Origin of the sequence: Gordonia sputi NBRC 100414 (genome assembly GCF_000248055.1) — a bacterium.
GTDB classification, from domain to species: domain Bacteria; phylum Actinomycetota; class Actinomycetes; order Mycobacteriales; family Mycobacteriaceae; genus Gordonia; species Gordonia sputi.
This window is the reverse complement of sequence record NZ_BAFC01000025.1, coordinates 1-114,698: the sequence shown is the minus strand read 5'-3', so window position 1 is coordinate 114,698 and position 114,698 is coordinate 1. Positions and strand designations below refer to the sequence as shown.

The 114,698-nt window shown below is 65.4% G+C and carries 107 protein-coding genes and 2 pseudogenes (1 of these 109 running past the window's edge); 63 read left to right on the top strand and 46 right to left on the bottom strand.

Annotated features, from left to right (window positions below):
- Together GOSPT_RS04500 and GOSPT_RS04495 are read left to right on the top strand one after the other, a co-directional pair.
- Positions 1-220, top strand: partial view of a nuclear transport factor 2 family protein gene (locus GOSPT_RS04500; protein WP_005203410.1) — the 3' portion only. The gene continues 164 nt to the left of window position 1, outside the view; 220 of the gene's 384 nt are visible here — the last part of the coding sequence; the start codon falls outside the window, past its left edge; the stop codon is at positions 218-220.
- Between the two features lie 221 nt (positions 221-441).
- Entirely contained in the window at positions 442-1,173 is a 732-nt protein-coding gene (locus tag GOSPT_RS04495) for a DUF1206 domain-containing protein (protein WP_005203409.1), read from the top strand.
- 52 nt (positions 1,174-1,225) lie between these two features.
- On the opposite strand, the gene GOSPT_RS04490 is transcribed toward GOSPT_RS04495, so the two are convergent.
- Positions 1,226-1,879: a hypothetical protein gene (locus GOSPT_RS04490; protein WP_005203407.1), complete on the bottom strand. Its 654-nt coding sequence runs from the start codon at positions 1,877-1,879 to the stop codon at positions 1,226-1,228.
- 190 nt (positions 1,880-2,069) lie between these two features.
- Here GOSPT_RS04490 and GOSPT_RS04485 point away from each other — a divergent pair, with 190 nt between their 5' ends.
- The 6 genes from GOSPT_RS04485 (at position 2,070) to GOSPT_RS04465 (ending at position 5,932) form a co-directional block, all read left to right on the top strand.
- Entirely contained in the window at positions 2,070-2,654 is a 585-nt protein-coding gene (locus GOSPT_RS04485; RefSeq protein WP_005203405.1) for an HAD family hydrolase, read from the top strand.
- Complete coding sequence (locus GOSPT_RS24505) at positions 2,654-2,905, top strand: HAD hydrolase family protein (RefSeq protein ID WP_005203404.1); 252 nt, start codon at positions 2,654-2,656, stop codon at positions 2,903-2,905. The genes GOSPT_RS04485 and GOSPT_RS24505 overlap by 1 nt, the downstream gene beginning before the upstream one ends.
- Positions 2,906-2,979: 74 nt before the next feature.
- Entirely contained in the window at positions 2,980-3,279 is a 300-nt protein-coding gene (locus tag GOSPT_RS04480) for a YiaA/YiaB family inner membrane protein (protein WP_005203402.1), read from the top strand.
- Between the two features lie 274 nt (positions 3,280-3,553).
- Positions 3,554-4,099: a DUF6611 family protein gene (locus GOSPT_RS04475; RefSeq protein WP_245548689.1), complete on the top strand. Its 546-nt coding sequence runs from the start codon at positions 3,554-3,556 to the stop codon at positions 4,097-4,099.
- A gap of 59 nt (positions 4,100-4,158) precedes the next feature.
- On the top strand, positions 4,159-4,686 hold the full coding sequence (locus GOSPT_RS04470) for a hypothetical protein (protein WP_005203399.1): 528 nt from the start codon (positions 4,159-4,161) through the stop codon (positions 4,684-4,686).
- Positions 4,687-4,891: 205 nt separating this feature from the next.
- Entirely contained in the window at positions 4,892-5,932 is a 1,041-nt protein-coding gene (locus GOSPT_RS04465; protein WP_005203397.1) for an NAD(P)-dependent alcohol dehydrogenase, read from the top strand.
- A gap of 10 nt (positions 5,933-5,942) precedes the next feature.
- Here GOSPT_RS04465 and GOSPT_RS04460 read toward each other — a convergent pair whose 3' ends face one another.
- A complete protein-coding gene (locus GOSPT_RS04460; RefSeq protein ID WP_005203395.1) occupies positions 5,943-6,800 on the bottom strand; it encodes a D-hexose-6-phosphate mutarotase in 858 nt (285 codons plus the stop codon).
- A gap of 60 nt (positions 6,801-6,860) precedes the next feature.
- On the opposite strand from GOSPT_RS04460, the gene GOSPT_RS04455 reads away from it, so the two are divergent.
- Entirely contained in the window at positions 6,861-7,406 is a 546-nt protein-coding gene (locus tag GOSPT_RS04455) for a YceI family protein (RefSeq protein ID WP_005203393.1), read from the top strand.
- Positions 7,407-7,413: 7 nt separating this feature from the next.
- Here GOSPT_RS04455 and GOSPT_RS04450 read toward each other — a convergent pair whose 3' ends face one another.
- Positions 7,414-8,769 carry a flavin monoamine oxidase family protein gene (locus GOSPT_RS04450; RefSeq protein ID WP_005203390.1) on the bottom strand — a complete coding sequence of 452 codons (1,356 nt, stop codon included), beginning with the start codon at positions 8,767-8,769 and terminating at the stop codon, positions 7,414-7,416.
- A gap of 117 nt (positions 8,770-8,886) precedes the next feature.
- On the opposite strand from GOSPT_RS04450, the gene GOSPT_RS04445 reads away from it, so the two are divergent.
- The 4 genes from GOSPT_RS04445 to GOSPT_RS04430 are packed head-to-tail and all read left to right on the top strand — an operon-like array spanning position 8,887 to position 14,712.
- Positions 8,887-10,665 (top strand): AMP-dependent synthetase/ligase, encoded by a 1,779-nt coding sequence (locus GOSPT_RS04445; protein ID WP_005203387.1) that lies wholly within the window; start codon positions 8,887-8,889, stop codon positions 10,663-10,665.
- Between the two features lie 36 nt (positions 10,666-10,701).
- Positions 10,702-11,841, top strand: coding sequence for an acyl-CoA dehydrogenase family protein (locus GOSPT_RS04440; protein WP_005203386.1), 1,140 nt, complete (start codon positions 10,702-10,704; stop codon positions 11,839-11,841).
- A gap of 58 nt (positions 11,842-11,899) precedes the next feature.
- Positions 11,900-14,086, top strand: coding sequence for a 3-hydroxyacyl-CoA dehydrogenase NAD-binding domain-containing protein (locus GOSPT_RS04435; RefSeq protein WP_005203384.1), 2,187 nt, complete (start codon positions 11,900-11,902; stop codon positions 14,084-14,086).
- A complete protein-coding gene (locus GOSPT_RS04430) occupies positions 14,083-14,712 on the top strand; it encodes a TetR/AcrR family transcriptional regulator (protein WP_005203382.1) in 630 nt (209 codons plus the stop codon). The genes GOSPT_RS04435 and GOSPT_RS04430 overlap by 4 nt, the downstream gene beginning before the upstream one ends.
- Before the next feature lie 27 nt (positions 14,713-14,739).
- Here GOSPT_RS04430 and GOSPT_RS04425 read toward each other — a convergent pair whose 3' ends face one another.
- Together GOSPT_RS04425 and GOSPT_RS04420 are read right to left on the bottom strand one after the other, a co-directional pair.
- Positions 14,740-15,165: an HIT family protein gene (locus GOSPT_RS04425; RefSeq protein ID WP_005203381.1), complete on the bottom strand. Its 426-nt coding sequence runs from the start codon at positions 15,163-15,165 to the stop codon at positions 14,740-14,742.
- On the bottom strand, positions 15,162-15,566 hold the full coding sequence (locus GOSPT_RS04420; RefSeq protein ID WP_005203380.1) for a DoxX family protein: 405 nt from the start codon (positions 15,564-15,566) through the stop codon (positions 15,162-15,164). The genes GOSPT_RS04425 and GOSPT_RS04420 overlap by 4 nt, the downstream gene beginning before the upstream one ends.
- Before the next feature lie 79 nt (positions 15,567-15,645).
- Between GOSPT_RS04420 and GOSPT_RS04415 the strand changes: the two genes are divergently transcribed.
- The 4 genes from GOSPT_RS04415 (at position 15,646) to GOSPT_RS04400 (ending at position 19,955) form a co-directional block, all read left to right on the top strand.
- On the top strand, positions 15,646-16,266 hold the full coding sequence (locus GOSPT_RS04415; RefSeq protein WP_005203378.1) for a TetR/AcrR family transcriptional regulator: 621 nt from the start codon (positions 15,646-15,648) through the stop codon (positions 16,264-16,266).
- Between the two features lie 69 nt (positions 16,267-16,335).
- Positions 16,336-17,442: an ABC transporter permease gene (locus tag GOSPT_RS04410; protein ID WP_005203376.1), complete on the top strand. Its 1,107-nt coding sequence runs from the start codon at positions 16,336-16,338 to the stop codon at positions 17,440-17,442.
- 102 nt (positions 17,443-17,544) lie between these two features.
- The gene (locus tag GOSPT_RS04405) at positions 17,545-18,609 is read left to right on the top strand and encodes an NAD(P)H-dependent flavin oxidoreductase (protein WP_039854742.1); all 1,065 of its coding nucleotides are present in this window, start codon (positions 17,545-17,547) and stop codon (positions 18,607-18,609) included.
- Between the two features lie 494 nt (positions 18,610-19,103).
- Positions 19,104-19,955: an SHOCT domain-containing protein gene (locus GOSPT_RS04400; RefSeq protein ID WP_005203371.1), complete on the top strand. Its 852-nt coding sequence runs from the start codon at positions 19,104-19,106 to the stop codon at positions 19,953-19,955.
- A 39-nt stretch (positions 19,956-19,994) separates the two neighbouring features.
- Here the strand turns inward: GOSPT_RS04400 and GOSPT_RS04395 are convergent, their stop codons facing one another.
- Positions 19,995-21,302 carry a competence/damage-inducible protein A gene (locus tag GOSPT_RS04395; protein ID WP_005203369.1) on the bottom strand — a complete coding sequence of 436 codons (1,308 nt, stop codon included), beginning with the start codon at positions 21,300-21,302 and terminating at the stop codon, positions 19,995-19,997.
- A gap of 46 nt (positions 21,303-21,348) precedes the next feature.
- Positions 21,349-22,209, bottom strand: a complete 861-nt coding sequence (locus tag GOSPT_RS04390; RefSeq protein ID WP_005203368.1) for an LLM class flavin-dependent oxidoreductase — start codon at positions 22,207-22,209, stop codon at positions 21,349-21,351.
- A gap of 205 nt (positions 22,210-22,414) precedes the next feature.
- Here GOSPT_RS04390 and idi point away from each other — a divergent pair, with 205 nt between their 5' ends.
- The 3 genes from idi to crtI are packed head-to-tail and all read left to right on the top strand — an operon-like array spanning position 22,415 to position 25,493.
- Positions 22,415-22,975: an isopentenyl-diphosphate Delta-isomerase gene (gene idi / locus GOSPT_RS04385; RefSeq protein WP_005203366.1), complete on the top strand. Its 561-nt coding sequence runs from the start codon at positions 22,415-22,417 to the stop codon at positions 22,973-22,975.
- The gene (locus tag GOSPT_RS04380) at positions 22,972-23,886 is read left to right on the top strand and encodes a phytoene/squalene synthase family protein (RefSeq protein WP_005203364.1); all 915 of its coding nucleotides are present in this window, start codon (positions 22,972-22,974) and stop codon (positions 23,884-23,886) included. Before idi ends, GOSPT_RS04380 begins: the two co-directional genes overlap by 4 nt.
- Entirely contained in the window at positions 23,883-25,493 is a 1,611-nt protein-coding gene (gene crtI, locus GOSPT_RS04375) for a phytoene desaturase family protein (protein WP_005203363.1), read from the top strand. The genes GOSPT_RS04380 and crtI overlap by 4 nt, the downstream gene beginning before the upstream one ends.
- 23 nt (positions 25,494-25,516) lie before the next feature.
- Here crtI and GOSPT_RS04370 read toward each other — a convergent pair whose 3' ends face one another.
- The 6 genes from GOSPT_RS04370 to GOSPT_RS04345 all read right to left on the bottom strand — a co-directional run bounded on the left by GOSPT_RS04370 (position 25,517) and on the right by GOSPT_RS04345 (position 30,878).
- Complete coding sequence (locus tag GOSPT_RS04370) at positions 25,517-27,007, bottom strand: phytoene desaturase family protein (RefSeq protein WP_005203361.1); 1,491 nt, start codon at positions 27,005-27,007, stop codon at positions 25,517-25,519.
- Entirely contained in the window at positions 27,004-27,153 is a 150-nt protein-coding gene (locus GOSPT_RS23550) for a hypothetical protein (RefSeq protein WP_174273020.1), read from the bottom strand. Before GOSPT_RS23550 ends, GOSPT_RS04370 begins: the two co-directional genes overlap by 4 nt.
- 76 nt (positions 27,154-27,229) lie before the next feature.
- Positions 27,230-28,374, bottom strand: a protein-coding gene (locus tag GOSPT_RS04365) for an IS3 family transposase (RefSeq protein ID WP_085941914.1) whose coding sequence is annotated in 2 segments (ribosomal slippage) — positions 27,230-28,107 and positions 28,107-28,374 — 1,146 coding nt in all. Because the reading frame shifts where the segments join, the coding sequence is not laid out codon by codon here.
- A 65-nt stretch (positions 28,375-28,439) separates the two neighbouring features.
- A complete protein-coding gene (locus tag GOSPT_RS04355) occupies positions 28,440-29,456 on the bottom strand; it encodes a glycosyltransferase family 2 protein (RefSeq protein ID WP_005203351.1) in 1,017 nt (338 codons plus the stop codon).
- Positions 29,440-30,240, bottom strand: coding sequence for a carotenoid biosynthesis protein (locus GOSPT_RS04350; RefSeq protein ID WP_039854713.1), 801 nt, complete (start codon positions 30,238-30,240; stop codon positions 29,440-29,442). The genes GOSPT_RS04355 and GOSPT_RS04350 overlap by 17 nt, the downstream gene beginning before the upstream one ends.
- Positions 30,237-30,878: a hypothetical protein gene (locus GOSPT_RS04345; protein WP_005203347.1), complete on the bottom strand. Its 642-nt coding sequence runs from the start codon at positions 30,876-30,878 to the stop codon at positions 30,237-30,239. The genes GOSPT_RS04350 and GOSPT_RS04345 overlap by 4 nt, the downstream gene beginning before the upstream one ends.
- 213 nt (positions 30,879-31,091) lie before the next feature.
- On the opposite strand from GOSPT_RS04345, the gene GOSPT_RS04340 reads away from it, so the two are divergent.
- Positions 31,092-31,853 (top strand): siderophore-interacting protein, encoded by a 762-nt coding sequence (locus tag GOSPT_RS04340; RefSeq protein ID WP_005203345.1) that lies wholly within the window; start codon positions 31,092-31,094, stop codon positions 31,851-31,853.
- 27 nt (positions 31,854-31,880) lie between these two features.
- Here the strand turns inward: GOSPT_RS04340 and GOSPT_RS04335 are convergent, their stop codons facing one another.
- A complete protein-coding gene (locus tag GOSPT_RS04335; RefSeq protein ID WP_231894524.1) occupies positions 31,881-32,861 on the bottom strand; it encodes an alpha/beta hydrolase in 981 nt (326 codons plus the stop codon).
- Positions 32,862-33,165: 304 nt separating this feature from the next.
- On the opposite strand from GOSPT_RS04335, the gene GOSPT_RS04330 reads away from it, so the two are divergent.
- Genes GOSPT_RS04330 through GOSPT_RS04320 form a run of 3 tightly spaced genes read left to right on the top strand, consistent with a single transcriptional unit; the run spans position 33,166 to position 35,754 of the window.
- A complete protein-coding gene (locus GOSPT_RS04330) occupies positions 33,166-34,383 on the top strand; it encodes an NAD(P)/FAD-dependent oxidoreductase (RefSeq protein ID WP_005203341.1) in 1,218 nt (405 codons plus the stop codon).
- Between the two features lie 3 nt (positions 34,384-34,386).
- Complete coding sequence (locus tag GOSPT_RS04325; protein ID WP_005203338.1) at positions 34,387-35,316, top strand: cytochrome c oxidase assembly protein; 930 nt, start codon at positions 34,387-34,389, stop codon at positions 35,314-35,316.
- 3 nt (positions 35,317-35,319) lie between these two features.
- The gene (locus tag GOSPT_RS04320) at positions 35,320-35,754 is read left to right on the top strand and encodes a hypothetical protein (RefSeq protein ID WP_005203337.1); all 435 of its coding nucleotides are present in this window, start codon (positions 35,320-35,322) and stop codon (positions 35,752-35,754) included.
- 4 nt (positions 35,755-35,758) lie between these two features.
- On the opposite strand, the gene trxA is transcribed toward GOSPT_RS04320, so the two are convergent.
- From trxA to GOSPT_RS04305, 3 genes are read right to left on the bottom strand one after another with little or no spacing between them, the layout of a single operon-like run.
- The gene (gene trxA, locus GOSPT_RS04315; protein ID WP_005203335.1) at positions 35,759-36,148 is read right to left on the bottom strand and encodes a thioredoxin; all 390 of its coding nucleotides are present in this window, start codon (positions 36,146-36,148) and stop codon (positions 35,759-35,761) included.
- Positions 36,149-36,179: 31 nt separating this feature from the next.
- A complete protein-coding gene (locus GOSPT_RS04310; RefSeq protein ID WP_005203333.1) occupies positions 36,180-37,295 on the bottom strand; it encodes an Rv3169 family protein in 1,116 nt (371 codons plus the stop codon).
- Positions 37,295-38,437 carry a phosphotransferase family protein gene (locus GOSPT_RS04305; protein ID WP_005203326.1) on the bottom strand — a complete coding sequence of 381 codons (1,143 nt, stop codon included), beginning with the start codon at positions 38,435-38,437 and terminating at the stop codon, positions 37,295-37,297. Before GOSPT_RS04305 ends, GOSPT_RS04310 begins: the two co-directional genes overlap by 1 nt.
- 41 nt (positions 38,438-38,478) lie before the next feature.
- On the opposite strand from GOSPT_RS04305, the gene GOSPT_RS04300 reads away from it, so the two are divergent.
- Positions 38,479-39,081 carry a TetR/AcrR family transcriptional regulator gene (locus tag GOSPT_RS04300; protein WP_005203325.1) on the top strand — a complete coding sequence of 201 codons (603 nt, stop codon included), beginning with the start codon at positions 38,479-38,481 and terminating at the stop codon, positions 39,079-39,081.
- Between the two features lie 17 nt (positions 39,082-39,098).
- On the opposite strand, the gene GOSPT_RS04295 is transcribed toward GOSPT_RS04300, so the two are convergent.
- Positions 39,099-41,102 carry an OPT family oligopeptide transporter gene (locus GOSPT_RS04295; RefSeq protein WP_039854709.1) on the bottom strand — a complete coding sequence of 668 codons (2,004 nt, stop codon included), beginning with the start codon at positions 41,100-41,102 and terminating at the stop codon, positions 39,099-39,101.
- Between the two features lie 262 nt (positions 41,103-41,364).
- On the opposite strand from GOSPT_RS04295, the gene GOSPT_RS04290 reads away from it, so the two are divergent.
- Positions 41,365-43,269, top strand: a complete 1,905-nt coding sequence (locus GOSPT_RS04290) for an oleate hydratase (protein ID WP_005203323.1) — start codon at positions 41,365-41,367, stop codon at positions 43,267-43,269.
- 51 nt (positions 43,270-43,320) lie between these two features.
- Here GOSPT_RS04290 and GOSPT_RS04285 read toward each other — a convergent pair whose 3' ends face one another.
- Positions 43,321-43,893 carry a type 1 glutamine amidotransferase domain-containing protein gene (locus GOSPT_RS04285; protein WP_005203322.1) on the bottom strand — a complete coding sequence of 191 codons (573 nt, stop codon included), beginning with the start codon at positions 43,891-43,893 and terminating at the stop codon, positions 43,321-43,323.
- 104 nt (positions 43,894-43,997) lie between these two features.
- Between GOSPT_RS04285 and GOSPT_RS04280 the strand changes: the two genes are divergently transcribed.
- On the top strand, positions 43,998-45,098 hold the full coding sequence (locus tag GOSPT_RS04280) for an NAD(P)/FAD-dependent oxidoreductase (RefSeq protein ID WP_005203321.1): 1,101 nt from the start codon (positions 43,998-44,000) through the stop codon (positions 45,096-45,098).
- A gap of 39 nt (positions 45,099-45,137) precedes the next feature.
- Here GOSPT_RS04280 and GOSPT_RS04275 read toward each other — a convergent pair whose 3' ends face one another.
- The 3 genes from GOSPT_RS04275 to GOSPT_RS04265 all read right to left on the bottom strand — a co-directional run bounded on the left by GOSPT_RS04275 (position 45,138) and on the right by GOSPT_RS04265 (position 47,808).
- Entirely contained in the window at positions 45,138-45,506 is a 369-nt protein-coding gene (locus GOSPT_RS04275) for a hypothetical protein (protein ID WP_005203320.1), read from the bottom strand.
- A 63-nt stretch (positions 45,507-45,569) separates the two neighbouring features.
- On the bottom strand, positions 45,570-47,183 hold the full coding sequence (locus GOSPT_RS04270; protein WP_005203318.1) for an HNH endonuclease signature motif containing protein: 1,614 nt from the start codon (positions 47,181-47,183) through the stop codon (positions 45,570-45,572).
- A 43-nt stretch (positions 47,184-47,226) separates the two neighbouring features.
- Positions 47,227-47,808: a TetR/AcrR family transcriptional regulator gene (locus GOSPT_RS04265; protein WP_005203316.1), complete on the bottom strand. Its 582-nt coding sequence runs from the start codon at positions 47,806-47,808 to the stop codon at positions 47,227-47,229.
- A 56-nt stretch (positions 47,809-47,864) separates the two neighbouring features.
- On the opposite strand from GOSPT_RS04265, the gene zapE reads away from it, so the two are divergent.
- Positions 47,865-48,872, top strand: a complete 1,008-nt coding sequence (gene zapE, locus GOSPT_RS04260) for a cell division protein ZapE (protein WP_083837452.1) — start codon at positions 47,865-47,867, stop codon at positions 48,870-48,872.
- Here the strand turns inward: zapE and GOSPT_RS04255 are convergent.
- A complete protein-coding gene (locus GOSPT_RS04255; RefSeq protein WP_005203308.1) occupies positions 48,851-49,711 on the bottom strand; it encodes a PfkB family carbohydrate kinase in 861 nt (286 codons plus the stop codon). The genes zapE and GOSPT_RS04255 overlap by 22 nt on opposite strands.
- A gap of 66 nt (positions 49,712-49,777) precedes the next feature.
- Between GOSPT_RS04255 and GOSPT_RS04250 the strand changes: the two genes are divergently transcribed.
- Positions 49,778-50,860, top strand: a complete 1,083-nt coding sequence (locus tag GOSPT_RS04250) for a polyhydroxyalkanoate synthase family protein (protein WP_005203307.1) — start codon at positions 49,778-49,780, stop codon at positions 50,858-50,860.
- A gap of 2 nt (positions 50,861-50,862) precedes the next feature.
- On the opposite strand, the gene GOSPT_RS04245 is transcribed toward GOSPT_RS04250, so the two are convergent.
- The gene (locus GOSPT_RS04245) at positions 50,863-52,563 is read right to left on the bottom strand and encodes an NAD(P)/FAD-dependent oxidoreductase (protein ID WP_039854707.1); all 1,701 of its coding nucleotides are present in this window, start codon (positions 52,561-52,563) and stop codon (positions 50,863-50,865) included.
- Between the two features lie 90 nt (positions 52,564-52,653).
- Here GOSPT_RS04245 and GOSPT_RS04240 point away from each other — a divergent pair, with 90 nt between their 5' ends.
- The 8 genes from GOSPT_RS04240 to GOSPT_RS04205 all read left to right on the top strand — a co-directional run bounded on the left by GOSPT_RS04240 (position 52,654) and on the right by GOSPT_RS04205 (position 58,397).
- Entirely contained in the window at positions 52,654-52,974 is a 321-nt protein-coding gene (locus GOSPT_RS04240; protein ID WP_005203304.1) for a hypothetical protein, read from the top strand.
- A 3-nt stretch (positions 52,975-52,977) separates the two neighbouring features.
- Positions 52,978-54,288, top strand: a complete 1,311-nt coding sequence (locus GOSPT_RS04235) for an NAD(P)/FAD-dependent oxidoreductase (protein ID WP_005203301.1) — start codon at positions 52,978-52,980, stop codon at positions 54,286-54,288.
- A gap of 1 nt (position 54,289) precedes the next feature.
- On the top strand, positions 54,290-55,162 hold the full coding sequence (locus GOSPT_RS04230) for a DMT family transporter (RefSeq protein WP_005203298.1): 873 nt from the start codon (positions 54,290-54,292) through the stop codon (positions 55,160-55,162).
- 11 nt (positions 55,163-55,173) lie between these two features.
- Entirely contained in the window at positions 55,174-55,587 is a 414-nt protein-coding gene (locus GOSPT_RS04225; protein ID WP_039854736.1) for a CoA-binding protein, read from the top strand.
- Entirely contained in the window at positions 55,587-56,330 is a 744-nt protein-coding gene (locus tag GOSPT_RS04220) for a hypothetical protein (protein WP_005203295.1), read from the top strand. Before GOSPT_RS04225 ends, GOSPT_RS04220 begins: the two co-directional genes overlap by 1 nt.
- Positions 56,331-56,411: 81 nt before the next feature.
- Positions 56,412-56,864, top strand: coding sequence for a MarR family winged helix-turn-helix transcriptional regulator (locus GOSPT_RS04215; RefSeq protein WP_051993741.1), 453 nt, complete (start codon positions 56,412-56,414; stop codon positions 56,862-56,864).
- A gap of 33 nt (positions 56,865-56,897) precedes the next feature.
- Positions 56,898-57,863, top strand: coding sequence for an isopenicillin N synthase family dioxygenase (locus tag GOSPT_RS04210; RefSeq protein WP_005203293.1), 966 nt, complete (start codon positions 56,898-56,900; stop codon positions 57,861-57,863).
- Positions 57,864-57,914: 51 nt separating this feature from the next.
- Positions 57,915-58,397, top strand: a complete 483-nt coding sequence (locus GOSPT_RS04205) for a hypothetical protein (RefSeq protein WP_005203292.1) — start codon at positions 57,915-57,917, stop codon at positions 58,395-58,397.
- A 2-nt stretch (positions 58,398-58,399) separates the two neighbouring features.
- Here the strand turns inward: GOSPT_RS04205 and GOSPT_RS04200 are convergent, their stop codons facing one another.
- Positions 58,400-58,924 carry a DUF1697 domain-containing protein gene (locus tag GOSPT_RS04200; protein ID WP_039854704.1) on the bottom strand — a complete coding sequence of 175 codons (525 nt, stop codon included), beginning with the start codon at positions 58,922-58,924 and terminating at the stop codon, positions 58,400-58,402.
- Positions 58,925-58,994: 70 nt separating this feature from the next.
- Positions 58,995-60,128: a citrate/2-methylcitrate synthase gene (locus tag GOSPT_RS04195; RefSeq protein ID WP_005203290.1), complete on the bottom strand. Its 1,134-nt coding sequence runs from the start codon at positions 60,126-60,128 to the stop codon at positions 58,995-58,997.
- 54 nt (positions 60,129-60,182) lie between these two features.
- Here GOSPT_RS04195 and GOSPT_RS04190 point away from each other — a divergent pair, with 54 nt between their 5' ends.
- On the top strand, positions 60,183-61,412 hold the full coding sequence (locus tag GOSPT_RS04190) for a citrate synthase (RefSeq protein WP_039854703.1): 1,230 nt from the start codon (positions 60,183-60,185) through the stop codon (positions 61,410-61,412).
- A 74-nt stretch (positions 61,413-61,486) separates the two neighbouring features.
- On the opposite strand, the gene GOSPT_RS04185 is transcribed toward GOSPT_RS04190, so the two are convergent.
- Positions 61,487-62,263, bottom strand: a complete 777-nt coding sequence (locus GOSPT_RS04185) for a methyltransferase domain-containing protein (RefSeq protein ID WP_005203288.1) — start codon at positions 62,261-62,263, stop codon at positions 61,487-61,489.
- Between the two features lie 69 nt (positions 62,264-62,332).
- Here GOSPT_RS04185 and rnhA point away from each other — a divergent pair, with 69 nt between their 5' ends.
- The 6 genes from rnhA to GOSPT_RS04155 all read left to right on the top strand — a co-directional run bounded on the left by rnhA (position 62,333) and on the right by GOSPT_RS04155 (position 66,579).
- Complete coding sequence (gene rnhA / locus GOSPT_RS04180) at positions 62,333-62,821, top strand: ribonuclease HI (protein WP_039854734.1); 489 nt, start codon at positions 62,333-62,335, stop codon at positions 62,819-62,821.
- On the top strand, positions 62,821-63,756 hold the full coding sequence (locus GOSPT_RS04175; RefSeq protein WP_005203285.1) for a D-isomer specific 2-hydroxyacid dehydrogenase family protein: 936 nt from the start codon (positions 62,821-62,823) through the stop codon (positions 63,754-63,756). Before rnhA ends, GOSPT_RS04175 begins: the two co-directional genes overlap by 1 nt.
- The gene (locus GOSPT_RS04170) at positions 63,749-64,228 is read left to right on the top strand and encodes a gluconokinase (RefSeq protein WP_039854702.1); all 480 of its coding nucleotides are present in this window, start codon (positions 63,749-63,751) and stop codon (positions 64,226-64,228) included. Before GOSPT_RS04175 ends, GOSPT_RS04170 begins: the two co-directional genes overlap by 8 nt.
- 29 nt (positions 64,229-64,257) lie before the next feature.
- A complete protein-coding gene (locus GOSPT_RS04165; protein WP_039854700.1) occupies positions 64,258-64,725 on the top strand; it encodes a MerR family transcriptional regulator in 468 nt (155 codons plus the stop codon).
- Positions 64,722-65,723, top strand: coding sequence for an aldo/keto reductase (locus tag GOSPT_RS04160; protein WP_039854698.1), 1,002 nt, complete (start codon positions 64,722-64,724; stop codon positions 65,721-65,723). Before GOSPT_RS04165 ends, GOSPT_RS04160 begins: the two co-directional genes overlap by 4 nt.
- 64 nt (positions 65,724-65,787) lie before the next feature.
- Positions 65,788-66,579 (top strand): SDR family oxidoreductase, encoded by a 792-nt coding sequence (locus GOSPT_RS04155; protein ID WP_039854733.1) that lies wholly within the window; start codon positions 65,788-65,790, stop codon positions 66,577-66,579.
- Here the strand turns inward: GOSPT_RS04155 and GOSPT_RS24500 are convergent.
- A complete protein-coding gene (locus tag GOSPT_RS24500; RefSeq protein ID WP_267626561.1) occupies positions 66,559-66,681 on the bottom strand; it encodes a hypothetical protein in 123 nt (40 codons plus the stop codon). The genes GOSPT_RS04155 and GOSPT_RS24500 overlap by 21 nt on opposite strands.
- A 44-nt stretch (positions 66,682-66,725) precedes the next feature.
- Here GOSPT_RS24500 and GOSPT_RS04150 point away from each other — a divergent pair, with 44 nt between their 5' ends.
- Both GOSPT_RS04150 and GOSPT_RS04145 read left to right on the top strand, forming a co-directional pair.
- The gene (locus tag GOSPT_RS04150; protein WP_005203260.1) at positions 66,726-67,394 is read left to right on the top strand and encodes a hypothetical protein; all 669 of its coding nucleotides are present in this window, start codon (positions 66,726-66,728) and stop codon (positions 67,392-67,394) included.
- Positions 67,395-67,418: 24 nt separating this feature from the next.
- A complete protein-coding gene (locus GOSPT_RS04145; RefSeq protein ID WP_005203259.1) occupies positions 67,419-68,348 on the top strand; it encodes a type IV toxin-antitoxin system AbiEi family antitoxin domain-containing protein in 930 nt (309 codons plus the stop codon).
- Here the strand turns inward: GOSPT_RS04145 and GOSPT_RS04140 are convergent.
- The 4 genes and pseudogenes from GOSPT_RS04140 to GOSPT_RS04130 form a co-directional block, all read right to left on the bottom strand.
- Positions 68,285-70,240, bottom strand: a complete 1,956-nt coding sequence (locus GOSPT_RS04140) for an ABC transporter ATP-binding protein (RefSeq protein ID WP_005203257.1) — start codon at positions 70,238-70,240, stop codon at positions 68,285-68,287. The genes GOSPT_RS04145 and GOSPT_RS04140 overlap by 64 nt on opposite strands.
- Positions 70,237-71,970, bottom strand: a complete 1,734-nt coding sequence (locus GOSPT_RS04135; protein WP_039854731.1) for an ABC transporter ATP-binding protein — start codon at positions 71,968-71,970, stop codon at positions 70,237-70,239. Before GOSPT_RS04135 ends, GOSPT_RS04140 begins: the two co-directional genes overlap by 4 nt.
- Before the next feature lie 198 nt (positions 71,971-72,168).
- Positions 72,169-72,840: pseudogene (locus GOSPT_RS24235) on the bottom strand (IclR family transcriptional regulator); the annotation flags it as partial.
- On the bottom strand, positions 72,837-74,276 hold the full coding sequence (locus GOSPT_RS04130) for an APC family permease (RefSeq protein WP_005203253.1): 1,440 nt from the start codon (positions 74,274-74,276) through the stop codon (positions 72,837-72,839). The pseudogene GOSPT_RS24235 and the gene GOSPT_RS04130, both read right to left, overlap by 4 nt.
- Before the next feature lie 602 nt (positions 74,277-74,878).
- On the opposite strand from GOSPT_RS04130, the pseudogene GOSPT_RS04125 reads away from it, so the two are divergent.
- Positions 74,879-76,323 (top strand): annotated as a pseudogene (locus tag GOSPT_RS04125) (APC family permease).
- A 40-nt stretch (positions 76,324-76,363) separates the two neighbouring features.
- Positions 76,364-78,310, top strand: coding sequence for a primary-amine oxidase (locus tag GOSPT_RS04120; protein WP_039854695.1), 1,947 nt, complete (start codon positions 76,364-76,366; stop codon positions 78,308-78,310).
- A gap of 51 nt (positions 78,311-78,361) precedes the next feature.
- On the opposite strand, the gene GOSPT_RS04115 is transcribed toward GOSPT_RS04120, so the two are convergent.
- The 3 genes from GOSPT_RS04115 to GOSPT_RS04105 all read right to left on the bottom strand — a co-directional run bounded on the left by GOSPT_RS04115 (position 78,362) and on the right by GOSPT_RS04105 (position 82,102).
- Positions 78,362-79,162, bottom strand: a complete 801-nt coding sequence (locus tag GOSPT_RS04115; RefSeq protein ID WP_005203247.1) for a family 1 encapsulin nanocompartment shell protein — start codon at positions 79,160-79,162, stop codon at positions 78,362-78,364.
- Positions 79,163-79,234: 72 nt separating this feature from the next.
- Positions 79,235-80,317 carry a Dyp-type peroxidase gene (locus GOSPT_RS04110; RefSeq protein ID WP_039854729.1) on the bottom strand — a complete coding sequence of 361 codons (1,083 nt, stop codon included), beginning with the start codon at positions 80,315-80,317 and terminating at the stop codon, positions 79,235-79,237.
- Positions 80,318-80,398: 81 nt separating this feature from the next.
- Positions 80,399-82,102 carry an FAD-binding dehydrogenase gene (locus GOSPT_RS04105; protein WP_005203243.1) on the bottom strand — a complete coding sequence of 568 codons (1,704 nt, stop codon included), beginning with the start codon at positions 82,100-82,102 and terminating at the stop codon, positions 80,399-80,401.
- Positions 82,103-82,446: 344 nt separating this feature from the next.
- Here GOSPT_RS04105 and GOSPT_RS04100 point away from each other — a divergent pair, with 344 nt between their 5' ends.
- Complete coding sequence (locus GOSPT_RS04100) at positions 82,447-83,406, top strand: alpha/beta hydrolase (RefSeq protein ID WP_005203242.1); 960 nt, start codon at positions 82,447-82,449, stop codon at positions 83,404-83,406.
- A gap of 401 nt (positions 83,407-83,807) precedes the next feature.
- Here the strand turns inward: GOSPT_RS04100 and pgfA are convergent, their stop codons facing one another.
- The 5 genes from pgfA to GOSPT_RS24590 all read right to left on the bottom strand — a co-directional run bounded on the left by pgfA (position 83,808) and on the right by GOSPT_RS24590 (position 88,642).
- Complete coding sequence (gene pgfA, locus GOSPT_RS04095; RefSeq protein ID WP_005203241.1) at positions 83,808-85,376, bottom strand: cell envelope lipid trafficking protein PgfA; 1,569 nt, start codon at positions 85,374-85,376, stop codon at positions 83,808-83,810.
- Between the two features lie 90 nt (positions 85,377-85,466).
- The gene (locus GOSPT_RS04090; protein ID WP_005203239.1) at positions 85,467-86,837 is read right to left on the bottom strand and encodes an ABC1 kinase family protein; all 1,371 of its coding nucleotides are present in this window, start codon (positions 86,835-86,837) and stop codon (positions 85,467-85,469) included.
- 110 nt (positions 86,838-86,947) lie between these two features.
- Positions 86,948-87,304, bottom strand: a complete 357-nt coding sequence (locus GOSPT_RS04085; protein WP_005203229.1) for an ArsR/SmtB family transcription factor — start codon at positions 87,302-87,304, stop codon at positions 86,948-86,950.
- 9 nt (positions 87,305-87,313) lie between these two features.
- On the bottom strand, positions 87,314-87,772 hold the full coding sequence (locus tag GOSPT_RS24595; protein WP_005203227.1) for an MFS transporter: 459 nt from the start codon (positions 87,770-87,772) through the stop codon (positions 87,314-87,316).
- A gap of 21 nt (positions 87,773-87,793) precedes the next feature.
- Positions 87,794-88,642, bottom strand: coding sequence for an MFS transporter (locus GOSPT_RS24590; protein ID WP_005203226.1), 849 nt, complete (start codon positions 88,640-88,642; stop codon positions 87,794-87,796).
- Positions 88,643-88,722: 80 nt separating this feature from the next.
- Between GOSPT_RS24590 and GOSPT_RS04075 the strand changes: the two genes are divergently transcribed.
- The 3 genes from GOSPT_RS04075 (at position 88,723) to GOSPT_RS04065 (ending at position 93,591) form a co-directional block, all read left to right on the top strand.
- On the top strand, positions 88,723-90,789 hold the full coding sequence (locus tag GOSPT_RS04075) for a heavy metal translocating P-type ATPase (protein ID WP_039854687.1): 2,067 nt from the start codon (positions 88,723-88,725) through the stop codon (positions 90,787-90,789).
- 90 nt (positions 90,790-90,879) lie between these two features.
- The gene (nadB, locus tag GOSPT_RS04070) at positions 90,880-92,580 is read left to right on the top strand and encodes an L-aspartate oxidase (RefSeq protein ID WP_005203222.1); all 1,701 of its coding nucleotides are present in this window, start codon (positions 90,880-90,882) and stop codon (positions 92,578-92,580) included.
- A gap of 132 nt (positions 92,581-92,712) precedes the next feature.
- Complete coding sequence (locus tag GOSPT_RS04065) at positions 92,713-93,591, top strand: hypothetical protein (protein WP_039854686.1); 879 nt, start codon at positions 92,713-92,715, stop codon at positions 93,589-93,591.
- A gap of 16 nt (positions 93,592-93,607) precedes the next feature.
- Here GOSPT_RS04065 and GOSPT_RS04060 read toward each other — a convergent pair whose 3' ends face one another.
- Positions 93,608-94,174 carry a TetR/AcrR family transcriptional regulator gene (locus tag GOSPT_RS04060; RefSeq protein ID WP_005203218.1) on the bottom strand — a complete coding sequence of 189 codons (567 nt, stop codon included), beginning with the start codon at positions 94,172-94,174 and terminating at the stop codon, positions 93,608-93,610.
- Positions 94,175-94,235: 61 nt separating this feature from the next.
- Positions 94,236-95,354, bottom strand: coding sequence for an agmatine deiminase family protein (locus GOSPT_RS04055; protein WP_005203215.1), 1,119 nt, complete (start codon positions 95,352-95,354; stop codon positions 94,236-94,238).
- A gap of 204 nt (positions 95,355-95,558) precedes the next feature.
- On the opposite strand from GOSPT_RS04055, the gene GOSPT_RS04050 reads away from it, so the two are divergent.
- The 3 genes from GOSPT_RS04050 (at position 95,559) to GOSPT_RS04040 (ending at position 98,444) form a co-directional block, all read left to right on the top strand.
- Positions 95,559-95,894, top strand: a complete 336-nt coding sequence (locus GOSPT_RS04050) for a metal-sensitive transcriptional regulator (protein ID WP_005203214.1) — start codon at positions 95,559-95,561, stop codon at positions 95,892-95,894.
- Positions 95,895-95,962: 68 nt separating this feature from the next.
- Positions 95,963-96,166: a heavy-metal-associated domain-containing protein gene (locus GOSPT_RS04045; protein ID WP_005203212.1), complete on the top strand. Its 204-nt coding sequence runs from the start codon at positions 95,963-95,965 to the stop codon at positions 96,164-96,166.
- 1 nt (position 96,167) lies between these two features.
- The gene (locus GOSPT_RS04040; RefSeq protein ID WP_005203211.1) at positions 96,168-98,444 is read left to right on the top strand and encodes a heavy metal translocating P-type ATPase; all 2,277 of its coding nucleotides are present in this window, start codon (positions 96,168-96,170) and stop codon (positions 98,442-98,444) included.
- A gap of 125 nt (positions 98,445-98,569) precedes the next feature.
- On the opposite strand, the gene GOSPT_RS04035 is transcribed toward GOSPT_RS04040, so the two are convergent.
- Entirely contained in the window at positions 98,570-100,036 is a 1,467-nt protein-coding gene (locus GOSPT_RS04035) for an FAD-binding protein (protein ID WP_005203210.1), read from the bottom strand.
- Positions 100,037-100,128: 92 nt separating this feature from the next.
- Here GOSPT_RS04035 and GOSPT_RS04030 point away from each other — a divergent pair, with 92 nt between their 5' ends.
- The 8 genes from GOSPT_RS04030 to GOSPT_RS03995 all read left to right on the top strand — a co-directional run bounded on the left by GOSPT_RS04030 (position 100,129) and on the right by GOSPT_RS03995 (position 112,137).
- The gene (locus GOSPT_RS04030) at positions 100,129-101,721 is read left to right on the top strand and encodes a molybdopterin-dependent oxidoreductase (protein WP_005203209.1); all 1,593 of its coding nucleotides are present in this window, start codon (positions 100,129-100,131) and stop codon (positions 101,719-101,721) included.
- Positions 101,722-101,806: 85 nt separating this feature from the next.
- Entirely contained in the window at positions 101,807-103,195 is a 1,389-nt protein-coding gene (locus GOSPT_RS24230) for an alpha/beta hydrolase family protein (protein ID WP_005203207.1), read from the top strand.
- Between the two features lie 237 nt (positions 103,196-103,432).
- The gene (locus GOSPT_RS04020; RefSeq protein ID WP_005203205.1) at positions 103,433-104,530 is read left to right on the top strand and encodes a Re/Si-specific NAD(P)(+) transhydrogenase subunit alpha; all 1,098 of its coding nucleotides are present in this window, start codon (positions 103,433-103,435) and stop codon (positions 104,528-104,530) included.
- Positions 104,530-104,835, top strand: coding sequence for an NAD(P) transhydrogenase subunit alpha part 2 (locus GOSPT_RS04015; RefSeq protein ID WP_005203203.1), 306 nt, complete (start codon positions 104,530-104,532; stop codon positions 104,833-104,835). Before GOSPT_RS04020 ends, GOSPT_RS04015 begins: the two co-directional genes overlap by 1 nt.
- On the top strand, positions 104,832-106,349 hold the full coding sequence (locus tag GOSPT_RS04010) for an NAD(P)(+) transhydrogenase (Re/Si-specific) subunit beta (RefSeq protein ID WP_005203202.1): 1,518 nt from the start codon (positions 104,832-104,834) through the stop codon (positions 106,347-106,349). The genes GOSPT_RS04015 and GOSPT_RS04010 overlap by 4 nt, the downstream gene beginning before the upstream one ends.
- A 92-nt stretch (positions 106,350-106,441) precedes the next feature.
- Entirely contained in the window at positions 106,442-108,580 is a 2,139-nt protein-coding gene (locus GOSPT_RS04005) for a phosphoinositide-specific phospholipase C-related protein (protein WP_039854683.1), read from the top strand.
- Between the two features lie 69 nt (positions 108,581-108,649).
- Positions 108,650-109,687, top strand: coding sequence for a YdcF family protein (locus GOSPT_RS04000; RefSeq protein ID WP_005203200.1), 1,038 nt, complete (start codon positions 108,650-108,652; stop codon positions 109,685-109,687).
- A 125-nt stretch (positions 109,688-109,812) separates the two neighbouring features.
- Positions 109,813-112,137, top strand: a complete 2,325-nt coding sequence (locus GOSPT_RS03995) for a SulP family inorganic anion transporter (RefSeq protein ID WP_082965587.1) — start codon at positions 109,813-109,815, stop codon at positions 112,135-112,137.
- Here GOSPT_RS03995 and GOSPT_RS03990 read toward each other — a convergent pair.
- The 3 genes from GOSPT_RS03990 to ligD all read right to left on the bottom strand — a co-directional run.
- Positions 112,109-112,849, bottom strand: coding sequence for a metallophosphoesterase (locus GOSPT_RS03990; RefSeq protein ID WP_039854718.1), 741 nt, complete (start codon positions 112,847-112,849; stop codon positions 112,109-112,111). The two genes, GOSPT_RS03995 and GOSPT_RS03990, sit on opposite strands and share 29 nt — an antisense overlap.
- Positions 112,850-113,001: 152 nt before the next feature.
- Positions 113,002-113,802 (bottom strand): dienelactone hydrolase family protein, encoded by an 801-nt coding sequence (locus GOSPT_RS03985; RefSeq protein ID WP_005203196.1) that lies wholly within the window; start codon positions 113,800-113,802, stop codon positions 113,002-113,004.
- 46 nt (positions 113,803-113,848) lie between these two features.
- Positions 113,849-114,698 (bottom strand): non-homologous end-joining DNA ligase (gene ligD / locus GOSPT_RS03980; RefSeq protein ID WP_005203195.1); only part of this gene is annotated, 850 nt, incomplete at its 5' end.

Here is a 114,698-nt window from a genome sequence, read left to right as displayed (position 1 = left end):
CCGAACGCTGTGGCGTGGTTGGCGTTCGGAGGGATGGCGCGTCGAGAAGTGTGTCAGCACCGAGCGCGATGTGCTCATCGTCGGTGATGTTGCCATCGCGACCCAACGGGTGTCGACGACTCTCGGTGACGGAACCGAACTCAGCGAGCGAGAGACGGTGGTCTTCGACCTCGCGGCCTCACCGCGTCCGCTCGTCGTGCACGAGCATCTCTCGGCGTGATGCACCCATCCCGTCGAGCCGGGTGTTTTGCCGGTTTTACCGTGCGGTGAAAACCACCCCGGTCGACACGTTACGATTCCCCGTGGACGCGGGTTGGCTGACTCGCGAATCGACTGAATTACTGACGGGCGGCGATCATCATCCCTACACATACGGGTAAGCAGGCCGTCCGAGAAGCGACGGACTCCGGTTGGTTTGAGGCGCTTGCGCGCGGCGGGCACGTGGTGAGCGGTCTGCTGCACCTGTTGATCGCGTACATCGTGCTGAGGCTGGCGTTTGGCGATGCGGGCAATGCCGACCAGTCGGGGGCGCTCGGAATCTTTGCGTCGTCAACCGGCGGTCGAATTGCCTTGTGGCTCGCGGTGATCGCCTTCGTGGCGATGGCGCTGTGGCGGATTGCCGAAGTCATCATCGGTCCGCACCCGGCGAACCCGAAGGCCGACGACGATGACGGTTGGCTCGACCGCGCGAAGGCGGGTGCACTCGCGGTTGTCTACTTCGCATTCGCCTGGACGGCAGCGCAATTCGCTTTGGGGCACGGCCAGTCGAGTGGCCAGCAGAACGCCGGTATGAGCGCGCGGTTGATGGGTTCGGGCTTCGGAAAGTTCGTGCTCGTCGTGGCTGGAATCGTCATCATCGCTGTCGGCGCCTATCACATCTACAAGGGTGTGACGAGGTCGTTCTTCGACGATCTGACCATCGACAGCAACCCTGTCGTGAATGTCACCGGCATCGTGGGATATACGGCGAAGGGGCTGGTACTGGTCGGCGCGGGAGTTTTGGTGATCGTCGCGGCGATCACGGCCGATCCGGCGAAAGCCACCGGCGTCGACGGTGCGGTGAAAACCGTTTCGGGATGGCCGGCCGGACAGTTCTTCTTGGTGCTGGCCGCGATAGGCCTTGCCGCGTATGGCATCTACTGCTTCGTCATGGCGCGGTACGCGCGAATGTGACGGCTAGGCCCCGACCTCCCGCAGGGGAGGCCGGGGCTCGGCGTCGGCGGTGCTATCGCGGAGTGTTGGCGCGAATGCTGTTGATGATCTTGAGGAGTTCGCCGCGCTTGGACGGCGGTCCGTCGAGCTGGGCGAAGGCGATGCCGGCCTCGCCGTCCGCGGTGTGGAACACGTGGGCGACTGCGACGCGGACCTTGCGAACGCCATTGAGGGTGCCGGATTGCTCTGCGTACCAGGTGGTGTCGTCGACGGCTCGCCACGCTTCACGATCGACACGCACCTGAGAGGTGACGCGCTTGACGTCGGTGGTGGTGCACCGCGTCGCGGCGCACTTCTGGTAGGCCACCACGCCTCCGGCCGCAGTCGTCTTCGAGGTGTTCTCCTCGAAACATGTTGCCTCGCCGGTGGCCGAGACAGCCGACGATCCGGCGCCGCACGACCAGTCATCGGGAATGCCGAAGGTGTACTCGATGCCCGCGAAGTCGTCGGAGATGACGTACGGACGATCCGCCGCGCTGAAGTTGCTGCCCTTGACCGGTCCCGTGCCGCCGTCGACGCCGCGCATCGGTAGCGACGGGTAGCGCCCATCGGTATCGGCGTGGGCGTTCGACGCGACCCCCGCGGTGGCGAGGAGTGCCGCGATACCCGCGAGCAGGGCAAGCATGATACGTCGGATGGCGGTTGTACGGAGCGGTGTGGTCTTCACGTTCTCGGGTTCCTCTCGGGGGCTTCTCGTAAGCAAGTACCGATTGGATGCGGCCGGACCCAGAGAATGTTCCGCCCGGGTTTGCGGTACCTGACTGTGACACCGAACTGGGACACCGAACTGGGACACCGAACTGGGACACCGAACTGGGACACCGAACTGGGACACCGAACTGCCACAATGGAGCACGATGTCCACCACGATTCCGCCCGTCCCCGCTGACCTGCGCCTCGTCGTCACCGACCTCGACGGCACCCTGCTCGACGACGCCAAGCACATCCCCGACGACCTCTGGCCGCTGCTTGACGAGCTGACCAGCCGCGACATCGTATTCAGTCCGGCCAGCGGACGGCAGGCCGCGACCCTGCTCCACCAGTTCGGGGAGGCGATACCCGGGCTGATCGTGATCGCCGAGAACGGTGCGGTGGTGGCGCGGCAGAACGAGATCCTGCGGTCACAACCGCTTGCCCCGAGTACCGCCGACGCGGTCCTCACGCGCGCACGAGCGCTGCAGTCCGACGGCGCCGACATCGGGGTCGTGCTGTGCAGCCCGGAGATCGCCTACGTCGAGCGGTCCGATGAGCGGTTCCTCGAACAGATCCGCCCCTACTACTACGCGAACACCGTCGTCGACGACCTCGCCGCCATCGACGCCGAACTGGTCAAGGTGGCGGTCTACGACTTCGACGGAATCGAAGACTCCACCGCCCCGCGATCTCGGCACTGCAGATCGATGCCGAAGTCGTTGTGTCCGGACAACATTGGCTCGACGTGATGACCCGCGGCGTCGACAAGTCGCAGGCCGTTCGGGCAGTGCAGAGTCGGCTCGGTATCAGTCCGGCGCAGACAATGGTCTTCGGTGACTACCTCAACGACCTCGGGATGCTCGGCACCGCCGACTGGTCGTACGCGGTTGCCAACGCGCACCGCGACATCCTCGACGCCGCGCGCTACGTCGCGCCGTCGAACACCGACAACGGCGTGGTGCGAACACTCCGCGCGGCACTCGACGCGGCCGACTCCTGACCGCCCAGAACACTCAGGGCAACTGCGTAGTTCTGCGCATCCGCCGCGCCTGCCGCCGCTGAGACCGTTGTCACATGTCGTCCTCCAACGAAGTCCCCCAGACCGTCACCACCGCAGCCTTCTTCCTCCAAGCAGCCATCGCCTTCGCCGTCAGCCTCGCCACCGCGTGTGTCGGCATCCTCTACCTCCCGATCGACCCCTGGCAGCGCGGATTCCTCGGCATCACGCTGTTATTCCTCACCTCCAGCACCTTCACGCTCGCGAAGGTCGTCCGTGACCGCCAAGAACTGACCACGGTCCGCGCCCGCATCGACGAAGCCCGCGTCGACAAACTCATCGCCGAACACGACCCCTTCAACCGGGTCGCCGGATAATCCGCACCCCACCCGTCAACAATCCTCCCGACCGCCCCGGCGTCACTCGACGACTCCGGGGCGGTCTCTTGCGTGCCCACCGCCAGCAACCCAACTGTCAGCATCTCGTCAAGGCTGTTCGACGCCGCGTCAAAGTCTCGTCAAAGACCCGTCAAGACACTTCCCGACGCCGAGCGCGCGGCGTAGCACTATCGGAATGACGACGATGAGTTCACACGGCTCTGAGGGATTGGGTACTGAGGGATTGGGTACGGGGGGATTGAGTACGGGGCGATTGGATACGGAAACAACGGGTTCCGCGATCATCGACCGGCTCGCCGAGGGCCCCGCGGTGTGGGGATCGTTCAGCGCGGGCGCCGGGCGCTACGGCGTGTGCCGCTACCGACTTGTTGTGTTCCCGCCCGGAATCAGTTCGATGCAGCGTCGACGTCTGCGCCTCTGGCGTGGCTGGCCGGTCTGGGGCCTCGTCGCGTGGCTGGCCGTGGCCGTCGGTCTCAGTTCCCTCGGCGCGTCGGGTACGACGGTCCTCGTAGTGGCCACCGCCGTGTTGGTGGTCTCGGGTGTGGTCGCGCGACGCACCGCGGGAACCCTGCCCAGCGCCGTACGCACCGTCGACCTGACCACCATTCCGGGATACAACGTCCCCGAGGGAATGCCGACTCCCAAGTCGATCGCCGACACTCTTGCCGAACTGCGTTCCGCTGACCGGCGATTGGAGCGAGGTGCGATCAATCCTGTTGAGCACGAGCTCATCTGGCAGCGCGTCCACGACTCCATCCCGCCGCGACGCCGTCGACTCCCGAGAATGGCACGCCGATGACCCGGGCGATCCGTAACTCATCCCACATCACGCTGTACCGCAGACCAGGAGGAGATCTCATGACCATCGCGATGGAACGTGCCGCGCGGCTCTCGCGTCACCACGTCGCCGTCCGCACGTTCGGGCCGATCAACCCCGACATCGCAGCGGCATTGGGCGACAACGGAGTGCACGTCGACGCCGAGCCGTCTCCGGAGTCCCGAATCGGATTGATCCTGGTCGACGGAGGTTCGATCAGGAGGTCGACGTCGCGCTTCGGCCTCGACACGCTGGCGCGCCCCACGCGGGCACTGCGCAACGTCGTGGTCTCCTCGCTGACCGACCTCGTGCTCGACACCGACGTCGACCGCGTCCTCGTGGTCTGCACGCCGGGACTCGAGCCGACGGAACCGGTCATCTTCAAGCACTGGTTCGGCCAGGTGTGCGCCGACAGTTGGTATCACCTGACAATGAGCGGCGGACTGCCCGCACCGTCGATCACGTCGAAGTTGTTCTCGGACAGGGCATCGTGCGACTACATTGCCAACGCGGTGACGTCGTGGTGCGGGCAGGCCGAGCATCGCGCAGAGGCACGGCCGTGGCAGTGACCGCGTGGCTGCGCAGTCGGTGGTCGATGAGTTCGTCGGCGCGCGATCGAGCGCGGCTGGCCGCGTGCCCGCTCGGAGTGCTCGCCCCGCCGACGAACCCAGCACGCCGTGGCGCCACCCCTCATATGCGCCGTTCGTGATGGGAGAGTAAACCTGAGGTCAGGGAGGGGTCGGGGAGTACACCGATCCGAAAGGCAGTTGACCGATGAAGGCCGTCCAGATGGTCAAATCCGGAGCCGAACCCGAGCTTCGCGACGTTCCGAAGCCCACGCCGGGTCCGGGTCAGGTGCTCGTGAAGGTCACCGCCGCAGGCGCGTGCCACTCCGACGACTTCGTGTTGAACGCGCCGGAAGGCGCATTCCCGTACCCTCTCCCGATGACCCTCGGCCACGAGGGTGTCGGCGTGATCGCCGAACTGGGACAAGGGGTTTCGACGGTCAGTGAGGGGACGGCGGTCGCCATCTACGGCCCGTGGGGTTGCGGAGTCTGCCACTTCTGTTCGCAGGGCCTGGAGAACTACTGCTCGCGGGCAGCCGACCTGCAGATCACGCCACCCGGCCTCGGACACGACGGCGCCATGGCCGAATACGTCGTCGTCGACGACCCGCGGCACCTCGTCCCCATCGGCGACCTCGATCCCGTCACCACGGTTCCCCTGACCGACGCCGGCCTCACGCCCTACCACGCGATCAAGCCGTCGCTGAGGAAGCTAGTCGGCGGCTCGACCGCCGTCGTGATCGGCTCGGGCGGCCTGGGACACGTGGCCATCCAGATGTTGCGGCACCTCACCCCGTCGCGTGTCATCGCACTCGACGTCACGCAGGAGGAGCTCGACTTCGCCAAGCAGGTCGGTGCGCACGAGGCAGTGCTGAGCGACGCCGATGCCGTCGAGAATGTCCGCAAGATCACCGGAAAAGACGGCGCGACAGCCGTTTTCGACTTTGTCGGATATCAGCCGACCATCAACACGGCGATGGGTGTCGTCGGCACGATGGGCGACGTCACGATCGTCGGGCTCGGCGACGGCAAGGCTGCGGCGAGTGTTGGCTTCTGGTCACAGCCCTACGAGGTGTCGGTCCGCACGCCCTACTGGGGTGCCCGTGCGGAGCTGATCGAGGTCCTCGACCTCGCGCGCGACGGCGTCCTCGACGTCGCGGTGGAGTGGTTCAGCCTCGACGATGGCGTTGCGGCGTACCGCAAGCTCGCGGCCAACGACCTGCGTGGACGCGCCGTCGTGGTGCCGTAAAGCCTGAACGTCACTCCAGAGCGATCGTCTGCCACATCTCGACGGTCGCGCCCGCAGCGACGGTGATCAGATCAGGCCCGGCGTTGGCCGTCTCGACGCACACGAACTCGCGCCAGTGCGGCCCGACGTCGGCCATTCCGGATGCGACGTCGGCGCCGGGGTTCCACACGACGGCGGTCCGCGCGCGATCGCCGGTCACCCGGATGGTCCGGCCACGACCTGGGTCGACCAGCCGGTAGGTTCCACCCGCATCGGGGTAGAGCCGGTCGCTGCGCGGCACGTCGTCGGGAAGGCGCCAGTCGCCGTCCTGCGTCTTGACCTGCAGGTCGTCGAACTTGTCCTCGTACGACTTCCCCGAGAGTCCCTCCACGTGCACGTCGGTGGCATCCGAGACGCGTAGGTAGTTGTGCAGCGCCTCGGTCAGTACCGCGGGTTCGTCGGAGAGATTGGTGGTCCGCACACCGATCTCCAGCGTCGCGCCCACACGCACGGTCAGTTCCAGGCGCAGCGTGAGTCGCTCGAGTCCCAGGGGCGCGAGCCGCACCTGCGTCACGTCGTCAGCAAGAACCTCGGAGTCCACGACCTGCCACGTCGCGGTGCGCGCGTAACCGTGCGACGGGACGTCGCCGGTCTGGTTCTCCTTCCCGAAATACGGCCAACACACGGGAATGCCACCACGTATGGGCGTCGGCGGCGTTGCGGCCAGGGGCGACACCCACAGCACGTCGTCGGCTCCGGTCGGACGGTAGGAGAGCACCTGCCCACCGAAGATCGAGATCGCCGCGGTGGCGTGCGGCGAAGTCACGAGCCACGCGTCGAATCCGTATGCTGTCCCGCGCTCGACTCCCTGGCTTTCCGATGCAGTCACATCGACAACCTTGGCACAGGAGAAGCGCCTAGGGTGGTCGTCGACACTCGAGGAGGCGCAATGGCGCAGGAGTCCTGGCAATTCGGCCCGGCCAACGGGACGCTGACCCTACACACCGGTGTGACCGGTCCGGCATCGCGAACCGGCCACCGATTGACCATTGAGATGCAGCAGTGGTCGGCGACGGTCACCCTCAGCGACGGCGTGCCGTCCGACGTGTCCGCCTCGATCGACGTCGACTCGCTGACCGTCGTCTCTGGTGAGGGCGGGGTCACGCCGCTGACCGGACCGGAAAAGTCCCTCGCCAGAAGCAATGCACTCAAGTCGCTCAACGCGTCAAAGTCGCCGACGATCACCTACGAAGCCGCGTCGATCACGACCATCGAGGCGGGCTATCGGCTGGACGGGACGCTCTCGATCAACGGCAAGCAACGTCAGCATCCGCTCGACGTCGAAGTGGCCGACGAGAAGCGCACCGCTACAATCGAAACCACAGTCTCCCACCGCGACTTCGGGCTGAAGCCGTACTCGATGATGATGGGTGCGCTCAAGGTCGACGACGAAGTGCGCGTGACCATCAACGTCGAACTGCCGTCAGATGACTGAAAGGTCCTCAGCGCGACCATAGTTCGGCGACCTGCACGTCACGCCCGAGAATGTTCGACGCCGCCCTGCGTCCCGACTCGAGCGCAGCGGTGACCGTTGCCGGATCGTCGGTCCACGTGGCCTCGCCCGCCAGATGCACGACGCCACCGCCCAACGGTGTCGCCAGCAGGTCGTGGTCGGCTGTCGTCGAGCCGACGGTCATGTACGCGTAGGACCCATGGGCGAAAGGGTCATCCTGCCAACGGGTTACGTCGATGCGAGTCGGCTCGGGCACGGCATCGCCGTAGATCTCGCGCAGCGAGCCGAGGACCGACGCCGCGATCTCCTCGTCGCTCCACTCGCGCACCGCGCGGGCGCACGGGCCGGCCGCGAAGGTGAGTAGCGTCGGCTCGCCGTGAAGGGCCGAGAGGTCGTACCAGGAGTGCCACCACTGAGCGGCCGGTCCCTGTCGGCGAATCGCATACACGCCTTCATCCCAGAACTTCGACCCGAACCGCAGGAACACCTTCTCGAACGCATTCATCTCCAGCCGATCCAACGCTCCCGCAACAGGTTCCGATAGTGGCGGATCAAAGGTCAGCGTGCCGGATTTGAGCACACCGACGGGTACTGTCACGACGACGCGTGCGGCCGACGTCTCCTCGCCTGCGGTATCGATCACGGTGGCGCCGTTCTCATCCCAACGGATCTGGGCGACAGCACGATTGAGTGTCACTGATAGTCCATCGCCTAGGCGGGTGGCGAGCTCGTCGTAGCCGTCGGGAAACACGACTTCGTCGCCGTCCGTCTCGTCGTCGTCGAGTCCATGCGCATCGAGATCGTCGATCCACACGCCGTACTGCTCTTCGGTGCGGTGACGTGCGAACTCCCGAACACGCTGTGCGCGTGCATCATCCCAACCGAGAGCGGCGAGCGTCTCTTCCGTCGCCTCGCCATACGACACTCCGGCGCCGATCTTTGCGACGAACATCGACAACGCGTCGTCGAAGGCATGCACGTCGGCAGCGAAGGCGGCAACGGCGTCGTCGTCGAGTCGTCTGCCGTCGGGGTCGTAGTAGGCGATCGGCCGACTGTCGGGTTGGTAGCTGCCGACAGTGAATTCGACGGTGCGCATGCCGAAAGCCTCGGTGACGGCGTGTAGCGGGGCGTCGTTGATCCCGTGAATCCACGAGGCGCCACGATCGGTCACCGTCCCACCCGATCGATCGCTGTGCACGCGTCCGCCGATCCGGTCGCGGGCTTCGAGGACGGTGACCCGCCTGCCCGCGCCTGCGAGTAGTCGGGCGGTGGTCAAACCGGCGATTCCCGCGCCGACGACGACGGTGTCGTAGTCGCGTGACGATCCGGCCCGTGGTGTCTGCATGAGATCGGTCTACACCGCGACGCGAGGCAGGGCCACCGCAGCGTCGACCTGCTTATTGACATCCCGCCAATGAGCCTCGATGATTATTGGCGCGACGCCAATAGAGTGAGGACGACGATGACCGGTACCCCGAAGCAAGACACCCTGTGCACGCATTTTCAGCGGCGTGTGGTCGACCACGCGGATCGGGTGGCCATCCGCACCGCTGACGGCGCGACGTCGTTGACCTGGGCGCAGTACGGTCAGCGCGTACGTGCGGTGGCCGCGGGACTCGCCGCCCTCGGGGTCACGCGCGGCGACACCGTCGGCATCATGCTCACCAACCGACCCGAGTTCCACGTCGTCGACGCAGCGGCGATGCACCTCGGCGCCGTGACGTTCTCGGTCTACAACACCAACGCCGCCCCGCAGATCGCCTACCTCTTCCACAACGCTGAGCCGTCGGTCGTCATCACCGAGACGCAGTTCCTCGAGAGGATCGTCGAGGCGGGTGACGGCTCAGCAGACGTCGTGGTCGTCGACGCGCCGAACGGCACGGCGGGCGTGACCACACTCGCCGAACTGATCGCCGCGCCCGCACCGGCCGACTTCGACTTCGACGCCGCCTACCAGCAGGTCGAACGCTCGGACGTGCTCACGCTGATCTACACGAGCGGCACCACCGGCAACCCCAAGGGCGTCGAACTCACGCACGCCAACCTGCTCTACCAACTCGAGGTGATCACCGATGTGATCGGCGACCTCTCCGACGGCCGCGTCATCTCGTACCTGCCCGACGCACACCTCATCAACCGGTGGATCTGCCAGTACGCGCCCATGTACTTCGGCATCACGGTCACCGACCTCGCCAACACCAAGCAACTCGTCGAGGCTCTTGGCGAGGTTCATCCGACGTTCTTCGTCGCCGTTCCGATACTCTGGTACAAGATCAAGGGCAGCATCGAGACGACGCTCGACGCCGAGCCGGGAATCAAAGGCGCACTGGCCGCGTGGGCTCTCGCAGCAGGCAAGAAGAAGGCTGCGGCGACGGTCGGCGGGCGGCGACTCGGCCTGCGCGATACCGTCGCCGCTGCGATCGCCGACAAGCTTGTGCTGTCGAAGCTACGTGCAAAGCTCGGCATGGACTCGCTCGTCGCCGCAGTCTCCGGTGCCGCGCCGGTCGACGTCGCGGCGCTGGAATTCATGCTCGCACTGGGCATTCCGGTGATGGAGGCGTGGGGCATGTCGGAGACGTCCGCGGTCACCACGGTCAACCCGGTCGCCCGACCGCGGTACGGAAGCGTCGGTACGGCCATTCCGGGCACCGAGGTGACACTCGCGTCCGACGGTGAGGTCATGGTGCGCGGCGGCGGTGTGATGCGCGGCTACCGCAACGACCCGGAACGCACCGTCCAGACACTCGACGCCGACGGCTGGGTGCACACCGGTGACATCGGGACTCTCGACGCTGACGGCTTCCTGACGATCGTCGATAGGAAGAAGGAGTTGATCATCAACTCCGGCGGAAAGAACATGTCACCGTCGAACATCGAGGGCGCGCTCACTGCGGCCAGTCCACTGATCGGCAGCGTCGTCGCTATTGGCGACAACCGCCCGTACGTGTCGGCCCTGATCACCCTCGACCCCGATGCGGTGGTCGCAATCGCGCAGAAGGCAGGCATCGTCGACGCCCGACCAGAAGTGCTCGCACTACACCCGACGATCCTGGGCGCCATTGAAGACGCAGTAGCACAGGCCAATTCGCGGCTCAGTCGCGTCGAACACATCCGCGCGTGGCAGGTGCTGCCGACGTACTGGGCTCCGGGTGGCGACGAACTCACGCCCACGATGAAGCTGAAGCGTTCGCCGATCGCCAAAAAGTATGCCGACGAGATCGACGCGCTCTATCAGCGCTGAACGCGCTCCCGACCAGCACCACGAAGGCAGACCACGATGACAAACGATCTGACAACCGAACTCGCCGACCTCACCGCGCTCGCCCGCGAGTTCTTCACCAAAGAGGTTGCGCCGCGCCACGAGGAGTTCGCTGCGGCCGGTCAACCCGACCGTGCGCTCTACCGTCGCGCGGGCGAACTCGGTCTGCTCGGTATGTCGATCCCCGAGGAATATGGCGGTGGCGGAGCAACATTCGCGCACGAGGCCGTACTCTTCCGCGAGCAGGCCCGCGGGGCAGACCTCTCCATGCAACTCGGCGTGCACTCCGGGATCGTTCCCCACTACCTGCTCTCGTACGCGAACGAGGAACAGAAGAAGCGGTGGATTCCCAAGCTCGTCTCGGGTGAGTGGATCGGTGCCATCGCCATGACCGAGCCCGGTACCGGGTCGGATCTGCAGGCCATCAGCACCCGTGCGGTGCGGGACGGCGACGAGTACGTCATCACGGGCGCAAAGACTTTCATCTCCAACGGCGCCACATGTGACCTGCTGATCATCGCGGCCAAGACCGACCCGGAGCTCGGCGCCAAGGGCGTCTCACTGCTGGTCGCCGAAGTCGGCGACAACCCACCGGGTTTCGAGCGTGGACGCAAGCTCAAGAAGATCGGCCAGAAGGGCCAGGACACCACAGAGCTCTTCTTCGACGGCCTCCGCGTGCCCGCGACACATCTGCTCGGCGGCACGGAGGGCACCGGCTTCGTCCAACTGATGCAGCAACTCCCGCAGGAGCGGCTGATCGTCGGCGTCGCTGCGCTCGGCGTTGTCGAGGCAGCGTACGAGCTTACGCTCGAGTATGTGCGTGAGCGTCACGCCTTCGGTAAACCGCTTTTCGCACTGCAGAATACGCGCTTCGAGCTCGCCGACATCGCCACCACCGTCGAGGTGATGCGCGCCTTCGTCAACGATGCCATCGACAAGCACGTGCGCGGCGAACTCGACGTCAAGGGCGCCGCCATGATCAAGCTGTGGTGTTCGGAGCAGCAGACGCAGGTCGTCGACCGCTGCCTACAGTTGCACGGCGGCTACGGCTACATGGAGGAGTACCCGATCGCGCGGCTCTTCGTCGACGGGCGCATCGCGAAGATCTACGCGGGAGCCAACGAGGTCATGAAAGACCTCATCGCGCGCAGCCTCTGACTCTGCACTCTCTAGCTCGGCCAGCGATCTGATTCACACACTCACGAAGGCGAAACCCTTGACCGACTTCACCACTCACACGTCCGGCATCATCGGTTGGGACGTCGATGCGGACCGCATCGTCACGGTCACCATCGACGACAAGACCCAGTCGACCAACACGATGACCGACGACATGGCCGCGGCTCTGCGGAGCGTCGTCGAACGCCTTGAGCGTGAGAAGGATTCGATCACCGGCGTGATCATCGCGTCGGGCAAGGACACGTTCTTCGCCGGCGGCGACCTCAACCTGCTGATGACCGCCGGGCCCGATGACATCGAAGCCATCTCGGCGGGACTCGACCACTACAAGGAGACGTTCCGCCGACTCGAAACCCTCGGCAGGCCCGTGGTCGCGGCGATCAACGGCACAGCACTCGGAGGCGGATTCGAGGTCGCGTTGGCGGCGCATCGTCGAATTGCCCTGGACGCCAGAGGAAGTCTGCTCGGCCTCCCCGAGGTCACGTTCGGGGTACTGCCCGGCGCCGGCGGCGTGACGCGCGTCGTGCGCATGCTCGGAGTTGTCGACGCGATGCTCAACGTGGTCGGCCAAGGGCAGCGGATGAAGCCGCGCAAGGCGTTACAGGTCGGGGTGATCGACGAGGTCGTCTCCACCCGGGAAGAGATGTTCGACGCAGCGCGTGCCTGGATCAAAGACAACCCCGACGCCACACAACCGTGGGACCGCAAGGGATTTCGCATTCCGGGTGGCGCGCCGTCGTCGCCCGCACTGGCAGCACACCTGCCCGCCTTCCCCGCAACTCTGCGTAGGCAACTCAAGGGCTCGCCGATGAAGGCCCCGATCTCGGTGCTGGCGACCGCAGTCGAGGGAGCGTCGGTCGACATCGACACCGCCTTCACCATCGAGACGCGCTACTGCGCGCGACTGATCTGTGGTCAGATCTCCGCCAACATGATCAAGGCGCTCTTCTTCGACCTGGGCAAGGTCAACAAGGGAACCGCCCGCCCCGCCGACATCCCGGTACGCAAGGCCACCAAGGTCGCCGTCCTCGGCGCGGGCATGATGGGCGCGGCGATCGCGTACGTCGCCGCGAAGGCAGGAGTCGACGTCGTGCTGCGTGACGTCACAATCGAAGGCGCGCAACGCGGCAAGGACTACTCCCGGCGAATCCTCGACGCCAAGGTCGCCAAGGGTCGCCTCGACACGGCGGGACGCGATCGAGCCCTCGACCGAATCCTGGCCACCGACAACATCTCCGACGTCAAGGGCGCCGACCTCGTCGTCGAGGCCGTGTTCGAAGACGTCGAGCTCAAGAAGAAGGTTCTCGCCGAGGTCGAGGGCTACGTGTCCGACGATGCCCTGCTCGCGTCGAACACCTCGGCGCTGCCCATCGCCGAGATGGCGGGTGCGGTGACGCGACCCTCCGACGTGATCGGTCTGCACTTCTTCTCACCGGTCGACAAGATGCCGCTCGTCGAGATCGTCGTCGGAGAGCAGACCTCGGACGAATCACTCGCTCGTGCACTGGATTTCGCGAAGCAGATACGCAAGACGCCCATCGTCGTGCAGGACACATACGGTTTCTACGCCAATCGGGTCATCGCGAAGTTCGTCGACGAGGCGCTCTCGCTCGTGGCCGAGGGCATGCACCCCGCGAGCGCCGAACAAGCTGCGCTGCAGGCGGGTTTCCCGGCAGGAGCATTGACTCTGTTCGACGAGATCAACATGAAGACCATCGCGAAGATCCGTGCGGGATTCATCGCCGACGCCGGTGCACGGGGCGTCGACTTTGTACCCAGTGCGTCGTATCCGTTGGTGGACAGGATGCTCGAGGAGTTCGATCGTCCGGGTCGCCTGGAAGGTAGAGGGTTCTACGACTACGACGGCCCCGGTGGACAGCGACTCGGACTGTGGCCGCGCCTCGCGGAGCTCTACACGAGATCTGACGTCGAGATCCCGTTCGACGACGCAAAAGAGCGGATGCTCGTAGCCGCGGCCCTGGAGGCATTCGCCTGCTACGACGAGGGCGCCATCGGGTCGGTGGCCGAGGCCAACGTCGGCTCGATCATGGGTATCGGCTATCCGGCGTGGACCGGTGGTGCACTGCAGTACATCAATCAGTATCCGGGCGGGTTGGAAGGATTCGTCGCGCGCGCTGACGAACTCCGAGCGCGCTACGGTGACAGATTCGTCGTCAGTGACGCGCTACGTGCCCGTGCCGCAGACGGCAGCGAGCTTGTGTGACAACATCACACACTGTGACCACCGCAGATGAACCGCGTTGGCGCAGGCTCGGCCCCGACGCCAGGCGTAATGAAATCCTGGCCGTCGCCATCCGGATGTTCGGTGAGCAGCCCTACGCGACGGTGCAGATGGCCGAGCTCGCCCGCGAAGCCGGAGTGGCGCGCGGGCTGCTGAACCACTACTTCGGCACCAAGCGCGACCTCTACGTCGAAGTCGTGCGCGCCATGATGATCGTGCCCGAGATCGACACGGTCACTCTGCCGGGCGGCACACTGCGGGAACGAGTCGAGGCCTCGGTTGATTGGCTGATGACTGTCCTCGACACTCACGGAAAGACGTGGCTGGCGGTCGGCGTCGAGGGGATCGGTGACGATCCGCAGATCGCGGCGATCCTCAACGAGGCCGACGATCGCGCCGCGCAGCGCGTGCTCGACGCGATCGGGTTTGTCGGGACGGGCCGCGAGCATCGGGCGGCACTCGCGGTGTTCCGGAGCTGGGGCGGCATGATGAAGGCCACCGCACGTGAATGGGTCGATCGAAAGACGCTCTCCCGCAAGCAGGCTCGCACGATACTCATCGAGACACTCGTCCCGCTCGCCGAGCGGGTCATGTCGGGTTCTGTCTGAACTCGCAACGTCTCCCAGTGGTTCCTCTCAGCGCAGCGCCGTTGCCAACGTCTCGGCGTATTCCGTCATGACGGTTCGATCACCCGCGACGCCCGGTTGCCACGGCAGTGACAGGCGGTCGACGCTCCTGTCGGCGTAGCGCGGGATCACGTGGAGGTGGAAATGGAATACCGTCTGCCACGCGGGAGCCTTGCAGCAGTTGAGCAGGTTCACGCCGTCGGCGCCGGCGTTGTCGACCATCGCCCGCGCGATCCGCTGTGCCTCGAGGGTGGTCGCGGTCAGATCGTCAGCGCCGATGTCGAGTAGGTCGGTGCTGTGCTGCTTGGGGATCACCAGCAGATGGCCGTCGTTGGCGGGGTTGATGTCCATGAATGCGTAGGTCGATGCTGTTTCGGCGACCTTCACACTGGGTATCTCACCTGCGACGATGCCGCAGAAGACGCAGTCGGTCATGACTTGCGGGCGTCCGCGTTACTCGCACCGACGCCGCCCCCGTAGAGCGCTGCTGCGATCAGAGCCGGCTGGAAGAACAGCCGGATCAGTCGCTTGCGATCGGTGTCGAGTCCGAACGCGTCCTTGTGCTCGACGTACTGCGCGATGTTGCCGGGGAAGATCGCGACGTAGAACAGCGCGAGCAGGATGCCGATCACGCGCTTGTGCTTGGGCAATGCCAGAAACGACGCTCCGAGGCCGATTTCGGCAACGCCTGACGCGAGCACGGTGACGTCGGTGTCGATGGGAAACCAATCGGGAACCTGCGCCTGGAACTCGTCGCGCGCGACGGTCAGGTGGGTGATTCCGGCGAAGGTCATAAATGCGCCGAGGACGATTCGGACAAGGGTGCGAGGTGACATGAAATCGAGCCTAACGCCGCTGTCATGTGCGGAGCAATGAGTAGACTCATTTATGAGTCCACTCATTATTGGAGGTGACATGACCCCCGACGCGGCGACCGCCGACGGTAGGCGCGCCCGCAACATGCGCGACAAACAGGACCGCATCTTCCGCGCGGCAGCCGATCTGTTCGCCGAACGTGGCTTCGAGTCGGTGTCGACGGGGCAGGTCTCCGACCGCGCCGACGTCGCGGCGGGCACGGTCTTCCGCTACGCGTCGACCAAGGGTGAGCTACTTCTGATGGTGCTCAATGAGGAGTTGCGCCGAGCACTCGACGTCGGCGCGGCATCGGCGGCGTCGACAACCGACACGGCCGAGGCGATCTACGAGATGGTGCGTCCTCTGCTCGAGTACGCCCGCGCCAACCCCGAGAACGGCAATGCCTACCATCGGGAACTGCTCTTCGGTGGTTCCGATGATCATTACCGCGCAGCGGGACTCGCATTGGTTGCCGAGCTGCAGGAGCGGATCGCGCAGAGACTCGTTGCCGATTCCGGTGACGACGCGGTGGCAGACAGGGCAACGCTCACAGCCAACATGATCTTCGCTGTCACAGCACTCGCGATCGCCCGTGCGTCGACAGGCGCGCATTCGGATCGTGATCCGTTCGAGGATGTGCGCACCCAGGTCGGCATCGCGGTCGACGGCTTTCACGCGTAATCAGCTCGTACACAGAACTTCTCGTCCGTTCTCGATAGTTCCGTCCACGAAACCTTGAGGTAGTCATCCATGCTCCAGACTGAAGCTGAGCCGTTGTCATTCGGTGCGAAGTACCGACGCTTGCTGTTCGCCGTCGTCCTACTCGGTGCACTCACCCAACTCGGGCTGGGTGCCTTTTATCTCGGCGTCGGACATTCACCGTCGCCGCGGAACGTACCCATCGGAATTGTCGGACCCGAGCAACAGACGCACAAGCTCACTGCCGCAGTGGAAGCCGACGGCAAGTTCGATGCTCGATCCTATGAATCCATGGACTCGTTGCGCGCCGCGATCGTCGATCGGGAGGTCGACGGTGGGCTGGAGATCACGCAGCAGGGCATTGTGCCGGTAGTGGCGAGTGCCGGCGGTGCGCTACCCGCGACCGCGCTGAAAGCTGTTGCCTCAGAGGCCAATGTGAGCAATCAACTCCCGCAAACGCTGGCGGTCGATGTCGTCAAGCTCTCCGAAGACGACATCAACGGTGCGTCGATCGGCTATATCCTGCAGGTGATCTCGCTCGGCGGCAGTATCGCGTCACTGGGCCTCGGACGGCTGATGCCGCGAGTGCCGCAGTCGTTGCGGCGTGGGTTCGGCCACGTTGCGGCGTTGGTTGCCTACGCCGCGGTGTCGGCCGGGATCGTGCTCCTGTTTTCCTGGTTCTACGGCGTCGGCAGCTCCGCGGACCAGTGGCGACTCTTCGGCACGTACACCCTGATCTCGTTGGCCATCGCGGGCTCGACTGCCGGTCTGGTGACGCTGTTCGGGCCGATCGGATCGTTGGCGGGCGGCTTCTACTTCCTCGTCGGCGCGACGCTGTCGGGTGCGTCGATCCCGTGGAACTTCATGCCGACCTTCTGGGCGAAGCTCGGAGAATGGCTACCCACCGGCGGTGGTGCACAACTGATTCGCAACTCGTTGTACTTCCCGGAGGCGGGGTCGGGGACTGCGCTGCTCTGCCTCGGGCTCTACGCCGGACTCGGCACGGTGACGGTGCTGATCTGGAACATGTTGGGTAACAGAAGCTCTCGCACCTCGGCCGTCGACGTCGACATCTTGTACCCGATCACGCACGAGCACCACCACCAGGATGGCGATCACGAGCATCGTCACGAGGCTGGTGAGTCGGCAACCTCCTGACCACGGCGCAGTTCATGGTTCCCAGACGGGGCCGCGCTGAGTAGCCTCGACGGTGGCGGCGGTCGAATGATCCGCCGCAACTCGTACGACGGGAGCGTGCAGATGCCTGACAGCGCAGAGGTATTCGACCTGATGAGCCTGCGTGTGCCGATCGTCGTCGCGCCGATGGCAGGCGGTCCGTCGACGCCTGCGCTGGTGATCGCGGCTGCGCAGGCGCAGGCCGTGGGCTTTCTGGCTGCGGGCTACAAGTCGGTCAACGCACTTGCGGGCGAGATCGACGAGGTCGTCGCGTCGGGTGTGGGCGCCTACGGTGTGAACCTCTTCGTGCCGGGCGGACCCGCTCGCGATCTGGCTGCAGTGCTCCGCTACCGCGACGAGTTGGAGCCGGTCGCGCGACGGTACAACGTCGACGTCGGGCCCGTCGTTGAATTCGACGACGATGCGTATGCGGACAAGGTTGATCTGGTGATCTCCCGACGAGTTCCTTTGGTGTCGTTCACATTTGGGCTTCCGGGCGAGAGCGTCGTCGACCGTCTCCACGGCGCCGGAATCGCAGCGGTTGCCACAGTGGCCGATCCGATCGACGCGAAAGCTGCTGCCGCGCAGGGGGTCGATGCACTCTGCGTGCAGGGGTTCGAAGCCGGTGGGCACCGTGCGACCCTGTCGACGACGGCGGAGCCTTCGCAGACGTCCACGATCGAGTTGGTGCGTGAGGTCGCCGAACTCGTCGACATCCCGATCATCGCCGCCGGCGGGATCGCAACCGGCGCACACGTCGACGCCGCGCTGGCCGCCGGTGCCGTCGCGGTGCAACTGGGTACCGCACTCCTCGACAGTGCGGAGGCTGGCACCAAGCCAACTCACCGTGCAGCACTGCGCAATTCACGGTTCACCGAAACCGTGGTGACCAGAGCGTTCTCCGGGCGACCGGCGCGTGCGCTGCGCAACGAGTTCACCGATCGCTACTCGCCACTCGCCCCCGCTGAGTACCCACAGCTGCACCATCTGACGAGTCCACTCCGCTCGGCCGCAGCTCTCGCCGGCGATCCGGAATTCCTCAACCTGTGGGCCGGGACGTCGTTCCGCGACAGCGACTTCGGCCCCGCCGCCGAGATCATCGCGCGCATCTGGTCGCAGACCGCCGCCGCGCGCGGGTTGGGCAGCTGAGCGGGTCTGGTTGTTGCGCGGGCGGTCGGGCCGGCAGGAAGTAGGGGAAGGGTTCTTTCCGCGGGTTCTGTGCGTTTTCTCGAGTTACTTCGCGGGGAAGGGTGTGAGACTAGGGGAAAGTGTGTTTCCCCTAGTTCCTGCGACGCGGGCGGATGGCGTCGTCGGGCGGGCGCGGCGCGGGCCGGCAGAAGGTCGGGGGAAGGCTGCGCGCGGTCTGGCAGAAACTAGGGGAAGGATTCTTTCCGCGGGTTCTGTGCGCTTTCTCGAGTTACTTCGCGGGGAAGGGTGTGAGACACGGGAAAGTGTGTTTCCCCTAGTTCCTGCGGCGGCGGACCACTCTTCCCCCACTTCCTGCGGCGGCGGACGACCCTTCCCCCACTTCCTGCGGCGGCGGGTTCGCGCCCGCCCCGACGCCCGCGCACGACGCCCACCCCGACGCCCGCGCCGACGGGCACTACGCTGTAGGCGACATTCCGCTGACGAAAGAGCACACAATGGAGCCAGGCGTCACTGCTGAGGCACAGCAGGTCATCTCCGATATCTCCGCGCGCTACGGCCTCTCGCAGGACGCGGTCGTGGCCATGCTCTACGCGGTCAACTCGGGTGGGGGCACGATGGCCCAGTTCAACATTCCCGAGCTCGGCGGCTCCGGGCAGTGGATGCGCGGCGGCATGACGATGGTCGGCGACATGTTCAACAACGGCCTCAAGGCCCGCGTCGACGGTCTCTGCAACGAGCTCGCCCAACTGCTCAACACCACCCAGGTGTTCCCGCCGGCCGCGACGACCAGCACACCGTTCGGATACTCAGCCCCCAACACCTGGTGGCCCGCCGACCTGGGAGTACCCAGCTCGTCCGGAGGTCAGAACGACTCGCGGTATGCGGTGTTCCCCGCGACCCGACGCCTCGCGACCCAGGTGAACGGCGTGGTTCGCGTCTTCGACACCGGCGAGCACCAGATCGGCGGCGTGCAACAGCAGCAGAGCGGACCGCCCGGGACGGTCAGCTTCACGAGCCAGTTCGGCACCTTCGACACCACGAGTTTGCGAGAACTCGGCGTCAACGACGTCGCCGCGACACCGACCGCGGCCCCGGAACCACGCCACGCGGCACCAGAACAGTTCGACGCCGCGCCGCAGCAGTTCGACGCCCCGCCGCAGTTCGACAGCCCACCGCAGCAGTACGCCCCGGTGCCAGACAGTGCCCCGCTCGCGACGTCGTCCGGGCCCGCAGGATCGGACGCGATCATCGCGGCGATCGAGCAGCTCGCCGGTCTGCACCAGCGCGGAATCCTCTCCGACGACGAGTTCTCCGCGAAGAAGGCGGAACTGCTCGGCAGGCTCTGAGGCCGAACCTCTGAGCTCGAACCTCTGGGCTCGAACCTCTTACGACGACGCCCCCGCAGCGCGCAGCGCGCCGGCAAGAAGATGGAACGCGATCGTCGTCGACCGTTCGCGCACGGCCGCCCGGTTGCCCGGGAGGTGCAGTGTGCGGGTCAGTGTCGGCCTGCCCGCGACGCCGATGCCGAAACAGACTGTGCCGACGGGCTTTCCGGGTGTCTCGCCGCCGGGTCCCGCGATGCCGGTGGTAGAGATCGCGGTGTCGACGCCCAGGCGAGCCATGACGCCCTCGGCCATCGCGGCCGCAACCGGTTCGCTCACGGCACCGAATTCGTCGAGCGTCGCCGCCGGTACGCCGAGGCTGTTGATCTTCACCTCATTCGAGTACGAGACGACGCCGCCCTGCACGTACGCCGACGATCCCGCTCGATCGGTGAGTCGGGCGGCAACCATTCCGCCGGTGCATGATTCCGCCGTGGCGATCAGTCGCCCGGCCAGCAGTGCGGCGACCTGGTCGTCGATGGTTGAACCGTCGGTGGAGAAGGTCTGAGTGGGATACAGCTCGGTCAGAAAGTCGGCGAGCGCGGTGTAGTCCCGGGCGGCAGAGGTCGGGTAGCGCGTGACGATTTCGAGTTCGCCGCGTCGTAGGCAGGTGGTGATCTCGAGCTGATCGAAACCCGGGACGCGGCCGGGTGCGGCGCGCAGTCCCTCGGCCAGGTCGGCTTCGGGCAGTCCGAACATGCGGATCGTGTCCTGGCGCATGTCGGGGTGACTGGCGACGGCGTCGACGATTGGTGGTGCCGTGATGGCGTTGGGCCACATCGCCTGCAACTCGGCAGGCGGCCCGGGAAGGACGAGGACAGCGGGTAGCCGACCGCGGGCGCGCGGGTCCTCACCTGCGGGCACGGCGACTCCCGGGGCGGTGCCTGTCGGTGGAATGGGTTGTGCGCCTTGCGGAATCATTGCCTGTTTGTCGATGCCCGCCAGGGTTGCGGCGCTGGCGGATTCACTGCCGCCGCGGCCCTGCCACCGTCGGATGATGTCGGCGATGTGATCGCGGAGCGGTTCGTCGAGTTGCAGTGGTCGACCGGTGAACTCGGCGACGGTGGCCACGGTGAGGTCGTCGGCGGTGGGGCCGAGTCCGCCCGTCGTCACGATCAGGGATACACCCTCGTCGGCAAGAAACCGTAGCTGGGCGGTGAGGTCTTCCGGCCGATCGCCGCAGATGGTGATGTGGGCGACGTCGACGCCCATCGCGAACAGTTGCTCGGCGACCCACGGGCCGTTCTTGTCGGTGATTCGTCCGGTCAGGACCTCGGTCCCCGTCACCACGATGCCCGCTCGTACCGTCACGGGCCAAAGCCTATCGCTGAGGCGACGACCGAGGCATCCGTGCAGGTCAGGTCAATCGGGATGCGGCGACCTCGTCGAGCACCGCCTCGCTCGCGACGTGCGGTGGGGTGCTTCGTGGCCAGTGCATGATGACTTCGGTCAAACCCAACTCGGCCGCGCGGCCGGTCAGTTCGTCGAACATCCCGATGCTCTCCAGCGACTGCGCGGGTCCGGAATCGATGCTGAGGTACCGGGCGAAGTCGGAGCCATCCGGTCGATTCGCGAGCTCGGCGTCGACGATCTCGCAGTTGCGGGCGATGCCCGCGAACCACTCGTCGGTTGTGGCGGCCGTGGTGTTGCCGGTGGTGATCCAACCGTCGCCGAAGCTCGCGGCGAACCGTACCGACCGTGGGCCGTTGCCCGACATGAGCAGCGGCACCCGGTCTCGCACCGATCCGCCGACGAGCCGCATGTCGCGCGCGGTGTAGTACTCGCCGTCGGCGTCGACGTGGTCTTCGCGCAGTGTGCGGTCGAGCAGTCGGGAGAATTCCTGCAGCCGATCGACCTTCTGGCGTGCGGTCAGCTCCGACTGCCCGAGTAGCCGGTCGTCGGGGGTACCGCCCGCGCCGAGGCCGAGCAGGAATCGGCCGTCGGAGATGTCGACGAGGGTCTGCACCTCGCGCGAGAAGGCGACGGGATGTCGGAAGTTGGGGGACACGACGAATGCCCCGAGACCGATGGTGCTGGTGACCGTCGACGCCGCGGTCAGGATGGGCACGCACGAGAACCAGCGGGAATCGGGCAGGCCGCCCCAGACGAGGTGGTCGTAGGTCCAGGCGTGGTCGAAGCCCATCTGCTCGGGCCGCTGCCACAGCGGGCGGGAGGTCCGCCAGTCCAGATCAGGGAGAATGCAGATTCCAAAGCGCACGCGGCCAGCCTAGTGCCCGACCCCGACAGCAATTCCCATCCCGACAGCGTTCCCATCCAGACAGGGCGCGGCGTCGAAACACTTCTGAGCTCGCCCCGAGGTGAGTTCAGACGCTGTTGAGCACGCCCGCACGCCCCCGGGGAGCGCGAATCGCTTCCGCAACGGACAATCGAAAGGTGTGGCGATCGATGGACTGCGAGGATCGATGAATGACGACCTGGTGGTGCTCGTGGATGACGACGGCCACCCGCGTGGCACCGCGAATCGACTCACCGTGCACGGCACCGACACCCCGTTGCACTTCGCGTTCTCGTGTCACCTCGTCGACGCCGCCGGACGCATTCTGGTGACACGCCGCGCACTGGAGAAGAAGACGTGGCCAGGCGTGTGGACCAATTCGTTCTGTGGGCATCCGCGCCCCGGTGAGAGCGTCGAGGACGCGATAGCTCGCTACTCCCAGCGCGAGCTCGGAATGGACATCGCCGAGCTGCGGCCGATCATCCCCGACTTCCGGTACCGGGCTGTCGACGCCAGTGGTGTCGTCGAGAACGAGGTGTGTCCGGTCTATGCTGCGCGCCCGGTCGGCGACGTGGCGCCCAACCCGGACGAGGTCATGCAGTACGCCTGGGCGTCGATCGACGACATCTGGGAAATCGCACGACGCACGCCGTGGATGCTCAGCCCCTGGTTCGTCGACCAGATCGCCGAGCTGGGCCCGGCGGTCGGTGCATACGAACGCGCGTCGGACCTTCGGGACGCCCGATGAGCAGACGCACGCGTGTCGATCTGGTGCGCCCGCACGCCCGCTACGACGAGGTCGCCGACGCCAGTGCGGCGTTGGTCATCAGCTCGTACTCATCGTCGTTCGGTCTTGCGTCGAGGCTGCTCGCCGAGCCTGCGCGATCGCACGTCCGCAACATCTATGCGCTCGTCCGTGTGGCCGACGAAATCGTCGACGCTCCGCGACCGGGGCAGGGCGTCGACGAACGGCAACTGGCGCTCGACGAACTGGAGACCGAGACCAACGCGGCGATGGACCGGGGATCGAGCACCAATCTCGTCGTTCATGCATTTGCGAGATCGGCGCGACATGTCGGCATCGACACCTCCCTCACCGCACCGTTCTTCGCATCCATGCGGACCGACCTGACCCGCACCGTGCACGACGAGGCCAGCCTCACCGAGTACATCTACGGTTCGGCGGAGGTCGTCGGATTGATGTGTCTGCGCGCATTCGTGGCCGACGAGGCCGCGCCGGATCAGCGCTACGACGAGTTGTACACCGGTGCAAAGCATCTCGGTGCGGCGTTCCAGAAGGTGAACTTCCTGCGCGACTTCGGCACGGACAGTGGCGATTTGGGGCGTCGGTATCTGATCGGTCTCGACCCGGCCGACCCCACGGATGCCGCGTGGACGCGTTGGCTCGACGAGATCGACACCGATCTCGCCATCGCGGCGGACACCATTCCCCGACTTCCCCGCGGTAGTCGCGTTGCGGTGTGCGTGGCCCACGACCTGTTCGCGGAACTCAACTCCCGACTGCGCGCAACCCCGGCGAGTATGGCTGCGCGGCAGCGTGTTCGGGTTCCCACCGCCACCAAGACACGTATTGCGGCGACCGCTTTGCTGCGTCGAGGGCATCCCCGCACGACGACGACCGTGGTGGTGGGTGCGTGAACGCAGTGCGTGTTAAACCCCAGGGCACGCGCGTGGCAATCATCGGCGGCGGCGTCGCAGGACTCGCGACGGCAGCGCTGCTCGCCGACGACGGATACGAGGTCGATCTCTACGAACAGCGCGCCGAGCTCGGTGGGCGCGCGGGGTCGTGGGAATCCGACGGCTTCCGGTTCGACACCGGACCGTCGTGGTGGCTGATGCCGGAGGTCTTCGACCACTTCTACGAGTTGCTCGGCACGTCGACCGCCGAGCAACTCGATCTGATCAGACTCGACCCCGGCTATCGGGTGTTCTTCGAGGGGTATCCCGATCCGGTCGACGTCCACAGTGATGAACGACGCTCCGTCGAACTTTTCGAGAAGCTCGAAGATGGTGCAGGACAACGGCTGTCGGAGTACCTCGCGTCGGCGCGACACGCCTACGATATCGCGGTCCGACGCTTCCTCTACACCAACTTCGACACACCCCGGGCGTTCGCCGACCCGGAGGTGCTGCGTCACGCGAAGACGCTCGTGCAGTTGCTGGGCACCAGCCTGGACACGTTTATCGCGAAACGCTTCACCGACCGCAGACTGCGACAGATCCTGGGCTATCCCGCGGTGTTCCTCGCATCGTCTCCCGAGCGCGCGCCCGCCATGTACCACCTGATGAGTTGGCTCGACCTCGACGAAGGCGTGCGTTACCCCGACGGAGGATTCACTCGACTCGTCGAGTCGCTCGCCGCGCTGGCGGAGCAGAAGGGCGCACGCCTGCACACGGGCGCCACGGTGTCGGAGATCCTCACGCGCCCAACCGAACACGCGGGAAGGCTGCGACCCGTGTCCCGACGCCGGGCCGACGTGACCGGTCTGCGCATAAGTGACGCCGACGGCGCCGAGCGGATCGTCGACGCCGACGTGGTCATCGGTGCGGCCGATCTCCACCACATGGAGACCCGGCTGCTGCCCCGTGAACTGCAGACCTTTCCGCAGCGGTGGTGGAACCGCCGCACGTCGGGTCCAGGTGCGGTGCTCGTCTTCCTCGGTGTGCGTGGCGAACTGCCGCAGCTACAACATCATTCGTTGTTCTTCACTGCCGACTGGACGGCCAACTTCGATGACATCTTCGAAACACCAACGGCGGTACCCGATCCCGCGTCGTTGTACGTATGCCGACCGTCGGCGACAGATGACTCCGTTGCCCCGGAGGGTTACGAGAATCTGTTCATGTTGATCCCGGTACCCGCCGACCCCGGCCTGGGACGTGGCGGTGTGGACGGCGCGGGCGACCCGGTCATCGAGCAGATCGCCGATCGTGCCATCGACCTCGTCGCCTCGTGGATCGGGGTGGACGATCTCGCCGACCGGATCGTCGTCCGAAGTACGACCGGGCCCGGCGACTTCGAGGCCGATCTGAACTCGTGGTCGGGCGGTGCGCTCGGACCGGCACACAAGTTGTGGCAGAGCGCATTTCTGCGCGCCAACAACCGATCCGCGAAGGTGGGCGGGCTCTACTACGCGGGCGGCACCACGCGCCCCGGGATCGGGCTGCCGATGTGTCTGATCAGCGCAGAACTGATCCGCAAGCGACTGCGCGGCGATCATTCGCCCGGGCCGTCGCAGGGCTGAACCCGCAGGTGTGAGAACGATTCTCACGCCGATCCGATCAGTCCCGCGACGATGTTCGCCGAGAGCAGCACCAGCGGAAGGCCCCCGCCCGGGTGGGCCGACCCTCCGACCAGAAACAGGCCCGGTACACCAGATGCGTTGGCGGGCCGCAGGAATGCCGCGCGTGGACCGTTCGACGACGATCCGTAAATCGATCCGCCAGGAGTGAGCGTCCGGCGTTCGAGGTCGGCGGGACTGACGACGATGCGGTGACGCACCCGGTCTCGCACATCGACCCCGCGCTGCGCCATGAGGTCGAGGATGTGGTCGGCGTAGGAGTCGGCCAATCCCCTGCTGTCCCAATCGGTTCCGCCTGCCGGATCGTGTCGGGGTGCGTTGACCAAGACGAACCACGAGGCCGTGCCGGGTCCGGGACTGACCGCCGGATCGTCGGCTGCGGCGATGTAGATCGTCGGGTTCGCGACCGGACGAGCACGGCCGCCGCGGCCGAACACCGAGTCGAACTCGTCGTCGTAGTCGTCGGTGAACAGAACGTGATGGTGCGGCTGATCGGGCGGCGCATTGTCGAGTGCGAGTAGCAGCACGAAACCCGAGAACGACGGCGTGGTCTTCTCCAGTCGTCGAGCGGCGCGCCGTGCCTGACGAGTTGCGACGAGTGTCGGATACACCTGTGCGGCATCGGCATTGGCGACGACGAGGTCGGCACTCCGGCGAGCACCGTCGGCGGTGCGTACGCCGTCGACGCGTCCACGCGCATCGGTGGTGAGCGCGGAGACCTCGACGCCCAGTTCGATGCTCCCGCCGAGAGCCGACAACCTGCCGGCCAGGGCCGTCGCGATCGAGCCGAGCCCGCCACGGATGTACCACGATCCCCAACGTTGTTCGGCGTAGGGGACACTTGCGAGCGCGGCGGGTGCGCGCCGGGGATCCGACCCGGTGTAAGTGGCGTAGCGGTCGAGGAGCATCCGCAGCCGGGGATCGCGAAGATACTGATTGCCCAACCCGCGCAGAGTGCGCCACGGCGCGACGGTGGCGAGATCGCGCACGTCGAGTGCGCCGGAGGCCATGTCGCGCACAGTGATCGGTGATTCCAGGAACGGTCGATGTGTTGCGTCCCAGATGCGTTCTGCGCGCTGCAGAAACGATGTCCACTGGTGGCCGGTGCCCGCACCGAGCGCGGCGTCGAGTGCTGCGGGAATCTCCGACATCTCGCCTGGCATGTCGAAGGTCGTGCCGTCGGGGAAGCGATAGCGTGCGGCCGTCTCGAGTCGTTGCAGGGTCAGCGAATCCGACAGTGGTGCACCGGTATCGGCGAAAAGTGCTTCCAGAATGTGCGGCAGCGTCACCAACGACGGCCCGGTGTCGAAGACGAAGCCGTCGAGCGAGATCACGCCGAGCTTGCCGCCGATCTCTTGCGACTGTTCGAGGACGGTGACGTCGTGTCCGAGCGCGGAAAGTCGGACGGCGGCGGCGAGCCCTCCGACACCTGCTCCGACGACGATGATCGAACTCATGCCTGCACCGGGCGACCCTTCCACCGCAGCGCGCCGCGTCGATGTCCGACGATCGAGTCCGCGGTCAGAGTCGCCAGCGCCAGCACCGATACCGGATGAAGCAGGGCGTCGGGCCATGCGTGGCCGCCGGTGCGTCGAGCCGTCACGACCCTCGATGCGACACCTGGCAGGTCCCCGATAACCGGTCCAGGCAGTTCTAGAGCCAGTTCCTTGTTGTGATCGTCAGTCGATCTCGCAGCCCACGGGGTGATGTTGGTGGGTGCATCGGGCAGCGTACTCGGCCGGGGTTCGGTAACGCAGTGCTGAGTGCCGGTGTCGGTGGTTGTGGTCGTCTTTGAAATCCTCGATGACCACGCGGGCCTCGAGCAGGGTGGGCCAGCAGTTGCGGTTCAAGCACTCGTCGCGCAACCGGTTGTTGAACGACTCGATGAACCCGTTGTTCCACGGTGTGCCGGGCGGAATGTAGGAGATCCCCACCGACCCTGCACAGAAGTCGCGCAGGGCTTCTGAGATGAACTCAGGGCCGTTGTCCATGCGCAGCACCATGGGCGGGCCACCCCAGATCGCGAACGTCTTCTCCAACTCCTCGATCAGCCGTTCGGCGGTGATCGAGCGGTCCACGATGTTCAGCAGCGATAGCCGGGTGTGCTCGTCCACCATCGATGCGATCTTGATCGTCTTCCCATCGACGGTGGAATCGAACTGAAAGTCCAACGCCCACACCACTTTCGGTGCATCAGCCTCGATGACCGGGACCGATGATTGGCCGGCCCGTTTCCGCCGCGGAGCGCGCCGCACTTGCAGGCCCTCTTCTTTCCACAACCGATGCACTTTCTTCTTGTTGATCTCGATACCGTCGTCGAAGCGCAGGTGCGCCCACGCGCGCCGGAACCCGTGCCGGGGGTTCTTGCGGGCATAGGTGCGTAGCTGCTCGCGCAGTGCGGCGTCGGGGTCGGCCGGGGTGTGCGCTTGCGGCAGCCGTCGATAGGCGGAACGGGAAAGCCCAACTACCTTGCACGCCATGCGTTCTGACATGTTCTTGACGTCTTTGAGCATGTCGATGGCGGCGCGTTTGGCGGTCGGGCTCAGAATTTTCCCTTGGCGATCTCCCGCAGCGCGTCTTTCTCGAGTTCGGCATCGGCGAGCAACCGCTTGAGTCGGCTGTTCTGCTCGCGCAGCTCTTTGAGTTCCTTCGCGGCGTCACCGTCCATGCCGCCGTACTGGCGGCGCCAGTTGTACAAGGTGGCCGCCGACACCTCGAGATCGGCGGCGATCGCCTCGCCGGTCTTGCCTTCGGCGGCCAACTCGTCGGCCCGGCGCAATTTGCGCACGATGTCCTCCGCCGAGTGACGCTTGCGTCCTGCCATGGTCCTCATCGTCCCTTCTCCGCCCTCATCAGGGCAATCGGGACTCTAAAACAACCCGGACCGGTTCACGGGGGACACGCCACACCCGCGAGATACCCGACGACTCCGATCCGCGATCCGCCGAGTGCCGCCGCGGCCGGCACGACGTAGGAGACGTTCAAGAACGTCATCACCGCGACTGCACCGGCGGGCGAACCGAAGGCCGCCCACAACGACTTTCGATAGCCGACACGGACCTGCGACCAACCGTCGTACATCCGGCAACTCACCACCGCGCTGCCCTCACCGACGACGCCGCACCCGCCCGACGCCTTGACTGCGCGAAGCAACCCGATGTCTTCGAGGACGTCGGCGCGGACGGCCCGATGACCGCCCGCACGTTCGTACGCGTCCCGGTCGACGGCGAGGAACTGGCCGTTCGCTGCCGACAGGCTCGGTCGCGGCGATCGTTCTGCGAGGCCAAGCGGCAGAGTGCTCATCCACGACCATTGCAGCAGCGGTTGCACCAATCGCTCTGCGGCACCGCTGGTTTCTTGTAGGGGATAGGGGCAGAACAGATCGAGGTGCGCGGCGCGCATCGTCGCCACGGTCGCGACGAGTGCGTCGGCGGCCAGGCGCACGTCCGCGTCGACGAAGACGAGGACTGCCCGGTCGCCAGCCGTGCCGTCAGCCGCGAACGCAGCCAATTGGGCACAGGCCCACGGCTTTCCGAGCCATCCGTCGGGGCGCGGTTCGCCCCGCAGTACGACGAGGCCGTCGTCGTCTGCGCTCAACTGGGCGAGCAGATCCGGTGTCGCATCGGTCGATTCGTCGTCGAGTACGACGATGTGCGTCGGACCTGGCCAACGTGCGGCGGCTTGCTGCAGGGAACGCACGCAGTCCGTCACGTCGGCGGCCTCGTCGCGGACGGGGAGTAACACCCACAGCGGCTCGGGCTCGCACGGCAGAGTGGCGTCGGGAACGCGGATACGGCGCGCGTTGTCGACGGTCAGGGCCAGGCCGCCCAGGGCGCTGACCGAACCGACGCGGATCAGGTTGCGCCACAGTCGATGTGTGAACCGATCGTCAGGCCGTCGGGACACGGTGACCCCCCGACCGTCGCGCAGTACGGATCTCCCGGACCACCGAGACCGCCAGCGGCACCGCGATCACGCCCATCACCAGCGCCCCGGTCAATGCCACCGGCGCTCGACCGAAGAACACGGCGTGGGCGAGCACCGACGAGAAATAGGTCCACAGGTATGCGGCGACCGGCACGGCATCGGTGTGCAGCGTGGAGACGCTATCGGAGCGCCCGATGGTGACCTCGAGCACAATCATCATCAACACCGACACGAGCAGCCACCCGCCGAAGTTGGTCAGCGGAATGCCCTCAACACCAGGCAGATTCGGCGTGGTGTGCAACCAATACCAGTGCCCGGCGTCGACCATCTGTGGGTCGAGGAAGACGTCCCACGCGGTCAGCGCCCACGCGCCGACGACCACGGTGGCGACGCGTCCGTGCCTGCCGACGAGTCGTCGTGCGACATTCCACGCGGGCCACGCCATCATGATCCAGGCCAGCGGAACCAGGATCGGTACGCCCGCGATTTCCAGGCCGAGGGTTCCGGTGTAGTCGTACTCGCCGAACGGAAATCCGGTGTGTACGCCGATCGCCTCCGCGAGCAGTCCGCCACCGCCCGCGACAACGAGCAGTACCGCCGCAGCACCCACGCCCCGAGTGGTCGCGGCGTCGACGAGCATGGCCGAGGCGAACAGGAGCACCGTCGCGGTGGTCAGCGCGGGGGTGCCGCCGGAGGTCAGCGGAAAGCAGATCTGCACAAGGATGGTCGCCCCCAGGAGCAGCCACGCCAGTCGGGATGTCACGGGCGGACTCCTGAAAAGTTGCCACCCGCGTAGCTGCCCTCGACGTCGAGCACGGCCAGGCGCGCGAAGAGGTCTTCCGCGTACCAGCGCTGCGGTCGGGTCTCGCGGATCGCATTCGCGTGGGCGGGAGATCGATAGGCGAAGTCGGTGAGGGCAGCGGCGTTGTCCCACAGCGAGAAGGTGCCCTGCAATCCGATGGGCGACTCTCCGATTCCCACGGCGAGGCGCAGTCCATCGCAACCGGTGAGGTCGGCGACGACCGGCGGAACCGCGCGCCAGAACGAGAGTGCACGGGTCGGTCGAAGTCGTGCGCGGGTGATCGCGGCGACCGGACCCTCCCACTCGCGTTTACGCGACGGATCGTCGATGAGGAACGGTTCTCGACGCGACCACTGGCCCTTGGTTGCGAGGGGTGTCATGCGGACCCTCAACTCGGTCGTGCTCACCTCCGACCAGCCACGGATCGCCGTCGACGCCGCCCCCGCATCTGCCGCATGACTGTCATCCCAGACCGTGAGCAGTGCCCAGTGATGTGGATCGGCGTCGCGCATGGTGAAAGTCTCCCCCGAACCGGTCCCGAGAAGCTTGGCGAACCGCAGACCGGGTATGCGCCGCAGTTGCAGCCGGCTTATCGCCACCCGGCTTACCGCTCGACCTACCTGTGGGGTCTCCCAAATTCGCAGCTCGACGGCCTGTCCGCTCACCGCGCGCCCTCGCCTGGCTGGAAACTCACACACGTTCTTCGGAGTGGCTCACGGTCGGGATGGGTGAGACGAACAGTGATCACGACACGAAGAAAAGGTAGGCTACCCTCACAAATAGGCGGCGATGCGTAGACGGAAGGTCGAGAAATGGTCGAATCACCCACGAAGAATAAGTCGCGTGGCTGGCAGGGCGCGGTCCTCAAGCTCATGGGAGCCGACGACTACGAACTGACGGTGACCGGTTCGCGGCAGATCACCGATCACTATGTCCGCGTCGATTTCACGGGCGGTGGACTGCTCAAGGACCGGCCGGTGCACCCGACCATGTGGATTCGTATGTGGTTCGTGAACAAGCACGGCAAGATCCACCAGCGCGGTTACACCCTCGTCGATCCCGACCCGACAACCGATACCTTCTCGATCGAGTTCGCGATCCACGACGGCGCCGCGCCGCGCTGGGCGCTCTCGGCACAGCCGGGAGACGTGATCAGCGCGACGTTCATGGGATCGAAGTTCGCGCTTCCCGAACCCGCGCCAAAGGGGTGGCTCGTCGCGGGCGATCCCGCGGCGCTGCCCGCGATCAACTCATTGCTGGAAGCCCTGACGGCGTCCACACCGACTGTCCCCGCGACCATCTGGTTCGAGGTCTCCCACGACGACGACAGGGAACTGCCGATCGCCGTGCGCGAGCACGACACCCTGAACTACGTCGAACGTGGGTCGGACGGCAATGCGATCGTCGAGCAGGTGCGTGCCGCGGCATTCGACGCGTCGGACCACTTCGCGTGGGTGGCGCTGGACATGACCGCGACCCGCGCAATCGCAGGCGTGTTCAAGAGCGACTACAAACTCGACAAGAAGTCAGTCAAAGCCCAGGCGTACTGGCGCACCGGTATCGATCCGTCCTGACCGATCCGGGCGCCGGGAGCGCACCGCTTATCCGTTGCGGAACCAACCGTTGTTGTAGATGTTCCAGATCGCCTGCTGCCAGTAGCCCCACGCGTGGGTTCCGGTGATCGGGAAGTCGGTGCGCAGGTTCACGCCGAATGCCGGCGCTGCGAGCGCGAAGGTGCGGCTCTGCTCACCGGCGACCGCCTCGATTGCCGTCGAGTTGAATCCGGTGATGTAGAAGTCGGTGTTGTTGGCGCCGGGAGGCTGATGGTCGCCCCACACGCCGGTTCCCGCGTACATCCACAGGTGCAGGCCGTTCATCGACGGCAGATTCTCCGTCGGCGAATGCTGGAAGGCCTCCGCGTTGGGGAACCAGCCCCACATGTCGTTGAGGTTGTAGTGGCCCGCATCCCAGGCCGCTGCGCGCAGCATGGTCTGCATGCCGGTCGCGACGAGGTTCATGAAGCCCGACATCGAGACCACGCGCTGGTAGAGATCGCGCCGTTCATTGCCGATGATCACAGCCTGGCTCGCCGACATCGAGAGGCCGACGAGCGTGCGGTTACGGAAACCGTGGCTGTCGAGGAACCGCGGAAGGCTGCCCTTGAGCACGCTCTCCCAGCGATACGGATTGCGCTGGCCGGCGCTGGCTGATGCCCGCTGCCAATCGGCGTAGAACGACGACTGGCCACCGATCGGCATGACCACGTTGTAACCACGCTGAGCCAGGTAGGCGACGTTGGTCTCCCGCTCCCAGCCGTTGAAATCGTTGGTGGCGCGCAGGCCGTCGAGGAAGATGATCGTCGGCGCATTCCGCGGGTTGGTGGTCTGCGACGGCCATGCGCGGACCGAGACCGGGTGGTCCATGCCGTAGTTGTAGATCTGCTCGTTGATGAAGCCCTTGATCTGCTTGGCGGGCGGACCCCACGCACGTGCGCTGCCTGCGCCAGAGATCAAGCCGACCACGAGGGCCAGCGCCACCATCAAGACTGCACCGGGCAAAACCCGACGACGTGTGTGGGACACGAGCAATCACTTCCACTAGAAGAACGTGAATTCGAGAGTCATCCGATCGTCCGATCGGTGACAGTCGATTCAGGAATCGCGATTGAGCCTACAGCGTGTCGTTATCAATTGGTAATACGAGTTTGGCTGATATTCAGGCCCGACCACCAGGCATACCCCGCCAATCCGACAAATCTGTCGTGATTGTTCCGTGATCATCACTTGTCGTTTCCCCAGCGTGTGTCGGGTCGACGCGTAGCGTTGGAATCGAGTCTGGGTAGCTGCACCACAAGCAATTTTCTTACGAAAGCTGGAGGTATGCGCTGTGACAACGATAGCGATAGTCGGAGGCGGACTTGCGGGGGCGAAGGCCGCCGAGGCGCTGCGTGAACAAGACTTCGACGGTGATGTCGTGATCTTCGGCGTCGAGAACGAGCTGCCGTACGAACGACCGCCGTTGTCGAAGGAATTCATGCAGGGCAGCAAGGACCTGCCGGAGTTCACCGTCCACGACACCGATTGGTACCTCGACCAGCGCGTCGAGTTTCGACCGGGAACCCGCATCGAGAAGGTCGACGCCGCGGCCAAGACCGTGTCGCTCCCCGACGGCACGACGCTGACCTACGACAAGTTGCTGCTGGCCACTGGCTCGTCGTCGCGGGTCATCGACCTGCCGGGTGCCGACTCCTCGGGTGTCCACTACCTGCGGACCATCGACGATGCCCGCGCGATCCGCGAGACGCTCACCGAGGGATCGCGCCTGGCGATCGTCGGAGCGGGCTGGATCGGCATGGAGGTCGCGGCGTCCGCGCGTGAGCGCGGGGTCGAGGTGGCGATCGCAGAGGCATCGAAGCTCCCGCTGCTGCGTGCGCTGGGTCCGGAAGTCGCCCAGATCTTCGCCGACCTGCACCGCGAGCACGGCGTCGACCTCCGGACCGAGGTGAAGGTCGCCGAGATCACCACCGAGAACGGTGTGGCGACGGGCCTGCGCCTGGCCGACGGCGACACCATCGCTGCCGACACGGTGTTGATCGCCGCGGGAGCTGTTCCCAACCTCGACGTCGCGGAGTCGGCGGGACTCGACGTCGACGGTGGCGGCGTGCTCGTCAACGCGGGCCTGCGCAGTAGCGACCCCGACATCTACGTCGTCGGCGACATCGCGAACGCCGAGCATCCGATCCTCGAACGTCGGGTGCGCGTCGAACACTGGGCGAATGCCCTGAACCAACCGGCAGTCGCAGTCACCAACATGCTCGGTGGCAGCGCCGAGTACGAGAACCTGCCGTACTTCTTCACCGACCAGTACGACCTCGGCATGGAATACAGCGGACTGGCCGACGGCTACGAGAAGGTCGTCTTTCGCGGTGATGTGCCGGGACGTGAGTTCGTCGTCTTCTGGCTCGACGGCGACAACACCGTCCTCGCAGGCATGCAGGTCAACATCTGGGATCAGCTCGACGGCATCAAGCAACTGATACTCGGCGGAGACCCCGTCGACCCGGACGCTCTTGCCGATTCGTCTGTGGCACTTGCAGACTTGTAAGTCGTGCACGCGCCGACAACTCCGCTGACCTTCGACGTCGCGCTCACGTCGTGGCGTCTCGACACCGTCACGACGGTGATCGTGGCAGCCGTCCTGGCTGTCTACTGGGCGGGTTGGCGGCGGAGTTCGACGGTGTCGCGCGGGTCCGCGTGCGTGTTCACCGGCATCGGCATCGGAGTCTGGCTGCTCGCGGGCATCAGCGTGGTCGGCGTCTACTCCGACACCCTGTTCTGGATCCGTGCACTGCAGTTCGTGCTGCTACTGCTGGTTGCGCCGTTCGGTCTGGCGCTGGGCCGACCCGTGACGGTGCTGCGCGAAGCACTCGGCTCGCGCGGCCGTGCACGACTCGACGCCGCGATGAACAGCCGGGCCGCACGCGTGCTGCTCGGGCCGATCCCGACGTCGGCGCTGATACTCAGCGTGCCCTGGCTGATCTACTTCACCGGGTGGTACGAGCTGGTGCTGCGCGACGAGTCGGTCGACGTCGCGACACGACTACTACTGGTGGCGATCGGCGTCGGATACTTCTATGCGCGCCTGCAGGTCGATCCCGTTCCGCGCAGGTATCCGCAAGCATTGTCGCTGGGCATCACGACGGTCGAGAGCATCGCCGACGGCCTGCTCGGGATCGTGCTGTGGCAGGGGTCGCTGGTGGCGGTCGACTACTACACGGCATTGCACAGAACCTGGGGTCCGAGTCTGCGTATGGATCAGACGATCGGTGCGGGCATTCTCTGGATACTCGGCGACGTCGTCGGATTGCCGTTCCTCATGGTGCTGTTCCGACGGTTCCATACCGACGAACGCGAGACGGAAAAGCAGGTCGACGCCGCGCTGGAGTCGAGTGACGAGGCGGCCGTCCCCGACGCCGACGATGCCACGAGCGGATTGTGGTGGGAGTCGGATCCCAACTCGCGGGACCGATATCGTTAGGCGATGCGGACAACCGTCGACCTCGATTACGCGACCGCGATCACCCTCGGGGCGTCGGGCCTGGTGTTTCTTCTTGCCCTGATTCTCGGGGTCTGGAAATACGAGCAGATGCGCAGCTCGCCCGACCACCTGGCGCATCCGTACGTCGACATCGCTCACCGGTCGGCGCTGCTCTATGCATTCGCGACCGCTCTTGTCGCAGTCTTCGTCTATCTCAGCGCGTGGCCGACGTGGCTGAATCTCGCCGCGGCGATGGTGATGGTGGTGTTCTTCGTCGGCGCTATCGGCAGCTACATCCTGCACGGAATGCTGCGCGACACCACCAATCAGTTCGCCCGCGAAGATCCGGTGCTGCGGGTGTCGATGATCGCGCTGATGGTCGGCGAGATCGGCGGCTTTCTCGTGCTGTTCGCCGGTTTCGTCGCCGGGCGGTTCTAGGAGTTCAGGACTCCTGCGGGTTGCCGCCCTGTGCGGCGTCGGCTGCGGCGATCTCTGCGCGCACCTGATCCATGTCGAGGTCGTTCACCGCGGTGATGAGCTGCTCGAGCTGTGCAGGCGGGAGTGCACCCGGCTGATTGAAGACCAGCACGCCGTCGCGGAAAGCCATGAGCGTCGGGATCGACTGGATGCCGAAGCCCGCTGCAAGCTGCTGCTCGGCCTCGGTGTCGACCTTGCCGAACACGATGTCGGGGTGAGTCTCCGACGCCTTCTCGAAGGTCGGGGCGAACTGTCGGCACGGACCGCACCATTCCGCCCAGAAATCGACCAGCACGGTGCCGCCAGCCGAAATGGTGTCCTCGAAGTTGCCAAGCGTGATCTCTTGTGTGCTCATGAGTCCACGGTACGCAGAAAGGGAATACGCGTCAGGGCGCGACGTCGAGCCAGTCGGTGAACCCGCTCGGGTCGTGCCTGCCGAGGCAGAAGTGCTCGAACATGCCCCAGCCCTCCCGCGTCGTACCGTCGGCTTCGCGGCACCGCGCACGCGCGACGTGATCGGTGGCGCCGAATGCGATTCGCCCGGCGACCGCGGGGTCGGTCATGTCGTAGGTGACGCGTTCGGTGAATCCCTCGCCGCGCCACATGCCGTGCTGCCAGTCCGGGTCGCCGCCGTAGCCGCCGCCGACGTGCAGCGGTGCGGCAAGCAGCGAGTCGACCTCCAAGGTGACCGGCGAACCGTCTGCGGCGGTTGCCGCGATGGTTGCGCCCGTGACCTCGCGGGTCCCGGAACGGTAGTGGATGTCGAATCGCGGCCAGCCGAGTTGTTCGACGCGGCCGTCCTTCCAGACCCGTGAGCAGTCGTTGAGCGTGCGGATGCCGTCGGGTGACTCCTGGACGATCAGCACGAGCTCGAAGTCGTCGAACGCGATGGGGACGTAGGTCCACCACATGCCGTCGAACGGCGGATCGGCGGGACGTCCGGCGGGTTCGGCTTCTCCGACGGGTCGGATGCCCCAGGAGCGGTCGCGGCTACCGATCCACCTCGACGGTTCGACGGCGATCTCGGTGTCGTCGACGCGGATCCACCCCGACCACGACCCGAGTTGGGCGAAACGCTGCGCGTCCAACGTGATGCGGTTGCCGCTGCGCATCACATGCGGCAGTTCTTGCACGACGTCGAACAGTCCGTTCCACGTCAGGTCGAAGGAGATCCCTTCGGTGGGTTCGAGGGTGAGGCGGATCGTGTGGAGGGGGTCGATCACCTCGATGCGGTAGCCGCCGACGTGCTGGTCGAGGCGATTCTGATCGATCGCGTCGGACAGGTGGACCGCGGTCTGTTCGTCGCCGCGTCGGATCACGACGAACGCATCCTTGACCCCGAGGTTGGGGTAGTAGCCCAGGCCGGTCACGAGGAAGATGTCGCCGGTGCGGTCGTGGGCGTTGAAGTAGCACCGGTCGTAGAAGTTGCGGTCAGAGCTGCCCGGCCATGCAATCGGTTGGGGCAGTTGATGAACCGGATACTCGTCGAGTGGTCCCAGCATCAGATCTCCTCGTCGAGTAGTCGCTGCAGTAGTGGGCGGTGGTAGAACAGCTCGGCGTCGACGTCGGATGGTGGCGCCATCTCGCCGAAGTGGATGCGCCGTGACGCGGTGCGCATGAAGATCACTCCCCACATCACCGCCGAGTACAGGTAGAACCAGTGCAGGTCGCCGAGCTCGATGCCGGTGAGGTCGCGGTAGGTGGCGCGGACGTCGTCTTCGCGAAGTACATCGGGCAGTCCGGGCATGCTGGCGAGGCCGACGAGTTCTTGAAAGACGTTGTGGGCGAATATCAACCACGCGACGTCGAGTTCACGTGGGCCAAGGGTTGCCATTTCCCAATCGAGGACGGCAGCGGGTGTGAAGTCCTGATAGATCACGTTGCCGATGCGCGCGTCGCCCCAGTTGAAGACAGTCTCACCGGAGGCGACGTCTGTGGGGAAATGGGTGTCGAGCCAGACCATTGCGCGGTCGAGGAGCGGGGAGCGTCCGAGATCGTCTGCTGCGAAGTCGTAGAAGCGCTGCAACTCGTCGAGGCGTCGACGTAAGGGGGTCGACGACGCCTCGCCGCCCTGGTCCAGGAACCCAAAGGTGCTCTGCGCGTTGGGAATTGAATGCAGTGCCGCGATGACACCGATCGTCGCGTCCTGCAGGGATCTGCGCTTGTCGGCGGGGGCATCGAAGAACCAGTTGTCGCCGAAGGTGTAGGGCATCACGTCGGGAGGTACGAGGCCGTCGACGCGGTCCATAAGGAAGAAGGGTGAGCCGAGTAGGTCGCCGCTTGGTTCGAGCCAACGCGTTGTGGGGATGGGCAGGTCGGTCAGTTGTGCTGCGAGGCGCATCGCCTCGAATTGGTGGTCGAGGTGGTACTCCGCGAACACAGGGATGTCGGCGGGCCGTGGCTGCATCCGCATCACCCACTGTTGTTCTCGCGCAACGCCATTCTCGGTCCAATGGCCGGTGAGCATCACGGTTTCCGACGACATGCCGTTGGCTTCGATACCCGCGTCGACGGTCACGCTCGGGTTGGCGCCCGGCGGTAGCAGCTCGCTGAGCCATTGCGCCAGCAATGTCGGGATCGTTGCGGTATTCCGTTCCGATCGCTGCAGATGGTCGAGTTCCTCGAGAGTGGGCCTGGTGCTCATGGCGAGTCCTTTCGCCGGATTACGCTACGCTGAGTAGCGTTATGACACCAGATACGACGACGGATGGCAAGGTTTTCGGAAAAGGTCGTCCCCGCGACGGCGCGATCGACGTGGCAGTACTTGCTGCGGCACGAGAACTGTTGGTGGAGCAGGGATATGCGCGGCTGACCGTGTCGGCGGTCGCTGCGCGGGCCGGTACCACAAAGACGGCGATCTACCGACGGTGGTCGGGCAAACAGGATCTGGTGCACGACGCGACCTTCTCCGGCATGACGGTCTTGTCGGCGTCGACAGGCCATGTCGCCGATGATCTCGAGGTGATGGTCAACCGTGCGCGCGAGGTGTTCAACTCGCCGGTGACACGTGCTGCGCTGCCCGGATTGGTGACCGACATGGCGGCCGATCCCGAACTCCATCGTCGTGTGATCGAGGGGTTCGCGAGTGTGTTCGCAGCGTTTCGGGATCGGCTGGTGGCCGCGGTCGACACGGGCGAGGTACGTGCAGGCACAGATCCCGACCGCGTCGTCGAGATAATGGGAGGCGCAGCGATGTTGCGTGCGTTGCTGTTACCGACCGTGGAGCTGGACAAAGACTGGGGCGCAGGCATTCTCGCGGTTATCGAACACGGCGCTCTCGCAGACTGACTGCCGGTACCCGGATCTCACTGCTTCGTGAGATCCGGTGCGGGGTCGTCGTCTTCGCTGCGCTTTGCGAGAATCTCGGTCACCTTGTACATACCGAGGACGACGATGACGAAGGCGATCACGCCGACGATCTGCGAGCCGTTGGCCCAGCCGTCGCCGACAACCGCAAGCACACCGTCGTCGCCCGTCGACGCGACGATGGCTGCATAGACCACGTTCCAGAGTGCTTCACCGACGATGAGTCCCGTCGCGACGAGCACTCCGATCCGCTTCTTCTGTGCGACGTCACCGCCCACGCGCTCGCACCACTTGTTGTAGATGTGGCCGAGAATGGCGCCCACTGTGATCATCAACGTCACAGACATCGGTAGGTACATGCCCATGCCGACAGCGAGAGGCGGCAGCGCGACCTTCTTGTTCACCCGGCCACTGAATTCGTCGATGATGATGACGACGGCGCCGATTGCCGCGCCGATCCCCAGCATGCTCCAGTTCAGGTCGTCACCGAACACGCCCTTGGCCAGTTCGGAGATCAGACTTGCCTGCGGGGCGGGCAATGCGTCGGCTCCGGCCCCCGGCGCGCCGGCGAACCCGAAGGCGGTGTTCATGACGCCGAGGATCGGCGGGATGACCAGCGAACCGAAGCACACGCCGATGATCAATGCCACCTGCTGTTTCCACGGTGTCGCCCCGACGAGCTGACCGGTCTTGAGGTCTTGGAGGTTGTCGTTGGAGATCGTCGCGACGCCGAACACGATGGCGGTAGCGAACAGCGTGAAAGCGACGAGGACAGTCGACTGTTGCGGGTCGGCCGCGCCGTAGACGAACTTGATGAGCAGTGCGGCGATGATCACGGCGAGAATGCCGACACCGGAGATCGGAGAGTTCGACGACCCGATGAGACCGGCCATGTAGCCGCACACCGCGGCGATCACCATGCCGATGATGAAGATGAAAAGAACTGTGGCGGCGATGATTCCGCCCGCACTTCCGGACAGTGCGGTTCCGTGGACGAAGTCCCAGAGCAGCAGCCCGATCGGCAGCAGCATCACGACGATGGTGCCGCCCACGATGGGGAACGGGATGTCACGCTCGGTGATGTCGACGGTGACGCCTTCGCGGCGTGCGCGTGCCGACGCCATTGCGTCGACGATGCCCTTCACGATGGGTGCGATCAGCTTGAGCAGGGTCCAGATGGCGGCGATGGCGATGGCGCCTGCGCCCACGAAACGGACGTCGTCTTTGAACACGGTGCTGACGACGTCGGCGACGTCGGAGTTCGCGGCGAACTGCCCCGCGGACTTGATCGGGAGGATGACCCCGTACGAGATGATCACCCCGACGAACATGGCGATGCCCACGCTCAAGCCCACGAGATGTCCGATACCGATCAGCGAGAGTTGCAGTCCCGCACCGATCATGGTGCCCCCGGAGCCGACCCGGAAGGCGGTCGAGACGTCGGTGCTGATCAGTTTGAGATTGCCGAGGAGTGCGAAGATCGCCGACGTGGTGCCGCCGATGGTGATGGCGCGCAGCCCGATTCGATTGCGTCTGCCCCCTTCGTCGGTGTTGCCGACCTTGAGTACTTCCGCAGCGGCAACACCCTCGGGATAGGGCAGGTCGGATCCCGTGACCAGTGCGCGACGCAGCGGGATGGAGTACATGACGCCGAGGATGCCGCCGACCAGACACACGGCGACGGTGATCCAATACGGGAAGCCGGTCCAGTACCCCACCATCACCAGGCCGGGGATCACGAAGATGATCGCCGAGAGCGTTCCCGCGGCTGAGGCAATGGTCTGGACGATGTTGTTCTCGACGATCGAGTGGTTGGCGAAGCTGCGCAATACCGCCATCGAGATGACGGCTGCCGGAATGGCCGTCGCGAAGGTGAGGCCGACCTTGAGGCCGAGGTAGACGTTGGCAGCGGTGAACACCAGGGTGATCACGCCGCCCAGGATCACTCCGCGGATGGTGAGTTCGCGAAGACCTGCCGGGCGGTCGGGAGCTGTCACTGACATTGAGTTCCTCGCTTCCGAGGGCACCCCCGTGCCCGTCGCCTTGATGGATCTCGTCAACTCTAGAGCCGACGACACAAGCGTGTGTGTTGTTGCACCCGCGCGGCGGGCTGTGGCGAGGGGTGTGATCGTGACGAGAACGTGTGTCTGGGCGCAATACGGCGTCGACGCTTTCGGATTTCACTCAGGCATCACCGTGGGGTGGTAGGGCTGATAGCGGGGAGACAGGAACCGTCGGGGGCCGATCGACCGAAAGGCAGTGCGTATGTACTACAGCAGCGGCAACTACGAGGCGTTCGCGCGACCACGGAAACCCAAGGGAGTCGACGACAAGACGGCGTGGTTTGTGGGTGCGGGACTTGCCTCGCTGTCCGGGGCGGCATTCCTCATCCGCGACGGCCAGATGAAGGGTGACAAGATCACGGTGTTCGAGCGTCTGAAGCTGCCCGGTGGCGCGCTCGACGGCATCAAGGAACCCAAGAAGGGCTTCGTGATTCGCGGTGGCCGCGAGATGGAGAACCACTTCGAGTGTTTGTGGGACCTCTTCCATTCCATCCCGTCGATCGAGATCGAGGGAGCCAGCGTCCTCGACGAGTTCTATTGGCTCAACAAGGACGACCCGAACTATTCGTTGTGCCGCGCCACCATCAACCGCGGGCAGGATGCGCACACGGAGAACAAGTTCACCCTGAGTGACAAGGCGCAGAAGGACATCGCTCGTGTCTTCCTCGCGACGCGTGAGGAGATGGAGAACAAGCGCATCGACGAAGTCTTCAGCGACGAGTTCTTCGAGAGCAATTTCTGGCTGTACTGGACGACGATGTTCGCATTCGAACGGTGGCATTCGGCCCTCGAGATGAAGCTCTACATCCATCGGTTCATCCACCACATCGGCGGTCTGCCCGATTTCAGTGCGTTGAAATTCACCAAGTACAACCAGTACGAGTCGCTCGTGCTGCCGCTCTACACCTGGCTGCTCGACCAGGGCGTGACATTCCACTTCGACACCGAGGTCACCGACGTCGATTTCGAGATCAGCGGAGATCGTAAGCAGGCCACGAAGATCCACTGGACCGCTGGGAAGGACAGCACGGTGCCGGACAGCGCGGGCAAGGACGGTGTCACCGAGCTGGGTGAGAACGACCTGCTGCTCATGACCATCGGATCGCTGACCGAGAACTCCGACAACGGCGATCACGAAACGCCTGCGAAGCTCAACACCGGACCAGCGCCTGCCTGGGATCTGTGGCGGCGCATCGCGGTGAAAGACCCGTCTTTCGGCCACCCCGACGTCTTCGGCGGCAACATCGACAGGACCAAGTGGGAGTCGTGCACGGTGACCACGCTCGACTCGCGCATCCCGTCGTACATCCAGAAGATCACCAAGCGTGATCCGTTTTCGGGGCGTGTGGTGACCGGAGGCATCGTCACGGCCAAGGACTCCAACTGGCTGATGAGCTGGACGGTCAACAGGCAACCGCACTTCAAGCAGCAGCCGTCCGACCAGATCGTCGTGTGGGTGTATGCACTGCTCGTCGACACCCCCGGCAACTATGTGAAGAAGAGCATGTCGGAGTGCACGGGTGAGGAGATCACCCAGGAGTGGCTCTATCACCTCGGCGTGCCGGAAGAACAGATCCCCGAGATGGCTGCGACCGGCGCGAAGGCGGTTCCGGTGATGATGCCCTATGTGACGTCGTTCTTCATGCCGCGGCAGGCGGGTGATCGTCCCGACGTGGTACCGGAGGGATCGGTCAACTTCGCATTCATCGGTCAGTTCGCCGAGACGAGTCGTGACTGCATCTTCACCACCGAGTACTCGGTGCGCACTCCGATGGAAGCTGTCTACACGCTCCTGGACATCGAACGTGCTGTGCCCGAGGTGTTCAACTCGACCTACGATGTGCGCAGTATTGTCGCGGCGACCAGCCGGTTGCGCGACGGTGAGATCGTCGACCTTCCCGGACCAAGCAGGATTCGCGAGGCGATTCTCGGCAAGCTCGAAGGTAACGAGGTCGGCCAACTACTCGCGGAGTACGAACTGATCCCGTCTGTCGGTTCGAAGCGAATTGTCCGCAATGACGCCATCGACCTCAATGGTTCGATCGGTGATCACGCGCCCGCGCAAGCGCCAACCGGCACGAACCCGGGGAGCAAAGAACTAGACTGATCGCGTCGTCGAGAGCAAGATCGCGACGGCGACCTACCGGGCCGGATCGGGTCAGGAGTGCGCGACCGCACTCCGTCCGAATTCGGCGACCAGCGCGGCGTCGAATACCGGTAGGTCGTCGGGCTTTCGGCTGGTGATCAGGGTGTTCGGGCCATCGCGGTCGACAACTAGCTCCTCATCGACCCACGTCGCGCCGGCATTGCGGATATCGGTCTGCAGGCTCGGCCACGAGGTGAGCGTGCGTCCGCGCACAACGTCGGCTTCGACGAGCGTCCACGGTGCGTGGCAGATTGCCGCGACGGGTTTGCCCGCGTCGAAGAAGCCCTTGGCGAAGGCCACCGCCGACGCGTCGGTGCGGAGGAAATCCGGATTCGCGACGCCGCCGGGTAGGACCAGCGCGTCGAAGTCGGCCGCGGTGACCGAATCGGTTGTCGCGTCGACGCTGAACGTGTCGGCCGCGTCGAGGTGGTTGAATGCCTGCACTTCGCCGTCGCTGGTGGATACGAGTTTCGGTGTGCCGCCGGTTTCTTCGACGGCGCGCCACGGTTCGGTCAACTCGACCTGCTCGATGCCCTCCGGTGCGACCAGAAAGGCGACGGTGATTCCATTGAGTTCGTCTGCCATGTGACACGATTCCTCTCGTTTGTCATCCCCTACTTCGACCGTACGCGTCGACATCGCTACGCCGGTCCGCACGCGGATGCGCAGGGCCGACGTACGGTGAAGGCATGGCACTGACGTCAGACGTTGCAGTGATCGGCGCTGGGATCATCGGACTCTCGACCGCATATCAACTCGCCCAACAGGGATCGACCGTCACGGTGTACGAGACCGGAACGCCGGGATTCGGCCAGTCGGCCGGGCAGTCGCGAATCTTCCGGCACGCGCACGACGACCCGCGCCTCGTCGAACTTGCTGTGCGCGCTCGAGCGCACTGGCGCCGATGGGAAGACGAACTCGGCGCGCCGTTGGTGTCCGGCGACGGTGGTCTCGCTCTCGGCGACGCCGCGCTGCGGAGATTGCCTGCGATGCAACAGTATTCGGAGATCGGTGTCCGCGAGATCGGGTCGGACGAGTTGCACTCGCTGCTGCCGCAGTTGGCTGACTACGACGGCCCGGCGGTGTTCGATCCCTCCGCGGGCTCCATCCACACACGCACGGTCATCGAACTGCTCAGTCAGAGTTTGGGCGATCATGTTGTGCGCGAACAGGTTATCTCGCTCAGGAGTGTCGACGACGGCGTGCAGGTTCGCTGCCCCACGTTGGTGGGCGAACACGCCGCGGCCGTCGTGTGTGCGGGACGCGGAACTGCGGCGCTGGCGCGCGGCGTCGGGATCGAGATCCCGGTTCAACTCGGTGCGCACGTGCGGGTGTCATTCGCGGTCCGTGATGGTGCCGACGGTCGGCTTCCGACGTTGCAGGATGGCAGTGGCGCATTCGGCTTCAGCGGTGTTTATGCGGCCGCCTACCCGGACAGGTCGGCGTACGGCCTCGGTCTCGCCGATTCGGTCGATGCCGACGTCGACGGAGCGATCGTCGACGGCGACGCCCTCGCGCGACATGCCCACGACGCCCGCGCCTATGTGTCGCGCGCACTCCCAGGATTCCATTCGACGCCGACCGGCATCGTGCACTGTTGGGTCACCACGCTGCCGTGGGGTGACGACGGCGTCGGGATTTGGCAGAACGGACCGGTCTTCGCCCTCGCCGGGCACAACCTGTTCAAGCACGCACCGACGATCGGCGAGACGCTTGCGCTGGCCGTCGACGTGGGCTCGGTCCCCACTCCGTTCACCCCTGCCGACAAGCTGGGTGCGGCGCAGGGCTGACCGCGAAACGTCGTGGTGACGTCGCGATATTCGAGTGGCTCACTCCCGCGGGTGGATGTCCGTGTCGGTGAGTGCAAGTTGTGATGCCGCAATGGCGCCGGGCACGTAGCTGTATCCCTCGGGTGAGGTCACGAACGCTTCGGGATCGATGTTCGAGACTCGCCACACGTCGACTGGTCCGTCGGTGTTGTTCATCTTGACGAAGTAGTCGCGCTGCCACGTTCCGCGCGCAATGAAGCAGCCGTCTTGCTCGGGTCGGCGACTCCCGGCGATGCCTCGCGCAGCACCCATCAGCCGGACGTCGAGGCCGTGGGCCGCGATCGAGTCTCTGTTCAGGACGGACGACACATGAAAGCAGTCGGGCTCACCCGATGACGGGTACTCACTCGACGGCGCGTATTCACTCAACGTGCACCTCCATTGCGGGCGTGACGTTAGCACGCCGCGACCGCTCACAAAACTGCATTGTGATCAGTAGGGAGGCGGGTTCTCTTCGTTCCACTTCTCTTCGGCGCGTGCGACTTTCGCGCGTCGTTGGGCGTGGATGGTGTCGATGGTTCGGCGCGCGGGGTGATCTGGTGGTTTGGTGGGGATGAGTTTGGGGAACAGATCGAGTCCGCCGAAGGCGTTGCCGACAAAGGTGTGTCCGGTGGGGGACACGAAAATTGCTGTCTGTAGGTCGAGTTGGTAGTCACGCCATCGACCGAACGTTTTGGTGCGGTGATGAAACCGGCACAGTGGTTTGAGGTTGGCGCGAACTGTCAACCCACCGCTGGACGGGTTGTGGTGGTCAAACGGGGTGCTGTGGTCGACGTCGGCGTGCCACACCGGGTTGGTGCACCCGGGAAAGGTGCAGCACAGTTCACCCGAGCGGACCAGGGCGAGAAGTTTCTTGCTGGGCACGTAGCGCAGTGCTGCGCGTGCGGCCGCGGCGTGGTCGGGGTGGCGCGGATCCAGAGCGCCGACGCCGGCGCCGGCATCGAGGTAGTCGAATGCTGCGTCTTCGGCCAACTCGCGGACTGTGTCGGCGTCGATGACCCCGACACCATCGAGGTAGCCGGGCTGATCGTCCTTACCGTCGAGGGTCGATTGATTCGCGACGACATGAATCATCGCGCGCGGCCCCACCGGCATCGGCATGGGCGTCGGGGTGGGTTCGGTGGTGTCGACGTCACTGGTGTCGGGGCTGGTGCAGGTGTCGCATCGGCAGGCGAGGGTGGTGTCGCCGTTGGCGAATGCGGTCAGTGCGTCGGCTCGGCGTTGTGCGTGGGTGCGGGGGTCGGCGTCGTGGACGCTGGTGGCGAGTTGGGTGAGGCGTTGGTCGATCAATACGCCGGAGGCGGCGGGCACGGTGCCGGTCAGTCGGGATTGGCCGGGAGTCCACCGGTCGGGGCGGACCTGGACGTTGCGGTCGGAGTCGATGCGGGCACGGCGTCGTTTGACGGCTTCGGCATCGACTTGGGCGACAACAGAATCGACGAGCGCAGCAAATCGTGTCGTTGACAGATGATCACGTGCTGAGAGGGCGGCGGTGAGGCGGGCGTCGACCTCGTCGATGGTGTCGGGGCCGCACAGGCTGGTGCGGGCGACAGCGATGTGGAAGCGCTGCAGGTCGATGCGCCCGCAGGCCAGGAGTGAGGAGGTGTAGGGGAGTCGGTAGCGCAGGGCGTGGGCGTCGATGATCAACTCGCGTGCCCGACCCGGCGGTAGCGACAACACGGCGCCGACGTCGGCGATGGTGCGTTCCACACCATTGGGGCCGTACTGTGCGCGGGGGTCGTCACCGGTCTGTCCACGAGCAGCGAACTCGCGCACCGCTTCTGGTGAGTCTGCTCGGCCGTCGGTCAGTTCGCCGATCTCGACGCCGTAGTCTTCTTCGTGCTCCTCGTGGATGAGACTGATCGCCGTCAACAGGCGGAACTGTGCAGAAGCAATGGTGGAGGCGCAGTGCGCGATCACCTCGACCAGATCGGTTTTCGACAGGGATTCGTCCTCGGCGACGCGCGCGAGCACCGGCGGCTGCGACGCGGGCACGCCTGTGGCGTCGGCCGCGCCGGCCGGGTCGGAGAAGGTTTCCAAGGACATACTTCGAACATACAGGCGAGGTCTGACAAATGTCGTTCCGTGCTCAGCGGGATGTGGAAATCATCTGCCGGAGCATCTGCTCCACGGAGTCCGAAGCCGGTCGGACACCGCCGACAGCGCGACTTCGCATTCCGAAGAAGGTGTCGAACAACATCCCGGACAGGAACGCGATGAGGTCGGCGGCGTCCTCACGCGGCGTCGACGATCCCAACACCTCGAGTAGCGCGGTGGCACGATTTAGCGAGAACAAGCACGAGCCGAGTTCGGTTCGCAGCGAGTCATTTTCACGAACCTCGGGCAGCAGCGCGAACACCGCGAGCGCGTCGGGGCGTCGGACGCCAGTGAACGCCGCCAGTTGCTCGGCGATGAACACCGCTGCGGCGTCGACCGATATCTCACCGATCGGCTCGGCGTTGTTCATGGCGTCACGCGAGTGCGCACGGATTCGTTCGACGGTTGCGGAGATCAACGCGTCGCGCGTCCGGAAGTAGTACGACGTCGAGCCCTTCGGCAGTCCGGCCGCGCGGTCGATGGCGCCGTGTGTCAGCGCGCGTGCGCCACCGTCGGCGAGCAGTGTGATCGCACAGTCGCAGATGAGTGGGCGGCGGTCGCCGGGTCGGGGCATCGACATCTCCGTTCGGTTACTCTACAAATATAGAGTAACCGAGACGAGGTGACAAGATGCGACGTCGCGTACGACAGAAGTCCGCGGAATCAATGCGTGAGGCGTTCTTCGCCGCAGTGGCTGAATCGAACCTGAAACTCGATGTCGCACAACGTGAAGCGATGACATCCATGGCGCTCAACGTAGGTAACGGATTCTACCTCTGGGGAGATCCGGGGCGAGGCAAGACCGCGTTGTCGTCCCTGTACTTCAACGCCATCCCCACCGCATCAAAGCGTCGCTTCCATTTCTACGAGTTCTTCGCTGCGATCGACCACCTCATCGCATCCACAAGAGGGACTGTCGACGACGCGCTCGACGAGTTGCTAGCTGACTCGACGGCGATCATGTTCGACGAGTTTCACGTCCACGACGTCGCCGACGCCATCTACCTCACCGCAACTCTTCGACGCATCGTCCGCGACGGGACACTGTTCATTGCGACGTCGAACTATCCGCCGCAACAGCTGCTTCCAAACCCCTTGATGCACCACCGGTTTCAACAGGCGATTGACCTCATTGAGAGAGAGTTCTCGGTTATTTGGATTGGCGAGGGTGACGACTACCGAAGGTGCGCCGCCGCGCCACGACACGGCTTTTCCGCCGGAACCTGGTCACCGACGGAGTCTGAGCAGATCGCCGGGATGTTGCCCGAACGAATCGATATGAACGGCCAGTCGGTCGAGGTTCTACACAACGCCATAGCGGCGGCAGTCACGTTCGCCGAGCTCTGCGAGCGGCCGCTGGGGATGCGGGAGTACCTCGCGCTGACCGAGCGGTTCCGCGAGATCACTCTCCGCGACGTACCCGACCTCGCCCTCGTGGACCGAGAACCACTGCAGCGCTTGGGAAATCTGGTCGACATCTGTTGTGACCGGGACATCGTTCTCAACATTGTGTCTCAGGGAACTCCACGCGACATCCTCCGCGCGAAGCGGTCACCGCCCGATGCGGCCCGCACAATAAGCCGATTGTCGATGCTGCGGCCCACAGCCAACACGACTCATCTCGACGCGGAAACGTGATCGGCCGACGCCCTGTTCGCGGCGCGTGCGGCGTCGAGAAGCGTTGTGCCGTTGGCGAGATGCGCAACAAGCGTGCCCGCGAAGACATCGCCTGTACCCGTGGTGTCCACCACGTCGACCTGCGGAACGTCGAGGATGTCCAGCGATCCGCTCCCGGCGACCACCACGTCGTCGCCACCTCGCGTGATGATCACGGATCTGCTGATAGTCAACAACTTTCGCGCGAGGTCAGACGGCTCGGCATCCTCTGACAAATCTGCGTAGTACGCCGCCTCGATCTGATTGACGATCAGCGGGTCGGCTTCGGCGAGGATCGACGGGTCGACCGGTGCAGTCGGGCTGGGATTCAGGACGAATCGAATCTCGCTGTCTTGGCACCACGTCGCGGTTGCAGCGGTGACCTCGGTGGGCGATTCCAACTGCGTCATCACGACGGCGGGGCGCAGCGCGTCGAGTGCCGCGCCGACGTCGTCGGGGGTCAGTTGGCTGTTGGCGCCGGAGATCACGATGATGCTGTTGTCGCCATCCTCGTCGACCTCGATGACCGCATGGCCGCTGGTGCCCGATACCCGTCGCACGTACGTGACGTCGACGCCCACGTCGACGAGATCAGACACCAACCGGTCTCCAGCCGCATCGGTGCCCGTCGCACCCACCAGCGCGGTTGACGCGGCCGCGGCGGCGGCTCGTGCCTGATTGGCTCCTTTGCCGCCGGGACGCTCGGTCAACGACCGACCGAGGACCGTCTCACCGACGGCGGGTCTGTGGGCGAGTGTGACCACCAGGTCGAGATTCAACGTTCCGACGACCGCCACCACTCCTGAACCTGTTGCCTCCATACCCCGAGTATGCCGTTACGCCGGTCGCGTAGATTGCTGTTCGATCACCGAGATGGAGGAGAGCAGATGGCCGCGTCACGCTGGAAACGAGTGCAGACACTGGCACGCATCCTCGGCGGACATCAGGTTGCACCAGACACCGAGACCCCTCACGTCACCTTCTTCGACGATCCGCAGCGCACGCTGCGTCGCTACGGCACCGCCGAGCAGGTTTCCGCCGCCCGCGCATCAGGCAGGCCGCCGATCCTGCTGGTCCCGCCGCTCGCGGTGCCTGCTCGCTGCTACGACCTCGGGCCGGGGCAATCGGCAGTCGAGCATCTCCTCGCCGCGGGACGCATCCCGTACGTCGTCGACTTCGGCGACGTCGGGCAGGCACACCGGCAGGTCGGCTTCGAGACCTACTTCGACGACATCGTTCCGCAGGCGATCGACCGAGTGCTCACCGACTACTCCGCCGATGAGGTCGACGTCGCCGCGTGGAGCCTGGGCGGGACCGTGTCGCTCCTGATGATCGCGGCGCACCCAGACCTGCCGGTGCGCTCGATCACCGCGATCGGTACACCGCTCGACTACGACGCCGTGACGCCGTACCCGCTCGTCAAACGGGTCATGCAACCGGTCGGCGGTGTGCCGATCACGGGCGCGCTCAAGGTGATGGGCGGCATTCCCGCGCCACTGGTGCGTATCGCCTACCGCGCGCTGGCCGCCGACCGCGAACTCAAGAAGCCGCTCTACATCCTGCGCAACGCAGACGACCACGAGGCGCTCGCTCGCATGCAGGTCATCGACCGATTCCAGAACGCCATGCCGGGCTATGCGGGCAAGGTGTCGCTACAGATGTGGGAGAACTTCGTCTACCGCGACGAATTAGCTTCGGGTGTAGTCGATTTCGATGGTCGCATTGTCGATCTGACGACGATCCGCAAGCCCATCCAACTCTTCGGCAGCCACCGCGACGCCATCGCGAGCTGGGAAGCCGCTCACCACGGCGTCGAACTTCTCAGCGGCTCAACCGACGTGCACTTCCAGACCGTCGAGACCAGTCATCTCGGCCTGATCGCAGGCGACGCCGCTGCGGAACAGACGTGGCCGCGCGTCGAAGAGTTCCTCGACGAGCTCGACACACGAGAAGTGCTGCAGCACAAGTGACGTCAGCTCTCGGCTGATGCTGTCCGCCGAGCGGCCAACCACGCGTGCACCATCGGGACGGCGCTTGCTCCCTCGCCACTCGATGCGGCGACACGCTTCATCGACTGTGCCCTGATGTCGCCCGCGGCGAAAACCCCTGCGACACTTGTGGCGAGATTCGGTGGCGGGAGTTCGCCGGGCCACTGATCCTTCGGAACGTCGCGTCCGGTCAGTACGAAGCCGCGATCGTCGAGCGCAATCGTGTCGGGCAGCCAGTCGCAATGCGGTTCGGCACCGATCAGCAAGAACAGTCCGCCTGCGCTCACCCGCTCGCTGGCGCGAGTGACGGTGTCGCACAACTCCAGCCATTCGAGTTGGCCATCGCCACCGCCGTCGATGACCTCGGTGGTACCACGCACATCGATCCGCGGGTGATACGCGATCTCCCCGATCAGATACTGCGACATCGTCTCGGTGAGGTCTGACCGTCGAATCAGAATCGTCACCGAGCGCGCGAAGCGGGCGAGATGAATCGCGGCCTGCCCGGCAGAATTTCCACCACCGACGACGAACACGTCGCGCCCGTCCATCTCGCGTGCCGCGGACATTCCCGCACCGTAGTTCACACCCGACCCGACAAGCGATTCCAGCGATTCGACGCCCAGCCGTCGATACGCGACACCGCTCGCGATGAGCACACTCCTCGCAAGCACGTCGCCACCCTCGGTGCAGAGGCGATGCGGTGCATCGTCGACGCCGAGTCGCAGTTCGTCGACAGGCCACCCGGAGTAGAAGCGCGCACCGAAACGTGTTGCCTGCGTACGTGCACGCTGCGCGAGACGCATCCCCGAGATGCCACGCGGGAAGCCTAGGTAGTTGCGGATCATCGAACTCGTACCAGCTTGTCCCCCAACGACATCGGATTCCAGAACCACCGTCGACAAGCCCTCCGACGCGCCGTACACGGCGGCCGCGAGTCCCGCGGGTCCTGCGCCGACGATCGCCAGATCGACGACCTCGTCCTCGTCCACATCCGATGGCCGTCCGAAGATGAGCGCCGATACGTCGCGTGGCGTGCCCGGTGAGATCACACGGTTGCGCAACTTCGGGGCCATGGACTGGACGAGCGGAAACCGAACCGGTGCGCCACCCGAGTCGTACAGCGCGAGCGCCGCCTGCCCCTCGACACTGTCGCTGGAGTACATCCGATTGGGCATCCCCATGCGGTCGAGGAGGTCTCGGATGCCCAGCGTGAGCGCCGACGACGAGTCGCTGATGACGCGAACGGAGTCGACGACCGGGGTCGCGACGGTCGCACCCCAGTCGGACAGCATCTCGGTGATCGCGTAGTGGAATTCCTCGTCGCGAGCGCCACGCGGCATCAGCAGAAAGGTGTCGAACTTGCCTTTCGCGAGGGCGGGTCGCAGCATCTCGATGTGGGTGCCGAAGTTCTCCCACGAGATGATGACGACGCGTTTGGCCGTCGGCACGATGGAACGAAAAGTGCTCAGCGCCTCGAACACCGACATGTCCGGCAACTCGGACTCCACGACGATCTGCGCCACCGGAACCCCGTCGCCCACAAGGCTGCCGAGGAGCACTATCGCTCCGACCCCCGACTCCGCACACTCGATGCGATAGTCGCGGAGATACCGACCGAACTCACCGCGAAGTTGCTCTGAGTGGCCGGACGACACGAGCACGATTGCGGGTTGATCACCCATAACTCCAGTGTGGCAGGAAAAGGCGCGGTGGAGTGGAGACTGAAGGCGCAACCACGCAACCGCGCGGAATAGATTGCTAGGCTGACCGGCATGCATGTGGATCCCACTGTCGGTGTCGCCAGCGCTGGCTTGATCGGCGGATATGCGACCGCGCGGTACACCGGCAAACGTCCTCTCGGGGGCGTGGTCCTCGGCCTGGCGGGCGCCTGGTGCACGCGGCAGTGGCTGAGCCGGGGGCCCGGACCCGCCGCCGGACTTCTCACGGGCTACCTCGCGGCGTTCGGGCTCTCGCACCCACTCGCCAAGAAGATCGGCGCATGGCCGTCGGTCTTCGCGGTGACCGGGGCATTCGGCGCCGCGACGTGCGCCGTCACCTCCCGTACCGCCGCCACCTCTAGTGCGGGAGCCTGAAGTATGGCGTCCAAGCCGCACGTGGTGATCATCGGAGCCGGATTCGCCGGCGTACACGCCGCTCGGCGACTCAAGAAGGAGCCGGTCTCGGTCACCGTCATCGACCGTGGCACCAGCCACCTCTTCCAGCCGCTGCTCTACCAGTGCGCAACCGGCATCCTCTCGGAAGGCGCGATCACCAGCCCCATCAGGCATCTGCTTCGACGCCAGCGCAATGTCAACGTGGTGCTCGGCGAGGCCGACGATATCGACGTCGCGGCAAAGGTTCTCACCATTCTCGGGGCCGACGGCAGTCCCACGACGATCAGCTACGACTACCTCGTCGTCGGGACCGGCATGCGTACCGCGTATCACGGCTGCGACGACGCGATCGAGAACTCGATCGGCATGAAGACACTCGACGACGCACTTGCGATTCGACGACAAGTGTTGGGCGCCTTCGAGATTGCCGAGACTCTCACCGATCCCGACGAGCGTCGGGCATGGCTCACGTTCGCTGTCGCGGGCGCCGGCCCAACCGGCGTCGAAATTGCCGGGCAGATACGCGAATTGGCGACGCTCTCACTCGGACGAGAGTTCGACTCCATCGATCCCACCGAAGCCCGGGTGCTCCTGTTCCACGGGTCTGATCGTGTCTTGCCCTCGTTCAGTGAGTCATTGTCGAAGCGGGCGCAGCGCACCCTCGACAAGATCGGCGTCGAAACCCATCTCGGTGTCCACGTCGTCGACGTCGGCGAGGACACAGTTCAGACCAAGGACAAGAAGACCGGCGAACTCACGACATTCGAAGCCAGAACGACGTTGTGGACCGCAGGAGTCGAGGCCGTCCCGTTCGCACGGACTCTCGCCAAGGCGCTCGGCGTCGAGCAGGATCGTTCTGGGCGGATTCCGGTGCGCGACGACCTCTCCGTCGAGGGGCATCCCGACGTGTTCGTCGCGGGCGACACGTCGTCGTTGAACAACCTGCCCGGTGTGGCCGAGGTGGCCATGCAGGGTGGACGTCACGTGGGTGGCGTGATCGCGGATCTCGTTGCGGGACAATCGGAACGTAAGCCGTTCACGTATCACGACCTCGGGAATGCCGCCTACATCGCGCGACGCAATGCCATTGTGCAGAGCGGTCCGCTGGAGATGTCGGGAACCTTGGGCTGGCTCGCGTGGGGAGTGATCCACGTGGCTTTCCTCGCAGGCGTTCGGAATCGGATGGGCGCAATGGTGACCTGGTCTGCAACGCTGATCACGGGCACTCGAAGCGAACGAGCCATCACCTACGGCGACCCTCGCAGAGCGCATCAGCCCTACCCCGACGAATGACATGTACATCATCGGCATCGTCGCGGCTTGCCTTGCAGCACTGGCATACGGACTTTCGACAGTCCTGCGTGCCAAAGGGGCACAAGAGGCGGCACAGGACTCCGGCAACAGCGGATCGGCGAGCGGTGCACTAGCGGCGTTGCGCAATCCGACGTTTCTCCTCGGCACACTGACCGTGATGCTCGGATTCGTCGGCGGAGCGGTCGCGGCGCGTTTCCTGCCGCTGTTCCTCGCGCAGTCGATCGTGGCGGGCAACCTCATCGTGACGGCGCTGTTGGGCACGGTGATGCTCCACACCGCGCTGCACGCCAAGGACTGGGCGGCGATACTCCTCGTCGTATTCGCACTGTGCGTACTGGGCGCATCGGCGTCGAAGGAGGCGTCGACACACGCCGACATGATGTTCCACTGGGCGCTCTTCGCGGTCACCACCGCGGTTGCCGTCTTCGGCGTCGCGGTCATGCGGATACTCGGAAGCCGCGGAGCCATCTTCGGCGGCGCAATCGCGGGTCTCATGTACGGCGCGCTGGCAGTTGCGGTGCGCGTGCTCGACGGCGTCTCCCCGTTCGACCCCCTCACGGTGCTGAAAGATCCGGCGGCGTGGACCATCGCGATCGCGGGTGCCATGGCGTTCTACATCCAGACCCTTGCGCTGCAGATCGGACCGGTCAACGCCGTCACCGCGGTGCTCGTCGTCGGAGAGACGGGTCTTCCCGCCATCGTCGGCGTGGTGTTCCTCGGCGACAAAGCCGTCGACGGATTGGGGTGGCTCGCGGCCGTCGGCTTCGTGTGCGCCATCATCGGGGCGTCGCTGGTTGCGTGGTTGACAAGCGAGGAAGGCGAGCAGCCCGCCGCGCAGGGAGCGCACACCTAGACTTGGACACCATGAGCACCGATGATGTCGCCGAACAGATCCTGCGCACCTTCGACACGATCACGGTCGTCGGGGCCAGCGCCAACCCCGCCAAGCCGTCGAACGGGGTTCCCGCGCTGATGAAGTCGCTGGGCTGGCGCATCATTCCGGTCAATCCCACTGCCGAGACGATTGTCGGGGAGACCGTCTACCCGACCCTCGCCGACGTTCCGGAGCAGGTCGATTTCGTCGACGTCTTCCGCCCGTCGGCCGACTGCCCGCAGATCGCCCGTGAAGCCGTCGCCGCGGGCGCGAAGGCGCTCTGGTTGCAGTTGGGGATCACGTCTCCGGAGGCGCGCGCGATCGCCGAGGAAGCCGGCCTGCTCTACGTCGAGGATCGCTGTCTCAAGATCGAGCAGCAGCGCACCGGGATCACTCCGAAGTAATGAACCACGGTCCGGCGGGACTACCACTGGCGCTGCTCTTCGTGGCGTTTCTGCTGACGTTCGTCATCACCCGCGTCATCACCCGCCTGATCCGCGCGGGTAGAGGACCGTTCCGCAACAATGTCTCCGGCGGCGTGCACATCCATCACGCGGTACCCGGGATCATCCTGTTGATCATCGGCGCCATCACCTCCGTGGCCGCCGACGGCACCGCGCCCGCCGGGGAGATCGCGGCAGTGCTCATCGGTATCGGGGCGTCGTTGGTGCTCGACGAGTTCGCGATGATCCTGCACATGCAGGACGTGTACTGGTCGCGTGAGGGACAACTCTCGGTGCAGGTGGTTGCCCTCACGGTGGCGGCACTCGGGCTCCTGCTGCTCGGTCTCAATCCCGTCACCACCGACGACGACGAATCGGCGCGGTTCGGCGCAGGCCATCTCGTCATTCTCGTGGTACTCGTCGTGCACATCGGCGTGCTGCTTGTCTGCGTGGCCAAGGGCAAGTATTCGACGGCGGTGATCGGCGCCTACCTCCCGCCGGTCGCGTGGATCGGCGCAATTCGGTTGGCGCGCCCCGGTTCTCGATGGGCACGCAAACACTATTCGAAGGCAAAACAGAACCGAGCCACGTATCGCGCCGAGCATTTCGACGCGCGGTTCGGCTCCTACGGACTCAAGCTTGCCGACCTTGTAGCGGGCAGGCCGTCGCAGCCCGACCCCGACGCGCCGAGCACCGCCACCTGAGCGCCTCGCCAATCGATAGCGAACGATTGAATATGACACACTGAATACGTGAGTTCGCAGGACACGGCCAATCCGCACGACATGGGCATCAATCCGCTGCTCCTGGAGCGGCAGGTCTGTTTCGCGTTGGCCGTGGCGAATCGTTCGGTGCTGCGCATCTATCGCCGACTGCTCGAGCCGCTCGGCCTGACGCATCCGCAGTATCTGGTCATGCTCGCGCTCTGGGAATCGGAACCGAGGGCGGTCAAAGAGATTGGCGCGGTGCTTCAGCTCGACTCCGCCACGCTCTCACCGCTGCTCAAGCGACTCGAACAACAGCAGCTCATCGTGAGACGACGTCGCGGCGACGACGAGCGCAACGTCGACGTCGAACTCACGTCGTCGGGGCGTGCTCTGCGTGAGCAGGCGTTGTCGATTCCCGGAGCCGTCGTCGATGCGCTGGGCGTCGAGCTGGCTGATCTCGAAGAGCTGCACGCAGTGTTGACCCGCGTCAACACTGCCGCGGTCGCGGCGGCGAGGGTGCCGAGCGCGTAGGAGCCGAATTGCGCTCGGGTAGATAATGGACCGATGGGTCTACCGATCATCGACCTCTCCACGGCAGCTTCCGATCCCGTGGGATTCGAATCCGCGCTCCTCGACGCGACGCACCGAGTCGGCTTCTTCTACCTCGTCGGACACGGCGTCCCGCAACAGCAGATCGACGAGATCTTGGCTCTGGCCAGGCGTTTCTTCGCGCTTCCCGCGCAAGCCAAGGAGGAGATCAGCCAACTCGAGAGCCCTCACTTCCGCGGTTACTCGCGCCTCGGCGGAGAACTCACCAACTCGCAGGTCGACTGGCGCGAACAGATCGACATCGGCCCCGAGCGCGACGTGATCGAGAACGCTCAGGGATATTGGAATCTGCAGGGGCCGAACCTGTGGCCGTCTGCCCTTCCGGAGCTGCGTCCCGCGTTCGAAAAGTGGGACGCAGCGCTGTCGGGGGTCGGGCTCGAGCTGTTGCGTCACTGGGCGCACGCACTCACCGGCGACGCGACCGTCTTCGACGACGCCTTCGCGACGGCACCGGCCACCCTGATCAAGGTGGTGCGCTATCCGGGCACCACCCAGACATCGCAAGGCGTTGGCGCACACAAGGATTCAGGCGTTCTGACACTGCTGCTCGTCGAACCGGATTCGACAGGCCTGCAGGTCGAGGCGGGCGCAGACGAGTGGATCGACGCGCCGCCGCTCGAGGGCGCCTTCATCGTCAACATCGGAGAACTGCTCGAGGTCGCGACGGGGGGCTTCCTGCGGGCGACGCGACATCGGGTGCTCGCCCCGGCGCCGGGCACCGATCGGATCTCGATCCCCTACTTCCTCAATCCGGCGCTCGACGCCCGGGTCCCGACGCTCGCCCTCCCGCCCGACCTCGCGCAACTCTCACGCGGTGTCGAAGAGGATCCGGCCAATCCGCTCTACTCGACGTACGGCGAGAACGCGTGGAAGTCGAGGACACGCGCGCATCCCGACGTCGCGGCGCGTCACCACGGCTAAGGTCGGACTTATGTCCGTGTCGGGTGAGGTGTCGGTGCAGGGAGTCCAGTCATGAACGCGGTCGCGTGGATCGTCATCATCGTGACCATCGTGGTCGCGTTGATCATTCTGGCGGGAGCGGCGTGGTTCGCCGTCGACTCCGACAAGCGGGTTCGACGCTTCGCCCGCTCCAACGACCTCATCCCCGGCCAGCCGAGCCGCGCCCCGGATGACTGGACGACGTCGACCTCGCGGGAGGCTCGGATGCACCGTCGAATCCGCTACGCGATTGCCGACGTGCACCAGAACCCGTGGATCGCCAACGACGCCGGCCTGGTGGCCGAGCGCGACCGCCTCGACGCAGCCGTGTTCGACTTGGACGACAAGCTCATTCACGCCTCGACGCTCCCCGAGGAGGGGCGGGAGTCGGAGCTCGAAGCGATCGATGCCGCCATCGTCGAACTCGAGGAACTACCGAAGAAGCTGTGGGAGACGCCCGCCGAGCAGCAGCGCAGCGATATCGACGCCGCGATCAGCACCATCGGGCGCGTGTGATCTCAGGCGGTCAACTCGATCAGCTTGCGGACGGTGCGTAGGTTGCGACCCGTGCCCTGTACGCCGAGTCCTCGGGCGATCACGGGTGCCGTCAGCTTCGAGGTGCCTGCGCCCTCTGCGTAGCGGATGTGCAGGTCGGAGCCGACGACCTCACAAAGATCATTACCGAAGTCCTTGTCCGAGAACGCTTTCAGTCGGTCCTCCGGTGGCGCGTCGACCAGAAAGTAGACGTAGGAGAACTTCTCGTCGGCGACGTCGAACGGGTGCGCGTCAAGGGCGGTGACGAGCTCATCGCGGGAACGGCTGATCACTTCACGGAAGAATCCGTAGCGCTGCTCGATTGCCGCCTCGAGTGCTCGGTCGAAATGATGTGAGGACGCCGGTGGCGTGCAGATCAGGTTGCCCGAAGCGATGTAAGTCGAGATGTCGGTTGCCCCGAGATCGCCTGCGATGCTGCGCAATTCCTTCATCGGAACCTTCGCGCCACCGACGTTGATGGCTCTGATCAGCACTGCTCGACGTGTCATGTTTACAGTGTTGCACCGACTTCAGGGCCCGGTAAGCGTCGTTGGTCCTGACTCGCCGTCCGCTCGTGGGTCACCCAACCGTAGGAGCGGGACCCACGTACCGCGCCGCCGGCCGAATGATCTTGCGGCTGTTGGCCTGTTCGAGGATGTTGGCCGACCAGCCGACCGTGCGACTCACGGCAAAGGTCGGCGTGAACATCGATCGTGGAATGCCGCAGGCGTCCATCACCACCCCGGCGTAGAACTCGACGTTGGCGTAGCGCGGGTGGTCGGGGTGGGCTTGCGCAAGCGCCTGGACGATGGCTTGCTCGGCGACGATCGCGGCGTCGACCGTCGGTCCGCCGAGACCTTGCGCGACCTCGCGCAACAGCACCGATCGGGGATCTTCGGTGCGGTAGACGGCGTGTCCGAAACCCATGATTCGACGACGCTGCGCCACCTGCTCGCGCGCCCACGTCAGGGCGTCGCCGTGTGCGACGATCTCGTCGAGGGAGTCGAGCGCGCGATCGGGCGCGCCGCCGTGTAGCGGACCGGAGAACGCGCCGAGTGCGCCGCATAGTGCCGCGTGGACGTCGGCTCCCGTCGACGCGATGACGCGCGCGGTGAAGGTCGAGGCGTTGAAGCCGTGATCCATGGTGAGGATGAGGTACTGCTCGACGGCGCGGGCGTGCTCCCGCGATGGCTCGTCGCCGGTGATCAGGTAGAGCCAGTTGGCCGCGACGCCCAGGTCATCTCGGGGCGCGAGCGGCTCCTGACCTGTGCGAATGCGGTGCAGCGCCGCGAGGATCGTCGGCGTGAGCGCGGTTGCGCGCAGTGCGTCGAATTGCCGCGTCTGTGCGTCGGAATCCCAGAGGGGCCGCACGCCGAAGGTGGGGCCGAGCGCCGACATCATCGTGCGCAGGCCGGTCAGGAGTTCACGCTCGCCACCGAGCATTGCCGACGTCGCCAGGATGCCGGAGATCTCGTCGGGGAGTGTGCGCAGCGCTCTGGTCGCCGTAACGAAGGAGTCGAGTTCGGCCGCGTCGGGTAGGTGTCCGTGCACGAACAGGAACCACACCTCGTCGAAGGTCTTGGTGCGTGCGAGGTCGACGGCCGAGAACTCCCGGTAGTGGTAGAAGCCCTCGTCGCCACGGACGTCACCGATTTCGGTGTCGGCGACAACGACATTCGCGAGGCCCGCGGGCGCGATCAGCACATCAGTCATGGGTGCAACGATCACCCCTTGGTGCATCATCGTCAATGTTGATTCAATCAATATGTGCAACGCATTCATCGACGCCGCTGGCCCACCCCGGTGCGCCATGACGGACGCGACTACCTGACCACAGAACAGGTTGCAAAGGTTTTGGGCGTCAAGGCATCAACGGTCTACGCCTACGTCAGCCGCGGGCGGTTGCAGAGTCAGCGGATCGACGGTGTCTCGGGGAGCGTGTTTCCGGTCGACGAGGTCGAGAAGTTGTTGACCGAAGGCCGTCCACGGCCGCCGGCGGGCGTCGTCGAACGCATCCGGACGCAACTGTCCTATCTGCACGACGACCGGCTGTACTACCGGGGACACGACGTCGGCGACCTGGCGCGGGACATGTCATTCGAGCAGGTGGCGGCACTGTTGTGGGAGCAATCGTGGCCAGATACTCCGCCAGGAGTGGTCGGCGATGTGCCGGGGCGAGTCGACGCCGCGCTTGGCCCGACCGCGCGAGGTCTTGATCGAATCCGGCTGATCGTCGACCTCCTCGGAGCCGACGACGCGCGCAGGCATCAACTCGATCCCGCAGCGGTGGCCGACAAGGCGGTGACGATTCTGGAGGCGATCGTCGGAACCGAAGTCGTCGACGATTCTCATGTCGGCGTTGATGGATTCGCGGCGCGGCTCTGGCCCCTTCTGTCAGACGAGCCCTTGACGCCGGAGCGGGTGGGGATGCTCAATGCGGCGCTCGTGCTGCTCGCCGACCACGATCTGTCCGCGGGAACGGTCGCAGCCCGCGTTGCGGCGAGCGCGAGGGGAAGCGTGTACGCGGTGATCAGTGCGGGCCTCGGCGCGTTCGACGGTCCGATGCACGGCGGCGCAACGACTTTCGCGTACCGGTTTCTTGCCCAAGCTCTCGACGATCCGGAGTCGGTTGTCGGTGAACGCTTGCGCATGGGCGATCGGATTCCGGGTACCGGGCATGTCGTCTACCGGCAGAGCGACCCGCGCGCGGTGACGTTGATGGAAATGCTGCGGGACGCGGGTGACGGGGACCCGCGTGTGATGAGAGCGGTGTCGAGTGTGATGGGTGCGCTGGGGTCGTCGACATTCGTCAACTCGGACTTCGCGTTGGCCGCGCTCGCCCTGAGCTATCGGATGCGCCCCGATGCCGCGGAGACGATCTTCGCCGTCGCGCGGATGGTCGGGTGGACCGCGCACGCGCTCGAGGAGTATGGCGAGAAGCGGCTGCGGTTTCGGCCCGAGGGCGTGTACACGGGCGTGCGGCCGGTGGGGGTGTGATCTCGACAAGCTCGATCAGCGGGGGCGGGCTCGATCAGCGGGGGGGGCGGGCTCGATCAGCGGGGGCGGCTCGATCAGCGCGGCAGAACGGCCACGGCGAACGTGCGGCGGTAGGGCAGCACCGTGCCCCAGTCGCGGGCGGGGTAGGCGGCGCGGAGTCGGCGCTTGAGCTCTTCGCTGAAGTCGTCGCGCAGTTCGTCGGGTAGCGCTTCGAGGAAGGGGCGGGCGCCGGTGCCGGAGATCCAGTCGAAGACCGGGTCGTCGCCCTTGTCCTTGAGGACGTGCAGATACGTCGACTCCCACGCGTTGACCTCGAAGCCGCGCTCGGCAAAGAAGTTGAGGTAGAAGTCGGGTGCTAGCCACGGCAGCCGCCGGACATCGCCGCAGTACTGCGAGTAGGGCTCCTCCTCGGCGAGTTCGTTGAGGCTGCGGTACGTGGCCGCGCCGGTGTTGTTGGGCACCTGGATCGCGAAAGCACCGCCGTCGTTGAGATGGGGCAGCAGTCTCTCGATCGCGACTTCCTGATCGGGGACCCACTGGAACACCGCGTTCGACAAGAACAGGTCGACGGGTTCTGGAGGTGTCCACTCGGTGAGGTCGGCGACGTCGTAGTTGGCCAACCCGTCCATGTTCTCGCGGATGGCCTCGGTGATCATCTCGGTCGAGGCGTCGATTCCGAGAACCAGGGCTTCCGGCCAGCGTTCGCGTAGGTGCTTGGTGTGCTGCCCAGGCCCGCATCCGAGGTCGACGATGGTCGACGGATTGGTCGGCACCTCGGCGATCAGATCGAGGAAGGGGCGGGCACGAGCGTCGGAGAATTGTAGGTATCGACTCGGATCCCAGACCGGCATGCAACCAACTCTATGCAATTCACAGCGATCATGGCAGTGGGTAACCTGGGAGGAGTGTCAGAGACTCTCGTGAACGATGATGACAACGCACTGGTGACGGCCGCATCGGCCGACGCGGATGTCGTCGAAATTTCTACCGACGGCGCCTGCCTGGGCAATCCCGGGCCGGGCGGATGGGGTGCGGTCCTGCGATACCGCGGCCACGAGAAGCAGATCTCCGGCGCTGAACCCGATACCACCAACAACAAGATGGAACTGACGGCAGCGATCGAGGGCCTCGCCGCACTGACCAAGCCGTCGACGGTGATCCTCTACACCGACTCGAGTTACGTCCGAAACGGCATCACCAAGTGGGTGAGTGGCTGGCAGCGAAACGGGTGGAAAACCGCAGACAAGAAACCCGTGAAGAATGCAGATCTGTGGCGCCGCCTCGTGGAGGAGGAGAAGCTGCACAAGGTGACCTGGAAATGGGTGAAAGGTCATGCGGGAGATCACTACAACGAGATCGCTGACACGCTGGCAACATCTGCCGCCAAGAAACTCGCTGGACGTGAGTGATGAGTTCGTCTGCCTCGCAAACTGATTCGACGATCACGGTCGCCGTCCTCCCCGAACGTGATCAGCACATCACCGCGGCGCTCGACGACGTCGGTGCGACGCAAACCGACCTCGACGCCGCGCGAGTCCTGATCTGGCTTGGCGGAGCGTCGGGATTCCCCGATCTCCCCGACACCGTCGAATGGGTGGCGTTGAAGACGGCGGGGATCGAAGAGTTCGTCTCCGCAGGCATTCTCGACGACAAGCGTGTCTGGACGAACGCGTCGGGCTTCTATGCGGAGAACGTCGCCGAGCACGCACTCGCGCTCCTGCTCGCCGGGCTGCGGCAGATCAACTCATCGGTGCGGTGGGGTTGGGACAAAGACCACATCGATCCCGCGGTGCGCACACTGCGCGGCGCGACCGTGGCGATCATCGGGGCCGGCGGTATCGCGAGATCGCTGATTCCACGCCTGAAGGCTTGTGGCGCTTCGGTTCTCGCGGTGAACCATTCGGGACGTGAGGTCGACGGCGCTCAGCGCACGCTGCCGTCGTCGCGGATGGATGAGGTGTGGTCGTCGTGCGATCACGTGGTCCTCGCCGCGCCGTCGACTCCGGAAACCCATCACCTGGTCAATGGAAAGGTGTTGGCGCAGTTGCCCTCCCACGCGTGGGTGGTCAACATCGCACGCGGGCCGCTCGTCGACCAACAGGCGCTGTACTGGGCGCTCAAGGGGCATGAGATCGCGGGTGCCGCACTTGACGTGACCGATCCCGAACCGCCCGCGCGCAACGATCCGCTGTGGTCGCTGTCGAACGTGATCATCACACCTCACATCGCCAACCCGGCGTCGGGTCTCACCCGCGAACTCGCGCCGTGGATCGCGGAGAACCTCCGCCGATTCCGCGCAGGAGAAGACCTCGTGTCGACCGTGGCGGCTGGTCACGATTACTGAGTCGCCCATCGTCGTCTGCGGGGTGTCAGGGTGCGGGAAAAGTACTGTCGGACTGGCGCTCGCCGCACGTCTGGCGGTGCCGTTTGTCGATGCCGACGATCTGCACCCGGCCGCCAACATCGCGAAGATGGCCGCGGGACATCCACTGACCGACGCCGATCGCTTGCCCTGGCTCGACGTGGTCGGTACCTGGCTCGCCGAGCACGACGACGGCGTGGCCGCCTGTTCGGCGTTGCGCCGTGCCTATCGGGATCGACTGCGCGGCAGTGCTCCCAGGGCGTTCTTCGTGATGCTCGCCCTCGGCAGAGACGCGGCACATGCGCGCGTGCACGGGCGGCGTGATCACTTCATGCCTGCTGCGCTCATCGACTCGCAGTTCGCCGCGCTCGAACCACTCGGACCCGACGAGCAGGGGATGATCGTCGACGCCGCGCTGCCGCTCGACGTGATCGTCGATCAGGTGTTGCGTTAGAGCGCGCTCTAAGGCCTAGCGTTGCTGTCATGAGTACAGATCACCTCATGAGCAGGGCGTTGGCCACGTTGAACGAACTCGACGGTCCACTGTCGGTCGAGGTCATCCACCGCCTTGTCGAAGCCGACGAGATCGACGAACCGCTGACCATCGCACAGACCGCCGCGATGCTCGACGTCTCGGCGCACACACTGCGGTACTACGAGCGAATCGGACTCGTCGACGTGCCCCGCGACGCGTCGGGAAACCGGCTCTACGACGCCGACGCCGTGCGCAGACTCGTCTTCGTGACACGAATGAGACTGTCGGGCATGGCCATTCGCGACCTCCAGCACTACGTCGAACTCGTCGACGAGGGCGACGACACCGTGCCGGAGCGGCTCGAGATGCTGCTAGAACACCGCGACACCATTCGACGCCAGATCTCCGAACTCACGCTGTCGCTGGCAGCAACCGAATACAAGATCGCCACCTACGGCGGAAGGACTCAGCCATGACTGCATCAACAGACTCGACAACCCGGAACCGCAGGCGCATCGGTTCCCTCGAGGTCTCACCGCTCGGATTGGGTTGTATGGGAATGAGTTTCGCTTACGGCGAGGCCGACCAGGACGAGGCGAGGGCGACGCTGCATCACGCACTCGATGTCGGGGTCAACCAACTCGACACCGCCGACGTCTACGGCGTGGGCGCCAACGAGGAACTGCTCGCGCAGGTTCTGGCCGACCGGAGAGACGACGTGGTGCTCGCGACCAAGTTCGGTATCGAGATCGATCCCGAAACCGGTTATCCCAACGGCGAAGTCGACGGTTCGCCGGAGTACCTGCGGTCCGCCGTCGATGCCTCGCTGCGACGTCTCGGCGTCGACACCATCGACCTCTACTACCTGCATCGCGTCGACCCGAAGCTGCCGATCGAGGAGACTGTCGGGGCGATGGCAGAGTCGGTGGCCGCCGGTAAGGTTCGCGAGCTCGGGATCAGCGAGGCCAATGCCGACACCCTGCGTCGCGCAGCGACGGTGCACCCCATCGCGGCATTGCAGTCGGAGTGGTCGTTGTTCAGTCGCGACGTCGAATCGTCGGATGTGGTTGCCGCGCGTGAACTGGGTGTCACGATGGTGCCCTACAGTCCGCTTGGTCGCGGCATGTTGACGGGATCTGCTGCGGCAGTGCAGGTTTCCGACGGTGACTTCCGTTCGACGCTCCCGCGGTGGCAGGCCGAGAACCTCGACCACAACCTCGCTCTCGTCGACGAGGTACGCACCGTGGCAACCGAGGTCGGCGCCACGCCGGGTCAGGTCGCGTTGGCGTGGCTGCTGGCTCAGGGTGACGACGTCGTCCCGATCCCCGGCACCAAGCGCACGCGCTACCTCGACGAGAACCTCGGCGCGCTGTCGGTGGAATTGAGTTCAGATCAGCTCGAGCGATTGTCGACGCTGCGCCCCGCAGGCGACCGCTACCCCGACATGAATTGGGTGGCGGGCCGGTCGTCGTAGTTCATACCGCGCCTCTTTGCCAAAATCTAGAACGTGTTGCAGTTCTGTGGCATTGTCGGGAGTCGTGATCCTGGACAGATTCCGACTCGACGACACCGTCGCGATCATCACGGGTGCGGGGCGCGGCCTCGGAGCGGCGATCGCTGTCGCGTACGCCGAGGCGGGCGCCGATGTGGTGATCTCCGCGCGCAGCGAAAGCGAACTGGAGAAGGTGGCCGCCGAGGTCGCCGACCGAGATAGGCGTGCGCGCGTCGTCGTCGCCGACCTTTCCGATCCCGACGCTGCAGCGGCGCTCGCGCAGACCGCCGTCGACACGTTTGGACGGCTCGACACCGTCGTGAACAACGTCGGCGGCGCGATGCCACGACCGCTGCTCGACACCTCACCGAAGAATCTGAGCGATGCGTTCGGTTTCAACGTCGCCAATGCTCATGCGCTGGTCACGGCTGCGGTTCCGAGGGTGTTGGAGACCGCGGGCTCGGGATCGATCATCAACATCACTTCTGCTGTGGGGCGGCTGCCGGGCCGGGCGTACGCGGCATACGGCACGGCCAAGGCCGCGCTCGCGCACTACACGCGGCTCGCGGCGATGGACCTCAATCCGCGCATCCGGGTCAACGCGATCGCGCCCGGGGCGATCCTGACGTCGGCCCTCGACATCGTGGCCGCCGACGACACCATGCGGACCGCGATCGAGAACGCGACACCGATGCGCCGTCTCGGCGAGCCCGAAGACATCGCCGCCGCGGCCGTCTACCTCGCGTCACCTGCCGGTGCCTACGTGACCGGAAAGGTGCTCGAGGTCGACGGCGGAATCATCGCTCCGAACCTCGACCTACCGATCCCCGATCTGTAGGACGCGCGGCTCAGGAGGCGACGAGTCGTGGTTGTCGGCCAGCCAACTCTGCCAGTCATCGACGGTGTCGAACAGCAGCGTCGGGGCGTCGGCTTTGGCCATGTTGACACGGTAGTCGGGGCCCGTGACGTGGGTACTGTTGTCTCATGGATCAGTTCCTGCACTTCGCGGGCGATTACTGGTGGCTGATATTTCCGATCGGTGGAGTCGCCGGTGGTTGGTTCGGTTCGCTCGCGCGGTACAACGAGAAGCGTCGACGCGACAAGATCGAACTCGCCCGGGTCAAGGCGAGCGCGCAGACCGAACAGCTACGACTCACCCAGGCCGACAAGGCGTCCGTCACCAAGGTGCTCGAGAAGCACGACGCGATAGATCAGCGATGGTTCGGGTACGAACTCGACCTGGCGACGCTGATCGAGTTCCCCATGATGACCGACATGCGTGAGCCGCTGACGCTCGCGTTCCATCGCGCGAAGATCCGCGCCGACGACCTGCGCCCGACGTCGGCCGACCAGAAGCTGGACCCACTCGAGTTCGAGCGCTACCGCGACGCCGTCGGCGACTACGAGGCCGCCTTCGACGCAGCAGAGCGCGAGGCGCGGCGTCGGAAACAGTCCGACTTCTCGCCCGTCGAGCGCGAATCACTCGACCGCGCGCGCAAACTGATCTCCGTCGCCGCCGACGCCGCCGCCACGCCCGCCGAACGCCAGGCCGCCTACCGCAAGGCGCGCCAGGAGCTCGACGGACTCATCGACATCCCCGACGTCGCCGCCGCCCAGATCGAGCAGCGAATCGCGGGCGAGCTGGAGCGCTGAAACGGCCGCTGCGTCGAGTAGCGATTGGGCTCGTCGGATCGGCAACTCACGCGCGCCGTCGACGCGGGCACCCTCGTGCGAGTGTGGCCCGGCGCCTACGTGCTGCCCGACAAGAGCCGTACGCCGGAGGTCAAGCATCGGCTGAAGGCCGTCGCGGCAACGCTCCTATCCGAATCCGACGTACCGCTGAGTCATCAGTCGGCGGGAGTGCTCCACGGGATGTCGCTGCTGTTCCCCGATCTCGCGCGGGTGCACTTGACCACTGGGCACAAGACCGGCGGACGCATCGAAACCCAGCGGCATCTGCACTCCGGTCGGCTGGGGCCCGACGACGTCACGGTGATCGACGGCATCGTGGTGACGTCGCTGGAGGTCACCGCCGTCGACATCGCGTGCAGCGGCAACTTCTACCAGGCGCTGGCCGTGCTCGACTCCGCGCTGCGACTCGGTGCCGATCGCGAGAAGATGTCGGCGCTCCTCGATTCTCGACGCCGCGGAGTTGCCGTTGCCCGCAAGGCGCTTGCGTTCGCGAGCCCACTGGCCGACAACGCGGGCGAGTCGTGGGGAAGAGGTCAGATGATCGTCGCCGAACTGCCGATTCCACGACTGCAGCGGGAGTACTTCGACGCCGACGGCGAGTTCGTCGCCAAGGTCGACTACGACTGGGAGGGCAAGCTCGTGGGCGAGTTCGACGGGATGCGCAAGTACACCAAGGATCTGGGCGACGACGAGACCGCGCTCGACGTGATGAAGCGCGAGAAGGCCCGCGAAGATGGCGTCAGGCGCCTCGGGCCGATGGTGATCCGATGGGTGTGGGCCGATCTACGAAAGAACCGCGTGGTGCCGATGGTGCGAGAGTGGCTGGAGCGCTTGGAGATTGCCGGGCAAGGTCAAGCCTCCGAGTCGACGGCCCCGGCGAACTGGCTGCGGTACAGCCGGCAGTACGCGCCCTGAGCGGCGAGCAGCCCGTCGTGGGTGCCCTGCTCGACGATGTGCCCGTCTTCCATCACCACGATGACGTCGGCGTCGCGGATGGTCGAAAGGCGGTGCGCGATAACGAAACTCGTGCGGTCGGTGCGCAGCGCGGCCATCGCTTTCTGGATGAGCAGCTCGGTGCGGGTGTCGACGGAGCTGGTGGCCTCGTCGAGAATCAGGATGGTCGGGCGGGCGAGGAAGGCGCGCGCGATCGTGATGAGCTGTCGCTCACCGGCACTCACGCCGCCGCCTTCGTCGTCGAGCATTGTCTCGTAGCCGTCGGGCAGGATGCGGACGAAGTGGTCGACGTGGCTCATGCGCGCGGCCTCGAGGACCTCCTCGCGCGATGCCGTGGGGTCGCCGTAGGCGATGTTCTCGTAGATGGTTCCGCCGAACAGCCACGAGTCCTGCAGCACCATTCCGGTGCGCTCGCGCAGGTCGTCGCGGGTCATCTCACGGGATTCGACGCCGTCGACGGTGATGGTTCCGGAGTCGACGTCGTAGAAGCGCATGATGAGGTTGACCAGGGTGGTCTTTCCCGCGCCGGTCGGTCCGACGATCGCGACCATGTGACCGGGACGTGCGACGAGTGAGAGGTCGTCGATGAGCGGTTTGTCGGCGACGTAGCGGAACGAGACGTCGTCGAATTCGATGAGCCCACGGTCGTGCTCGGGCGTCTTCGGGTTCTTCGGGTCGGGGGTCTGTTCGTCGGCGTCGAGGATGTCGAAGATGCGCTCGGCCGACGCCACGCCGCTCTGCAGCAGGTTGACCATCGACCCGATCTGCGTGAGCGGCTGCGTGAACTGACGTGAGTACTGGATGAACGCCTGCACCTCGCCGAGGCTCAACGCGCCCGATGCCACGCGCAGTCCGCCGACGACGGCGACCGCCACGTAGTTGAGGTTGCCGAGGAACATGATCGTCGGCATGACGGTGCTCGAGATGAACTGTGCACGCCAACTCGACTGGTACAGCTTCTCGTTGCGCTCGTCGAATTCGGATTCGACGTCGGCCTGACGATTGAACGCGGTCACCAATTCGTGCCCGGTGAACGCCTCTTCGACCTGGGCGTTGAGCTTGCCGGTCGACGACCACTGCGCCAGGAAGTGCGGCTTGGAGCGCTTGGCGATCAGCGCGGTTGCGCCCGCGGCCAGCGGCACGGTGACAAGCGCGATGAGCGCCAGCAGAGGCGAGATCCAGAGCATCATCACCAGGATCGCGATCACCATCAGGACGGAGTTCAGCAACTGGGAGATGGTCTGCTGCAACGTCTGTGACAGATTGTCGAGGTCGTTGGTGACGCGACTGAGCAGATCGCCGCGCGCGGTGGCGTCGTAGTAGCTCAGAGGGAGGCGGTGGATCTTTGCCTCGACCTCTGCGCGCAGATGCTTCACGGTGCCGACGACGACGATGTTGAGCAGATAGGCACCGAGCCACGACAACAGCGCCGAGCCGACGTAGAGCGCGAGCACGATCAACAAGACGCGGCCGACGTCGCCGAAGTCGATGCCCACACCCGGGGTGACGTTCATCGAGTTCACCATGTCGGCGAGGGTGCCGTTGCCGCGCTCGCGCAGCCCCTCGACCGCCTGCGCCTTGGTGGTCCCCGCGGGAAGCATCTTGCCGACGACGCCGTCAAAAATGATGTTGGTGGCGTCGCCGAGCACTCGTGGTGCGAACGCCGTGAGGATCACCGATCCGATGATCGACAACACGACGACGCTCATCGAGGTCCGGTAGGAGAACAGTAATCCGATGAGCCGCTTGATCGACGGGCCGAACGACCGCGCCTTGGCCACGACTGGTCCCGCAGCCATCGGGCCGCGGCCTGGCCCCGGGGGAGCGGGGGCTGCGCCGCCTGCGCGGGTCATGCAGACTCTCCGATCGCGAGCTGAGACTCCGCTATTTCGCGGTACGTCTCGGAGGTCGCGAGAAGTTCGTCGTGCGTGCCGATCCCGACGATCCGACCGCGATCGAGTACGACGATCTGCTCGGCGTCGACGATGGTCGAGATGCGCTGGGCGACGATGATGACGGCGGACTCCGACGTCGCGGGTGCGAGTGCGGCGCGTAGGCGTGCGTCCGTGGCGACGTCGAGGGCCGAGAACGCGTCGTCGAAGAGGTAGACCGACGGTTTGCGCACCAGCGCACGGGCTATGGCGAGGCGCTGACGTTGACCACCCGATACCGTGGTGCCGCCCTGGGAGATCGGGGTGTCGAGGCCGTCGGGCATACGCTCGACGAAGTCGGCGGCCTGCGCGATGCGCAACGCCTCCCAGACCTCCTCGTCGGTGGCGTCGGGTTTGCCGTTCCGAATGTTCGACGCGACGGTCCCCGAGAACAGGTATGGGCGCTGCGGGACGAGGCCGATGGCATCGCGCAGGGTGTTGGGGTCGAGGCGTCGGACATCGGTGTCGCCGACGCGAACCTCACCGGCGGTGACGTCGATGAGTCGTGGCACCAGACCGACGAGTGTGGTCTTGCCGGAGCCGGTCGAGCCGACGATGGCGGTTGTGGTGCCGGGCTCGACGCGAAAGCTGATGTCGGACAGGACGGGATCGTCGGCACCTGGATAGCGGAACTGTGCCCCTCTGAACTCGACAGTGGACGGTTGCGCGGCGAAGGGCACCGGATCTTGTGGTGCGCCGACGGAGGTCTCGGTGTCGAGGACCTCGCAGATGCGCTCGGCACAGACTGTTGCGCGCGGCGCCATCATTGCGAGGAACGACGCCATCATCACCGACATCAGGATCTGCATGACATAGGTGATCATCGCGGTCAGCGCGCCGATCTCGATGCTGCCGTCGGACACCAGATGGCCGCCGAACCAGATGATCGCGACGATGGTGACGTTCGTGATCAGCATGACGGACGGGAACATCAACGCCTGCATCCGGCCGACGCGCAGCGTGGCCTGGGCGAGGCTGTCGTTCGCGGTGGCGAAGCGGTCGATCTCGTAACGTTCGCGCACAAACGCACGGACCACTCGGATACCTGTGATCTGTTCGCGCAGAACACGATTGACCGCGTCGATGCGCTCCTGCATCGCGCGGAAGCCGGGGATCATACGCGCGATGATGACGCCCATCGCGACCGCGAGAACCGGCACCGCCACGACGAGCACCCACGACAACTGTGACCCGACCTTGATGCCCATGATGATGCCGCCGATGCACATGATGGGCGCCATCACCAGGATGGTGGTGCTCATGACGATCAACAACTGCACCTGCTGGACGTCGTTGGTGGTGCGGGTGATCAACGACGGCGCACCGAACGTCCCCATCTCCCTGGCCGAGTAGGTGTTGATCCTGTGCAACAGGTCGTGTCGGATGTCGCGTCCGGTCGCCAGTGCAGCCCGTGAGCCGAAGTACTGGGCGATGATGGTGCACACGATCTGGGCGATCGTGATGACCAGCATGACCGCACCGACGCGCAGGATGTACGACGTGTCGCCCTTCGCGACGCCGTTGTCGATGATGTCGGCATTCAGCGTCGGCAGGTACAACATGGCCACCGTCGCGATGAGCTGCAGTATCACGACGGCGAGCATGTGCCAGGGATACCGCGAGAGGTATGTCCGGATCAGGCGGGTCAGCATGTGGCGCTCACCTGATTGACGGTAGCAACGGGGCGTTCTCTCGGCGAATGGTTTGCCGGCGGCTGCAGCTCGGACCGCAGGGTCACCGGATGCGTGGGGGGTGTGGATCGAGCGCTGCTCACGCAGCAACGGTGCCAGGCGCGTGGCGTGCTCGGTCATCGCCGGTACCTGCCGCGTCATGATCTCGGCCTGGTCGGCGTGACCCGAGAGTGCCAACGCGGCGACAAGTGTGCCGGCCGATGACCGGACGCCGACCGCGATGCAGGCGCGGTCGGGATCGAGTTCGCCGACCTGCAGCGCGAAGCCGTCGCGGGCCACAGCTGCCAAATGGTCGGCCAACGCGTCCCGGGTGGTCGGCGTACGGGAGGTGATCGCGGTGAGCGGGAAGGTGACCACGTCGTTCACGTCGGACTTCTCGCCGAGAAGCAGTTTTTCGATGGAGCTGGCGTGCAGATACGTGTTGAGTGTCCGCTCGTCGGCCGCCGGCGGGAACTCGGTGTCGAGGTCGGCCGCCCGCACCGAGGAGTTGGTGAAGTAGTAGAGATGCGCGCCGAACCGGATGGACAACCGGAACTCGGCGAGCACCTCCCGTGCCGCGGTACAGACGCGCGGGACCAGGGTGGCGTCCACCAGCGCGCCCGTGCGCGGGCCGAGCGCGAACCCGGACAGGTCCGGCATTCGCACCACAAACCCTTCTGCGACGAGCAGATTCAGCAGCCGGTAGATCGTCGCCGACGGAATGTCCAGGCGATCGGACAGGTCCTTGGCGGTCACGCCGACCCCCGATCGCGCCACCTCCTCGAGTACGCGCAGTGCGCTCTGTACCGCTTTCGGCTGACGACCGGACAGACTCGTCCCGCTCGGGCTCATCGCAAGACCTGCCACGGGTCGTAGTCGTTGAGGACCTGATCGGCGGTGGTCTCGTCGAACACCCCGACCTGTTCGGGCAGCCTCGGCTCGATGCGGCGTCGAATGAGGAAGACCGCCATTCCGGCTGCCACCAGCGCCGCGTAGGTGATCGTCGCGATCCACACCGGGGCGTCGATGGTCAGCGCCGCCCACACGATGATCCCGACAAAGGCTGCGGCAGTACCGATCCCGATGATCGTGGGCAGCCGTCCCGACTCGCCGATGCGGCGCAGGAAGACCGGCGCCCCGACGCATACAAGAAGATAAGCGCAGATGTAACCGTGTGCCGACACCGCGAGCAATCCGACCAGCGTCGAGCGCGCGGAGCCGACGACGAGCAGATACACCACCGGGACCACCGTGATCACCGGAACCGATGCCAACAGCGCGACGGTCGGGGTCCGAAAACGTTTGTGCGTCTTGCCCAATACCGGCGGCAGCACGCCTTCACGGCCCATCGCGAACAGCGTGCGCGACAGTGCCGTGCATGATCCGATCACGCAGGCGAACCAGGAGGCGGTGATACCGAGTTCCAGCACCACCGACAACACCGTCGATCCCGGGCCGGACGATCCGGGCAGACTCAGCACGATCGGTGCGGCGTTGCCGCCTGCCACCTGATGTCCTGATTGGGCGACGGCGGCGAAGACGTAGAGCACGCCCAAGGCCAGCGGCGACCACCGCACCGCGCGGGTGACCGTCTCAAACGGCCGCTTGGCCTCCCGCGCCACCGTCGTCGCGCTCTCGAATCCGACGAAGGCCGTGGTGGCCAACAGAAGTGCGAAGCCGGGTGCGTCGTGCACATCCGACGAGGCCCCCGACGTCGATCCACCGCGCACCGCGAGGACGGTCAGGACCACCGCGGCGGCGACGACCGCGAACATCTCGATCGCCAGGGAGATACGTGCGGACAGCTTGATTCCGCGGATCATCAGTGCGAGTGCTACGGCGCCGACCGCCAATGTGAGGAGGGCGACGACCAGTGGACTGTCGCGCACGCCCACCCGGTTCAGGAGCGCGGCCAGGTAGGCACCCGCTCCCAAAGTGCTGGCCATCGCGGCTCCGGCGTAACCGATCATCACCGACCAGCCGGCAAACACCCCCGCGCCGGCGCCGAGGCCTTTGACCGTGTAGCTGTAAATGCCGCTGACCGCGACCATGCGCGTGGAGAACTGCGTGATGCAGTAGCCCACCGCGAGGAACAAGAAGGTGGTCGCGACGAACACCGGTACCGTCGCGTGGCCCGCGGCGGAGAGGATGAGTACCGGGACGGTGACCATGACGGCCGACGGGGCCACTGCGGCCACCGACTGACCGAGGACCTCGACGAAGGACAGTCGGCATCGCGGTAGACCGGCGACCGGTGACCGACTCCGAATGCTCTCGTGGTTGTCCATCACCCCACCTGCTTCCGCGCGACCCCGCACCACAACGCAACGTAGCCCATCGAGCGCGTCGGCTCATCATTTTCGACGATGAATTCTCTTCGGAGTTCAAATGAGAACCATCCTGTTCGGTGATTCTCATTTGAAGGGCTTTCGTCTGTTCGGGCTGCGTGATCCATGTGTGCTCGCCGGTGGGCGACGCCGATTCCGGCGCGCTCAAATGAGAATTCGGACCCTTGAAATACTCATTTAGAATCCATGGTGACACAGGTCATATCGCGGGCGTAGGGTCAGCTCGTGAGTCACTCGATATCGACTCTGTGGTGCGGAGACCGGTGTGGAACCGCCGGATGCACAGGGCCTGTCGTCGAGCGAGATCGCCTCCCGGACATGTCGCACTGACCGATTAACGGCACTCTCGACAATCGACTCACCGGCGTGAGTTTCTCGCGTGAATTCATGGTTGCGCGAAATAGGAATGGTTCACGCATGCTTTCTCATCGGTAATCGCGCAATTCTTACCGATGGGCAACACCACGGCAAGCGAAGGTATCCACGATGATCTCCGGCAACAACAAACGATTCTCTTCTGTAGTGAAGGACGACGTGCAGACATGACCACCAAGGCTTCCTCGGCGACGGCGCCGTCCGCGACCGCGGCCCGCACACTCACCGGCCGACTCGGGACCACCGCGATCGTCTTCATGGTGATCGCGGCGGCCGCGCCCTTGACCGTAATCGTCGGCACGGTGCCGCTCGGTATCTCGGCCGGCAATGGCGCGGCCTATCCCGCCTCGTACGTGGTCTGCACGGTCGTTCTGCTGCTCTTCGCAGTCGGCTTCACCGCCATGGCGCGGCACATCCCCCGCGCCGGCGCGTTCTACACCTACGTCGCACACGGACTCGGCCGGCATGCCGGCCTCGGCGCCGCATTCCTCGCACTGCTCCCGTATACGGCGGTGCAAGGTGCCGTCTACGGATACATCGGTGCCGCCATCAACGAACTCGTCACGTCCCACGGCGGGCCGTCGGTGCCCTGGTACGTGTACGGGCTCGTCATCCTCGTCGTCGTCGCGACCCTCGGCTACCGCCACATCGAACTGTCCGGCAAGGTTCTCGGCGTTCTGCTGATCTGCGAGGTCGGCATCGTGATGGTCATCAACCTGTCGGTCCTCGGGCATGGTGGTGGAGACCAAGGCTTCTCGACAACGGCGCTCTCGCCGTCGGCGTTCTTCCACGGTGCACCCGGTATCGCACTGATCTTCGCGCTCGCCGGGTACATCGGGTTCGAGGCCACCGCGGTCTTCCGCGACGAAGCGCGCGACCCGGCCCGCACCATTCCGCGTGCGACGTACTGTGCGCTGCTGATCATCGGCGCCTTCTACGCGGCGAGCAGCTGGCTGATGATCAGCGCGTGGGGTGACACCGAGGCGATCAAGATGGCCACCGACAACCCAGAGGGCATGATCACCGGGACCGCGGTCCGCTATGTCGGGTCCGCCGCCGGTGATCTCGTCCAGATCCTGTTGGTGACCAGCCTGTTCGCAGCCATCCTCTCGTTTCACAACGTCCTGTCCCGCTACATCCACTCGCTCGGCAACAGCGGTGCCCTGCCGTCGGCGTGTGGCCGTTCGCACGCCCGTCACGCCTCACCGCACATCGCCTCGGTCGTGCAGACCACGACGGCGGTTGTGCTGGTGGTCGCGTCTGCGCTCGGCGGCCTCGACCCGGTCACGCAGGTGTTCGCGTGGTATGCGGGGGTGTCATCAGTGGGCATCGTCGCCCTGATGACGCTGACCTCGGCCGCGGTGATCGTCTACTTCCGGCGCACCCGCAAGGACACCCGGCCGTGGCAAACCCTCATCGCACCGGGACTCGGCCTGCTCGGTCTCGCCGCGCTCCTCGTGCTGACCGCGCTGAATCTCCCGTTGCTCGTCGGCGGCTCGGACACCCTCGCCGTCATCATCGCAGTCCTGCTCGTCGCGGCCTTCGCTGCGGGCGCAATGGTCGCGGTTACCAGGCCGCACGCGGCCATCACCTCACCTCGTCCGACAACTGAATCCCGTTACTGCACACTATTATTCGAAGGAGAAACGCCCATGAGTACCGCTGTCACCACCGCCCCCGAGGCGATCGGCCAATCCAGCCCGGACCACCCGTTGACCCCACTGTCGGCCGCCGAGATCACCGCGGTCCGCGGCATCGTCGACGAAGCCGGGCTGCTGAGCGAGCACACCCGCTTCGTGTTCGTGACCCTCGACGAACGGGCCAAGGACGTCGTGCTCGCCTACCGGGCGGGCGACGAGATCGTTCGGCAGGCTCGTGTGCTCCTCCTCGACCGTGACACCGGGACGGGCAGCAGCTTGCTGGTGTCTTTGACCGAGGCAAAGGTGCTCGAGCGCACCATGATCGACGCCGCGACCGAGGCGCAGGTGCCGATTCTGGACGAGGAGTTCGCGGACATCGAGGCATACCTTCTCGCTTCCGACGACTGGCTGGCCGCGATGAGTAAGCGCGACCTCGAGCCGGCCAACGTGCGCGCGGTCCCGTTGTCGGCGGGCGTGTTCGGCCACGAGGACGAGGTCGGTCACCGGATCGTCCGAGTCCTCGCGTTCTACCAGTCCGACCAGGCCGACCTGCCGTGGGCGCATCCGATCGACGGCGTCGTCGCCTATGTCGACCTCACCGGCCGCAAGGTACTCAAGGTGATCGACGAGATCACCTTGCCCGTGCCCGCCGAACGCGGCGAGTGGAATGCTGCCCCGCATGCCGTGCCGACCCGCGCCGACCTCAAGCCGATCGAGATCACCCAGCCCGAGGGTCCGAGCTTCACCGTCGAGGGAAACCAGATCAGTTGGGCGGACTGGACTTTCCGCTTCGGATTCGACATTCGTGAGGGCCTGACACTGCACCAGCTCTCGGTGCGCGACGGCGATGAGCAGCGGCCGGTCATCTATCGGGCATCGATCGCCGAGATGGTGGTGCCCTACGCCGATCCGTCACCGGTTCGGTACTGGCAGAACTACTTCGATCAAGGCGAGTATCTGTTCGGCCGGTACACCAACGCTCTCGAACTCGGTTGTGATTGCCTCGGCGACATCACCTACTTCGACGTGACCATCGCCGACGAACAGGGCAATCCGCGGGTCATGAAGAATGCGATCTGCCTGCACGAGGAGGACTATAGCGTGTTGTGGAAGCACACCGACATGTTCAACGGGATGGCCGAGACCCGACGCTCCCGACGACTCGTCATCTCGTTCTTCCTCACCATCGGCAACTATGACTACGGCTTCTACTGGGACCTCTACCTCGACGGCACGATCGAACTCGAGGCGAAGGCCACCGGTATCGTGTTCACCTCTGCCCACCGCGGACCCGACGGTTTTTCCACCGAGATGGCACCCGACCTCGGTGCGCCGTTCCACCAACATCTGTTCTCGGCGCGACTCGACATGGCCGTCGACGGAAACCGCAACACCGTCACCGAGGTGGATGCGGTGCCCGTCCCGATGGGCCCGGACAACCCGTGGGGCAACGCATTCCGGGCTCAGAAGACCACACTGCGCACCGAGTCCGAGGCCATGCGCAGCGCGGACAACCTCAAGGCAAGGGTCTGGCACATCACAAACCCCGACAAACAGAACAGGCTCGGTCAGGACGTCGGGTATGCCCTTCATCCCGAAGGGCAGCCGAGCTTGCTGGCAGACCCGCAGAGCTCCATCGCGAAGCGGGCCGCATTCGCGACCAAACATCTGTGGGTCACGCAATACGATGCAGCGCAGCGGTATCCGGCCGGCGACTACGTGAACCAGCACCCAGGCGACGCCGGTCTACCGGCCTACGTCGCTGCCGACCGCGACATCGAAGGTGAGGACGTCGTGCTGTGGCACACCTTCGGCCTCACCCACTTCCCGCGACCCGAGGACTCGCCGGTCATGCCGGTCGACTACGCCGGATTCAAGCTCAAGCCGATAGGTTTCTTCGACCGGAATCCGTCGCTCGATGTCCCCTCCGGACCCAAGGGGCACTGCTGCGCGGACTGACCCCCGGAGTCGATCGGTTCGCACCAGTCAACTCGACAGGAGCGATTCCGGTCAGGCGGACGTCAACGCGACTGCCGCTTCACCGGTGTAGGTGAGGTAGGTGAAGGACTCCTGGAAGTACAAGTTCACCACGTCGGCGTCGTGAGAGTCGTAGCCGATCGAGACATCCTGACCGATGGTCAGCTCGAAATCACCTCCGCGCGTGGACAATACGAACGCTCCGGTGATGGCGGGTGCCCACACGATCTCGCCGTCGATCAGACGCTGGATGTGTTGGCGGACCGGATAGCCGTGATTCGACGTCTCGTTGACGAGGTTGTACACATCGGCCGAGAGCGCGATGGAGTAGGGCCCGTCGATCGACGCGAGCTTGAGCGTCGAGAGGGCCGCGCTGAACGCCTCGGGGTAGTCACGCACGTCCTCGGGCAGCGGGATCGGTGTCGCGGTGGCCTCGGCGCGGATGCCCGAGATGCCGGCGGCGGCATATCCCTCGAAGATCGCGCGGTCTTCGGCCAGCGCGAGCTCGCGTGCGGCGTCGACCACCGGATCCCAGTCCGAATCCTCCGCGCCACGGTCGACGTCGTCGATGGCCTCGCGCGTGACGGTGAACGGCACCTTGAGTTCGATCAGCGGCTGCACGCTGCGCTTGAACGCCTGGATGCCATCGGCGGGGGCGTCGATCTTGGTGCGGTGGCCACGGGTGACCGATGACGCCTCGAGTCCGAGTGGTCCCTTGACGTCGACGAGTCGACGGCCCGCGATGTTGCGCTTGAACGACCGCGCTGCCTCTTCTTCGATGGCCTCCCAGGCGGACGCGGAGATGGGGGCGAGTTCGCGATGCAGATTGTTCATGGTGCGTCTCCTGGTAGTCGGTGGCGGGTTGTGTTGGCGAGTTGTGTTGTCAGGCAGAAGGTTGCGGGTGATTCACGAGGAGCGCAGCGATCCGATTCCCAGCGACCCGTCGCCGGGGTCGGTCGGCTCGGGTGGCGGAACCGGCGATGCGGCGTCGAGCGTGACCGGTGCGGGTGCGGGCACATCGTGGGGAGCGTCGTCGTCGGAATCCGATTCGGCGGCGGCTGGGGCGTCGGGGAGGTCGTCGAAGAAATCGACGGTCGGGGTGAAGAACTGTGCCCCGGTCACGGCGGTCGTGAAGTCGAGCAGCCTGTCGTAGTTTCCGGGCGGATCGCCGATGAACATCTTGCGCAGCATCTCTTCGGTGACGTCGGGCGCCGAGGAGTACGCGATGTAGAAGGTGCCGGAGTCGCCGATGCCCGAGGCCTCGCCGTAGGGCATGTTGTCGCGGACGACGTCGATCTGCTCGCCATTGACGTCGTTGACCACATTGAGCGCGATGTGCGAGTTGGTCGGTTTCACGTCGTCGGACATCTCGATGTTGTCGAGTTTGGTGCGCCCGATCGCCGCCTCCTGGTCTTCGACCGAGATCGAATCCCATTCCTTGAAGTCGGTGACATAGCGCTGGATGGCGACGTAGCTACCGCCCGCGTACGCGGGGTCTTCGTCGCCGACGGTGATCGCGTCGATCGCAGCCTGGCCGACGGGATTCTCGGTGCCGTCGACGAAGCCGATGAGGTCGCGTAGGTCGAAGTAGCGGAAGCCGTGCACCTCGTCGACGACCGTCACGGCGTCGCCGAGTTCGCTCATCAACATGCGGCCGAGCTCGTAGCAGAGGTCCATCGCGTCGGCCTTGAGGTGCAGCAGCAGGTCGGCGGGAGTCGCAGGGGCCGTGTGGACATCGCCCGCGTACTCGACGAAGGGTCGAAGCGACTTGGGGCGATTGCCTGCGAACAGGCGGTCCCACGCATCCGAGCCGATCGACACGATGCCCGCGAGCGCCTGCTCGGGCGCTCGGGACGATACGGAGTTGATGCGCGACCCGAGGACGTCGAACATTCCCCGGACGGCGTCCTCGCCACCCGCGTTGATCGTCAGGACGAGGAACAACGCGTGCTTTGTCTTGCGTGTCAGGATCGTCTGCGGTACGGGCACGGTTTTCACTCTAGTGCAGCGCGCAATCCGCGCCGGTGAAAGTGTGTCCTTACGAAACTCAGGTCAGGCACACATGGTTGTCTACGACGCTTGTGGCTCCGTGTTGGCCGCGCCCCGCGCGACCGCTCGCCCGGCGGCGCGGCCCGAGAAGATGCAGCCGCCGAGGAACGTTCCCTCGAGTGCGTTGTAACCGTGCACACCGCCGCCGCCGAATCCGGCGACCTCGCCCGCGGCGTAGAGGCCGTCGAAGACCGAACCGTCGGGTCGCATCACGGCCGACTCGAGGTTGGTCTCCAGACCCCCCAACGTCTTTCGCGTCAGGATGTTCAGTCGCACCCCGATCAGCGGCCCGTGTGCAGGGTCGAGGATCTTGTGCGGCTTGGCCACACGCACGATCTTGTCGCCGAGGAACTGGCGCGCGTTGGTGATCGCCATCAACTGCGCGTCCTTGGAGAATTTGTTGTCGATCTCGTTGTCGCGGGCCGAGATCACGCGCTCGACATGCTGCAGATCGAGCTTGGGTCCGCGGGTGATCTCGTTCATGCCCGCGACGAGTTCTGCGAGATTATCGGCGACGACGAAGTCGCTGCCGTTCTTCAAAAAGGCCTCGACAGGACCGGGCGCGCCTTTCGCGAAACGGCTCTTCGCGGCGAACTTCAGGTCTTTGTCGGTGATGTCGGGGTTCTGCTCCGAACCCGACAGTGCGAACTCCTTCTCGACGATCGACTGCGTCAGGATGAACCACGAATAGTCGTAGCCGGTCGCGAGGATCTCGCGCATCGTCGAATTGGTGTCGAAGCCGGGGAAGTTGGGCGGCTTGAGTCGATTGCCGTTGGCGTCGAGCCAGAGCGACGACGGCCCGGGGATGATGCGGATGGCGTGATCGGGCCAGATGGGATCCCAGTTGTGGATGCCCTCGGTGTAGTGCCACATGCGGTCGCGGTTGACCAGACTTGCGCCTGCTTCCTCGGCGATGCCGAGCATGCGACCGTCGACGTAGGCGGGGACACCGGAGATCATCGTCTTCGGGGCGGGTCCGAGGCGCTCCGTCGGCCAGTTCTTGCGTATCAGTTCGTGGTTGTGACCGATGCCGCCGGTCGTGACGATGACCGCACCGCCGCGGATCTCGAAGTCGCTGATCTCATCGCGGTTCGACGCCTCGCCGCGGCCGGCAGCGGTCGGGGCGAGCTTTGACCCGCGCACACCGACAGCAGTGCCGTCTTCGACGACGATCTCGTCGACGCGATGCCGGAAGCGGAACTCGACGAGTCCGCGGCGCTCGGCGTCGAGCACAGGCTCGGCGAAGACACGAACCACCTCGGGTCCGGTGCCCCAGGTCAGATGGAAGCGCGGTACCGAGTTGCCGTGGCCGTCGGCAAATCCGCCGCCGCGTTCTGCCCAGCCGACGACCGGTGTGATGCGCAGACCGAGATCGTGCAGGTACTGACGCTTCTCCGTGGCTGCGAAGTCGACGTAGGCGCGAGCCCACTGTCGAGGCCAGTAGTCCTCGTCGTCGCGGTCGAAGCCCGCAGAGCCCATCCAGTCCTGCAGCGCCAGCTCTGCGGAGTCGTGGATGCCCAGTCGACGTTGTTCGGGAGTGTCGACGAGGAAGAGGCCACCCAGCGACCAGAACGCCTGTCCACCGAGGTTGTTGCGGTTCTCCTGGTCGACGACGATCACCCGACGACCCGCCTTGGTGAGTTCGTAGGTGGCGACGAGTCCGGCCAGGCCGGACCCGACGACGATGGCGTCGGCTTGTCCTGCATCCACATGCGCTGTGTTCACGAGAGCCTTCCTCGATATGTCCTGCTTATGGGACGACCCTATCCCCGGGGTCTCCGGTGAGGTAGCGCCGACGGGTATCGAGATGTGACAACCGACATGTGACAACTGAGTGCCCTGTGACCTAGTTGACGCTGCGCAGGTATGGACCGTGCGTGTGACGTGGGTAATGATCATCTGCGTGTCTCAACCGACGGTCAAGGGTCGATGTACCTTTTGCTGCTGCGTTATGCAGCCGTTACACTCTGTCGCGTTGGGGACCAACTCAGTCGGCAAGGCCGCTGGCCCCATTTCCTGCCCGTATGAACGAGGCCCGTCCGGGTCAAGATCGTAAGGACTTTTCTCATATGTTGACTCGTGCGCGCAAGCGCCTCGTTGCCGCTGTGGGCGCCATGGCGGCGCTCGGCGGCCTGACCATGGCCGTGGCCCCGGAAGCCCACGCGGCCGGCCAGACCGAATACGTGTACTCCGCATCGATGCACAAGAACATCCCGGTTCGCATCGTCGACGGTGGCGGCGGAGGTCCCAAGCCCACCCTCTACCTCCTCGACGGTCTGCGTGCGCCCAACAACACCAGCGGCTGGCTGCAGAACAACACCGGCGCCGACCGCTTCATGGCCGGCAAGGGCACCAACCTGGTCATCCCCTTCGGTGGTGGCGGCAGCTTCTACACCGACTGGGAGCGTCCCGACCCCAAGCTGGGCGTGAACAAGTGGGAGACGTTCCTGACGCGCGAACTTCCCGCGTACATGAAGAAGAACCACAACTCCGACAACCGACGTAACGGAATTGCCGGTCTGTCGATGTCGGGAACGTCGGCGCTGAACCTCGCGTCGCGGCACCCGGGCTTCTACAAGGCGGTCGCGTCCTACAGCGGTTACCCGACCGTCACCTTCCCCGGCTTCACGCAGGGCATCCAGGCGTCGGTTGCGACCATGGGCGGCGACCCCAACAACATGTGGGGCTTCTTTCCGGCAGGCGAGTGGTTCCAGAATGATCCGTTCCTGAGTGCCAACAACCTCGCGGGCCACTACGTGTACCTGTCGTCGGGCACCGGTCTCGGCAGCAAGTTCGACAGCTCGATCAACCCGAGCAGCGCGAACTTCAACCCGGTCAAGTTCTCGCAGATGGTTCCGCTCGAGGTGGCCGCATCGGTCAGCACGCGGCTCTACATTCCGCGCGTCGCAGTGGTCCCGGGCGTCAAGCTCACCACGCACGTCACCCCCGACGGCGACCACTGGTGGGACTACTGGCAGGAGAACTTCCGCCAGTCGTGGAACACCACGTTCCGCCCCGCGTTCTTCTGAGCCGCGGCCAGGTAGCTGAACAACTGAACACGACGAGGGCCGGCGATCGGATTGATCGCCGGCCCTCGTCGTTTGTGTGGGTGGGGTGTGGGTGCGGGCGAGTGGTTTCGACTCGGCTGCTCGCTTCGCTCGCGGCCGCTCAACCAGCGGGAAGGCGGGAGGGCACAACCAGCGCTAAGGCGGCTCAGCTCAGCGGGTGAGTGGTTTCGACTCGGCTGCTCGCTTCGCTCGCGGCCGCTCAACCAGCGGGAAGGCGGGAGGGCTCAACCAGCGCTAAGGCGGGCGGGCTCAACCAGCGGTAAAGGCGGGCCAGCCCGACCAGCGGGGGGTGGTGGTTTCGACTCGGCTACTCGCTGCGCTCGCCGCCGCTCAACCAGCGAGAGAAGTGGCCTCGGGTTGTCCTACTCGCCCGAGTCCTGCGTGCCGCGGCGTCGGAAGGCGCGGGCCTCGTCCAGCGCGGAGCGGGGTGTGTCGTCCGACGAGTCCTCATCGACCGCGGGCACCTGGCGGGTCGGCTGGTCGTCGCCCTCCTCAGCGTCGGAGGCCGCGGGCCCCTCGACGCGTGGGATGCGCTGAGTCGGACGATCCCACATGTAGGCGTCGTCGTCCTCGTCGGCGTACGTTTCGGTCTCGGCCGCACCGATCGTCGTCGTCGCGGCATCGTCGGTGTTCTCGGGTGCAGCATGGCGGTTGCGGCCCGCAAGGCCTGCTCCTGCCGCTGTTCCGGCGAGCGCTGTCGTCGTTGCGGCGCCCTTGCCACGACCGGAGTCGCGGTCGTCGACGTAGCCGGGCTCGTCGTCGTAGACGTCGGGGCTCTCGAGGTTCTTGTCAGAGGTGTTGCGGGTCCGCCAGATGATCAGAATCCATGCGAGCAGCAGCAGCGCGCCGATGATGCCGAGGATGAGCGGCAACCAGAATCCGCCCATCTTGAGCAGATTCATGTAGTGGTGGGCACGATCGGCCTGCGCGGTGACCGTCGTGTCCGACCACTGGAAGGTTGCCTTCAGTGCGTCGAGCTTGAAGTCGCGAACCGGCGCGGGCGTCCCGTCGCTCTGGTCGGGCGACTTGAAGTACTGACGCTGATCTTCGCGACCGTTGACGATCGTGCCGGTCTCGGGCTCGACGAAGACGTGGCGGGTCGCCGACGCGTAGCGGTGCATCGTGATCTTGTCGTCGGGCTTCACGCCGCGACCGGAGATGCCCCACCACTTGGCGGGCATCGTGAGCATCGTGCCCAGCGCGGCCTCACCCTGTGCGTTGGGCAGCGACGAGAGGTCGGTCTCGGGAACCTCGGAGACGAACTCGTAGGTCTTGACCCCGTTGAAGGTCTTCTCGCCGACGTACTTGGCGGGCTGGTCCTGCCGGGTGTTGAGGTCGTAATAGAGGTACGAGCGCTTCTTGACGTTGAAGCCGAACTTGTACTGGAAGCCCTTACGGTCGGGCAACTGGACAGACACGTCCTCGACGTTCACGCCCTCCGGTGCCGCCTCGAGCTGCAGCGAGCTGACGGTTCCGTTGGGCACCGACGTCTTGCGGTTGACCGATACCCGGTCGATGGTCGCGGTGAGCAGACCGTCGTCGCATTTCAGGTCGCCTTCGGCGCGGGGAGCGGGCGGTGTTGTCTCCTTGCCATCGGCGTCGCGGATGCGGTCGATCTGAACCGTCTGCGCGGACTGCACCGTCGCCTGTCGCTTGTCCGACGGCTCGATGATCACGCTCCGACGCTGCTGCGTCAGATGTGCGTCGAGTGTGCGGGCCTTGGGCTGGGAGATCGAGCAGCGATCGAAGATGACCGCGGGGAAGCGTTCACCGGCCGAGCCGTCGGCTGGGACTGTCGACGCGTCGGATGTGATGTCGAGATCGAGTGGCACCACGCGCAACTGTGGCACCAGGAACGCCGGGATGGCGATCGCCGCGGTGATGCAAGCAACCCCGAGGAATGCCAGCAGCGCCAGCCAAACTCGTCTCATTCTCGACTCCTGTGCGGTTCGGGCCCGGTGCATCGTGTCGACGAGCAGGCCACGGTCAACGCTCTCACCCTAATGGTCGGCCACCGGGTATCAGCCCATGCCGGTTCGATCGGCACGCCGGTCCCGTTCGGCTTCCTTCATGATTCCGGCCATGTAGCCGTAGATCTCCGCGTCCGACATCGCCTTCCAGCGCGGTGCCAGCAGCTTCATGTACTTCTCGACATAGAGCAGTTGCTTTCCGACGAGTACCAACTCCCGCGGCAATCGGGCGTCGTGCGCGCGTGCGACCGCGGCGAGTTGTCGCCCGAGGTCGGTGTAGCTCATGTCGCCGAGATCCGTGGTCGACAGCGGTGTGGTGATCTTGCGAATGTCAGCCCCGCCCTGGGTCGTCGAACCGGGGTTGCGGACGGCTCCCAGCAGGAAGATGGCGCGACCCGCCGATTCGTAGTCGTTGCGGACGATCAGGTCGACGACGAGCTGACGCAGGATGCGTCGGGTTCGTGGTGTGAAGCGTCCGACGATCCCGAAGTCGAGCAGCACCAGGCGGCCGTCGGCGTCGACGAGGACGTTGCCCGCGTGGAGGTCGCCGTGGAACAAGCCGCCGTGAAACGCCGACTCGAGCAGCGACAGCAACAGGTTTCGACACAGCGCGACCCCATCGTGCCCCGCGGCGCGCACAGCAGCGGCGTCGTCGATGCGGGTGGCGTAGATGCGTTCCATCGTCATGACGCGCGGGGTTGTCAGGTCGTCGTAGACCTGGGGAACGCGAACGCGATCACCGAACTGTCCGGGTTTGAGACATTCGTACCATTCGCGCATGGCGTCGGCCTCGTTGCGGAAGTCGAGCTCGGCGTCGAGACCGTCGGCAAAATCTTCGACGACGTGCCGCGCCGACAACATCCGGCCGTACTCGGAGATCTCGGCGAGGCCCGCGAGCCGTTCGAGGATCGCGACGTCGGGCGCGAGGCGTTCGGCGATTCCGGGACGTTGGATCTTGACGACGACCTCGTCGCCGCTGTGCAGCGTCGCGGTATGGACCTGGGCGATGGACGCCGATGCGATCGGCACGGGGTCGAACTCGGCGAAGACGTCCTCGGGTGCGCTGCCGATCTCGTCGATGAAGACCTGCCGGATCGCGTCGGGGTCGGCGGGCGGAACGCTGTCGAGGAGCGATTCGAACTCCGACCCCAACGTCTCGGTGAAAACGCCGGGGCTCGACGCGATGAGCTGGCCGAGTTTCACGTAGGTGGGGCCCAGGTGCTCGAAGGTCGCACGCACTTGCGCGGCCGCGCGCTTGCCACTCGGTGCACGCAGGTGCGCTGCGTCGAATGCGGTGTCGAGGAGGAATTTGCCGACGCCAAGAGTTGCGTGGGCGGTGGTCACTCCCAGGCGCGTGACCTCGGCGATTGGCGACGCCGGGCGCAGACGTGCGCGGCGACCGTCGTCAACTGTGCTGTCCATGTTCCCCCCCTGCTCGTCGTGCTTGCCGGTTCTCGCATCGCGCCCAGTGTAGGAGGTCGAAGTCGGGAATCGGACATGACGTGCAAACGGCCGAGGTGTCTGGCCTCGCGTCAGCCGTGCTCCGGCTCGCCCGAGACCCGGTGGTCGGCGTGGTTGAGAGCCTCCGCGATGACCCTTCCGACGTGGCCGTCGCGCAGGCGGTAGATGATTCGACGCCCCTCGCGTCGTGTGTCGACGAGCCCGGTGAAGCGCAGCTTGGCCAGGTGCTGGCTGACAGCGGTCCGCGAGGCCCCGACAGCCTCGGTCAGGGCTGAGACATCACGCTCTTCGTCGCGCAGCAGCCAGAGGATGTGTAGCCGCGTGGGATCGGACAGCATGGTGAACAGTGCTGTTGAGGTGCCGAGGAGTTCCGGGTCGGGGCTGACCCGGTGCTCGAGGCTCGGGGCAGGGGTGGCTGCCTGTTTCATCGGCGGTGATCACCGTTCGTCTGCGGTTGCGGTTGCTCGATTCATCGTAAGTGAGATCCGCGGGTGCATACGTAGGTTCGCCGGCCGTGTGTTCGCTGTTCGGGTGGTCGCTGTTCGGGTGGTACTGACCGGTCGCCAGCTGTACGCAGCGCCGACGAGTCCGAGCAGCGCGAGCGCCGACAGCACGAGAGCGCACACCGCTTGCCCGCTGGTCGACGCGCCGAGGCCCGCGAGGGGATAGGTCACCAGAAACGCGGCGTGTGAGAGCGAGAACTGTGCGGTGAACACGTCGTCGCGGTCGGCGTCGGTGCTGTGATCGCGCAGCAGGCGCGCGGTACCGGTCGAGATGATCGACGTCGCGGCACCGAGCACAGCCCAGAGTGCGAGCAACGAGATGTACGACGACGCGCCCAGCCACGCCGCCATCGCCGCAACGCCGATCACGCAGGCGAGGGCACAGGCCAGCATCGGTCGTGAGGTTCCGGCTCGTCAGAAGATCAGCGGCCCGAGGATCGCCGCGGCGATCGACCCCGCGCCGAACGCGGCGAAGGCCACCGCAACCGCGGTCGCGGAACCTCCGAGGTCGGCTCGAACGAAGACCACGGTGCCGACCATGACCAGTGCGGTTGCCGCGGCGACGACAACGTTGACCCACAACACGCCGCGAAATACACCGCGCGCCAGCATGATTCGACAACCCGCGAAGGTTCGGCGGGCGAAGCTCTCGGCGGAGGTGGAGGTGGAGGTGGGCCTTTCGTTGATGCTGCTGCGGTTGATGTCTCTGCGGCACGAGAGGACGAGGACAGCGGACGCGGCAAAGCCGAGCGCGGTGCCGACGAACAGCGTCGAGTACGACACGACGGTCAGCAGTGCCGCCGCGATCAGTGGGCTGCCGACGGATTCGAGGTCGTAGGCGATCCGCGATGCCGCGACGGCGGACGAGTAGTCGTCGCCGTCGTCGACCACGCGCGCGATGGTTGCCGAGAAGGTCGGTGTGAAGGTCGCCGATGCGGTCTGCAACGCGAACACCAGCAGATAGATCTGCCAGACGTGGCCGACCCATGGCAGGCAGCAGGCCATGCCGAGACGTACGAGGTCGGCGCCGACGAGCACCCGTGAGGCCGGCAGGGCAGCGACGAGGGCGCGCATCACCGGGGCCATGACGACGTACGCGACCATCTTCACGGCGAGCGCGGTGCCCAGGACACGTCCGGCGTCGGGACCTGCGAGGTCGTAGGCGAGCAGACCCAACGCCACGGTGAGCAGGCCGGTGCCCAGCAGTGACACGACCTGCGCGCCGTAGAGCCGACGGAAGGTCGGATAGGTGAATGCCCGCACAGCACGATGGTAACAATATGTGCGCATATGTGCACATATATGAGGTGGCGCTGCATACCCTAGGGGGGTATAACGGGGTCATGGAACCGCACCGGCACACGACTGAGGGCGCAGCACCGCGCCACGACGAGCACATGAGCCACGGGGAGATGGGCCACGGGGCGCACGGTCATATGGACCACGTCGCGATGTTCCGACGGTTGTTCTGGATCATGTGCGTGATCGCGATTCCGGTGGTCGTGGCCTCGCCGATGTTCGGGTCGATCGTCGGCTACACCGTCCCCGACAACGCGGTGCGACTGATCTCGCCGGTGCTCGGCACGGTCATGTACCTCTGGGGCGGACGGCCGTTCCTGACCGGTGCCGTGAGCGAACTTCGCTCGCGCACACCCGGAATGATGACCCTCATCGCGCTGGCGATCACGGTCGCATTCGTCGCGTCGTGGGGTGCGTCGCTTCACCTGCTCCCTCACGATCTCGACTTCTGGTGGGAGCTGGCACTTCTCATCGTCATCATGCTGCTCGGGCACTGGATAGAGATGCGCTCGATCGCGCAGACCACGTCGGCACTCGATTCGCTCGCATCATTGATGCCGGACGAAGCCGAGCGCGTCGTCGGCGATCCAGGTGGTGGGCAGACCGAGACGGTCGCCCCGGCCGACCTTGTCCAGGGCGACGTGGTGATCGTGCGTCCAGGCGGCAGGGTTCCCGCGGACGGTGTAATCATCGACGGCACAGCAGAACTCGACGAGTCGATGATCACCGGAGAGTCTGATCTCGTCACCCGCAAGGTCGGCGACAAGGTGGTCGCCGGAACGGTAACCGCCGACTCGGCGATCACGGTGAGGGTCAGAGCTGTCGGCGACGACACGACGCTCGCGGGCATCCAGCGTCTCGTTGCGCAAGCGCAGAATTCGACGTCGCGTGCGCAACGACTCGCCGATCGTGCTGCGGGCTGGCTCTTTTGGTTCGCGCTTGGCGCCGCGGCGCTGACCGCCATCATCTGGACGGCGATCGGACAACCCGAGGACGCAGTCATCCGCACGATCACGGTGCTGGTCATCGCGTGCCCGCACGCACTCGGACTCGCGATACCGCTGGTGGTCTCGATCGCCACCGAACGTGCCGCCCGGATGGGTGTGCTCGTCACCAATCGGATCGCGCTCGAAACCCTTCGGCAAATCGACGTCGTCTGCTTCGACAAGACCGGAACGCTTACTCGTGGACGGCCCGAGGTGAACGATATCGTTGCGCGCGAGGGGTATTCGAAGGACGAGCTTCTCGGTCTCGCAGCGTCGGCCGAATTGCAGAGCGAGCACCCGCTCGCTCGCGCCATCGTGCGCGCCGCGCAGGACGAGGGTGTGCGCACAGCGTCGTCGAAGGATTTCAGTACGCACGCCGCAACGGGTGTGCGCGCTGTCGTCGACGGTCGGCAGGTGTCCGTCGGCGGTCCGAGGCTCGTCGAAAATGTCGCTGTCCCAGATGATCTCGCCTCTGCTGCACGGGACCTTCGGGGAAACACGGTGCTGTACGTCATGATCGACGACGAGGTCGTCGGAGTGATCGCACTCGCCGACGAACCGCGTCCCGAATCGGCCCAGGCCGTCGCCGAGCTCCGCGACCGCGGCATCGAATCGGTGATGATTACCGGTGATGCCCGGGACGTCGCCGACCGGGTGGCCAAGGCGGTGGGCATCACGGAGGTGCACGCGCAGGTACGGCCGGAAGACAAGGAGCAGATCGTCTCCGACCTGCAGAAGCAGGGCCACACCGTTGCCTTCGTCGGCGACGGAGTCAACGACGCGCCTGCCCTCGCGCGCGCCGATGTCGGTATCGCGATCGGCGCGGGCACCGACGTGGCGATCGGGTCGGCGGGCGTCGTGCTCGCCGGTGACGACCCGCGGACCGTCGTGTCGGCGATCGAACTCTCACGCAAGGCGTACCGCAAGATGAAGCAGAACCTCTGGTGGGCCGCCGGGTACAACATCATCTCGGTGCCGCTCGCAGCCGGCATCCTTGCGCCGATCGGGTTCGTGCTCCCGATGGCGGTCGGAGCGTTGCTGATGTCGTTGTCGACGATCATCGTCGCCCTCAATGCCCAACTCCTACGTCGAGCCGATCTACACGAACCGCGAATGTCGGCGTAGTCTTCGGGGAGGGTTTTCGACTGTGGGTCGAAAACGCTCGGGTTGAAAACACCCAGCGGTCGAAACACCGTTCGGCGAAGGAGCACGCACATGGCGCTCGATCTCACACGTGCCGATCTCGTGGCCGATCTCGTCGTGGTCGGGGCGGGGGTCGCGGGGCTGACCGCCGCACTGCGCGCAGCGGAGCTCGGGCTGCGCGTGGTGATCTGCAACAAAGGTGCTGCTTACAGCCCTGAATCGCGTGCACATGCCGGGCCGGTCGAGCATGCCGGGCCAGCTCAACATGGAGCGCCGGTCGAGCACAGCACCTCGACGTACTACGCCCAGGGCGGCGTCGCGGTGGTCGCGCCCGACAGCGCCGACGACAGCGTCGACTTGCACCTGCACGACACGCTGGTCGCCGGTGCGGGGCTCGGCGATCCCGAGATCTCGCGCGAGATCCTCGCGGACGGATGGTCTGCGGTGTCGCGCCTGCTCGGATGGGGTGCGCAGTTCGATCGTGATGCTTCGGGTCGGCTCACCCGCACGCGCGAGGGCGGACACAGTGTGCGTCGGATCATCCACGCCGGCGGCGACGCCACGGGCGCGCAAATCCAGCAGGCACTCTCGGCGGCCGTCGCCACCGTGATTCGACGCGGCGACGTGCGGGTCCTCGACGACTGCACCGTCACCCACGTACTCACCACGAACGAGCGGGCCGTCGGCGTCGCGTACCTCGGCGCGGATGGACCGGGAGTGGTGCACGCCCCGACGGTGCTGCTCGCGACGGGTGGCAGCGGACACCTCTTCGCCGCGACCACCAACCCGGCGGGTGCCACTGCAGACGGCCTGGCGCTCGCACTTCGCGCGGGCGCCGACGTTGCCGACCTCGAGTTCGTGCAGTTCCATCCGACGATGCTCTACACGCCGGGAGCGCGAGGTCGGCGCACGCTGGTCACGGAGGCCATCCGCGGTGAGGGCGGACGCCTCGTCGACGTCGACGGAAAGTCGGTGACCGAGGGCGTCCATCCGCTCGGCGATCTCGCACCGCGCGATGTCGTCGCCAACGCCGTGACGGCTGCGATGGAACGCACCGGACATCCGTGCGTGTACCTCGACATCTCGGCGATCGACGACTTTGTCACACGATTCCCGACGGTCAACGCCGGACTGCGCGCAGCGGGCCTCGACCCCGCGGACGGGCGCATCCCGGTGGTGCCGGGCGCCCACTATCAGTGCGGTGGCGTCGTCACCGACGCACACGGGCGCACCAGCGTCGCGGGGCTACTTGCCGCAGGAGAGGTCGCCCGAACGGGACTGCATGGCGCCAACCGGCTGGCATCCAACTCGCTGCTCGAGGGGCTGGTGGTGGGCGTGCGCGCGGCCGACGTCGCAGCGCTGGCCAGGGCTGATGGTGCTGTCGACACCACGTCTTTTGGTGATGTCGATGCGGGTGTCGAGCACGTAGTGGACCGAGAGGCGCTGCAAAATGCGATGTCGCGCTTCGTCGGATTGCGACGGAACGCGGAGGGACTCGGGCGCGTCGCGGCGCTGCTCGACGACGCGAGTCCGCGGGTCGTCGCAACGCAGCGCGACGTCGAAGATGCCGCGCTGACATTGGCCGCGCGGGCCGTCGTGACAGCCGCGCTGGCGCGGACCAGCTCACGCGGATGCCATGTGCGCACCGACGAACAATGCCCGGCTACGGATCTTCACGGGACCGGTGAACAGAGTTCGCCACGCTTCCGACTGATCGACGGCGATGTCTGCGCCGTCGGGGTAGAAGTGCCAGCACTCACTTCCGTAGACTGACGCCGGGGAGTGGGTCGATTGACGCACCGCATGCCGTGACCACAGTTGATCCGACTGTGACGTGCCGTGCGATCGCGAGTAGCGTCGTCGCCACACGCAAGCTGCGCGTATTCGGGCCGATGGGAGGACCGTATGGACGGCCAGGGTTGCTGGTCAACGGTTGTGTGCTCCGCGGAGGAACGTCGCGCGCTCGGTTTGAGCGGGTCGTCGGAATGGCTGCTGCAGTGTCGACTGGCAGCCGGACACGCGGGTAATCACGCCACCGATGCGAGTACTCGACCGCGGAGCGACAGACGGCTCTGGCTCGAATGGAATGACTTCGACGACCGCGCGCAATCGCTCATCGAGCGCAATCCGTGCCCGGTGCCGTCGCCCGAGGGAGCGCGTTGCGTCTTCTTCAACGGACACGGCGGCCCGCACTTCTATGCGCGGTCTAACGGGCACGCGCCGAGCCCTGTGCCTGGCAACGGCGGTGTCCGACGCGCGCCCGGTGGGGTTGCGCCGCAACCCGTCGGGACCCCCGACCAGCCACAGCGCAGTGGCCCGTCGACGGGCGATCTCCCGATCGCTGCGGGTAACGCCGGGTCGCATCGGCTCGACGATCCGCGCGGGTCGTCGCTCCGCGAGGCCCCACCCGCGCAGCAGTCGGTGTCGTCGCATTCGGGGTCAACGCATTCTGGGTCAACGCAGTCGGCTGCGGCACACGCCTATCGCGGTGGGCGGCGATCGACCAACGCCGAACCGCCGCCGACGCCCGCCTTCCAAGCCAACAGGCACCAGGCTCTCGACGTGACCGGTCAGCGGTCCGTCGAGCAGCCACCATCACCCCAGTCACCATCACCCCAGCCAGCATCACCCCAGCCCCCGTCACCGCCGCAGCAACACGTCGACCCGTTGCAGGGTGGTCGTCCGGCATCCGGCGCTCAGCCCGATCCGGTGAGTGACGCGCTGCGTGAGGTTGCCGCGGCATTGGCAAAGCTCGCCGACGCACTGCAGCGCGCGCGTTTCTGAGTCAGGCAGTTTGTCGTCACGCGGGTTGTCGGGGTCCGACTTCGTGCTCGATGGCACCTCGGAGTAGGTCACGGGCGCGGGCCAGCTCGATGGAGCCGCTGTGCCATCGTTCGCTGAGTCCTTCGACCAATGCGGTCAGCCGGGCAGCGGTCGCGGCGGGGTCAGTGGTGATGGCGTCCGGGATTCGGGTGATGAGGTCTTCGACGTCTCGGTCCCAGGCGGCGGTGCTCGCCCGGAGAGGTTCTTGGAGGGCGGGAGTGAACGCCGCGCTCGCTCGTAGCTCGCCCCAGGCAACGCTCGCGGTGCGCACCTCGTCGGTGTCTTGCAGTTCGTCGAGCAGCATTGACTCCAGCTGTGTCCGGGGGTGGGAGTCGGCGCTAGGTGTCGTGTAGTCCTGAGCGCGCTCGTTGATGTATTCGAGTGCAGCCCGCAGGATGCCGTCGCGGTCGGTGAAGTGGTAATAGATCAGCGCGGTCGACACCCCGGCTTCGGCGCTCAACTGCGCTACGCGCAGCCCGCGCACGCCGTGTTCGGCGATGACGCGCACCGCTGCCTCCAGGATGCTGGTTCGACGGTCAGACATCTCTTCTCCGAAGATCGACCCACGCTCAGAGTGCGGGTGCAGGATTGGTGGGCGCCGATGTTCAGGCCGGCTGCTGTTGAGTGGCGCAGTGGATTCCGCCGCCTCCGGCAGCAATGCCGTCGATGTTGACCTGCACCACTTCACGGTCGGGGAACAGCTGTTGCAGCGTGTCCTTCGCGGCGGCATCGGTGTCGGAGGCCCCGAACTGCGGACCGATCACCGCACCGTTGCAGACGTAGAAGTTGATGTACCCGGCCGCGAAGTCGTCGCTGGCGAACTGCTCACGCACACTCGATGGGCTCTCGAGTTGTTCGACCGTCAGTGGTCGGCCGCGCGCGTCCGTCGCCGCATGCAGGATGTCGAGATGGCGGTGCGTGACGTCATAGTCGAATGACTCGGGATCGGTCTCCAGTCCTGCGACCACCGTTCCGGGACTGGCGAAACGGGCGTAGAAGTCGGTGTGCCCGTCGGTGATGTCCTTGCCACGTACCCCAGGCAACCAGATCACCTTCGTCACGCCGAGTAGGCGATCGAGCTCGCCTTCGACATCTGCCTTCGACCACCCGGGGTTGCGGTTGTTGTTCAACACGCAGCTCTCGGTGATGATCGCGGTGCCCTCACCATCGACTTCGAGCGCCCCGCCCTCCAGCACGAGATCGGTGTGCACCGTCTCCGCGCCACCGCGTCGGGCGACGAAATCTGCGACCTTGCTGTCGCGGCCGTGGTCTTGCTTTCCGCCCCAGCCATTGAAGTTGAAATCCACGCCACCCGCGGTGGTATCCGTTTTCACGAACACCGGGCCGGTGTCACGAATCCAGAGATCATCCAGGGGACACGCCACCAACTCGACGTTCGCTCCGCCGATCAACTCTCGAGCCACGCCCATCTCGTCGGGCGACACCAACATCGACACAGGTTCGAACCGGGAGATGGTGGTAGCGATCATCGCGAGGTTACGTTGCACCTCCGGCACCAGCCGCGCGCCCCAGATCGCCTCGCCGGCGGCGAAGGCCATCCACGTTCGCGTGTGCCGTTGACCTTCGTCTGGCATCACCCATCGCCGCTCGTCCGACCGCCGTTCGCCCGATGACGTCGCGGCGGTGTCGCCGTCACTGCACGCCGCGAGCACGGCAGCACCGATCGCGGTGGCTGACAGCTGCAGAAAAGCACGGCGTCGCATTTCTGGGGTTCCTCTCGTCCTGGCACTCGGTCCCGCGGGTGACCTCTAGGCAGCGTAGATCCTGACTGAATATTCAGTCAAGAATGGAGGCGCGGCGAGCATGGCGATCCGACGCTCATGCGGCCGATCGCGATATACCCTAGGGGGGTACCGTTTCATGACGATTCCTGGTATACCGGTAAGGGGTATACGAGGAGAGTGACCATGACCGTAGACGCGACACCGGACGCCGGGGCCAACACAGACGCCGAGCACAACGCGCACGGATACATCACGCGCAAAGACGACTACCTCAAGCGTCTTCGACGCATCGAGGGACAGGCGCGTGGGCTTCAGCGCATGGTCGACGACGAGGAGTACTGCATCGACATCCTCACCCAGTTGTCGGCGATGACCAAGGCCCTGCAGGCAGTCGGACTCGGCCTGCTCGAAGAGCACATGAACCACTGTGTGGTACACGCCGCGCAGGAGAGTGACGACGCGGGTCGTGCGAAGGTCGACGAGGCAATGGCCGCGATCGCCCGGCTCGTCAAGTCCTGATGCGGCCAGCCAAGTCGATGCAGTCAACACTGACGACGATCAACCACCATGAAAGGTAACCGAATACGATGACCACAAGCACCTACACCGTCACCGGCATGACCTGCGGCCACTGCGTCGCATCGGTTCGCGAGGAGATCGGCGAGATCCCCGGCGTGAACAATGTTGACGTGACGTTGGAGACGGGCGTCGTCGAGATCTCCAGCGATCGCGAACTCGCGCGCGACGAGGTCTCCGACGCCGTGTCCGAAGCCGGATACGAGCTGGTCTGACATGTCCACGACGTACACGACGCACGGTGAGGGGCCGGCCACCGTCGTCGACCTCGACATCACCGGCATGACGTGTGCGTCGTGCGCGAATCGCATCGAGCGCAAGCTCAACAAACTCGACGGCGTCCACGCCACGGTGAACTTCGCGACCGAGAGGGCGACGGTCGACGGCACAGCCGACGTCGACACCCTCGTCGCCACGGTGAAGGATGCCGGATACACTGCGACGCCGGTGCGTCCGAAAGCTGTTGGCGGGTCGTCTGATTCAGGATTGGACGACGGAGCCGAGGCTTCTGCGATCGATTCGAGTCCCGCTGCCGTCGAGCTGCGGGGGTTGCGTCAGCGACTCATCATCTCGGCGTTGTTGTCGATACCGGTCATCGTCCTCGCGATGGTGCCCGCATGGCAGTTCACCAACTGGCAGTGGCTGTCGCTGACTCTTGCTGCGCCCGTGATCGTTTGGGGCGGCTATCCGTTCCACCTCGCCGCGTGGCGCAACCTGCGGCACGGCACTGCGACCATGGACACGCTGGTGTCGATGGGCACTCTCGCCGCATTCGGATGGTCGCTGTACGCCCTGTTCTTCGGCATGGCCGGAATGCCGGGCATGACACACGGATTCGAGCTTCTCCCCGAGCGCGGAGCGGGAGCGTCGTTCATCTATCTCGAGGCTGCGGCAGGCGTCACGACCTTCATCCTCGCGGGACGCTATGCGGAGAAACGCGCCAAAATCCGTGCGGGCGACGCGCTTCGGGCGCTCATGGATCTCGGTGCGAAGGACGTCGTGATCCGACGTGCGGGCAGTGAGGTGCGGGTCCCGATCGGAGACCTCGCCGTCGGAGACGAGTTCGTCGTCCGTCCGGGCGAGAAGATCGCTACCGACGGAGTGGTCGTCGAGGGTGTCTCCGCTGTCGACATGTCCATGCTCACAGGCGAATCCGTGCCCGTCGAGGTGACCGTCGACGACGACGTCGTCGGTGCGACGATCAACACGAGCGGACGGCTCGTGGTTCGTGCGACCCACGTCGGTTCCGATACCGCGCTGGCGCAGATGGCCCGGATGGTCGAGGCAGCGCAGGCGGGTAAGGCCCAGGTCCAGCGACTCGCCGATCGGATCTCCGGCGTCTTTGTTCCCACCGTCATGCTCATTGCCCTTGGCGCACTGATCTTCTGGTGGGTCGACGGTTCGGTACTGACGGCGTTCACCGCGGCGGTCTCGGTCCTGATCATCGCGTGCCCCTGTGCGCTCGGACTCGCGACACCGACCGCGTTGATGGTCGGCACCGGACGTGGTGCGCAACTCGGAATCCTGCTGTCGGGCCCCGAGGTGCTCGAGAAGACCCGACGCATCGACACCGTCGTGCTGGACAAGACCGGCACCGTGACGACCGGCGAGATGCGCGTCGACGCCGTGCACCCCGCAGCAGGGGTCTCCGCAGACGAGGTCACCACCCTCGCCGCGGCGGTGGAGAAGGGATCTGAACATCCCATCGGCCGCGCCATTGTCGTTGCTGCACAAGATCTTCCGGTACCAGAGGTAGACGAGTTCGACGCCGCTCACGGCATCGGTGTGTCGGGGAAGGTCGGGACGAGCAGCGTCGCCGTCAGCGGGCCTGCGCATCTCGACGTCGAACTCGACGAAGGGCTTCGCAGTGCCATCGACGATGCCCAGGCCGCGGGAGCCACTCCCGTCGTCGTGCTGCGCGACGGTACACCTCGCGGTGTCATCGTGGTGTCGGACACGGTGAAACCGGTTGCCGCCGAAGCGATTTCGCGTATGAAGAAGGCGGGGTTGCGACCAGTTCTGTTGACTGGTGACAACGCGGGCGCCGCACAGCACGTGGCCGACATCGTCGGTATCGACACCGTGATCTCCGATGTGCGGCCGGAGGATAAGGTTGCCGAGGTCGTACGCCTACAGCAGTCGGGCGGCTCCGTGGCGATGGTCGGCGACGGCATCAACGACGCACCAGCGCTCGCGCAGGCCGACCTCGGCATCGCGATGGGCACCGGTACCGATGTCGCGATCGCCGCCAGCGACGTGACTGTCGTCGACGGTGACCTGAACAAGGTGCTCGACGCGATCGCGTTGTCGCGCGCGACATTACGGACGATCAAGCAGAACTTGTTCTGGGCATTCGGCTACAACGTCGCCGCGATTCCGCTCGCCGCGGCCGCGCTGCTCAATCCGATGATCGCGGGCGCCGCGATGGCGTTCTCGTCGGTGTTCGTCGTGCTGAACAGCCTGCGCCTGCGGAGGTTTACGCCGCGGCGGTGATCTCGACAAGCTCGATCAGCGGGGGTGCAGCTCGATCGGCGGGTGGGGTGATCTCGACAGGCTCGATCAACGGGAACGGCTCGATCAGCGGTGTTGCAGCTCGGTCGGCGGGTGGGGTGGCTCGATCAGCGGTGGGGCAGCGCGGCGGCGTGGCGTCCGGCGCGGCGTCCGAAGTACGAACCCTCGCCCAGTTGTGTTCCGCTGGCGTAGCCCTTGCTGTCCTGCGCGATGTTCGCCGCGCCCGCGCCCGCTGCGTAGAGTCCGGGAATCGCGGCGCCGGCGGCGTCGAGCACCTCGCCGTCGACCGAGGTTGCCATGCCGCCGAGTGTGAACCCCGCGTACATCGCCTTACCGAGGCTCATGTCGAAGACCGCCCAGGGCCCCTTGTCCTGCGGCGCAAGGTATTCGGGTGCCTTGTGGAAGTCCGGGTCCTCTCCGCGCGCGGCGTTCTCGTTGTACCGATCGAGGCTCGCCTGGAGTTTTCCGGTCGGAATGCCAAGCGCCTGTTCGGCTTCCGCGATCGTCTCGTAGCCGTCGACAAACGGCACCAGCGGCATGCGCGGCCGCTTCATGTGCGCTTCGTCGACGATCAGGTATGCCGTCGAATCTGGTTGTTCGAGAACGAAACTCGACGTCCGTGAGTGGTAGGAGTCCTCCGCGACAAAGCGATCGCCGTTCTTGTTCACCGCGATCCCGGTCAGCAGAATGGCGGGCGGATACACAGGTGCGGTGCAGAAGGCCTGATCCATGTGCTTGAGTTCGGCACCCACCGAGACGCCCATGCGGAGTCCGAGGCCGTCGTCGTAGGTATTGCCTAGGACATACGGCTTCTCGGTGAGCCACGGTACGTTCTCGGCGACCATGTCGGAGTTCATCACGAACCCTCCCGCGGCGATGACCACACCCTTAGCCCTGATCACCCCGTCGCCGCTGCCGGGGCTGTGCCACGCGACTCCGGCGACAGCGCCGTCGTCGACGACGAGTTGCCGCGCGCCGGTTTCGTAGCGCACCTCCACCCCGAGGTCGGCGAGACGTTTCACCAGCAACTCGACGATCATCGCGGCACCGCCCGTGTCGCCGGGGACCGGAACCTTGTGCCCACGCGGGGCGGGAACGGCCATGGTGTTGAACGGCCACACCTTCTCGTTGCCGGTGTACATCAGACCCTGCGTCTCGGGCTGGACGACGGCCTTCTCCGGGTAATAGCTGCGCTCGAACTGGAAGCCGAGAGCCTCGAGCCAGTCGAAATGCTCGACGCTGTCGACGCAGTACGCATGGATCTTGTCCGGCTCCGGATCGCTGGAGACCGCGGTGATGTACCGCTCCATCTCCTCGGCGGAATCGTCGTGCCCGGTGGCCTTCTGGACCGCCGTACCGCCGCCGAGGTAGAAGTGTCCGCCCGCGAGCGCCGTCGTTCCGCCTGCCGCCGCAGCACGTTCGAGGACCAGAACGCGTGCCCCGTTCGACGCCGCCTCCACCGCGGCGCATCCGCCTGCGATGCCCAGTCCGATTACCACGACGTCGACCTCGTCGCTGAACTGCGTCACCGCGCCGAGGGAGAGGGTGTCGGGAATCCGTGTGCCGTCAGCCATGCGGGTTAGCGTAGACCAAAAACTAGAACGTGTTCTAGTGATTGGGGGTCCTGCGTTTGCTCTCTCCTCAGGCTCGAGAGGTATCAAGGAGTGTGTCCTCGGGACGAACCCTCACCAGACCTGACGTCGACGACAACCGTCGACCGTCGACTCATGACGGCCCCGCAGCGGTCGCCGGGCTGATCGCGGTCGGTGCGGGCCTCGCCGTTGGCGAGTTGTGTGCGGTTCCGATCTCGGAGAACAGTTCGCCATTCTTCGCCGTCGGCTCGACGGTCGTCGACCACACGCCGCAGGCGGTCCGTGAGTGGGCGATCGGCACCTTCGGTACGTCGGACAAGACCGCCCTGTTCACCGGGATGGCGCTGATCATCGTCGTCCTCGCAGCGGCAACGGGCGTGCTGGAGCGGCGTCGACCTCCCTTCGGCTGCGTCGTGATCGGAGTGTTCGCGGTGGTCGGGGTGGTCGCGGCACTCAACCGGTCGGGTTCGAGCGGCGCCTACATCATTCCGTCGCTGCTCGCCGGGGTCGTCGGTATCGGGGTGCTGCGACTGCTCCTACGACAACTCGACGCCACGCAAGACACCTACGACGACGAGCAACAGGACGACGAGCAACAGTCCGGGGTCCCACGGCGCTTCGTCCTGACGGCTGCGGGAATCGCGGTCGCAGCCATCGCCGTCGGCGCCGTCGGCCGCAAACTCCTTGCCGACGCCGCGCGCACCGTCGCCGATCGCGCAGGGATCAAGCTGCCCGCCCCCGCCTCACCGGCACCGCCGATCCCCGCGGGCGCCGACATCGGTGTGCAGGGCGCGACGACGTACGTCACCGACAACGCGTCGTTCTACCGCATCGACACCGCCCTACAGGTGCCTCAACTGACCACCACGGACTGGACGCTGCGGGTGCACGGCCTCGTCGACGAGGAGTTCACCCTCACCTGGGACGAACTGCTCGCCATGCCCATGACCGAACGCGTCGTGACGTTGACCTGCGTGTCCAACGAGGTCGGCGGCGATCTCATCGGCAATGCACGCTGGCTCGGCGTGCCGATGAAGACTCTCCTCGACAGGGCAGGCGTGCGCCCGGGCGCCGACATGTTGTTCTCGACGAGCTCAGACGGCTGGACCGCGGGCACGCCCGTATCGGCGATCACCGACAAGCGGGACGCGCTGCTCGCCGTCGCGATGAACGGCGAGCCGCTGCCGATCGAACACGGATTCCCTGTGCGACAAGTGATTCCGGGCCTGTACGGGTATGTGTCGGCGACGAAGTGGGTGACCGATTGGGAGCTCACCCGCTTCTCCGACGCCCAGGCGTACTGGACCACGCGCGGGTGGTCGGCGCTTGGTCCGATCAAACTCGCGTCGCGCATCGATCGTCCCGCGGGCGGCTCGGTCAACCCCGGCGAGGTGATCATCGCCGGGACGGCGTGGGCGCAACACACGGGTATCTCCGCCGTGCAGGTTCGTATCGACCGCGGGCCCTGGCAGGACGCGCAACTGGCAACCGAGTACAGCATCGACACCTGGCGCCAGTGGAAGTTCACCTGGCAGGCGACGAGCGGCAAGCACACCGTCGAATGCCGCGCCATCGACAAAAACGGCAAGGCACAGACCGAGACCGAGGCCGATCCGGTTCCCGACGGCGCGACCGGACTCGATTCTCGCGACTACACCGTCGGCTGAGCAGGATGCGCCAGGGGTTGCCGCGCGCGGGAGGCGACAGCCGGGGGCTACCCTTCGACGCAGCACACGTGGAGGGTGGGGTCACATGCACAGAATCATCACTTCTGGACTCGCGGTGTGCGCTGCGGCCATGCTGCTGACACCCGGCACCGCGAGCGCGGCGTCGACAAGCGCGTCGAATCCCGTGCAGTTCCCCTCGTCCTGGTATGAGCCGACGCCGATCCGGGACAAACCCAGCTGGCTCCCGGAGGGTCTCGGAGAAGATTCGACGGTGGTCCTCATCCCCGGCACCAGCGATTTCACACCGATCAGTTCGACGGTGATCGGCGGCGCAGGTTCCCCGATGGGAGGCGACCAATACGGCCGCACGGTCGACGTCGGGTTCTACGACGCACCGCATGGCGCGGGCTCCTACAATCCGAAAATCCCTGTCGTGCAATACCCTGCGGCCTTCGGGGTCGTTGTCGGCAACAAGGAGTTCGATCTCACCGGCAACGGCACCTACAACGATTCGGTCGACATCGGCACCGCCGACGGCGTCGCTGACGCCGAGCGGGCATGGGTTGATCGCGGTAAATCGGGCACCATCGTTCTCAATGGCTACTCGCAGAGCGGGTCCATCGCGATGAACGTCGCCTACCAACTCCACCAGAAGTACTTGGCGGGAGACGCGGACGCGATCCCGGATGCCAACGTCGTCGTGCTGGTCGGCGCCGACTCGCGATTTCCCAACACAGGCATCGAAACGGTCATACCCAGCGTCATCCCCGGTGCCTACACGAACGGTCCGCGCGACGAATCGAGTACCGGCGACATTCGGGTCATTTCCTACTGCGTGCGCGGAGACTCGGTGTGCGGCTTGGGAAATCCCCTCGCGCATCCGTTGGCCTCCGCTTTCTACTTCTTGCCCGGCGCCACGATCCACGGACAAAAGGGCAACCTGGTGAACCAGTATCAGGTGGTCTCGACGAAGGAGGTCGGCAACACCACCTACGTGGTCCTCGACGGCGGCAATCCGCAGGGGATCTTTCTGCGCAGCCTGGGCATACCCGTTCCACCAGAATTCGACGACGCGCTCGACACTCTGGTCCCCGTACCGGAGCCGGGTGAGGCGTCGATGAATGCAGGCGAGAAGCTGCCGACACCGCGCGAGATCCAGGTTGCTCTGTACGACGCGTTGGGACTGCAGGTACCGGTCACCGACCCGGACGCCCTCGCGGCACAGGGTAAGACGTGGCAGCCGCCGCAGAACACCAGCGCGGCGCCGACCCCTCGCGATCAGGAGGTGGGCGATCAGGCGGTGTCGGCCTCGGCGCCCCCTGCTCGCACAAACCCTGCTCCCACAACCCCTGCTCGCACAAACCCTGACCAGCTTCCCGCAGCCGCCGACACTGCGCCCGCAGCGGTCCACGAAGACCCCGTCGGCGACTTGGTCGCCCGTATCGTTCGGTGGGCAACCGGCAACGTCAAGTAAAAGTGAGCAATTCAACGGCGTGATCTGCGTCTGATGAGGTCATGCTATGTTCGTCGCACCGAATTTCGAGCGGGCGCGGCGTGCGGATGACCACCTCATTGACGAACGCGCCCCGACGAGGCGCCATACGTTGTGACCGGAGGAGTAAACCCGCGGATCGCCGTGCGCTCGTACCCAAAACAAGATCGAGTACTGACCAAGACCAGTGCCGAAGAAGACAGAGAAGAAACAGACAACATGAGTGTGGGAGTCGTGCGCGAAACGGCCGAGGGTGAGCGTCGCGTGGCGCTCGTCCCGAAGGTCGTTGCGACGCTGGTAGGTAAGGGAGTGCCGGTAACCGTCGAATCGGGTGCCGGTGTGGAGGCGTTGATCCCCGACGACGCATACGTCGAGGCGGGAGCAACGATCGGCGATCCGTACGCGGCGGATGTGGTGCTTCGTGTGTCACCGCCGAGCGATGCCGAGATCGCCAAGTTGCGTCGCGGCCAGAAGCTGATCGGCTTCTTGGCACCGCGCAATGCCGACACCAAGGTCGGTGCGCTGAAGGAAGCAGGCGTAGAGGCATACGCCGTCGAGGCGATTCCGCGTATCTCGCGCGCGCAGGTCATGGACGCGCTGAGCTCGCAGGCCAACGTGAGCGGCTACAAGTCGGTCGTCGTCGCGGCCGACAAGTCGACGCGATTCTTCCCGATGCTCACCACCGCGGCCGGTACCGTCAAGCCCGCGACCGTGCTGGTGCTCGGCGTGGGTGTCGCGGGTCTGCAGGCGCTGGCAACCGCCAAGCGCCTCGGCGGCCGGACCACCGGCTACGACGTGCGACCCGAGGTGGCCGAGCAGGTCCGTTCGGTCGGCGCTCAGTGGCTCGATCTGGGAATCGACGCCGCGGGTGAGGGCGGATACGCCCGTGAACTCACCGACGACGAGCGTGCCAAGCAGCAGCAGGCGCTCGAAGACGCGATCAAGGGTTTCGACATCGTCATCACCACCGCACTGGTGCCGGGACGCCCGGCACCTCGCCTGGTCACCGCCGCTGCCGTCGAGGGTATGAAGCCCGGCAGCGTCGTCGTCGACCTCGCGGGTGAAACCGGCGGTAACTGCGAGCTGACCGAACCGGGACAGACCGTCGTCAAGCACGACGTCACCATCACGTCGCCGCTGAACCTGCCGGCGACGATGCCCGAGCACGCGAGCGAGCTCTACTCGAAGAACCTGCAGGCGCTGATCGAGCTGATGCTCGACGAGAACGGCGCCATCACACCCGATTTCGACGATGAGGTCATCGCATCCGCATGCGTGACCGGGTCGACGTCGACCAGTTCGGAGGTGAAGGCCTGATGTACACCGGTCTCATGGCGAACATCGCCATTCTCGTTCTCGCGGGATTCGTCGGCTTCGCGGTCATCTCCAAGGTGCCCAACACGCTGCACACCCCACTCATGTCCGGTACCAACGCCATTCACGGCATCGTCGTGCTCGGTGCGCTGGTGGTGCTGGGTTCGCTTCCGGCAGATGCCAATTGGGGCACCCGCACCATCGCGTTCGTCGCGCTGATCTTCGGCACGCTCAACGTGGTCGGCGGCTTCCTCGTCACCGACCGCATGCTCGGAATGTTCAAGGGTAAGAAGGAGTCTGCCAAGTGAGCGCCATCCTCGCCTCGACGGTACTGGCGAGCGAGTCGACGGGTCAGGTCTCCGAAGGCCTGGGCTACGGCGTCACGGCTCTCTACATCGTCTCCTTCTCGCTGTTCATCTACGGACTCATGGGACTGACAGGTCCCAAGACCGCTGTGCGCGGAAACTGGATCGCCGCAACGGGTATGGGCATCGCGATCGTCGCGACCCTGCTCAGCGTCTACAACAACGCAGGCGACGTCGGTGTCCCGACAGTCAACTGGGTGCTGATCGCCATCGGTCTCGCGATCGGTGTCGCACTGGGCATCCCGCCGGCGCTCAAGACCAAGATGACGGCGATGCCGCAGTTGGTCGCGCTCTTCAACGGCGTCGGCGGCGGTACGGTCGCGCTCATCGCGTGGGCCGAGTACATCGAGTACGACGGCTTCACCCAGGTGCCGCACGAGCCGAACGTGGCCGTGATCGTGGGATCGCTCTTCGCGGCGATCATCGGTTCGATCTCCTTCTGGGGTTCGCTGGTCGCCTTCGCGAAGCTGCAGGAACTGCTCAACAAGAACCTCGAGAAGAAGCTCGTCGCAGCGGCCAAGCTGTTCCAGGTCGCCAACGTCGTGCTGGCGATCGTGGCCGTAGCGGTGGCCGTGGTCATCGGTGTGAAGGCGAGCTCGACCAACGCGACCCCGTGGTACTGGATCGTCATCCTGCTCGTCGTCGCGGGTCTGATGGGTCTGTTCGTGGTGTTCCCCATCGGCGGCGCCGACATGCCCGTCGTCATCTCGTTACTCAACGCACTCACCGGATTGTCCGCTGCCGCTGCGGGTCTCGCGCTGAACAATCAGGCGATGATCGTCGCGGGCATGATCGTCGGAGCGTCGGGTTCGATCCTGACCATGCTCATGGCCAAGGCGATGAACCGCTCCATTCCCGCCATCATCTTCGGGTCCTTCGGTGGAGGCGACGCCGGTGCCGCGGGTGTTGCCGGTGGTGCTGGCGGAACGGTCAAGGCCACCTCGGCTGCCGACGCCGCGATCCAGATGGCCTATGCCAATCAGGTTGTCGTCGTTCCGGGATACGGTCTCGCTGTCGCCCAGGCGCAGCACACCGTCAAGGAAATGGCAGACCTGTTGGAGGACAAGGGCGTCGAGGTCAAGTACGCGATCCACCCGGTCGCGGGTCGTATGCCCGGCCATATGAACGTGCTGCTGGCCGAGGCCGACGTACCGTACGACTCGATGAAGGAGATGGACGACATCAACGGCGAGTTCACTCGCACCGACGTCACCATCGTCATCGGCGCCAACGACGTGACCAACCCGGCGGCGCGCAACGACCCGTCGTCGCCGATTCACGGAATGCCGATCCTCAACGTCGACCAGTCCCGATCGGTCATCGTTCTCAAGCGTTCGATGAGTTCGGGTTACGCAGGCATCGACAATCCGCTGTTCACCGCGGAGCAGACGTCGATGCTGTTCGGCGACGCGAAGAAGTCGGTCGCCGAGGTCATCGAGGAGCTCAAGGCGCTGTAGCACGCTGTCGGCACTCCACGACGGCGAGGAACAACTTTACGATTCGATAGCAGCGGGCGGCACGATGTGTCGCCCGCTGCTATGTGTATGTGATGACTGTCGAAGGTTCCCGAGTGCGCACGGTTATCTCGCACGTCGTTTTCGGTCTCGGAGTGCTGTGTCTGCTCGGCGGGTTGTTCGCGGGTCTGGTCAACCGCGAGGCCGTCAACAGCGCGCGGTTCGCCGCGCATGTCGACTCGATCCGGCAGGATCCCGCGGTCGCGCGGCAACTCGGCCTGCTCGTGTCCGGCAAGATCATCTCGGCGTCGCCAGAGCTCGTTGCACTGCGTCCGCTGGTGGAATCGGTGTCGATCTCGGCGGTGTCGAGTCCCGCGGCGGGTCCCGCGGTGAGAGGACTCACCGCGTCGATCCACCGATCGATCACCACGGGCGACAGCAATCTGTTCGTGCTGCGTCTCGCCGATCTCGGGGCGGTCACCGTCGCCGCGCTGCGGACGGTGGCACCCGACGTCGCTGCTCGACTCCCCGACAACATGGACGTCACGCTCTCCGCGATCGGCGCGAGCGAATGGGACTCGGGCATCCTCGATTACGTCAGATGGGTTCGGGTACTGGCCTGGCTGTTGCCGCTACTTGGCGTGCTGCTGATCGTCGGCGCGGCGTTCATCCGACCTCCGCCCGTGGAGAAGGGTCGAGCCGCGCGCGTCGCCGCGGTCACCGACACGCTCGGTGCGGCGATCATCTGGCTCGCCGCGCTCGTGGCCGCAATCCTGCTCGCCTGCACCATCATTGCCGCTTTCATCCCGACCGACACCCTCGACGGTGCAGTGACAGTCGCGGTCTGGCGCGAGGTCGACGGCAGGCTGTGGATCATCGCTGCGATAGCGGCGCTGATCGGGCTGGCCGTGCGCGCGGCGTCGAGTCTCGCGCCGGTCGACGATCTCGACAGACTCGCAGAGCGCCTGCGCGCCTGGGTGATACGACGACCCTCGACGCCTGCGGCCATTGCCGCGCGTGGTGGAGTGTTGGTGCTACTCGGTGTGCTGGCGGTGCTGCGACCGCTGACGTTCGTCACGGTTGTCGCCGTGGTGCTCGGGGCATGTGCCCTCATCGCAGGAGCGGGGGAGTTGCTGCGTGCGGCGAACAGGCAACTGCAGGGCAGTGATCGGCGGCAGGTCGCCGGCCGGTTGGCGATTCCGATCGTTGCGATAGTCGGCGTAGCGGCACTGCTGGCGACAGTCGGCGTGCTGGCGTGGCCGCAGCCGACACCGGCGTTGAGTTCCGTTGTCGCCAAGGATGATCCGAACGCGTGCAATGGTCACGTGGAATTGTGCGACCGGCCGTACAACGACGTGGCGTTTCCCGGGACACACAATTCGATGTCGGCCGCTGACGGCAATCGGTGGTTTCTCGCGGAACAGGAAACCGGCGTCATGGGGCAACTCGACGACGGCATCCGCGTGTTCCTCATCGACAGTTGGAACGGTCAGATGTCGAACAAGCCGCCGATCATCGCCAACACGCAGGACAGCCGCGCACAGGCGTTGGCAGCGGCGGAGGAGCTCTATGGAGCTCAGACCGTACAGAGTGCCTTGAGGGTGCGCGACGCCCTCGATCTGACGCCCGTCGGGCCGGTCAAGCCGTACCTGTGTCACGAACTGTGCGAACTGGGTTCGACGGAGTGGCTGCCACTGATGATCAAGGTGCGTGAGTGGATGGACCGCCACCCCAACGAGGTGGTCACGTTCTTCGTGCAGGACATGGTGGCACCCGCCGATGTGGAGACCCTGCTGCGGCAGGCGGGACTCTACGACCGGCTCTACACGCCGACCCTTGGCCAACCATGGCCGACGCTGCGCCAGATGATCGACACCCGCCACACGCTGGTCTGGCTGCACGAGAACGTCGGTGGAGGTACCGAGCGGCCCTGGCTGCTCGACGGCAAGGAGTGGACCCAGGACACCCCGTACGAATTCCGCACGACGGCCGAGTTCAACTGCGACCGCAACACAGGATCGACCACAGCGCCACTGTTTCTGGTGAATCACTGGATGAGCAACTTCACCAGCAGGATTCGCGACGCCGGAGTGGTCAATCGCGAGGAGTTCTTGTTCAACCGGCTCGAGCAGTGTCGCGCCGAGCGGCACATGATTCCCAACTACGTTGCCGTGAACAACTATCGCGTCGGAGACCTGTTCGCTTCGGTGGACCGGCTCAACGGGGTCAGTTAGCCCCCGCCGTTATCGACTTGGGATCGCAGGGAGACCCAGCCTGGCGCGAGGAGCCTTAGAGTTACGCAAGTGACTCATGTGACCAGAGTGAAGCGAGTTCGACGCGGCGTCGTCGCGCTCGTCGCGGCGGCAGCGGTGGGTGGTGCGGTCGGTTCGTTGCCCGTGGTGCACCACGCCCAGGTGCAGCCGACCGTGACCGCCGTCGACCCTGCGTCGCTCTACAACTCCGCCCAGCAGAAGTTCGCGTCAGGCGACGTGACGGGCGGACTCGAGGCCCTGAAGCAGTCGCTGGTTGTCGCACCCGCTGACACGGATTCACTCGCGCTGCAGTCGATATGGTCCGATCAGGCCGACGATGCCGCCACCGGTAAGGCGGCGCTGAGCCGACTCTCGATGATCAATTCGACACTCGCGACGAGCGTCCGCAACATCACCGCGGGTGTGTCCGCCGCCGCCGCGATCGTCCCGTCCACCTCGCCTGCGCCGGTGTCGGGACGGTCGGCGATAGTCGTACTCGGCTATGGGCTCGGGGCCGACGGAGCCATGGCACCCGAACTGGTGAAGCGGCTGACGGCGGGCAAGGCCCAGGCCGACGCGGCGCCGTCGCTTCCGATCGTCGTCACCGGCGGCGTGCCGAAGAAGGGCATCACCGAGGCGTCGGCGATGAAGAAATGGCTCGTCGCCAATGGTGTCGAGGCATCGAGGGTGACGGCGGAGGACAAGTCGGTGTCGACGGTGTCGAACGCACAGAACACGGCTGCGATCCTTGGTGCGCGGGGCATTTCCGACGTCGTGTTGGTCACCTCGCCCAACCACATTCGACGAGCAGCAGCCGACTTCGCCGCAGTGGGACTCAAGGTAGGAGGATCTGTCACCACGCCGACCGATCTGGCGAAGTACCTCACACCACTGACGAAAGATCAGCAGAAGGGCATTCGACTCGAAGCGACTCGCGCCGCAGGGATTCCCGCCACCAAACAAGTACAGTTGCCGATCCCGAGTGTGCCCGGCCTGCCGAACAATCTTCCCGACACGGGCCCGGGTCTGATTCCCGAGATCGGTGGCAAGATTCTCGATCAGCTCCTGCAGACCGGATCGAAAAGTTGAATGGCGCAACGACTTTCGATTCGCACGTGAGTTGAATCACAATCCACATCCTGGTCTAGGGGTCTCACAAGGGATTTCGCCTTTCGAGCAACCCTGACGTAACTCTCAATCTGTACGTTCGGGACATGGTAGCTACCCCGACGGACTCTCGACGGATAGACACGGCCCAACAATCCCGCGATCGATGGCGCGGAGTCCTGAAGTACGACGTTCCGGCATCGCTCGTTGTTTTCCTTGTGGCGCTGCCACTTTCGCTAGGCATCGCGGTAGCCTCCGGCGCGCCCGTCATGGCAGGGCTGATCGCGGCGGTGGTCGGTGGTGTGGTGGCGGGATTGATCGGCGGCAGCCCGCTCCAGGTCTCGGGGCCCGCAGCGGGACTGACGGTGGTGGTGGCCGAACTCGTCACCAACTTCGGCTGGAAGGTGACGTGTGCGATCACCGTTGGCGCGGGAATTCTGCAGATTCTCTTCGGTGTCAGTCGGATCGCGACCGCCGCGCTCGGCATTGCGCCGGTGGTGGTGCACGCGATGCTGGCCGGAATCGGAATCACCATCGCGCTGCAACAGATTCACGTACTGCTCGGAGGCAAGTCGAAGAGTTCTGCGCTTGCCAACATCAGCGAACTGCCCGAGCGGATCGGCGACATCAGCTGGGCCGACGCCTCGATCGGAATCATCGTCATCGTGGTGATGGTGGGTTGGAAGTTTCTCCCCGCACGCGCACGCAAGATTCCCGGACCTCTCGCCGCGATCGCACTCGCGACGGCGCTGGCAGCTGCACTCAACCTCGACGTCGAGCGGGTTCGCCTCGACGGCAACTTCTTCGACGCCATCTCACTTCCTGAACTACCCCATGGCAATTGGGGCGGATTCGTTCTCGGCGTGCTCACCGTCGCGTTGATCGCCAGTGTCGAATCCCTGCTGTCCGCGGTTGCCGTCGACAAGATGCACGACGGTCCGCGCAGCAGATTCAATCGCGAACTCATCGGGCAGGGCAGCGCGAACATGACATCGGGCCTCCTGGGTGGACTCCCGGTCACCGGAGTGATCGTGCGCAGCACCGCGAATGTCGCTGCGGGAGCGCGTACTCGGTGGTCCGCGGTTCTGCACGGCGTGTGGATTTTCGTCTTCGCGGTGTTCCTGACTGCGCTGGTCGAACAGATCCCGTTGGCGGCGCTCGCCGGGCTTCTCGTGGTGATCGGTATGCAACTGGTGAAGCTGGCGCATATGAAGACCGCCCTGCGCACCGGCGACCTGTGGGTGTACGGGGTGACTGTTGTCAGCGTCGTCTTCCTCAATCTCCTCGAGGGGGTGGCCATCGGCCTTGCTCTTGCTGTGGCACTGGTCCTGTGGCGGGTCATTCGCGTCGAGATCAACGCAGGGCCGTCGGCGGTAGGCGAGTCAGGCGAGTGGCTGATCGCGGTACGGGGGTCGCTGAGCTTCCTGTCCATGCCGCGACTCAACAGTGCGCTGGGCAAGGTTCCCGACAACGTCCCGGTCACACTGGAATTCGACGTCGACTTCCTCGACCACGCGGCGTCGGAGATGATCTCCGATTGGGTTCGTGCACGCGAGGCGACGGGCAATGAGGTGACGGTGATCGAGCGTGGCCGGGCGCGAATCGAGCATGCGCCGCTGGCTCCGCCGCGCCGACACACCGGCGGCATCATCGGTCTGACACCGTGGCGCAGCCAGCGAATCCCCCTCGACGACAAGGCTGTTGCCGACGTACCGGCATCGCTGCGATCGATCATGGCGGGCGTCACCGACTATCACCGCGAACATGCCGACGTGCTGCGTGGCCACCTGCAGGATGTGGTCGATTATCAGCAGCCGGACGCCTTCTTCCTCACCTGTGCCGATTCGCGGATCATGCCGAACATCATCACCTCGAGTGGTCCCGGTGACCTGTTCACGGTACGCAACGTCGGCAATATCGTCGGAGGGCCCAACGGCGGCGCCGAATCCATCGAGGCCGCACTCGATTTCGCGATCAACGAGGTCGGAGTAGGTGCCGTCGTGGTCTGCGGGCACTCGTCGTGCGGTGCGATGCGCGCGGTGCTCGACGACCGTCGTGGACGTGAGTTGTCCTCGGATGCGACGTCGAGCTCGCCGATCCGTTCGTGGCTGGCCCAGGCCGAACCGAGTCGGACCGCACTGCAGCTTGGTCATCCCGCTGGAAGATCAGCCGCCAGAATGGGTTTCAATGATGTGGACCAACTCGCGGTGGTGAATGTCGCCAAGCAGGTGGAGATTCTGAGTCGCCATCACCTCGTCGGGCGGGCAGCGGCCGAGGCGCGTCTACGAATCATCGGACTGTACTTCGACATTCGTACCGCACAGGTCTACGAGGTCAGCCAGACCGGTATCCACCTGGCAGGCGTCGGCCACCACGTGAGTGGTTTGCTGGACCGCGAAGTCGCTAGAACATCACCGAGCGAAAGTGTGTGATCAGCCGTCCGGCGTCGTCGAGGATGTGAAAGGCGATGCCGGGCGGCTGACCGCGGTTCACGATGTCGTGGCCTTCGAAGGGCAGGTTCAGCGTCGAGGAGACACCGGGTGCGACGCACAGCGGTCGGTCGGCGAATCGGGTGACCGCGGGCGTGTGCGCGTGTCCGCACAGGAACGCGACGATGTTGGGATGCGTGTCGACGAGAGCTGCGAGGCGTTGTTCGCCGGTCTGGCGGATGCTGTCCATGAACGGCATCTCCAGCGTGACGGGCGGATGGTGGAACGCGACGAACACCGGGGTGTCGGGTCCGTGCGCGGTGATCTCCGCGGACATCCACGACAGCGTGTCGTCGTCGATGTAGCCGTCGTTGCGGCCAGGGATCGAACTGTCGGCCACGATGAACAACACGCCGTCGACGAGCGCGGACGAGTTGATGGGCGCCGACGACTCGGCCCTGAGAATGCCCGCGTTGAACGCGGTGCGCTCGTCGTGATTGCCCTCGGTGATGAGGATGGGCAGCGGGCTGTCGATGACGAGTGAGGCCTCGCGGTACTCGCTGGGGCTGCCCTCGTCGGCAATGTCACCGGTGATCAGAAGGACATTGATACCTTTCGCGCGCGCGTTGATATAGCTCAACGTCGATTCGATGCGGCCGCGATTGAATCGGGTGCCGTTGAAATGCAGGTCGCTGATATGCGCGACAACGAACACAGGCTCTCCCGGGGGTTTGGACACACTGAACATAGCCAACAGAGTTGCCGATCGCGAAGCGAGGCCCGTGGGCGTGGCGAGAGACTCACTTGCGGCGGCCGAATAGCCGATGTCGGGGGAAGGTGTTCAGTGTGGTGTCCAGTGCAGCTCGGCTATCGGTGCAGCGTGTGCGCGAACAACTTCCGTAGCTCGGCGAAGTGGTACTCGGAGGCGTCGTGGTTGTACACCGCGGTGTCGGCCATCGTGTAGCCGTGCTGGGCGCCCGGGTAGACGGTCGCGGAATGAGTGACGCCCGCGGTGATGAGAGCGTGCTCGAATTGGGCGATCGCTTCCGGGGGAAGAGATCGGTCGCGGTCGGCGTGCACGGCGAGCACCTGGGCGTCGACGTTCGCGAGGCGCAGATGCGGACTGTCCGATGACTGTGTGACCAACCCGCCCGTGTGGAACATGCCGAGCGCTGCGACGTCGTCGGGTCGGGTCGCCGCGGCCAGTAGGGCGAGTCTGCCGCCCGCGCAGTATCCGGTCACGCCGATCGGGCCCTTCGAGACGCCGGGTGTTGCTCTCAGTGTGTCGATATATGCGGCGAGGTCGGGTACGGCGAGATCGTCGGTCAGCGCGCGTACGCGCGGCATGGCAGCACTGAAGAACTGCTCGCGCGACTCGGCGTCGAGGAGTTCGTCGTCTGGCGATGTCTCCTCGGCGGAGCCCCAGCGGTAGAAGACATTCGGAACCAGCACGACGTAGCCCCACGACGCGATGCGGTCGGCCATGCGACGGGTCTGCGGGCGCAGCCCGATGGCGTCGATGATGAACAGCACGCCGGGGTATTCGCTGTCTGGACCCTCGCTGTCTGGTCGGACGAGGTAGGCCTCCGCGTCGCCGTCGGCGGCCGCGACGGTCACATTCTCCCCGACGGTGTCATGCTCTTCGACGGAGTCAGGGGTGTGGGTCATGTTCGGTGTCCTCTCACGGGTGGCGGGTGGGGGGGGGTTGGGATCGTCACAGGTCGCCCGGAAGTTTGTCGCGGCGGATTCCGCGCCAGCTCGGGTGGCGGAGGTGGCCGGTGCTCGTCCAGTCCATGAACCGGACCTCGCCGACGATCTTGGGGAGCACCCAGGTCGCGGTGGACGCGACGGGGCGGTCGAGCTTCTCCAGGAACGGACTCCGCGAGATTTCGAGCGGCTTGAGTTCTTCTGCAAGGCTTTTCAACGACGCCTCGGTGAACCCGGTGCCCACCCGACCGACGTAGCGCAGCCCGGTCTCTTCCGGCAATCCGACCAACAGCGATCCGATGACGCCCTCACGATTGCCGCGCCCGAGGCGGTAGCCGCCGACGACCACCTCGATGTCGCTCCAGTTCTTCTGCTTGCGCCACTGGCTGCTTCGACGTCCCTGTTGATAGGTCGACGTCTTACGTTTCGCGACGACACCCTCGAGTCCGTGGTCGCGGCTATGGCTCACGGCAGCCGAGCCCGGAGCCGGGAGTAGCGGTGGGATCTCCACGTACGCAGACTCTTTGAACGCGGGAGCGAGGGCCTCCAAGAGTTGTCGACGCTCCGACCACGGTTTGCGTAGCAGCGATGTGCCGTTGAGGTAGAGGATGTCGAAGAGGTACAGCTTGAGCGAGTACGCCTCCGCGGTGTTGTTGCGCGAGGCCAGCAGAGTGAAGTTGGTGTGCCCGCTGGAGTCGACGGCGACGACCTCGCCGTCGAGGACGACGTCGATGAGGCCGAGTTCGTCTGCTGCCGAGCGTAATTCGGGAAAGTCGGCGGTCATGTCGATCCCCGACCGTGAGGTGAGCCGGAAGTCGCCATCGATGGAGCGCAACAGGATTCGGTACCCATCCCAC

Bases quoted from the DNA above. Each gene is read 5' to 3' on its own strand.
- GOSPT_RS04140 (WP_005203257.1), bottom strand. From the start codon at position 70,240: ATGACCCGCGCAGGCGGCGCAGCCCCCGCTCCCCCGGGGCCAGGCCGC.
- GOSPT_RS04265 (WP_005203316.1), bottom strand. From the start codon at position 47,808: ATGCCCCGACCCGGCGACCGCCGCCCACTCATCTGCGACTGTGCGATC.
- GOSPT_RS04285 (WP_005203322.1), bottom strand. From the start codon at position 43,893: ATGGCAGACGAACTCAATGGAATCACCGTCGCCTTTCTGGTCGCACCG.
- GOSPT_RS04045 (WP_005203212.1), top strand. From the start codon at position 95,963: ATGACCACAAGCACCTACACCGTCACCGGCATGACCTGCGGCCACTGC.
- GOSPT_RS04165 (WP_039854700.1), top strand. From the start codon at position 64,258: ATGAGTACAGATCACCTCATGAGCAGGGCGTTGGCCACGTTGAACGAA.
- idi (WP_005203366.1), top strand. From the start codon at position 22,415: ATGAATGACGACCTGGTGGTGCTCGTGGATGACGACGGCCACCCGCGT.
- GOSPT_RS04245 (WP_039854707.1), bottom strand. From the start codon at position 52,563: ATGGGTGATCAACCCGCAATCGTGCTCGTGTCGTCCGGCCACTCAGAG.
- GOSPT_RS04220 (WP_005203295.1), top strand. From the start codon at position 55,587: ATGAACCACGGTCCGGCGGGACTACCACTGGCGCTGCTCTTCGTGGCG.
- GOSPT_RS04280 (WP_005203321.1), top strand. From the start codon at position 43,998: ATGGCACTGACGTCAGACGTTGCAGTGATCGGCGCTGGGATCATCGGA.
- GOSPT_RS04035 (WP_005203210.1), bottom strand. From the start codon at position 100,036: ATGGCTGACGGCACACGGATTCCCGACACCCTCTCCCTCGGCGCGGTG.
- GOSPT_RS04415 (WP_005203378.1), top strand. From the start codon at position 15,646: ATGACCCCCGACGCGGCGACCGCCGACGGTAGGCGCGCCCGCAACATG.
- GOSPT_RS04250 (WP_005203307.1), top strand. From the start codon at position 49,778: ATGGCCGCGTCACGCTGGAAACGAGTGCAGACACTGGCACGCATCCTC.
- GOSPT_RS04405 (WP_039854742.1), top strand. From the start codon at position 17,545: ATGCCTGACAGCGCAGAGGTATTCGACCTGATGAGCCTGCGTGTGCCG.
- GOSPT_RS04050 (WP_005203214.1), top strand. From the start codon at position 95,559: ATGACCGTAGACGCGACACCGGACGCCGGGGCCAACACAGACGCCGAG.
- GOSPT_RS04200 (WP_039854704.1), bottom strand. From the start codon at position 58,924: ATGACACGTCGAGCAGTGCTGATCAGAGCCATCAACGTCGGTGGCGCG.
- GOSPT_RS24505 (WP_005203404.1), top strand. From the start codon at position 2,654: ATGACCCGCGGCGTCGACAAGTCGCAGGCCGTTCGGGCAGTGCAGAGT.
- GOSPT_RS04210 (WP_005203293.1), top strand. From the start codon at position 56,898: ATGGGTCTACCGATCATCGACCTCTCCACGGCAGCTTCCGATCCCGTG.
- GOSPT_RS24500 (WP_267626561.1), bottom strand. From the start codon at position 66,681: ATGGCCAAAGCCGACGCCCCGACGCTGCTGTTCGACACCGTCGATGAC.
- GOSPT_RS04055 (WP_005203215.1), bottom strand. From the start codon at position 95,354: ATGCGACGCCGTGCTTTTCTGCAGCTGTCAGCCACCGCGATCGGTGCT.
- GOSPT_RS04420 (WP_005203380.1), bottom strand. From the start codon at position 15,566: ATGTCACCTCGCACCCTTGTCCGAATCGTCCTCGGCGCATTTATGACC.
- GOSPT_RS04060 (WP_005203218.1), bottom strand. From the start codon at position 94,174: ATGTCTGACCGTCGAACCAGCATCCTGGAGGCAGCGGTGCGCGTCATC.
- GOSPT_RS04085 (WP_005203229.1), bottom strand. From the start codon at position 87,304: ATGAAACAGGCAGCCACCCCTGCCCCGAGCCTCGAGCACCGGGTCAGC.
- GOSPT_RS04445 (WP_005203387.1), top strand. From the start codon at position 8,887: ATGACCGGTACCCCGAAGCAAGACACCCTGTGCACGCATTTTCAGCGG.
- GOSPT_RS04440 (WP_005203386.1), top strand. From the start codon at position 10,702: ATGACAAACGATCTGACAACCGAACTCGCCGACCTCACCGCGCTCGCC.
- nadB (WP_005203222.1), top strand. From the start codon at position 90,880: ATGGCGCTCGATCTCACACGTGCCGATCTCGTGGCCGATCTCGTCGTG.
- GOSPT_RS04215 (WP_051993741.1), top strand. From the start codon at position 56,412: ATGGGCATCAATCCGCTGCTCCTGGAGCGGCAGGTCTGTTTCGCGTTG.
- GOSPT_RS04290 (WP_005203323.1), top strand. From the start codon at position 41,365: ATGTACTACAGCAGCGGCAACTACGAGGCGTTCGCGCGACCACGGAAA.
- GOSPT_RS04020 (WP_005203205.1), top strand. From the start codon at position 103,433: ATGAGTGTGGGAGTCGTGCGCGAAACGGCCGAGGGTGAGCGTCGCGTG.
- GOSPT_RS04455 (WP_005203393.1), top strand. From the start codon at position 6,861: ATGGCGCAGGAGTCCTGGCAATTCGGCCCGGCCAACGGGACGCTGACC.
- GOSPT_RS04015 (WP_005203203.1), top strand. From the start codon at position 104,530: ATGTACACCGGTCTCATGGCGAACATCGCCATTCTCGTTCTCGCGGGA.
- GOSPT_RS04480 (WP_005203402.1), top strand. From the start codon at position 2,980: ATGTCGTCCTCCAACGAAGTCCCCCAGACCGTCACCACCGCAGCCTTC.
- GOSPT_RS04090 (WP_005203239.1), bottom strand. From the start codon at position 86,837: ATGGACAGCACAGTTGACGACGGTCGCCGCGCACGTCTGCGCCCGGCG.
- GOSPT_RS04230 (WP_005203298.1), top strand. From the start codon at position 54,290: ATGTACATCATCGGCATCGTCGCGGCTTGCCTTGCAGCACTGGCATAC.
- GOSPT_RS04150 (WP_005203260.1), top strand. From the start codon at position 66,726: ATGGATCAGTTCCTGCACTTCGCGGGCGATTACTGGTGGCTGATATTT.
- GOSPT_RS04450 (WP_005203390.1), bottom strand. From the start codon at position 8,769: ATGCAGACACCACGGGCCGGATCGTCACGCGACTACGACACCGTCGTC.
- GOSPT_RS04005 (WP_039854683.1), top strand. From the start codon at position 106,442: ATGACTGTCGAAGGTTCCCGAGTGCGCACGGTTATCTCGCACGTCGTT.
- GOSPT_RS04075 (WP_039854687.1), top strand. From the start codon at position 88,723: ATGGAACCGCACCGGCACACGACTGAGGGCGCAGCACCGCGCCACGAC.
- GOSPT_RS04310 (WP_005203333.1), bottom strand. From the start codon at position 37,295: ATGCTGGGACCACTCGACGAGTATCCGGTTCATCAACTGCCCCAACCG.
- GOSPT_RS04115 (WP_005203247.1), bottom strand. From the start codon at position 79,162: ATGAACAATCTGCATCGCGAACTCGCCCCCATCTCCGCGTCCGCCTGG.
- GOSPT_RS04470 (WP_005203399.1), top strand. From the start codon at position 4,159: ATGACCATCGCGATGGAACGTGCCGCGCGGCTCTCGCGTCACCACGTC.
- GOSPT_RS04305 (WP_005203326.1), bottom strand. From the start codon at position 38,437: ATGAGCACCAGGCCCACTCTCGAGGAACTCGACCATCTGCAGCGATCG.
- GOSPT_RS04040 (WP_005203211.1), top strand. From the start codon at position 96,168: ATGTCCACGACGTACACGACGCACGGTGAGGGGCCGGCCACCGTCGTC.
- GOSPT_RS04425 (WP_005203381.1), bottom strand. From the start codon at position 15,165: ATGACCGACTGCGTCTTCTGCGGCATCGTCGCAGGTGAGATACCCAGT.
- GOSPT_RS24595 (WP_005203227.1), bottom strand. From the start codon at position 87,772: ATGCTGGCCTGTGCCCTCGCCTGCGTGATCGGCGTTGCGGCGATGGCG.
- GOSPT_RS04175 (WP_005203285.1), top strand. From the start codon at position 62,821: ATGAGTTCGTCTGCCTCGCAAACTGATTCGACGATCACGGTCGCCGTC.
- GOSPT_RS03985 (WP_005203196.1), bottom strand. From the start codon at position 113,802: ATGACCCACACCCCTGACTCCGTCGAAGAGCATGACACCGTCGGGGAG.
- GOSPT_RS04400 (WP_005203371.1), top strand. From the start codon at position 19,104: ATGGAGCCAGGCGTCACTGCTGAGGCACAGCAGGTCATCTCCGATATC.
- GOSPT_RS04185 (WP_005203288.1), bottom strand. From the start codon at position 62,263: ATGCCGGTCTGGGATCCGAGTCGATACCTACAATTCTCCGACGCTCGT.
- trxA (WP_005203335.1), bottom strand. From the start codon at position 36,148: ATGAGCACACAAGAGATCACGCTTGGCAACTTCGAGGACACCATTTCG.
- GOSPT_RS04340 (WP_005203345.1), top strand. From the start codon at position 31,092: ATGGTCGAATCACCCACGAAGAATAAGTCGCGTGGCTGGCAGGGCGCG.
- GOSPT_RS04205 (WP_005203292.1), top strand. From the start codon at position 57,915: ATGAACGCGGTCGCGTGGATCGTCATCATCGTGACCATCGTGGTCGCG.
- GOSPT_RS04120 (WP_039854695.1), top strand. From the start codon at position 76,364: ATGAGTACCGCTGTCACCACCGCCCCCGAGGCGATCGGCCAATCCAGC.
- GOSPT_RS04100 (WP_005203242.1), top strand. From the start codon at position 82,447: ATGTTGACTCGTGCGCGCAAGCGCCTCGTTGCCGCTGTGGGCGCCATG.
- GOSPT_RS04195 (WP_005203290.1), bottom strand. From the start codon at position 60,128: ATGACTGATGTGCTGATCGCGCCCGCGGGCCTCGCGAATGTCGTTGTC.
- GOSPT_RS04065 (WP_039854686.1), top strand. From the start codon at position 92,713: ATGGACGGCCAGGGTTGCTGGTCAACGGTTGTGTGCTCCGCGGAGGAA.
- GOSPT_RS04160 (WP_039854698.1), top strand. From the start codon at position 64,722: ATGACTGCATCAACAGACTCGACAACCCGGAACCGCAGGCGCATCGGT.
- GOSPT_RS04130 (WP_005203253.1), bottom strand. From the start codon at position 74,276: ATGGACAACCACGAGAGCATTCGGAGTCGGTCACCGGTCGCCGGTCTA.
- GOSPT_RS04380 (WP_005203364.1), top strand. From the start codon at position 22,972: ATGAGCAGACGCACGCGTGTCGATCTGGTGCGCCCGCACGCCCGCTAC.
- GOSPT_RS04295 (WP_039854709.1), bottom strand. From the start codon at position 41,102: ATGTCAGTGACAGCTCCCGACCGCCCGGCAGGTCTTCGCGAACTCACC.
- GOSPT_RS04320 (WP_005203337.1), top strand. From the start codon at position 35,320: ATGCGGACAACCGTCGACCTCGATTACGCGACCGCGATCACCCTCGGG.
- GOSPT_RS04225 (WP_039854736.1), top strand. From the start codon at position 55,174: ATGAGCACCGATGATGTCGCCGAACAGATCCTGCGCACCTTCGACACG.
- GOSPT_RS04135 (WP_039854731.1), bottom strand. From the start codon at position 71,970: ATGCTGACCCGCCTGATCCGGACATACCTCTCGCGGTATCCCTGGCAC.
- GOSPT_RS04240 (WP_005203304.1), top strand. From the start codon at position 52,654: ATGCATGTGGATCCCACTGTCGGTGTCGCCAGCGCTGGCTTGATCGGC.
- GOSPT_RS04370 (WP_005203361.1), bottom strand. From the start codon at position 27,007: ATGAGTTCGATCATCGTCGTCGGAGCAGGTGTCGGAGGGCTCGCCGCC.
- GOSPT_RS04410 (WP_005203376.1), top strand. From the start codon at position 16,336: ATGCTCCAGACTGAAGCTGAGCCGTTGTCATTCGGTGCGAAGTACCGA.
- GOSPT_RS04300 (WP_005203325.1), top strand. From the start codon at position 38,479: ATGACACCAGATACGACGACGGATGGCAAGGTTTTCGGAAAAGGTCGT.
- GOSPT_RS24230 (WP_005203207.1), top strand. From the start codon at position 101,807: ATGCACAGAATCATCACTTCTGGACTCGCGGTGTGCGCTGCGGCCATG.
- GOSPT_RS04465 (WP_005203397.1), top strand. From the start codon at position 4,892: ATGAAGGCCGTCCAGATGGTCAAATCCGGAGCCGAACCCGAGCTTCGC.
- pgfA (WP_005203241.1), bottom strand. From the start codon at position 85,376: ATGAGACGAGTTTGGCTGGCGCTGCTGGCATTCCTCGGGGTTGCTTGC.
- zapE (WP_083837452.1), top strand. From the start codon at position 47,865: ATGCGACGTCGCGTACGACAGAAGTCCGCGGAATCAATGCGTGAGGCG.
- GOSPT_RS04485 (WP_005203405.1), top strand. From the start codon at position 2,070: ATGTCCACCACGATTCCGCCCGTCCCCGCTGACCTGCGCCTCGTCGTC.
- GOSPT_RS04255 (WP_005203308.1), bottom strand. From the start codon at position 49,711: ATGGAGGCAACAGGTTCAGGAGTGGTGGCGGTCGTCGGAACGTTGAAT.
- GOSPT_RS03995 (WP_082965587.1), top strand. From the start codon at position 109,813: ATGGTAGCTACCCCGACGGACTCTCGACGGATAGACACGGCCCAACAA.
- GOSPT_RS04235 (WP_005203301.1), top strand. From the start codon at position 52,978: ATGGCGTCCAAGCCGCACGTGGTGATCATCGGAGCCGGATTCGCCGGC.
- GOSPT_RS04270 (WP_005203318.1), bottom strand. From the start codon at position 47,183: ATGTCCTTGGAAACCTTCTCCGACCCGGCCGGCGCGGCCGACGCCACA.